Origin of the sequence: Paraburkholderia sp. C35 (assembly GCF_003121405.1) — a bacterium.
Lineage (GTDB): Bacteria > Pseudomonadota > Gammaproteobacteria > Burkholderiales > Burkholderiaceae > Paraburkholderia.
The window spans coordinates 1-115,343 of sequence record NZ_QBUY01000004.1 but is presented as its reverse complement, the minus strand read 5'-3'; the positions used below and the strand labels follow the sequence as shown (position 1 = coordinate 115,343).

Sequence of the window (115,343 nt, the reverse complement as noted above, 5' to 3'; positions counted from 1 at the left end):
GGCGTGCCGATCGCGCGCACGAAGCTGTCGGATTTTCTCGGGCAGATCGGCGAAGTGCGCGCGGAGGAAGGCTCGGCTACGTACATTTCGGGTTCCATCGAAGACGCGCAGGCCAAATTCAATCTGCGCAATCTCGTCTCGACGGCGGTGCCTGGCGCGCTGACGTTGAACATATCGGAAGTGCAGGCGTTCCAGCGTCTGTTGCAGCTGCTCGGCATTAACGGCGCGCTGGCGAAGAACACGGCGTTGCAATTGCGCGCGGGGCTGCGGCAATCGGCGACGCGCTTTCAGACGGCGACCAACGGCGCGCCCGTCGATCCCACGCAGGTACAAGGCGGCGCTGTAGGCGGCGGCAATTACACGGATCAACCCGGACTGGAAGACGCCGACGAGAACGCGCCCGTCGCGCCGCTCCAGATGACGGGTGTCGATTCGCTGCTCGACGTGCCCGGTTTCACGCCGGAGATGGTGGCGCGGCTGCGCCCGTTCGTGACCGTGCTGCCCACGGCCACGCCCGTCAACATGAACACCGCGCCCGCCGAAGTGGTCGCGGCGATGGTGCCGGGGATGAACCTGTCGAATGCGCAGGCGTTCGTCGCGCGGCGCGATACCGTGTTCTTCCGCAATGTCGGCGATGTGCAGAACGCGCTGCGCGGCGCGGGCGTCCAGCAACTCGTGTTCGATCCGAACCAGATGGACGTGAACACCAGCTACTTCCTGATTCACGGGCGCGTCGAGCATGAACGCGCCGAAGTCGATCGCACGAGCCTCGTCTATCGCGACCCGCTGACGCATACGACGCGTATCGTATGGGGACGAGACCAACTATGAACAACGCAATTTCCCGAGAGAGTGGCCTTTGAGCACGCTGATCGTTCTTCTGCCGCCGCGTGATCCGGCGGTGCCGTCGCAGGAATGGCAACTGCCGGAGCTGCCGTTTCTGCTGCTCGACAAATCGGGCCGCACGCAGCGCGCCGGACGTTCGGCCGTGGGTCTGTTGCCGCGCGCCAGTTCGACCGTGCTGATGCTGGCCGCGCGCGATTGCCTGATGCTCGCGGCAACGGTGCCGCCGCTGAAAGGTCCGCGTTTGCGTCAGGCGCTGCCGAATGTGGTCGAAGATCAACTGATCCAGGATGCGCAGACCACGCACATCGCGCTCGATCCGCAGGCGCTCGATGGCAATCGCCATGTGCTTGCAGTCGTCGATCGCGGCTGGTTCCGTTTTGTGCTGGAGACGTTCGCGGCGGCGGGACATCGCAATGTGAAGGCGGTGCCTGTCGCGCGTTGTCTGCCGCAGCCGGTCGCGGCGGCAACGGCAGCAACCGAAGTGCGCGTGGAAGAGGCAGTGGCTGCGGGCGCCGATGCGGCGTCGCCGGGCGAAGCGCCCGCCGTGGCCAACGTCACACCGCTGGTCGCCGCCGTGTTGGGCCGCGTCGTGCCGTCGACGGCTGCCGTGCTCGGCGAAGGTGCCATCGATGCCGCCCCGCCCCGCGTCGAACTCGCGCTTTCACGCGGGCCGCTCGGTGAAGGGCTGGCCGTGCCTGAAGCGACTGTTGGAGCGACGGTGGCCGCGCTCGCGGGTCATGCGCCCGTGACGCTGTACACGCTGGTCGATCTGCCCGGCAACGAGCCGCGCCTTGCATCGGTTGCGCAAGCGGGGCGCGGCGCGCAGATTGCGGGCGCCCTGCCGCTGTCGTTCGAAACGCTGGCGCGCAACGCGATTCAATGTCGCTTCGATCTTGCCCAGTTCGAGTTCGCTGTGCAGCCGTGGCGACTCGACCGCGCGACGCTGCGTCGTCTGCGTCTGCCGCTATGGTTGCTGGTGGGCACGGTGCTGGTGGCGATCATCGGCGCGAACGTGCAGTGGTTGATGCTGTCGCGTCAGCGCGATGCGCTCAACACGCAGATGACGGAGCTGCTGCTCAACACCTTCCCGAAGACGACGGTCGTGCTCGACGCGCCCGATCAGATGGCGCGTCAGTTGCAGCAGTTGCGCGTCGCCGCGGGTGAGTTGTCGCCGGACGATTTCCTCTCGCTGGCAGACGGACTGGCGCGTTCGCTCGGGCCGATTCCCGTCAACGGACTCGCGTCGCTCGATTATCAGGACCGGCGCCTCTCGGTGACGTTCAAGCCCGAGGTCAAGGTCGATCCGGACTTCCAGCAGCGTTTGACGCGCAACGGGCTGAACGGCGCGATCGACAGCAACACCGGCAAGTGGACGATCAGGAACGGACAATGAAAGCAGAACTGTTGAACGCATGGGCGGGGTTCTGGGAGGCGCGCACGGCGCGCGAGAAAGGCCTGATTACGTGGGGCGGCGCGGTGCTGGCGGTGGTCATCGTCTGGTCGATGTTGTGGGCGCCCGCGCAGGAAGGCCGCGCGCGCTTGCGTGAGTCGATTCCGGGCCTGCAGCGCCAGCTTTCGCAGATGACGGCGCAGGCGAACGAGGCGCGTGCGCTGTCGGCAGCAGCGCAAGGCGTTGCGCCGACTGGCGGCGCATTGAAGGACGCGCTGACGGCGTCGCTGAACGATCACGGCCTCGTGCCGGTGCAGGTCCAGGTGCTTGGCAATGCCGTGCAGATCCAGTTGAAGAACGCGTCGTTCCCCGCCTGGACGGAGTGGCTCGACGATGCACGCAAGCAGTTCAAGGTGCAGGTGTCCGAGGCGCACGTGACCGGCCTGAAGCAGGACGGACAGGTCGATCTGACGGCATCGCTGCAGCCGTCTTCGATCAAATGACGGCGCTGCCACGGGATTACGCATGAGTTTCTGGATGCGGCGCTTGCGCGCCGCGCTGCCCTGGATCGCCGTCGCGCTGGTCGCGAATATCGTCGTGCTGCTCGTGATGGCGCCCGCCGCGTGGGTGACGCCGCAGTTCTCGAAGGCCACGCAGGGGCACGTCAATCTGGTCGATCCGTCGGGTTCGCTGTGGCATGGTTCGGCTTCGTTGATGCTGGCCGCCGGACCCGGCGCGGAGAGCGCGACGCTGCTGCCTGGCCGTATCGAATGGCGCACCTCGTTCTGGCCGCTTTTCACGGGCCGCGTGCTGATGCAGATGCGGCAGAGCGAAGCGATGCCCGACCCCGTCAACGTCGATGCGACCTTGCGCAGCGCGACGCTGTCGGGTGGCACGATTGCGGTGCCTGCGTCGTTGCTCGCGGGGCTGGGCGCGCCGTTCAACACACTCGATCTGCAGGGCGACGTGCGGCTCACGTGGACCGACTGGCGCAGTTTCAACCGCCAGGCATTCGGACAGTTGATCGTGACGCTAAACGACATGAGTTCGCGTGTGTCGCGTGTGAAGCCGCTTGGGTCGTATCGCGTGGTGTTTCAGGCGCAAGGCGGTTCGGGCACGCTCGATCTTTCGACGACCAAAGGACCGTTGCTGCTGAACGGTCACGGCACGCTCAGCGAGGCGTCGACGTCGTTCATGGGCACCGCGAGCACGACGCCCGATGCCGCCGACAATCTCGCCGGGCTGCTGAATCTGCTTGGACGGCCGGTGGGACCCGGACAGGTTGCGCTGAGCTTCGTGCACTGAACGTCGCTCGCGCATTTCTACGCGTAAAAACAAGACGGCCGCCATGTTTTCACATGGCGGCCGTTTGCGTTGTGCTTCGCGTGCAGTGAGCGGCGAGTGATGCCCGACAAGCGCTCAGCCAGCCGCCGCCGATGTTTTCGCCACGGGCGCTGGTGCCGAGGCAGGTACGGGCGCCGCGACATCGCCCGTTTCGTTGTTCATCTGCGCGGTATCCCAGCCGCCGCCCAGCGCCTTCACCAGACCGACCGACGAGACCATGCGTTGACCCGCGATGCTCGCCAGTTTCTGCTCGGCGGTGAACGCCGTGGTCTGCGCGGTAAGCACGTTCAGATAATCGACGGTGCCGGATTTGTACTGGTTCGTGACGATATCGAGCGCTTGTTGTGCAGACTGGACGGCCTGCTGCTGCACCGTGATTTCCTGCTCGAGAATGCGCAACGACGCGAGGTTATCCTCGACGTCCTGGAACGCGGTCAGCACCGTCTGCCGGTACGTGGCGACGTCCTGATCGTAAGCGGCGCGCGCGGCGTCCGTCTGTGCCTTGCGCAAACCGGCGTCGAAAATGGTTTCTGCGAGCGACGGGCCGAGTGTCCAGAAACGCGACGGCATCTGCAGCAATTGCGAGAACACCGAGCTTTCGAAGCCACCGCTCGCAGACAGTGTCAGGGTCGGGAAAAACGCCGAAATGGCGACGCCGATCTGCTCGTTCGCTGCCGCCGCCTTGCGCTCTGCCGACGCGATATCCGGGCGCCGCTCCAGCAGTGCTGACGGCAACTGGCCGGGCATCGCGGGCGGCACGGCGTCGAGCGGTGCGGGCGCCAGCGCGAACGTGGAAGCCGGCTCGCCGATCAGCACGGCGATCGCGTGCTCGTTCTGCGCGCGCGCCACGCCGTTGTCGATGGCGGCGGCTTGCGCCGATTGCAGCTGCGTTTGCGCCTGGATCACGTCGGAGCGGGCCGCGACGCCCTGCGCGTAACGGTTCTGCGTGAGCGTGAGCGAGCGCTGGTAGGCGGCCACGGTATCGTCGAGCAGCTTTTGCTGCGCGTCGAGCGAGCGGATGTTGAAGTAGGTTTGCGCGAGCGTCGCCTGTGCGGACAGGCGCGCGTTCGCGAGATCGGCGGCGGCGGCTTGCTGTCCGGCCTGCTGACTCGCGACAGTGCGGCTCACCTTGCCCCAGAGATCGGGTTCCCAGGTGGCGTCGAGCGACAGGTTGTAGCTGTTGCTGATCGTGCCCGAACTGCTCAGCGACGATGTCGTGCCGCCGCCTCCGCCCGTGACCGATCCGCTGAAGCTACGGCTCGGCGTGCGCGAGCGGGATCCGCTGGCGCCGGCGCTGATCACCGGGAAGTATGCCGCACGTGCCTCGCCGACCAGCGCGCGCGCCTGCCGGTAAGCGGCGGCGAACTGCGCGACGGTCTGGTTCGACGTGTTGAGCTTGTCTTCGAGCGCGTTCAGCTGCGGATCGTTATAGATGGACCACCACGCGCCCCGATCCTGCTGGTCGGCGGGTTGCGCGACTTTCCAGCCTTCGGCGGCTTCCTTGTACGAAGCGGGAATGTCGACGGACGGCCGCTTGTAGTCGGGACCGACCGCGCAGCCAGCTAGCGCAAAAGCCAGCGCGGCGCATACGCCGATGCTCAGAACACGTTGCCCCGTGACGTTCGCGACTGCGGCGCGTGCGCGCGAAGTTCGATCAAACTGCATGCAAATGAATTCCTGTCGATTCGGATGGCGCCGTGCGCCGGACAACTCGCCGAGCGGGCGCTCGCGCGGCGGCTGGCGTGATTTCGCGCTGGCTCGAATGGTAGCTTACGCGTCGGCCGCAATGAAATCGAAAGAGTAATGCCGGTTGCACGCAATGTGTGTTACCGACGGTGAGGTGACGGTTACGCGCTGTTACGGCGCGATTTACGCGTGGTCGGAATGAGCGCGATAAAAACAAAAAAGCCGCCCTTTGGGCGGCTCTTTTGCGGAGATGGCGTTCAGATGCTCAGGCGCGCTCAGCATTGGTCTGCCGCGCCTGTTTGCCAGCAGCGGCGCGGCATGCCGGCGCATCGGGACGCGTCTGGCAAACCGTACTGGCCGGTGCGATCGCCTGATGGTTACCGGTGGAGCGTGCCTTGAGCGGCGACGCCAGCAGCGCGACCGGCTTGACGGCGCGCGCCCTGGCGCTGCGCGAGCGCCGATGTTCGAACCACGCGAAGAGAAGCACCCCGATCGATCCGCCCGGCAGGACGAAGATCACCGCATACAGAGCCACTTTCCACCAGCGGTTGGCTCCTTGAAATGTTTGCAGCGCAGAATCGGTTAATGAGCGGCTCCAGCCGCCAAGGGTGTTTTTCAGGTACAGCATCGCGGGAATCCTCTGTGCGCCGGCAAAAGAAGGCGCACGCAAGTGCGGTCAGAACATGTGTCTCGATTGACGCGGGTCGCGTAACTCGTTGACTGACATAATATTGACCATGCAATCAATTTTCAAGATACTGTGCATCGCAACATGGTCTTGTGTTGTTTTTTGGCGTGGTCCTTATCCAGGCAGTAGTAGCGATTGACTTCGCTGCTTAGGCAGATAGAATCCGCGAGATTCGCACCTGTCACGCTGCGACAGTTCCCAGAAGAGCATCTATGACGGACGGTCCTTATCAGCCGGATTCGATTCATCTTGAGTCGAGCCTTGGCTATTACCTGACGAAAGCGCGCAACGTGCTGGTCGAGCGCACGGATCGCGCGGTCGAGCATCTCGGGCTGACCACGCAGCAGATCGGTGTGATTTTGCTGCTTTCATGTGGCCGCGCGACGACACCGTTCGAACTGTCGCGCGCGATGTCCTATGACAGCGGTTCGATGACGCGAATGCTCGATCGGCTTGAAAAGAAAGGACTGATCGCCCGGTCGCGCAGTGACAAGGATCGGCGCATCGTGAAACTGGAACTGACTGCACAAGGCCAGAATGCCGCGTCGCAGTTGCCGGAGATCGGCGCAGATGTGCTCAACGAGCAACTGCGTGGGTTTTCATCGGCGGATCTGGCGACGTTGATCGACCTGTTGAGCCGATTTATCGCGAACGGTATCGATGGCGGCAGCAATGCGGGTGGATGCGCGGCTACGGATGCATCTGAACAGGACGTGAGCGGCACGGCTTCATCGGAAGACGCTTACTAGAAAGCCGGTCTTTCGGACGGCATTTTTCCAACTATTTATCTGTCTGGGCAGAGAGTGTCAGGACATGAAAGTGCATATCTCGTAGTTGAGCATATTCATGTCACGGCAAGTTTTTGCAGGTGATCAGGAGACGGACTTATGAGCGCTTCGGCTTCCCTTCCCGCTTCGGATGCGACTCCGGCCGACCAGCCTGCATCTGAGCGCCCCGCCGCTCCTGCGCCATTCACAGGCGGCAGGCTCGCGCTGCTGACGGTCGGACTCGCGCTCGGCACGTTCATGGAAGTGCTCGATACGTCGATCGCCAATGTCGCCGTGCCGACCATTTCGGGCAGTCTCGGTGTCTCGACCAGCGAGGGCACCTGGGTGATCTCGTCGTATTCGGTGGCATCGGCAATTGCTGTGCCTTTGACAGGCTGGCTCGCGCGGCGGGTCGGCGAGGTGCGCCTGTTCACGCTGTCGGTGCTGCTTTTCACGATTGCGTCGGCAGCATGTGGATTCGCGCATAACTTCGAGTCGCTGATCGGATTCCGTCTGCTTCAAGGCCTGGTATCCGGCCCGATGGTGCCGCTTTCGCAGACGATTCTCATGCGTTCCTATCCGCTCGAAAAGCGCGGGCTAGCCCTCGGCTTATGGGCGATGACGGTGATCGTCGCGCCGATCTTCGGTCCCGTGATGGGCGGCTGGATCACTGACAACTACACCTGGCCGTGGATCTTCTACATCAATCTGCCTATCGGCCTGTTTTCGGCGGCGTGCGCGTACTTTCTGCTGCGCGGCCGCGAGACGCAGACGACGAAGCAGCGTATCGATGGAATCGGTCTTGGGCTTCTGGTGATCGGCGTGTCGTGCCTGCAGATGATGCTGGATCTCGGCAAGGATCGCGACTGGTTCAGTTCGACCTTCATCGTCGCGCTCGCGATCATCGCGGTAACGTCGCTGGCGTTCATGATCGTGTGGGAGACGACGGAGAAGGAACCCATCGTCGACCTGTCGCTATTCAAGGACCGCAATTTCGCGATGGGCGCGCTGATCATCTCGTTTGGCTTTATGGCCTTCTTTGGTTCGGTGGTGATCTTTCCGCTGTGGCTGCAGACCGTGATGGGCTACACGGCGGGTAAAGCCGGCCTCGCGACGGCGCCCGTCGGACTGCTTGCGCTCGTGCTTTCGCCGATGATCGGGCGCAACATGCACCGGCTCAATCTGCGCATCGTTGCGAGCTTTGCATTCGTCGTGTTTGCGCTGGTGTCGTTGTGGAACTCGACGTTCACGCTCGACGTGCCGTTCAATCACGTGATCCTGCCGCGTCTCGTGCAGGGGATTGGCGTTGCCTGTTTTTTCGTGCCGATGACGACCATCACGCTGTCCAGCATTTCCGATGAGCGACTGGCGAGCGCATCCGGCCTGTCGAATTTTCTGCGCACGCTGTCGGGCGCAATCGGCACGGCAATCAGCACGACCTATTGGGAAAACGACGCGATCTATCATCACGCAGTGCTATCCGAATCGGTGAATGCCTACTCGGCGAACACGAACTCTTATAGCGATCTGCTGACGTCGCTGGGACTCAAGGGACAGGCGGTGACTGCGCAACTGAACGAAATCGTCACGCAACAGGGCTACATGATGGCGACCAACGATTTCTTCCGCATTTCGTGCGCGGGCTTCGTGGTGCTGGCGTGCCTCGTATGGATTACGAAGCCCAGAAAAGGCGCGGCGGCGTCGATGGGACATTGATACCGTCGCGTTCGTGTCCACCGGCGATGCACAGCCGTCACCCCAATCGAGAAGTCTCGAACGAATGTTGCCGTTCCCTGCTTCGTCTTATTGAGAGGTGGGTTCACCCGTTGGCGATGACACTGATTGACCACTCGCGCCTGTCGATTGAGTAGACGACGAAGGCATTGCCGGATTCGCTCCGTTGCCGCGCACGAATTGCTTGAAGTCTGCGCCTGCTTCCCACGGGTTCGGCTTGCATCCCAATGAACTGTCGCAATGCGCAGCGAAGCCGATCGTCGACGTACCGTCGTTGTTCGGCGTTTGGGTGATTTCGAATGAGAGATCGCGCTTGCCGCCATCCGGACCCGCCGTCTGAATTAGCGTATCTGTCGATGCAGCAACGTCATAGCGTGAGTGCGTAGAAACCCACGTGCGCGCGCGTTGCCACCATGCATCGCATTGGCTCTTGCTGGTGCAGGTCAGCGGCGCGGTGGCGATCTGCATCACATCGGGATTGACCTGCCCTTGCGTCGAGCATCCGCTCGCGGCGACGACGGAGAGCGCGACGCAAAGCGCGGCTATCAGACCTTTGTTCATGACCCGGACTCCTCGCTTGCGCATGTTCGAGCGGCAAAGCGCTGCGTTTTTCAGGGTTGGACCTCGAGCGTACCCACGCGTTTCATACCCGGCGCATGAAGTCGGGGTGACATCCGAGCAGCTCAAGTTCTGCTGCAGCAATTTTCGGCCCCGCCCATCCGGCGATGCAGCATGAAAAAAGGGCAGCGCAAAGCTGCCCTTCATGACATCGGCGCGCGAGACGCGCCGTGAATGTTCGCGAGACTACACGCTAAAGCGATTCAACGTATAAGCGCGATATGCGGCGACGAAAGCGTCGAACGAACCCACTTCTTCGCGCTCCAGTTTCGACTGCTCGGCAAGCGATTGCACTGCGAGCGCAGCGAATTCCTTCGATTGGGCTTCATCGAGCGGACGCGCGCGGAAGTGCTCCGCGTGCGCGATGCTTTGTGCAAGGCCGAAATCGAGGAAGCTTTGCTGTTTGTCGCGCATGATCTGCAGCACGCGAGCCGACGGCGTCAACGACGCATCCGTGAGCTTCGCGCGCTGCGTCGCGACCGAACGTGCGTGGCTGTCGTCGCCGCGAATCGCGTCGAGCGCGGCGGCGGCGTGATCGATTTTCGCGAGCAGTTCGTTGGCCCAGTCGATCATCGTGATGGACTTGCCATCGCGGATCAGTTCGAGACCGGGCTTGCGCCCTTCCATCGTCACACGGCCGAAGTTCTGGTTCGCTTCGCAATAGGCCGGTGGCGGCAGCGGCGCGCTTTCATCGAGCGCGCATACGAGCAGGTAGGCGTCGAGAAAACGCGCGGTTTCGAGCGAAATGCCGGTCGGCTCGAACGGATCGATGTCCATGCAGCGCACCTCGACGTACTGCACGCCGCGCGCCGCGAGCGCATGCAGCGGACGCTCGCCCGGATACGTGACGCGCTTCGGGCGGATCGTCGAGTAGAACTCGTTTTCGATCTGCAGCACGTTGGTGTTGATCTGCACCCATTCGCCGTCGCGCTGCGTGCCGATGGCTTCGTATTGCGGATACGGCTGGCTGACGGCTTTCGCCAGTGCATCGAGATAGCCGGGCAGCGTGTCGTAGTCGGCATGCAACGCGGCCTGCGCCGTCGTGTTCGAATAGCCGAGATCGCTCATGCGCAGGCTGGTTGCGTACGGGCGATACAGCGTGTCGGCGTCGAACGTTTCGAGTGTATGCGGACGGCCGCGCAAAAAGCGCCGGTCGAGCGCCGGCGACGCGCCGAACAGATACATCAGCAGCCAGCTCGTGCGGCGGAAGTTGCGGATCAGCGCGAGATAGCGGTCGGACTGAAAATCGACGGCATTGGCCGTGGAATGCTGGTCCGCGTGCAGCAGCCGCCACACTTCTTCGTTCAACGAATAGTTGTAGTGGATGCCGGCGATGCATTGCATCGTGCGCCCGTAGCGCAACGCGAGGCCCACGCGATACACGTACTTCAGCTTGCCGATGTTCGACGTGCCGTAGTTCGCGATGGGGATTTCATCGTCTTCGGGCAGCAGGCCCGGCATCGAATTGTTCCACAGCACCTCGTCGCCGATGGTCGAATAGACAAAGCGATGCAGCGTGTCGAGCCGCTCGAGCGTGATAGAGGGATCGTGATCGGCAGGCGTGATCAGTTCGAGCAGCGCTTCCGAATAGTCCGTGGTCAACGATGGATGCGTGAGCGCCGAGCCGAGCGTTTGCGGATGCGGCGTCATCGCGAGATGGCCGTCGGCCAGGACGCGCAGGCTTTCCTTTTCGATGCCGCGCAAACCAGCCGTCAGCGCGTCGCGCTGCGGGCCGGATGTCAGCACGGACAGGCGATGCAACAGCGCGTCGGTCGTGCGGGAGGATGTCGTGTTTGGCATTGATGCGGGTCGAACAGGGTCGGCCGCCATGCGCCGCACGGGTGCTGCTCAGGCGCGGTCGACAACGTTCGGCGGAATTTTCAGTAGCGGGCACTTTAACATCTCGCCAGAACCCCTGCTTGGCGTTGCTTCAGGCTGCTTCCGAACGGCTTGTGACCGTGTTCGCGGCGGGGTTTGCGCCGGATCGTCGTCGGGTTTGCAATGGGTTTTCGATGCCGGGCGCGCGCGTATCCCCACTCTACGCCGCGCGGTACTGCAAAGTCGATTGGCGACCTTCGATCCTGTGTGCGGAAGGCCGCTAGCCGCCGCGCGCCCCGCCTGCCCGATCGGCCACTTCATTCCACAGATGCATTGCGGCGTACGCGCGCCAGGGGCGCCACGCGTCGGTCCGCGCACGCTGCTGGTTGGGGCGCACGAGAGCGGGATCGCGTGCCGCGATGGCCTGCATCAGCACGAGATCGGCGGCCGGCCATGCGTCGGCGTCGCGCCAGGCACGCATCGCGACGTATTCGACCGTCCACGGGCCGATGCCCGGTAGCGCAAGCAGCGAAGCGCGCAACTGCGCCAGATCGAAAGAAGTGCTGCCGACGCTGTCGATTGGCACGTCGCCGTCCGCCACGGCGCGGGCGAAGCCTTGCAGAGCCTGGATGCGCTTGCCCGGCATGCCGATCTGCGCAAGATCGACGGCGGCGAGGGCAGCGGGCGTCGGGAAACGCCATGCGGTGCTCTCGTGTGGGTGACCTTCGATGCGCTCGCCCGCGCGCTGGACGATCCGTCCGATGATCGTCGTGGCGGCCTTGACGCTGACCTGCTGTCCGACGATCGCCCGTACAACGAGTTCGAACCCGGACCACGCGCCCGGCACCCGCAAGCCGGGCACGGCTTCGACGAGGGGCGCGAGCCATGGGTCGGTCGCGAGGCTCGCGCCGATGGCCTTCGGATTGGCGTGCAGATCGAACATGCGCGCGATGGGCGCGGCGAGCGCGTCGGCATGGCGGCTCACGGTGCCGTCGATAGTGGCAACGATGCAATGCTTGCGTGGATGCCTGCTGACGGCGAGCGTGCCGCTATCGCCGTTCCAGCCGATCGCGCGACGCCAGACGCCGTCTTCCACGGCTTCGACGCCCGGCGTGGCGCGTCCGCCAAAGAAGCGCAGGACGCGCGGCCAGTCATAAGGTGCTTTGAATGGAAGTTCGAGTGTGGCAACTGGCGTGGTGGTCAAGCGGCGTGGTCCATGTCGGCGATGGGATGGGCGGCATTGTCGGTCTGGCGTGCCTCGGTGTCGAGTATCACCGACTTGCGTGCCGTGCCCCATCGATAACCTGCCAACGCGCCGTCCTTATGCACGACGCGATGGCACGGTATTGCCAGTGCGACCGGGTTGGACGCGCACGCATTGGCGACGGCGCGCACCGCACGGGGCGAACCGACTGCTTCGGCGATCTGCGAGTAGCTGCGCGTCTCGCCATACGGAATGCGGCGCAGCGCTTCCCACACGCGCTGCTGGAACGCCGTGGCGGCAATGTCGAGCGGCAGGTCGAAACGCTGCCGCTTGCCGCGCAGATAGCCGTCGATCTGTTCAATGAACGGTGCCAGCCGCTCGGGATCGTCGATCAGCTCGGCGCTTGCGAATTCCGCGCGCAGATCGTCGATGAGCGCGGCCGGTTCGTCACCGAAGGCGATCTTGCAGATGCCTTTTTCGGTCGTGGCGACCAGCACGAGACCGAGCGAAGTCTGCGCGCTGGCGTAATGGACGCGCAGCCCTGCGCCTTTGCGCCGGTACTGGGAGGGCGCCATGCCGAGTTCCGCGGCCGCCGTGTCGTACATGCGTGACGGCGAGCCGAAGCCGGCATCGACGGTTGCGCGCGTCACATCGACGCCGTTTTGCAGCGCGTTGCGCAAGGCCGCGCCGCGCTGGGCCGCCTGATATTGCCTCGGCGACACACCGACTACGCGCTTGAACAGCCGCTGCAGATGAAACGGGCTGACGTGCACGGCTTCGCTCAGTTGCGCGAGCGTGAGGCGTTGCTGCGGATCGGCGTCGAGCGCGGCGCACGCGCGATTGACGATTTCGAGCTCGCGCGGCAATCCGCCCGGCTGGCAGCGTTTGCAATCCCGATAGCCTGCGGTGCGAGCGGCATCGGCGGACGCGAAGAAGTCGACGTTTTCGCGGCGCGGCAACCGCGACGCGCACGATGGGCGGCAGAACACGCCTGTCGTGCGGACGCCGTAGAAGAAGGCGCCATCGGCGGACATGTCGCGTTTCAGGACGGCGTTCCAGCGCTCGTCTTCACTGGCGAAGGCGGCGGGCGCGGCTTGGGTTAAGGCTGAGTTCATCATTTGCCCCGGGGGACGGTTTTGATGCTGACCACTTTAGCGAGCACGCCCACACACTACGCTCCGCTTCTTGCGGTGTCATTTAGGCTGCACGTCGACGGTCGTTTTCGCACCTTTTTCCCATATATCGGGAGAATCTGCCCCTGAAAAAAGTTGGGGTTTTCCCTTAAAAAGTTATTGCGTCGCATCAAGGTGGCGTGTATAGTGGTTCTTGTCTCCTCCATGTCTCCTCCTGATATGGATTCAGCCCGCTCCAAGTTGAGCGGGCTTTTTTTCGCCTGTACGCCTCGTTTTCCCCGCCCGGCGCTCGTCATAGCGCATCTCTGCACGCATTTCCCTCTAGACTGGATTCTTCGTCGGAAGCTCACCAACGGGGACGCCGCGCCATGCAATTCCACATTCTCGAGATTGACCACGTCGTGATACGCGCCGCGAATCTCGACGTGATGACGCGCTTCTATCGCGATGTCCTCGGCTGCGCGGTGGAGAGAGAGCAACGGGATATCGGCTTGACCCAGTTGCGGGCGGGGCGTTCGCTGATCGACCTGTTGCAGGTCGGGGCGCGGATTGATCGTCCGGAAAGTGGTGTGCCGGGCGCCGGACGCAACATGGATCACCTTTGCCTGCGGGTCGAGCCGTTCGACGCGCCCGCAATGGCAGCATGGCTCACGTCGCTCGACGTACGCCTCGGTGAGCAGGCCATGCGCTTTGGTGCGGATGGTTACGGTCCATCGCTCTATCTGTTCGATCCGGAGGGCAATATGGTCGAATTAAAAGGCCCGCCGGTCGAGCAACACTAACGTTTCGTCCGGTTCTTTGGTACACAGACCGTAAATCGCAGGCCGATCAACGCCCGCCGTGAGCCGCCGGGCGCGCGTTCGCCGCAGCCTTCAAAACCGTCCAGTCGATGGAAACGGCGTCGGCCGTTTCGCTGCCCAGCCATGCTGCGTTGTCCTGCACCGTGCATTGCAGACGCATCGTCCGTTCGGCCAGTGCCGCGAGCGCCGGCGCAACCTCTTCGCCGAGCGACCACACCGTCACGTTCCGCAGACGTTCGACCTTGTTCCGAACGCCCTGCCACCAGATATCGGACGTCCGGCCGCCATACGCGATCACGATCACTTCATTCGCGCGGCCGCTCGCCTTCGCGATCCGGCGTTCATCGGGCTGACCGACTTCGATCCAGGTGTCGATCGCGCCAGTCAGATCCTTGGCCCACAGATCCGGTTCGTCGATGTCCGACAGACCTTTGCAGAATTCGAGGCGTTCCTGCGCAAATAGCGCGAACGCCGCCACGCGAACCATCATCCGCTCGTTGGTTTCGGACGGATGCAGTGCAATCGTCAGCGAATGGTCCGCATAGTAATGCCGGTCCATGTCCGCGATCTGAAGTTCAGCCTTAAAAATTGTCGATTTGAGCGCCATGCTGCAACCTGGTCCTGCAAATGCGGACCGGATAGTGAATAGAGAGTCGGCGTACCTGGCCATGATCGTCCCCTGCCTTGCAGCGCTCACGCCTGGGTCGCGCGTCTCGCCGTTGATACACATTTGTCGGATTGCCGCGGACGTTGGGCCGCTGACCCTTGTCGCATCGACATTCCCGCTTTCGCCTGAGTTGAAAGCAGCAACATATGTGCCGGACCTGCGTCGCGAACCTTGGCGCGCGTATCGCGCGGGTACTGCAAGGTGGGACCGTGATGATACCGAATATGCGGGGACGGTATGACAGCCAGATGAGGCCGCCGTGGCGGGGCTGATGAGCGGATGGAATGAGCAGACGGATCTGGCGCGCCAGTCTAGTCGGTGGACGCGCAGACAAAGCCCAGCCGGAAAATGAAAATGGCCAGGTTAAAACCTGGCCATTCCAGAGCGCGAAAGGCGCACTTTCGTCCGGATGTCTGTATTCACCCGACATTCGCTGTCGGATGAAAACCAACGTTAAATGCTTATTGCTTGATAAACCGGTCGTTGGTCCAAAGACCCTGCGTATCGCTATTGCCGGCATTCACGAATTCGACATCATGCCCCACCACGCGAACGACGCGGAAATCCGAATTTTCGGGCGTCGAGATGCATTCGTAACCCGAGAAGAATTCCTGCATTTTCTGCTGCTCACCGGCTTGCGCGTGCTGCGTGACGGCGTCGAGTTTGTCCTTCGACAGGCAGCCATATGCATTCGCCTTGAACTGCACTGTCTGCTGGGGTTTGATCACGACATCCTGCGCCTGCGCGGCTGCCGCGGCCATTAAACCAGTCAGCGCGAAAAGAACGGCGACTCGCTTGTTCATGGATACCTCCGTGCGCGTATTGCTCGGGTTAGCTATGTGTTTAACTTCTGATAAACAGAAACGCTTTTAAATTTAGGAGAACCGTTTTGAAGGGCAAGCACATCTTGTGTGCGCTCGCAACAGTGGCGAATTGTCGCAGTGAGTAAATCGGACGACTGACGATGTGGCGATGACGCAATCTGGCTGATATCGGGCGCTTTTCGAACACCCGAGTACGGTGGACAGGCTTGCTGGATAAACTCATGCGAGCGTGATTAGCGTTAACGCGTAAATGGTTTTAAGCCGTTTGCGATAAATGCTTTTATGCGTTGATGCGTCGCACACAAAGTCATTCGTGTGACTCATGAAAAGTCTCGACGCTGTGGAGCGTTTGCAGAATAAAAAAGATGCCTGAGGCGACAGGCGGCACGGCAGCAGGCATTTCATCGACGCTCTTGCGCGAACGCAATCTTCATGGATAAATCGAGCGGCCCAATACAACCCGTTCGCGTGATTTCGAGCAGCGCGCAGCCCACATCGGACGCGCCCGCCCGAATCCCAAGGAGACACATGATGACGCTTGCCCACTGGCTACCCTTCGCGATTGCATCCGCGATACTCGTTGCCATTCCCGGTCCTACCGTATTGCTTGTAATTTCGTACGCGCTTGGTCACGGCCGGCGCTTCGCGCTGGTCACGACCGCGGGCGTCGCACTCGGCGATCTGACGTCGATGACGGCGTCGATGCTCGGCCTCGGCGTGATACTCGCCGCCTCCGCGACACTGTTCACGGCGCTCAAGTGGGTCGGTGCGGCGTATCTGATCTATCTCGGCATCAAGCTGTGGCGTGCCCCCACGTCGTCGGGCGATGCGCCGCCGACGGGCGAAACCCGCACCAGCCGGATCTTCGCGCACGCATACGCGGTGACCGCGCTCAATCCAAAGAGCATCGTGTTCTTCGTGGCCTTCGTTCCGCAGTTCATCGACACCCAGGTCGCCACGTGGTCGCAGATTGCCATTTTCGAAGCGACTTTCGTTCTGCTCGGCACCTTTAATGCGCTTGGATACGCGGTGCTCGCATCGGCGGCACGGCGCGCGATCCGTAGCCCACGCGTGCAGCGCGGCGTCAACCGCACCGGCGGCACCTTGCTGATCGGAGCGGGACTGCTGGCGGCTGCGTGGAGAAAATCGACGGCCTAAACCCGCCCTGACGACCGGACACGACGAAGCAGGCGCGCCGTTTGCATCATCTCCACCGCGCACAGGGTGTGCGCGGTGGATCACATGCAGTGACTTCCATCACGCCTACAATGAAATCGTCGTTGTTCCATCGATCAGGAGGTTGTTGTGATCGAGCATCTGATTCTTGGCGCGTTTCTGATCGTGCCGCTTCTCATCGTCGCGTTTCTGTTTTCCGACGAGCTTTGGCAGGAACATCGCCAGGCTCTGCACGAAGATGATCACCACAGACGGATGGACTGGCGGCACCCGATTCGCAGCTTGATGCATCATTGAGCGCGCCGCTCGTGTGACCCGGCGTGATGAGAGGCTGCCGTGCTGGCCTACTCTTTCTCATGGACGGAATACTGGCTGTTCATGCTGGCGCTGATGCTGATCAGCGTCGCGCTGACGTCGCTGTGCGGTTCGGTGCCGCGCCCGCCCGAACCGCCGCCGGAGGATGATGCGTAGCGTTCCTCCGCGCACTCTCGCTACATGTATGCGGCGATTTCACTCCGTTTGTGTGCGCCCGCAAAATGACGCCCAAACGTCTTTCTGTTCCCCCGATTGCCCTGACGCCCGTTTGCGTACGCTTGAGTCATTGCGATGCCTTGCGTCTTTCGCAAGGCATCGTGCGGATACCTATTTGTTTGCATAGGTATTGGCCCGCAAAAATCCGGCTAAAGTGAATTATCAGATGTAAACAAACTTTGGCCTTGTCGAGACGTCACGGGGAACACCATGAACCGGTTAATCGATCAGGAGATTGCGCATATTTCGCGCGTCATGTGGCCATCGCTGCTCGCGGATGCAGGTGGCCCGATTCTCTCTTCCGAGTATTGGCGCATGCGCCTGCATGCACTGCTCGACGCTCCTTCCCTCACCAGAATGCAGTTGTGCGCGATCGACAGCCTGTTGCTCAGGCTCGATCAGTACGATCGGCATGGACCTGGTTTCTACTCGACACCCGCTGCTGAGACATCGGCAAACCATCACTCCGAGGCTGGCGTGGAACCGGTGGCGTTGCACGGGTGACTGTGATTGGGCAAATCGGCGGCTGTAACCTCGATTTGTTGAGTGAAAGTACGGGTGGCCGTATCTGCGAGCGTTTGAGTAAAGCGTTGTGTACCTTAAAGCGTCTATGGATCATGCGTGGAATTTCTTCGCAAAACCACGCATGGATTTCTCTATTCGTTGCCAGACAAGCGCAGATGAAGAAGCACAATGGTACTGTGTACCCAAAACTTGACGTGCGTGACTAACGCGGCGCGCGTTAAGTGCCGCTGCGCTCACCCAACTGCGCTTCGACGAAGTCAGCCCAGCGTTGCATCTGAGTAGCGGTGTCGGCGCTTTCGGAGTCTGGCAAAGCGCCGTCTGCAGTATCGAGCGTAGGCCGAAGATCGAGCAGATAAGCCATCCCCGTGCGGCGAAAGTCATTCAACACAAAGTGTTCGCCGTCCAGCCCAAGTGTCTTGAGCGCCTGGTTGAGCGTCCCCTTCGCAATCGGACGATCCTCGCCGCCGCGCGTCGACGGAAAGACGTACGTGCGGCTATTCTTGCCGCTTCTCAACTCGCGCAGTATCGATACAGCCTGGCCCGACAGACAGACCTGTCGATCGCGGCCATTGCCGGCACGAACAGCGGGAATCGTCCAGACGCCTGCGTCGAGATCGAATTCCCGCCACGTTGCCTCGATCAATTCGGATTTGCCTGCCATGGTCAGCACGAGCAGATGCAGCGCGTATTTCAGCGGCCGTCTGATCTGCGATGTGTAGACCGCGCGCAGTAACGTGCCGATTTCGTGTGCCGCGAGAACGCGCGAGCGCGCATCGTGCGATGCAATAGTGCTCGCCGCGATGGCCTCGGCGGGATTGACGGTTGCGAGGCCTCGCGCGATCAGGAATGCGAACAGACGCTTCGCGACGTTGCGTGTATGCAGCGCCATCTGCGGCGCGCCACGGGTTTTGATCGCGTCGCTGATCGACTGGATGTCCTGCGTCGAGATCTGTGCAATGGGCTTGTGCCCGATGGCGGGAAGAATGTCCTTGTCGAGCGCACGCAGCGTCGTGCGTCGATATTCGTCGGATTTGCGCGCCATTTCTGCCGCAAGGTACAGTTCGGCCCCGTCGCGCAGCACGTCGACACGCTTCTCCACGCCCCGATCCTGCCTGGCGACGGAAACGGGCGACAGGCCTTGTGCGACGATGTCCGCGTATTTCTGCGCCCGCGCTCGCGCGACCCGCAATGACATGAGCTGATAGTCGCCGATCGTGACCATGGGTTGCCGCTGCCCGTCGAGCGTGTAACGGAAACGCCAGACCTTCTTGCCCGTCGGCATGACTTCGAGGACGAGACCTTTGCCATCGGCGACGCTGTAGCGCGTCGCGCGCGGCTGCAAGGTTCGTATGTGTGATTCGCTGAGCGGTGTTGCGAGCTTTGGCATTTGACCGGTTTGGGTACACAGTGCGCGACAAAAGCGCAGTCTACAGGATTGTGTACCTAAATCGGCTTTATCAGAATGCTCGATATGTCGGTTTGCAAAGGGATATGACGCTCGACTATTTACCTATACAGAACCTGCTGAAGATTACGCCAAGCAGATCGTCGGAGGTAAATTCACCCGTGATCGAGTTGAGCTGATCCTGCGCCAGTCGCAGTTCTTCAGCGAAGAGGTCGAGCGCCTGCGCGTTCTGATCGGCATGTGCGGCAGCGAGTCCGAGATGGTCTTGTGCTGCCCGAAGTGCTATCAGATGGCGCTCGCGAGCCAGATAGACGCTTTCCGCGCCGGCCTGCCATCCGGCGATACGCAGCAGTTCGCCCCGCAGCAGGGCGATTCCATCGCCCGTCTTGGCCGACAGGCGAACCTCGCACGAATCGCCCTCGCCCGCCCCGTTCAAACCGCTGACGACGGGTGCGACGCCCGTGAGATCCGTCTTGTTCATCACGCGCACGACAGGTACGCCGGATGGAAAACGGGCGGCGATCGAATCATCATCGGGGGTCATGCCTGAGCGGGCGTCGAGCAGATGCAACACCACGTCGGCGCGTTCAATCTCGCCCCAGGTTCGCTCGATACCGATCTTTTCGACTTCATCTTCGGTTTCGCGCAGCCCCGCTGTGTCGATCACATGCAGCGGAATGCCCTCGATCTGGATTGTCTGTGCGACCTTGTCGCGTGTCGTGCCTGCAATCGGCGTGACGATCGCGAGCTCCGCGCCGGCGAGCGCGTTGAGCAGCGACGACTTACCGACGTTCGGCTGCCCCGCCAGCACCACCGACAGACCTTCGCGCAGCAGCGCGCCCTGGCGCGCCTCGCTCAGTACCAGCGCAAGACGTTCGCGGATACGCGCGAGTTTGCCGCGTGCGTCGGCGGCTTCGAGAAAATCGATCTCTTCTTCGGGGAAATCGAGCGTCGCCTCGACCAGCATCCGCAACGTGATCACCTCTTCGACCAGCGCGTGGATGTCGCGCGAGAACGCACCGTCCAGCGAGCGTCCCGCCGAGCGCGCGGCGGCTTCCGTGCTGGCCTCGATCAGATCGGCCACCGCTTCGGCCTGCGCGAGATCGAGCTTGTCGTTGAGAAATGCGCGGCGCGTGAATTCGCCCGGCTCCGCGAGACGCAAACCGAACGCGCGGCCGGCATCGATGCAGCGCTGCAAAACCAGCTGAAGCACGATCGGGCCGCCGTGGCCCTGCAATTCGAGGACGTGCTCGCCGGTGTAGGAATGCGGCGCCGGAAAATACAGCGCGATGCCGCGATCCAGCGCATTACCCTCGCTGTCGAGAAACGGCACGTAACTCGCGTGGCGTGGCGCGAGCGCCTGGCCGGTGAGCGCCTGCATCATCGGTTGCGCGGCAGTTTCGCCTGCACGCCCGAACGAAATCCGCACCACGCCTATGCCGCCTCGGCCGGGCGCGGTTGCAATGGCGACGATCGGATCGGAATCGGTGGCGAGCATGACGGGCGGGCGGGAACAAGGTGGAAAGGGCGCGCACGGCAGTGCGCTGAACGCGTGGCATTGTAACGCGCGTGTCAACGGCGCTATGCAGGCCATCCCTCGCGACGGGTGAATGCGTGCCACGGAATTTATCTTAGTTGAGATAAAGCACGATCAGGCTGCGTGTGGGAAAATCCGAAGGTGTCGTGTAAGCAAATCCCTACACGACAAGGCTAACGAGACCTTTTCGTCTTGCAAGGAATTGTTCTGATCTATTGCCGTGCCGAGATAGGCAAACCTCAGACACGCGAAATGTAGCGTGTACAGTTGTCTACCCGAGGCGTGACGGACTGCACAATCTGTGGATGCCAACCGTCGAAGAAAAAACGGCTTTTGCCGAGCGACTCAAGTTCGCGATGAGACGCGCCCCGGAAAGACTCAAGGGCGGGACCGATCTCGCATTGCATTTCAATCTACGCCATCACGGCGACCAGCCTGTGTCGCCGCAGACGGTGCACAAGTGGCTGAGCGGCCGCACGATTCCCACTGACGACAAGCTGCGCACGCTCGCCGCGTGGTTCGAAGTCGATCCGCACTGGCTGCATTACGGGCCGTCGCCGAATGGATCGACGCGGAATGTGCCGAAGCCACTGGAGCGAGGCGAGAAATACCCGCTCTCGCAGGAGACGCTGGAACTGGCGTCGAAGATCGAATCATTGACGCCGCATCATCGCTATCTGGTGCAGGAGTTGATCGCCCAGTTTTACGGCGACGCAGACAACATTTAACCGAAACCTCGCAGACATAAAAAAACCGCCCGGCTCAACACCGGGCGGTTTTTTGTCGCTTCTTCTGCGCGGATCGAACGACCACGCGCTCGATCCAGCCACTCGCCGATCAGGCAGCCTTCTTTTTCTGCCCCATCATGCGCGTGATGTAGTACTGCTGCGCGATCGACAGCACGTTGTTCACGACGTAGTACAGCACGAGACCCGCCGGGAAGAAGAAGAACATGACCGAGAAGGCGATCGGCATGAACATCATCATCTTGGCCTGGACGGGGTCCGGCGGCGTCGGGTTGAGCTTCGTCTGAACGAACATCGAGACGGCCATCAGAACCGGCAGGATGAAGTACGGATCTTGTTGCGACAGATCGTGAATCCAGAGAATCCACGGCGCACCGCGCATTTCCACCGACGACAGCAGCACCCAGTACAGCGAGATAAACACCGGGATCTGAATCACAACCGGCAGACAACCGCCGAACGGATTCACTTTCTCAGTCTTGTACAGCTCCATCAGAGCCGCATTCATCTTTTGCGGATCGCCCTTGAAGCGTTCACGCAGTGCCTGCATGCGCGGCGTGATTTCCTTCATGCGCGCCATCGACTTGTAGCTTGCAGCCGACAGCGGGAAGAACCCCGCCTTGATCAGCAGCGTCAGCAGCACGATCGCCCAGCCCCAGTTGCCGACATAGCTGTGGATCTTCTCGAGCAGCCAGAACAGCGGCTTCGCGATGATCGTCACCCAGCCGTAGTCCTTCACCAGTTCGAGACCCGGCGCGATGCCTTCGAGCATGCGCTCTTCTTCCGGACCGGCGAACAGACGCGCGGATACGTCGATGGTTTGACCCGGATTGATGGTCTGCAGCGGCTCCTTGACACCCACGCGATACAGCGACGGATCGATCTTCTCGACGTAGATATCGCGCTTCACGCCCTGCTGCGGAATCCACGCCGACGCGAAGTAATGCTGCACCATCGCGATCCAGCCGTTGTCAGCCGAGGTCGCGTAGTCCTGCTTGTTCTTGTCGATGTCGCCGAAGGTCAGCTTCTGGAAGTGATGCTGTTCCGTGTAGACAGCCGGTCCGATGAACGTATGCGAGAAACGCGGCGTTTCGACAGGCTGGCTGTCGCGCACGAGTTCCATGTACGCCGTCGGCTTGACGGGCGTCGTGCCGACGTTCTGGATCTTCGTGTCGACGTTGATCACGTAGCTGCCACGCGTGAACGTGTAGGTCTTCACGACCTTCAGGCCGCCCTTTTCCGGCGAATCGAACGACAGCGTCAGCGTGTTGCCCGTCATGTCGGTCGCCTGACCGGGAACGGGTGTGAAGACGTCGGTGTGATTCGGGAAATCGCCGCCGAGCAGGCCCGTGCGCGCGAGATAGGTGTGGTCGGCCGTGTGGTCGAACAGCGTGATGACCTGCTCAGGCTGCTTGCCCTCGCCCGGTTTGATCAGCGTCAGCTTCGACAGCGTGCCGCCACGCGTATCGATCTGGCCACGATAAACGTCGGTGCTGAACGAAACCAGCTGCGCCTGTTGCGTGGCGGGTGCCGTCGAGCCAGGTGCGGCGGCGTTCGTCTGCGGCAGGTCGGCCGGTTGGCTTCCCGCCGGCGACGAACCCGGTGCAGCGGGGCTCGCCGTCTTGGTCTGCGTCGCGCTCGGGAAGAACATCGACGGGCGTCCATGGTCGCGCTGCCAGTTGTCGAACAGCATGACAGCTGACATGAAGAAGATGACCCATAGGACGGTGCGTTTGATATCCATGCGTTGTCTCAGTGTCGATGGCACAGCGCGTCAGCGCTTCTTAGGAGTTGGAGGCGGGACAAGATCGATGCCGCCCGCCGAAAACGGGTGACAGCGGCACAGGCGCCTTGCGGCGAGATAAGTACCACGCGCGGCGCCATGATACTGGATTGCTTCGCGCGCGTAATCCGAACAGGAGGGATAAAAACGGCACCGGTTGCCGAGCATGGGACTCACGGCAATCTTGTAAAAACGCAGCAAGGCGAATAGTACCGTTTGCATGACTAGTGCGGCCCGACTGCGCCGCTCGATGAGAGGCTGAAGCGCCGCAAGACGGCCGCGCGTGCAGGTTGCGCGGGTTTCATGGCGCAGCGGGCGGCGTTTGCGCCGCCTGTCCTGCTGATGCTGCCGGCATTTCGCGTCGGGCGATTTCGCGCGCTACCTTGTCGAGCAGCACGTCGATTTCGCCACGGCACAGCGCGTTCAACGGCGGCGACGATCCGCTGGGCATCGCCTTCCTGTCGAATTTGGTGTGCAAACGCAGCAGCACATCCCAACCGCCGAATTCCGTACGACGCAGACGAAACGCTTCCCGCGCGAGGCGTTTCACCAGATTGCGCGTGACGGCGCGCGGCGCATACTTCTTGCCGATAACGAGGCCAAGGCGTGCTTCATTGCCAGTCGGCCGTGCGTAGACGACGAAGTGAGCAGTTCGGCGCCACGGGCGCAAACGAAAAACGGATGAAAATTCATCCGTTTTTAGCAGCCTTGCGGCTTTGGGAAAGGCTGCGGACGCCTGCAACGGAACAGGGTTCTGATGCGGCGCGTCTGCCGTTCCCGCAGCGTCGCGGGTGTCGGACACAGCGCGCACTCGGCTAGACCGCGTGTCGCCTGCCTTAGATGGCGAGGCGCTTGCGGCCCTTTGCGCGGCGTGCGTTGATGACCTTGCGGCCGCCTGCGGTCTTCATGCGAACACGGAAGCCATGGGTGCGCTTACGGCGCGTCACGGAAGGTTGGTAAGTACGTTTCATGTTGCTCTCACTTGTTTGAGAAATAACCGCGCGAGCATCGCTGAAAGTGCAATGGCCGGAGGTTCGAAAATTGGTTTTCGCGGAACCCGCTATTTAAACCGGTTTTCTCTGAGTCGTCAATAGTTTAGGGCAATGATCCACAGGCGGCGGTTGCAGGCACTGTTTGATCGGACCCTGTGGATAACTCACTTTGCACGACGTTTTGGCGTTAGAATCTCGCCTTACTTCCCAAGAATCCTGCACGCCGCCCCGGCCCGCTTGACCCCGCAAACCCTTGTGGCACAAGCGTCTGGGGCTTTTCCGCCTGGCAGCTTCGGGCCTCGTCGCGTATCCCGCGACCAGAGCGCCGGCGGAATCGCGTCGCAACCATAACGATAGCAACTTGATGAACGAATTCTGGCAACACTGTTCCGCATTGCTGGAGCGTGAATTGACGCCCCAGCAGTACGTGACGTGGATCAAACCGTTGGCCCCGGTCGCCTTCGACGCCGATGCGAATACCCTGAGCATCGCCGCGCCGAACCGTTTCAAGCTGGATTGGGTCAAGAGCCAGTTTTCGGGCCGCATCACTGATCTGGCGCGCGATTTCTGGCATTCGCCCGTCGACGTCCAGTTCGTCCTCGATCCTAAAGCCGGCATGCGCGCAGCGCCTGCCGCTGCGCCGTCGCGTCCTGCGCCGATGGGCGTGAATAAAGCCGTAGCCGCCGTCGATGCGGCCGTTGGCGCTGTTCAGGCCGCCCAATCCGCGCGCATGGGCGGCATGGGCGCGGGCGGCGCGATGGCGGGCCTCGGCGCGTCGTCGAACGCCGCGCAACTCACCGACGATGCCGCTGACCTCGATCTCCCCAGCCTCGACGCGAACGAAGCTGCGGCTGCACGCCGCACGTGGCGTCCGGGCGCGGCTACGCAAGCCGCTAGTGGTGAAAACGACTCGATGTACGAGCGCTCGAAGCTGAACCCCGTGCTCACCTTCGACAATTTCGTGACCGGTAAGGCGAACCAGCTGGCGCGCGCGGCCGCGATCCAGGTCGCCGACAATCCCGGCATCTCGTACAACCCGCTGTTTCTGTACGGCGGCGTGGGCCTCGGCAAGACTCACCTGATCCACGCGATCGGCAACCAGTTGTTGATGGACAAAGCCGGCGCGCGAATCCGCTACATCCACGCCGAGCAGTACGTGTCGGACGTGGTGAAGGCGTACCAGCGCAAGGCATTCGACGATTTCAAGCGCTACTACCATTCGCTCGATCTGCTGCTTATCGACGATATTCAGTTCTTCTCGGGCAAATCGCGTACGCAGGAAGAGTTCTTCTACGCGTTCGAAGCGCTGGTCGCGAACAAGGCGCAGGTGATCATCACCAGCGATACCTATCCGAAGGAAATCTCAGGCATCGACGATCGTCTGATTTCGCGCTTCGATTCCGGCCTGACAGTCGCAATCGAGCCGCCCGAACTTGAGATGCGCGTCGCAATTCTGATGCGCAAGGCGCAATCGGAAGGCGTGAGTCTGAATGAAGACGTGGCGTTTTTCGTCGCGAAGCATCTGCGGTCGAACGTCCGCGAACTGGAAGGCGCGCTGCGCAAGATCCTCGCGTACTCGAAGTTCCACGGCCGCGAAATCACGATCGAACTGACGAAGGAAGCGCTGAAAGACCTGCTGACGGTGCAGAACCGGCAGATTTCGGTGGAAAACATCCAGAAAACGGTCGCCGACTTCTACAGCATCAAGGTCGCCGACATGTACTCGAAGAAGCGCCCGGCCAATATCGCGCGGCCGCGCCAGATCGCGATGTATCTGGCCAAGGAGCTGACGCAGAAGAGCCTGCCGGAAATCGGCGAGCTGTTCGGCGGGCGCGATCACACGACGGTGCTGCACGCGGTGCGCAAGATCGCCGACGAGCGCGGCAAGGACGCCCAGCTGAACCACGAGCTACACGTGCTGGAGCAGACGCTGAAAGGCTGAAGCAGGGCTAAAGCGGGGTGATGGGGCGCGGTCAGGTCGAAGGTTTCCTCGAAACGGTCGGAAAATTCGATCTGTTTATTGCGCAAGCCACCCCCAATTTAGGGAAGTGCTTCCATTTTCAGGCACAATACAGGTTTAACCGCCCAGCGATCGCGGGCGGGATTCAAAACGCCGTGACCGGCGCAGCACGGCGCCGGCGGGGGGCCGGGGCCGCGCGCTACAACATTGCCGGGTAAGGCGCGCAGGCCGTCACATCAACGAAGGAACTCTATGCAACTGGTCAAGACCGAACGCGATAACCTCCTCAGGCCGCTGCAAACCGTGAGCGGCATTGTCGAACGCCGTCATACGTTGCCGATCCTCGCCAATTTGCTGATTACCAAGAACGGCCCGGACGTCTCGTTCCTGTCCACCGACCTCGAACTGCAAATCACCACGCGCGCCGATTTCGGCGTCGGTGGCGAATCGGTGGCCACGACCGTGGCGGCACGCAAGCTGCTCGACATTCTGCGCGCCATGCCCGACGGGCAAGTCACGCTGACCCTGAACGACAAGCGTCTGACGGTCCAGTCCGGCAAGAGCCGTTTCGCATTGCAGACCCTGGCGGCCGACGAGTTCCCGACCGTCGCTCAGGCTAAAGACTTCGGCGCCAATCTCGCAGTTCCCCAGAAGACGTTCCGCCAGCTGCTCGGCATGGTGCACTTCGCCATGGCGCAGCAGGACATCCGTTACTACCTGAACGGCATGCTGCTGGTGGTCGACGGCGATCAGCTGATGGCCGTCGCAACGGACGGTCACCGTCTGGCGTTCTCGTCGATGAAGATCGAAGGCTCGTTTGCGCGCCAGGAAGTCATCATCCCGCGTAAGACGATTCTCGAACTGCAACGTCTGCTCGAAGATATCGACGACGTTCTGAAGATCGACATCGCGCCGACGCAGGTCAAGTTCACGTTCGGCGGCGTCGAGCTGGTCTCGAAGCTGGTCGAGGGCAAGTTCCCCGACTTCCAGCGCGTGATTCCGAAGTCGCATAAGAACACCTTCGTGATCGGCCGCGAAGAACTGCAGCGCTCGCTGCAACGCGCGGCCATTCTGACGTCGGACAAGTTCAAGGGCGTGCGCTGCATCATTGAGCCGGGCCAGCTGAAGATCATGTCCACCAACGCGGACCAGGAAGAGGCGCAGGAAGAACTCGAAATCCCGTACCAGGGCGACAGCATCGACATCGGTTTCAACGTCACGTACCTGCTCGACGTGCTCGCGAACCTGAAGGTCGACATGCTGGAAGTGAGCCTTGGCGACGCCAGCTCGAGCGCGCTGATCACGATTCCCGAGAACGACGAGTTCAAATACGTGGTGATGCCGATGCGCATCTGACGCATCCGACACGAAGAACACACCAAGGGGCGCAGCGCCCCTTTGGTGTTTTTATGGTGTTTTGAAAAGCTCCGAGCAGTAACGAAGCAGCAACGCAGATCCGGAAGAAATCCATGACTGATACGAACAATTCGCAACCCGATAACAGCTACGGCGCCTCGTCCATTCAGATCCTCGAAGGTCTGGAGGCCGTGCGCAAGCGGCCGGGTATGTACATCGGCGATACGTCGGACGGGACCGGTCTGCATCACCTCGTGTTCGAGGTGCTCGACAATTCGATCGACGAGGCCCTCGCCGGTCATTGCGACGACATTCAGGTCATCATCCACGCCGACAACTCGATTTCCGTGACCGACAACGGCCGCGGCATCCCGACGGGCATCAAGCGTGACGACAAGCACGATCCGAAGCGCAGCGCCGCTGAAATCGTGATGACGGAACTGCACGCGGGCGGCAAGTTCGACCAGAACAGCTACAAGGTGTCGGGCGGTCTGCATGGCGTGGGTGTGTCGTGCGTGAACGCGCTGTCGTCGTGGCTGCGTCTGACGGTGCGCCGTGACGGCAAGAAGCACTTCATGGAGTTTCACCGTGGCGTCGTGCAGAACCGCACGATCGAGGAAGTGGACGGAGAACGTCTGTCGCCGATTCCTGTTGTCGGTGATACGGAAAATCGTGGCACCGAAGTGCACTTCATGGCCGATGAGACGATCTTCGGCAATGTCGAGTATCACTACGACATTCTCGCGAAGCGCATTCGCGAACTCTCGTTCCTGAACAACGGCGTGCGGATTCGTCTCACCGATCAGCGTTCGGGCAAGGAAGACGATTTCGCGTTTGTCGGTGGCGTGAAGGGCTTTGTCGAGTACATCAACAAGACGAAGGCCGTGCTGCATCCGACCATTTTCCACATCGTCGGCGAAAAGGACGGCGTGGGCGTCGAAGTGGCGATGCAGTGGAACGATAGCTACAACGAAAACGTGCTGTGCTTCACGAATAACATTCCGCAGCGCGACGGCGGCTCGCACTTGACGGGCCTGCGCGCGGCGATGACGCGCGTGATCAACAAGTACATCGTTGATCACGAAATCGCGAAGAAGGCGAAGGTCGAAACGACTGGCGATGATATGCGTGAAGGGCTGTCGTGCGTGCTGTCGGTGAAGGTGCCGGAACCGAAGTTCAGCTCGCAGACGAAGGACAAGCTGGTTTCGTCGGAAGTGCGCGCGCCGGTGGAAGAAGGGGTGGCGAAGGCGCTCGAAGAATTCCTGCTGGAAACGCCGAACGACGCGAAGATTATCTGCGGCAAGATTGTCGATGCTGCGCGTGCGCGTGATGCAGCGCGTAAGGCGCGTGAGATGACCCGTCGGAAGGGTGTTCTCGATGGCGTTGGTTTGCCTGGAAAGCTTGCGGACTGCCAGGAGAAAGATCCTGCGAAGTCTGAGATTTACATCGTCGAGGGTGACTCGGCAGGCGGCTCGGCGAAGCAGGGCCGTGACAGAAAATTCCAGGCCATTCTGCCGCTGCGCGGCAAGGTGCTGAATGTCGAGAAGGCGCGTTACGACAAGCTGCTGTCTTCTGAGCAGATCGTTACGCTGATTACGGCGCTCGGTTGCGGGATCGGCAAGGAAGACTACAACCTCGAGAAGCTGCGTTATCACCGGATCATCATCATGACTGATGCTGACGTTGATGGTGCGCACATCCGGACGCTGTTGCTGACGTTCTTCTATCGTCAGATGCCGGAGATGATCGAGCGTGGCTATATCTATATCGCGCAGCCGCCTTTGTATAAGGTGAAGGCGGGTAAGGATGAGCGGTATCTTAAGGATACTGCTGAGTTGAACGCGCATATGCTGCGGTTGGCTCTGAATGGGTCTGAGCTCGTTACGTCTGAAGGTGCGACGCCGATTGCGGGTGATGCGCTTGGTGAGCTGGCTCGTTCTTATCTGCTGGCGCAGGCTGTTGTGGATCGTCTTAGCCGGTTGTATGACGAAGCGGCGCTTGGCGCGGTGATGGATGGCGTGACGATCGATCTGTCGAGCGAGCAGTCGACTGAGGCGTCGGCTCGTGCAGTTGAGGCCAAGCTGCGGGATGATCCGCTGAAGCCTGAGATTAGTGTGTTTTCGATGTATGACCCGGTGCGCGAACTGCGTTCGCTGCGCGTCGAGCGTCGTCATCATGGCAACGTGAAGGTCTCGGTTATCGATGAAGAGTTCCAGCTGACGGCGGATTATCAGCAACTGGTGAACACGGCGAATACGTTCAAGGGCTTGATCGGCGAGGGCGCTGTGATCAAGCGCGGTGAGCGGAGTATGGCTGTCGGTGATTTCAAGAGCGCTATGAAGTGGCTGATTGCTGATGCTGAACGCAATGTTTCGAAGCAGCGGTATAAGGGGCTTGGGGAGATGAATCCTGAGCAGCTGTGGGAAACGACGATGGATCCGAATGTTCGGCGTTTGTTGCGTGTGCAGATTGAGGACGCGATTGCTGCGGATGGGATCTTTACGACGCTGATGGGTGACGAGGTGGAACCGCGTCGGGCGTTTATTGAGAGCAATGCGCTGCGGGCTGGGAATATTGATGTTTGATTTTTGAGTTGTGAACGTCGGGCGCCACCGTGTAAATACCACACGGCGTCCGACGTTGTCAGCGATCCGCGAATCACCGGTGGTTTGATGGTGATTCCTCGAGCGAGGCGTTCACGATGAACTCTGCCTCAGATGAACTCGAGCAGCTACGCGCAGAAAACGCGCGACTTCGAGCGTTACTCGACGCACATGGGATCGACTCCCGGCCGCCGCTTCCCACGCCGTCGATTCCACTACAGGCCGAACCTTCACGCCTGAACACCGATGAAAAGGTAGCGTTGTTTCGTCGGCTCTTTCAAGGCCGTATCGACAGTTTTCCGATCAGATGGGAGAGCAAGGCCGGCAAGTCGGGCTACTCTCCGGCCTGCGCCAACGAATGGCGACCAGGCGTATGCGAAAAACCTCGTATTAAATGCTCGGATTGCGGCAATCGGCTTCTTATATCGCTGTCTGATCAGACGATCTACGATCATCTTGCGGGTAGACACACGATTGGCGTCTATCCCTTGCTTCCAGACGATACCTGTCGCTTCCTCGCGGTCGATTTCGATGACGCCGACTGGCAGGAAGACGCTCGAGCCTTTCGCTTTTCGTGCCTCGAACTGGGCGTGCCGGCCGCGCTGGAGATCTCGCGTTCGGGCAACGGTGCCCATGTATGGATTTTCTTCCAGTCAGCTGTGTCGGCCCGCGATGCGAGGCGCCTGGGTACCGCAATCATCAGCCAAACATGTGCGAGAACGCGGCAACTGCAGCTCGCCTCGTATGATCGGCTATTTCCCAACCAGGATACGGTACCAAAAGGCGGATTCGGAAATCTGATAGCTCTGCCGCTACAGAAAATCCCGAGGGAACGTGGCTGCAGTGTTTTCGTCGATGAAGAATTCCAACCTTACGCGGACCAATGGGCGTATCTAGCTTCCCTTCAGCTACTTGCCCCCGACGTTATCGAGACGGCCATTTCAACTGCAACGGGTGGGGCGCACCCGCTCGATGTCACGTTCATTGAGAACGAGGACCAGCATGAGCCGTGGAAATCCTCGAAGTCCGGAAACAGGTTGTCGGGACCGATGCCGGAGTCGCTGTCTGTCACTTTGGCAAACCTGATTTACTTCGAGAAAAGACGGCTTCCTCAGCCGCTGCTCAACCGTCTGATACGGCTCGCCGCGTTTCCAAATCCCGAGTTCTACAAGGCGCAGAAGATGCGCTTTCCTGTTTGGGATAAGCCACGCATTATTGGTTGTGCTGAAAACTATCCCGTGCACCTGGCGCTTCCACGCGGATGTTTTGACGACGCGCGTAATCTGCTTCGTGAAAACAATATTCGTTGCGATTTCGAGGACGCACGATTCGAAGGTGAGCCCCTCGATGTTGCATTCGCAGGGACGCTGCGGCCGGATCAGGAGACTGCGGTAACGTCGATGCTCGGCTATGACACCGGGGTGTTGTGCGCGCCCACCGCGTTTGGCAAGACAGTCAGCGCAGCTGCAATGATCGCGCGACGCGGCGTAAATACGCTCATCCTCGTACATCGAACCGAGTTGCTCAAACAATGGCAAGAACGACTTCAGTCGCTCCTCGACGTTGGCAAGGGAGTGATTGGCACGATTGGCGGCGGCAAGTCTAAACGTAGTGGGAAAATCGATATTGCAGTGATGCAGTCGTTGACGCGCAAGGGCGAATTGAGCGAGCTGGTTGAGCACTATGGACACGTGATCGTGGACGAGTGTCATCACGTATCAGCATTTTCATTCGAAGCGTTGCTCAAGCGTGCCAAGGCGAAATACGTGTTGGGACTCACGGCGACTCCGATTCGTCGCGATGGTCAACATCCAATCATATTCATGCAATGCGGCCCAATCCGGCATACGGCCGTGCGTGCAACGACGGCGCCTCACGACCTGGAGGTCATACCGAGGTTCTGGTCGGGTGAAACTCACTTACCTGTCGATGCTGAAATCCAGGACGTGTTCCGACAAGTCGCCAACGATGCTTCGCGGACAATCGCTATTGCTGATGAAGTCGAGAGTGCTTTTTCCCTTGGGCGGAAGGTTCTCGTGCTGACCGAGCGCACCGATCATATTGTCGCTATCGAGGCAGCTTTGGCTCAACGGATCGAAAAGGTTTTTACGTTGCATGGCCGGATGTCGAAGAGGCAACGCAAGCTCGTGATAGCGGAGCTCGACGCGTTGGACGCCGATGCGCCTCGTGTACTTCTGGCGACCGGTAAGCTGGTGGGAGAGGGATTCGATCATCCACCACTCGACACGCTCGTGCTCGCGATGCCGATTTCGTGGAGAGGCACGCTGCAGCAGTATGCGGGACGGTTGCATAGAGAGCATGCGACGAAGGTCGATGTGCGGATTATTGATTTTGTTGATACGGCGCATCCAGCGTTGGGGAGGATGTGGGAGAAAAGGCAGGCGGGGTATCGGGCGATGGGGTATCGGGTGGAAACGAGGGGGCGCGTGCGGCAGTTGTTTTGATGGATGGCGGTTTCGGTGTGCTCACTTGCTGAGGGTTTTGTGTGAGGAACGTGTAGTCGATTGATGCCCTCGGATTTTTAGCAATTTCTGACCGATCATTGCTGGAAATTGCCTATGAGATGAGTGTTGTTCCCATTTGGCGGTGCGCACGCGCACAATCTGTGACGGAGTTCGCGGTTTCGCAAACTAAAATCCCGCTGTGCTAGAATCGATTCGTCGTGGGGGCGGTAGCTCAGCTGGGAGAGCGTCGCGTTCGCAATGCGAAGGTCGGGAGTTCGATCCTCCTCCGCTCCACCAACTTAATGTCTCACAACATCACAGAACATCTCGAAAGCCGCGAATCTATTGGGTTCGCGGCTTTTTCTTTGTCTCTGATTGTCTCATGGCATCTCTTGTCATCTGGGGGCAACTGGGGGCAACATTGAGGGCAACGGAAAAGTACGCAAAGGAGTTGCCCCCAAAATGTCTCTCACAGACGTCGAAATCAAGCAGGCGAAGCCACGGGAGAAGCTTTATAAGATTTTCGACGAGCGAGGGCTCTATATCGAGGTCAGTCCGACCGGCGGCAAGTGGTGGCGGTTCAAGTACCGAATCGACGGGAAGGAGAAGCGTCTCTCCTTGGGTGTCTATCCAGATGTCAGCCTTTCGAAGGCGCGGGAGAAACGCGACGCCGCACGAAAGCTGGTTGCCGATGGTGTCGACCCGAGCGTTCAACGCAAAGCTCAGAAGCAAGCAAAGGCTGACGCCAATGCGAACAGTTTCGAAGTCGTGACACGTGAATTTCTTCAAAAGCGAAAAGGCGTCTGGGAAGCCAGCCACCACCACAAGGTGCTCCGTCGCTTCGAGAAGGACGTCTTTCCTTGGGTTGGCAAGCGACCGATAGCAGATATCACAGCCTTCGAGCTGCTGAAAGTGCTGCAGAGAATTGAGCGCCGAGTAGTTGAGACGGCGCATAGGGCTAAGCAGAACTGTGGTCAGGTGTTCCGATATGCAGTAGCGACAGGTCGAGCAGAGCGCGATATCACGGTCGACCTCAAAGACGCGCTGACGCCGTGGAAGGAGGAGCACTTCGCCAGCATCACTGACCCCGAGGAAATTGGCCCGCTCCTTCGCGACATGTATGCCTATAGGGGCACCTTCGAAGTCCAGTGTTGTTTGCGTATTGCCCCTCATGTTTTTCTGAGGCCAGTGGAGCTCCGGCTTGCTGAATGGAAAGAGTTCGACTTGGACGATGCCAGGTGGGACATTCCTCCCGAACGGATGAAGATGAAAAAGCCACACGTTGTCCCGCTCTCGGGTCAGGTCGTTGAAATCTTGCGCGAACTTCAGGCAGTGACCGGGGATGGGGTGTTTTTATTTAGGGGCCGCAATCCGCACGGCGCGATATCCAACAATACGGTGAACAAGGCGCTTCGTAGTATGGGCTACTCGACTCAAGACGACATCACGGGTCATGGGTTCAGAGCAATGGCTCGTACAGTGCTCGACGAACGGCTGGGTTATCGAATCGACTGGATTGAGCACCAGCTTGCGCACAAGGTCCGTGACGCCAATGGACGTGCATATAACAGAACCGCGCACCTCGAAGGTCGACGGGAAATGATGCAGGCGTGGTCAGATTATCTCGATAAACTCAGAGTGTCAGCGGAGGACGTGAATTCTGCGGATTAGCAGGCTATCAGTTGTTTTTTTTGATAGAAAAAAATCATCGTTAAATGGTCTAAAAGCGGCCGAAATCGTTTCACCTAGTTCCTACACGTTGAACCGAAACTCACCAACGGTTCTACGATGAATTATGAAATCCCAAGCCTCCTCGAGAAGACGGCCTTTCTGCGGGAGAAGCAGCTCGTCGGCGACGCGAAAAAACAAATCCCCGGACTGCTTCCATTTTCGCGCGCGACCCTCTGGCGACGAGTGAAAGAAGGCAGCTTTCCCGCGCCGATTAAGCTTTCAGAGCGGACCACAGCGTGGTCAACTGCTGACATTCGGAAGTGGATAGTCGACCCGACAGGCTATAAGGCAAGCTGAATGCAAATCGGGTTTTGACTGTCCTCGGACATCGCGACGAGTATCCTCGCGGATTGCTCTTTCGGACGCGAGCAGGGTATTTCAATCGCGCAAAGACGGACGCTACCTCACTGGCCGGCGCGCATCCGGGGAGCCGGGCGACGTTCAAGGCGATTTGGCAGCGTACGGATGCCTGAACAAGAGGTTGATAATTCAAAGAACGCCTCACGCGAAACGGCCGGGTCGTGCAAGTAGGAGTTAGCGAGGCGTCTACGAAGGATGGCGCGCGACTGTCGGGTAACGATGACGTTTGATGCGCAGTCAACCTGAGGTGGACGAAGGCATTGAGCCTTTCTGTTCGGCGATTGATATCGAAGCCCCGGGGCGACCGTCTTCGATTTCAGTGCGGCTCGATATAAAATCGCTCCTCTGTCGTCAGGCTAGGAGTTTTAATGTTCCAAGAAGAGCGATGCAAAGCCGCCTTAAGAGAGCTTCAGCGGCAGTTCGTATCACAGGTGACGCAAGCCTATGAAGCGGCAGGCTTGAATTTCTCAGTCGCGGCACTCGGACTTCAGAAGGCAGGCATAAACCCGAAACAGCACTGGCCGGACGAGAATACAGGATGGTGGCTTAATGAAGGTTTCTCTTCTGGGAAGCCGGCACGCTGGCTTTTGAATGCGCAGATGGGCGAAGGCAAACTGCGCGTCACACTCGCAGAGGGAGTCGGACCGGACGGGAATATTGTGCGGCGGAGACGTGCTGACTGCATTGCGTCTTTAAACTCGTCATCTAGAGACCCGTCCGCCGGGGTGTGCACACCGGTGTGGCTTGCTCTCAGACAGACTCCCGATAGCTACGTCGTGCCGGAAGACTGGGGATGGCTTTTGGCGGTTGGCTTCGAGCAGGGTATCATAACGGCTTCAGCGAACCAGGTGCTGCGCTACGATATGGATGCCAATACAATTTCCACGCTCGGAAAAAGTCCGGTTACCGTTCAGGTATCGGTCAAACATTTGTTGCATCTCCCCGACATAAACTCAAGCTACAAGTGCGACGGCAGCAATGTAACTTACGAGGACGCAACCCGCGCGTTGCATCGCTTTCTCGGCACTTCCATGCCGGAGCCTAAACAATAATGGCACTCCCTCCTTATACCAGCGTGTTGGCAGAAGCCGTTCGGGACTTCGTTACCACTCCGCCCGCCATTGCCACAGAAATGCCGCCGTCGGTCGTGGTTACGCGCAATCAAACGTTGGAAAATGTACCTGAGGTGCCGACGCTGTTCGGTTTATCTCCGCGTGTCTACAGGAACTTGAATGCGCTGTTGAAGGCGGGCAAACGACATCTGATTTTCTTTGGACCTCCGGGTACTGGGAAAACTACCTTGGCCGAACATGTGGCAGCGTATCTCTCCACAAACGAGGAATACGAGTTCATCACTGGCTCTTCGAATATTACTGCAGACTATCTAATTGGTGGCTATCAACCAATTGGTGACGGTAAGGTCGAGTTTCGCGCCGGCGTCATTCTTCGGAACGGTAACAGCCCAGTAATTATCGATGAACTGAACAGATGTGACATCGATAGCGCCCTTGGCCCCCTCTTCTCCGTTCTGAATGACTCGTCCACGACCTTGCCCATGCTGGCCGTACCCTCTGATGAGCAGTCTGCGTTTGTGAAGGTGGAATTGGGCGCGGAGTCGGATGCGAAGCTTGGGATATACGGACTAGGAGACGACTGGCGGCTTATCGCTACGATGAACACGATTGACCGGGTCCAGCTGAATCAATTGAGTTACGCACTAAGCCGAAGGTTTGGCTGGGTGTATGTTGAAGAGCCGACGGACTTGCCGGGCTTTATTCGCCATTTTGCCGGTATTAACGGCTTGCCAGTACCTGCGGAGGTGCAGTCATGTCCGTTGGCAGTAATTTGGGCGGCGGTGAACACGGTGAGGCCGCTTGGCGGCGCACCGTTCAAAGATTTGATTGCGCTGGTGAAAGCCAGCATTACAGACGCCGACCTGTTCGCAGCTCCAGAACCTGAGCTTGCTGAGGTCCTCGCTGAAGGTATCGTGTCGTTAGTCGCTCCATTGCTGGGCGGCATCGCGTTCGAGCAGGTGGAAGCGATTGTGCACGCAATTTCATCGGAGGTCCGGCTTCCTGAAACGCACAGCGCGATACAAGTACTTATAAGAGTGCTACGCGAAGGCGCGATTTGACCTAAACATGGAACTTCGGGAGCAATTAGTTCGCGATTGCGGCGCGCTGCTGGTTCGGCATTTCTACGGACCGTTGGGTGAGGCAGACTGGGCAATCGACGCTAACACTGGCCTAAGGCAAAGTGAAGACCGGAAAGTAATGCTTCTGCTTTGGGCATTGTCCGATGAAGTGGATAGCTACCTGGGCTTTCTTTCCGCTAACGCTCGCCACTTGGTCGAGGCGCGCCGAGAAGCTACTGTTCTTTCAAACGGCGGAAGTGGGCTTCTCGCACGAGAATCGCTGCTCTTACAAATGAGGACAGGAAATCCGGCTGCCTTCTTGGCGCGGCGTAATATCTCGACACCGGCTGGCGGACCCAACCATTGTCTAGCATGGCTTATCGAGTGCATTGATGATGCAATCTTGGCTTTCCCACGCGTCGCTGCGGGACCGTGGGGCGATGTCGTCAAAAGAAGAGTCGAACAGATATCTCGCGCCAGAACGATACCTGCTATAGCCGGATGCTTTAACGTTGGCTTGCATCGGGTCAGGCCGTCTTTGGGCGCAATGCGTGCGGCTGCCACACTTCGAAATCCAGTATATAGCCGCACGCTGGAACTGATGAAACGTCGAGATTCCTTTCAACGGTTGCCCCTACAATTCAGTGCTGCTCGTGCCATTGCGACATCTGCTCTCGCGAGCCTGAAGACATGGCAGCATATGGAGTTATTAGCGGCCTTGCTCGCGGCGCAAGCGCTCGTGGAGCAATCTGCGATATTAGGGGCGAAGGTTGAGCTACGCTTGCATCTACTCGTTGGTGGAGCGCAACCGCTGGCGACCTGTGGAGACTTGACGCTTGAATGGCAATTCGCGACGGGCGCGTTGGCTTCTCATCGACGCGCACATCACGAAGCAATCTCCGATACCTTCTTGGAGATGGTGGGGCTTAAGGCCGGCTCGGACCGCGCAGACATAGCAGTGTTTCTACGCGGCAACCGAATACCGGTGGCAATTGGGGAAAGCAAGTACTTCGAAAAGGAAAACAACGCTAGAAACCAGCTCAGCTTGGCTATCTGGCAAATTGTCAAATATGCAGACCAAGTTCACTCGGATAGTGCCTTGACTAAGGCGCTAAGCCGGCTCAGCTTTATTTTCCTGCCGGAGACAGCGGCAGTAGCTCAGGCTGCCGCTATTGCCGCGCAGTCCGATGAGATGCCGATAATTGTTCCCTACGGCTCGACCCACCAGTCTACATATTTTGAGCAGTGGGCAAGACGGCTTCTGAGCAGCGTTACTGCGGCACCTGCGGTTTCGGTCTAGCTCTCCCGCCATCCACAATGAGCGGGACCTCGGGGGCGTCCTTGGCATTCGCACAAGGGACCGAAATGCTGTAGCTCACCTCGCGTCCGTTTATGGGCTGAACGTTTGATATAAATCGACCCTTTGCGCCTTGCAAGTATTCTTCTTCAAGCTCGACGCATGTCCAGTGCCGCCCGAGGCTTTCGGCGACATAACCAGTCATGCATGAGCCGCCAAAAGGGTCAAGAATGTTATCGCCTGGGTCTGTTAGCATCCGGATGAAGTATTCGGGCAACTGGGCCGGAAAGCGCGCAGGATGGATGGCGATATTGTTCTTCCGACAGTACTCTTGATACGAGCTGTTCGAATCTGTGTTGGCGATGGCTAGCAGATTCGGTGGAACAGCTCCGCCATTGTCTTTTTGGAACTTGTCCGATATATCATGTCCTGATGGTCGCAACCTTGCCTGATATCCGTTCTTCAAGAGTGACTGCATCGAATCGCTGTATTTAGCCAAGACACGTCGGTTGCTTGCTTTGGGCCAAGGAGTCTTGGAAAGCCACCATACACAATTAACCGCGTCCTTTACTCGAACGCGTCGTACATTTACCCATTCAGCGGGGGTCGGTAGCTTTGCCGGATTCCACCAGAAATGTTCTAGGCAGAGATGAAAGCCGAATTCTCGGCAGAGCATAACGAGAAGCTCATAGTGATACAACGACCGCGTGGGCGTTCCGGGTTTCCAGGCACCACCAATGTCTATTACGAGGCTTCCCTCGTCCTTCAACACTCGTTTGAAACCCTCGGCGAATGGGCGAAACCATTCACAGTACTGGTCGGCATCCTCGTTCCCGTACGTCTTCTTTCTGACCAAGCCAAAAGGTGGCGAGGTCATGATAAGGTCCACACTCGCGGGCTTTGCCTTATCCAAGGTATAGCGCAGCGAGTTGCCCAGATACATCGAACCGTATCGCGTCTTATGAAAGAGGGTTAAATCCCCTACTGGTTCGTACGTCCTCGAAACCGACGCCTCTTGAGCCAACATTGACTGTTGGTGCAGATGACGGATGTAGTCGCTAATGCTCTTGAAGCCGTTGCTTGCGGCCTGCGCTTCTAACTCTTCATGCTCAGCAGCGGTGAATCGGATGTTAGCGAACTGGGAGCGTGGTTGGTCGGACTTGGGTCTTGGCATGCATGTTCTCTCGTGAATCGAGTAAGTTTACACCTCACAGGTTTTTGTGTCACAAAAATCGAGGATTTGACGGACCATTGGCCGATGTTCGGCCCTAGGGCGGGCGACGGGGTTCAATGCAGCGGACGTATCTGAGCGCCGCCCAGCCGCCGCCGCACATCGGCCTTCTGCCTGAACGGTGCGGTCTCGTAGTGGCCCTCGGCCCCACGGCATTCGTGCTAGAAATGCCTCTAACTGGCACATGCAGCGAAGTCTGGTTCCCTCTATTCTCGGCCCATGCGAGGCTCCCTTCTTGCGATGGCTAATCCGCCGTGCAAGCGTCCGTCAGCGGGGCGTACCTTGCCATACGTTTAGCTTCAAGGCGCTTCTACATTTTTTGTCGCGCCAGCGCCGAGATAGACTGAGCTTGCGCCGGAAGTTGGGCTGGACTGAACGGTCTTGCCAAGCACTTGAGTAGCGATGCGACGTGAGAACAAGTGAAAGGCGATGTGTATTTTCACGATTTGCGCTTTGTCGTTTGTTTGACAGCACCGCTCCCAATCTGGGCGTCGCTAGTAGCTGAGTAAACTACCTGCTGGGACATCAGCATAAGTGACTAAAACGCATCCATCTTCGAAGCGTCCGCAGCCTATATCAAGTCGAGTCCCATCTCGCTTAAAAAGCGCGACGGCATCTTTGACCAACCGTTGTACTTCGCGGCGTAGCTCATAGTCAGGGTTTGCAGCGTGCGCGTTACCGCGACGAAGCAGTTTCGTCGTTCCTCCTGCATTTCCCTACTGGTGTCGCCGGCCTTTATCGCTTGGAAAGATGGCAACTGGTCTTCGGCTAGTCCGACCAGGTACACGTGCCCGAACTCCATGCCTTTAGATGCATGCACGGTGAGACAGCGAACGGCATCGGAGGGCGGTTCAGGGGTTTTGTTGGCGAGGGTCAACTCCTGCAAGAATTGACTGAGGGTCATCGCGTATGCTTCTGATTCACCACCTAACTCGTTAATTACTGCACGCCAAACTTGCCTTTCGGAAGGATATTCGGTGAACTGCTCGGTGCCGTCAGGGCTCTTTTGTTCTCGGTCGTCGAAATATTTGAAGCCCCTCCGGAGAAATTCTTCGAAACTTCCCGCTGCCAGACTACCAATCGCGTCGCATAGTTCAAGGGGAACCCGTCCTGAATTTTCAGTCGCAAGAGTAGACAGCGCGAGGAGGTGGTCGCCATTTGCTTGACTTGCAAGCGCAATCACCTCTCCGGTACCGATTTCGGTATCAATGGAGTCAGAAAGCGCCTTGGTAACATTTGATACCAGCTCTTCGTCGGAACGCACTGCCGCGAGCTTCAAGCAACTGACAATAAAGCGCATTGGCCCGCTCTCGAACTGTGACTTGCGTTGCTGAATGTGCGCCTTGACGTTGACGCTGCCCAACGCACGTTGCACCCGCATAAGGAGCCTCGAGTTTCTGGCGAGCACAGCTATATCTCGTGGGGTACTTCCTGTTTGTAACCGCCTTGCAATATGCTGTGCTACCGTCCGAGCCTCGTCTTCTTCGGTAGACGTAGCAATGACGTTAATAACATTCCCCCGCGTCGTTGGGGGTTTCATTGGGGTGAGGGGCCGCTTTCCGGGGGAGCGGTCGCTATTGTGCTGAATGAGCGAATTTGCGAGCTGGACAACATCGGGTGGACAGCGATAGTTCTCAGGAAGTTGAATACTAGTCAGGTCGTAGTGGTTAGCGAGCTCATTGACACGTGACGGGCTTGCGCCGTTCCATTGATAAATTACTTGGTCGTCGTCGCCAACGATGAACAGGTTCGCATCTCGCTCTGGCGCTAAGGCCCGAAGCAAACGATATTGAACCGGATTGGTATCTTGGAACTCATCCACGCACACGTATTTGTAGACCGTTCGCAGTTGCTTAGCCAAACGCGGGCGAGTGCGCAACAGTTCCTCGCAAAAATAGAGAATTGCTCCGTAGTCGACGCAATTCTCGGTTTTCAAGAATTGCTTGTAGTCGGCGAACAAGCGTCGAAGTTGTGCCGCAGCATCCGGGTCGTGCATCAGCTTGGGGATATCAGCGTCTTCGATGCCGCGCTGGAACAAGTGGTCTAGTGCCGCGAGCGCTTTCTCAGCAGAAAGGATTTTCGTGTAGAAGGATGGCGCGACAGCAAGAAGGTCGCGTACCGCTCGCACACGTTCGGGGTCTTCAATGATTTCAAAGTTAGGACTTAGGCCAAAATGGCTACCATGCTGTCGCAGGATATCTGTTCCAAAGGAGTGAAAGGTAGTCAGCTGCACCCGACCGCCCGAAGTCGGACACATGGCGAGCAAACGCTCTCTCATTTCGGCGGCAGCTTTGCGTGTGAAGGTCAAACAAAGAATGCGAAATGACTCGCTCTCACTGTTTCGCACAAGCCTAGCTACACGAGTCGTCAGCGTGGCTGTCTTGCCGGAGCCGGGGCCGGCAAGGACAAGCAACGGGCCCTCGTCCCATAGGGCTGCCGCCCGTTGGTTGGAGTTAAGTCTGTCGAGGAAATCGTCAATCATTTGCCCTGCCTTGCGAGTGCAGTCGCCTTGAATATTGCCAGTTTAAGTGCCTTCGGGACTGAATCCCGGCCGCGTTGTCGCATGGCGTCCACGACAGCATGAGCTGCTGTGGGCTTACTATTGTTCGGAAGGGAACTTGTAATCTGTGGCACGTAGTCCGCGTCACCTGGCTTGGCTGTCATTTTCTTCAGCTTTTGGGCGCTAGCAAGTTCCTCGTAGATGTCCAGAAAGCCGTTTTCAGCCATATACGGTTCCACTGACGGCGCATTGAGCATAGTTGTGATGTGCCATTTCGACTTAGCCCCAGCGGGCAACTTGGTTTTCGCCTTTTCGACGTCTCCCATGCCCTGTTCGTCACCGTCTGTGAAACAGTGCCACGGGATGCCCAAGGCGTTGGCCGCATCGAGGAAATACGCTATGTCTCCTTGACGATACTCAACGCATCTAACGCCAGCCTGCTCAAGGTTAACTCCAAGTACCTCTGCAGCGCCGGCAAATAGGATAGCTTCTGTCTCTCCTTCCCCTAATAGCCAGCATCGTGCAAAAAAAAGTTCACCCCTGGTTCTCCGCACGAGAAAGTCGAACTTTTGGCGTTCCCTGTCTCGGAACAGGCCGGGGGGTATACGGCCAACCTTAACGACCCCGCCGGAGCGGTATATCCGCCGCACAGACGTCATTTCCACCTCCGACAGAAGGTCGCCAGAGTGAGTCGCGACGAGTTTCTGGCCGTCGATTCCCTTTATTGTTTGCCACAGGGCTCTTACAGCGCTCGGATGCAGATGAGCTTCAGGTTCTTCAAGGGCTACAATTGCCTGTGTTCCCCTGACGCCCTGCTTTCGAGAAAGCTCCGATTTTAGAAACGCGTCAAACAGCATAAGAACGGCGAGGCTTTGTGTACCTTCTCCGTGACGGTTTATCGGCAGACGCGCGCCCGTCGCCGATGCGATGCTGACCTGCGTACGATTCAGCATGTCGAAGACGCGTGCAGGGATTGCGTCCACGCTAACGACATCGTTCTTTCCGACACTTACTAAATCTCGCATCTTGGCCAAATACTCTTGCACACCCTTGAACGTGCCGTGTGCTTCAATTATCTCGCTATTTACTGCTTGAAGTTGTGCTTCAATCTCCGCCTTTCTCTCCGGCGCAATCTGCGAATTTTTAACGAATGGTGCCCAAAACTGTGAGGTTTTCGAAAACTCACGTGCCGCGTCGCGGAGTGCAGAAAGATAGAACAGCGGTCGGATAAGCTGGAGGGCTGCGAGCTTCCCTCTGTTCTTTGCGGGTAGAGCGTTCCCTGCGGCATCGAGGAAATCATAAGTGTGTTCGATTTCCTGCGTTAGTGGCGAATATTGGGCAGTGACGCGCAGTTGCACGCGGCTACGGTCATCTGGGGGAACGAGGACGACGATGCCTCCGTCTCCGCCTAGAGATTGTTCAATCTCCTCGGGCCATTCACCTGCAACCTCTTCCTCAAAGGTGAGGGTGATTGAAAGCGCGGGTGCGCTCGTCGGGTCGGCAGATGCTCCGTCGAAATGAAGGTCGAAATCGTCGAATGGTATGACACGGCCACCGGACCGAAGCGTGTTGAGGCAGGCGCGGAGTGCGTGCAGAACCGTGGTCTTTCCGCTGTTATTCTCGCCGACAAGAACCGTCGTCTTGTCCAGGTCAAGGGCAAGATGCTTAATGCCGCGATAATTTTCGATTTCGATACGGCGTAACAACATCAGTAGTCCCCAAACGGTGAATGGAAACCTGTCTCAGCTTTGAACGCCGTCGCTAACGTGCAAAGAAGAGTTGCAAAAGTCGCGACACGGTTTGTTTCCGCCGTTCGCCTACTTTGGTAGCCGAGACAGGTATGCGATTTGAGTCCGACTAAAAAGTGGCTGCGTTGGGGTCAGCCCCAGAACCCACCGGAAAATCAAACCTATACCGTCATTTTATCGTGACAGGCGACGAGGAGAGAGCAGTTCCCATCTTCTGACATTCGCCAGGTCATACCACCGCGCAGCCGGTACCGCATCGGCCTTCCGAAGGAAGATGCTCGACGAGGACATATCGCAGTCGTCTGGACCGACTGGGCAATCGGAAAAGTCCACTCAAATCGATTTCATAAGAAACTGTCCCGACGCGCCCGGGGAGCCCTTGGAGAAAGGAAGCAGGAACTAGCCGTGGTAACCGGCAAGTGACGAGGAATATCCGTTGGTCAATTCCCCGCGACTTCCGCGACAAGTAGTTCGCCTCGGCCACATGCGTGCAACCGGCGCGGTACATGGCGTTTTCGAAGCGGCTCAAAACTGCTCGGGAAAGGCCTTTGCCACAATGTGGACGTCGATATCCTTTGCCGCACGCGCTGCTGCCGCCAATCGACGACCAGCCGCAATCTGCTAGAAATTGACCAGCCCGCGCTTAATGTGTAATCTAGCGCCCGCGTGCAATCCCCTCACTCGCTTCGGGACAGATGACGCCCTGTGCGGCGAGAGTCTCCGCAATCAAGCGTCAGTGCGAAGTCCTCGAGGGGGCACGCGCCCACCTATCTTATGACCGTCTGCCGTACCCACCATGAAGCCAAGGTCGCTTTTTGCGCAATATCGCGGGCTGAAAGCAGGTACTTGTGCCAATTCGACGGGTAGGTAACCTCCTCTCGTATTCTAAGAATCAGAGTGTGCCTAACGCCATCAATGTTGAGCGCGTCTCGGTACCAAAGTAGAATATTTCGCCTTTCAATTGTTTGCGAGCCAAGCTTCTCTATTTGGGGTTCCTGCGCTTGGTACCGGTCAGGGTCTTCGCCAATAAATGCCTTTAGGTATGGGACAACGCGGAGTGCAGAAACGCGAGGTGTAGAGCGCTTGGACTTGCGGGTGACATGTCTCCATGCCAACCGCGTTATGGCCACTTCACCGGTAATCGGGTTTCTAAACTTCGTGGTTTGCAATTCCTTATACGCTGCCTTGGCCGCTTGCTGCACCCGTTCAATGGCTAGGGACTTTACAGAAAGCATCGGCAGACCTTTGCGATATTGCCCATGTGCCGCAACTCGGCTCAGATGGTAGCGCAGGTAAGGTGTGATGTATTGATGGTCTGGGATGTAAATCGTCTTTTTTACTGGCACGCGAGGCTCGGGGACGTACCAGTACACGCGCGACGAGGGAGCCGGAGGCACCCAAGCGAGCAGCGCCGGGGGACTCGCAACCGCGAGAGCATGCTTCGTTTCGTCGTTGAGACGCATTGTGCGGCGACCCTTCGCACGAGTACTGACGAACGATGGTCCTGCCTTAACTTGGCAATGCACCTGAAGCAATCGCTCCGGTGCAAATGCATCGACGAACGAGACTCTGAGGTCGACCTTCTTGTAATCCTCGTTTAGGGACGCCGCTCTGGCTTCAGCGCAAACTGCGACGCCGAGCAGAGCCGTCGCTCGTCTTGCACCGGCGTCTCCATCCGTCCTATCAACGTTCGACAACTGCAACTCCTTTATTTCGTTATTGGTAATGTTCGCATCGAAAAATCCGTAGCTAGTCCATCGCCCTCAGATGGACAGATGGCAAAATCGCCGATTTTTTTGCGCGGATTGTCGCGTGCCAGATAGGGACTTGGCTGCAGCCTTGGGACTGCTCGAAGACAAGAATGATAGTGTCGCGGCAGCCGAATCGGAACCTTCGAAGAAACTTGAGCCTCAATCTTGATGTCTGACGTAACCAAGCTGTGTTAAAAAAGGAACACGGGATGGCACCACTATACTTGCTTAAAAGATTGCACACCACGGGATTGCCGCTCATCGTCTGCTTGACGAGCGTCAGCGCGAAGAAGGAGAGCATTTTGAAAGCGATGACGCTAGCGCTATAGCATTCGACGCCGCTGATTTCGTTGTGAGCTTTCTCGCACTTTTCGGGGACGAGTAGTCTGGAAAACGCGAGAACTTCGCAACAATTGTCCGGCCTATTGGCACTGCGATTCGACAACACAAGACTCAACAACAGAACGAAGAGGTCGCAATCGTTCGATAACGATGGAAGCCTTTTCGCGCCGGGTCAGCACGACGTGATGCAATATGTCCTGAAGGAGGACGACGACAAACGCGCGTCAAAAAATGCACAGATTGAAGCATACATCCGCGATGCCGGACGTGGGAGATTGCCTGTCTGTGCACACGGAGGAGAACCCTTCGGCGGACCTTTACCGCCTGCATGCATTCAAAAGCGAGTTCAACCCAAGCTGGTTCGGCTCGTCGCTCGCTCTGGAGTTGAGGCTCCAGCTCGAATGGCTAACCGACAGTAGGCAACGGGCTGCCGCCGAGCGTCGGGCGGAGAACCTACACGGCCGTGTGCCGCTTGACGCATCAAGTTTACCCATTTCGATGAGCGACTGGGCAACTGAACGTTCGAAGGAGATGCTTGGATAACGATGTTCGGCCGGTTAATCGCGGCGAGAGTTTCGTCCGGATGCCTCTTGACGGGCGACACCCGGTTGACGTCGAAGGTAAGCCTCGACGCCTTCTATGTGAAATGCGCGCGACACCGAAGTCTCCGAAGATGGAATCTTGCGTCATCTGAAGTGCTGACCTTTGCGAAGGTCGAGAGCGGCCACGGCCACGCGTTGGCATGGCGTTCAAAAAAGTTTCGGCGCTGAAACTTTGTCGAAACTAACAAAGATGTTCACGTGAGCTACTGCCCCATAAACATCTTCTTTCTTTGGTCTCGGTAAGAGCCAATTGCATCGCAAGACTGTTGCGGAAGAGCGTCTTGCGCGACCGCCGCTGCCCCTCTATAAGCGGTGTATGCCCAAGACCTCTCGTGCCCTCCAGCAGATGACTCCCGCCACGATTGCCGCTATCGAGCAGTTGGGGGCGGACCTAGCTGTTGCCCGCCTACGTCGCAAGGAATCACTGGTCTCCTGGGCGTCACGCCTTGGTGTATCGGTACCCACCCTTATGCGACTCGAAGCCGGTGACCCGGGCGTTGGTATCGGCATCTACGCAACAGCGCTCTGGATGATTGGTCAAGATGGAGGCCTTGCCGCGCTGGCCTCTCCGGAGAAAGACCGTGGAGCGTTAGCCATGGATGTGAGAGCGGCGGTTGCTCTCGGTAAGCGGCGAGCGCGAGCATCTGCGGACGCGAAACTCAGGCGAAAAGAACAGGGCGAGTGAGCGGACGCTGCGAGCAGATTGCGGCGCTTTTATCGCGTCTCTATACCAATGGAGTCGTGAAAACGACTGCAGCTGGGACACGAGCTACTTCTGACCCGTTGAGTCACCGAGGTCATCTGACTTTCGGCATCGGACAAGACTGTCCCCGACAGTTCGCGACTCGGTCAACGATTGCAATACCAACGTTCGATACAAAGCGCTGAACCGCACGCAACGCGGATGCATGGACCACCGCATCATCCGAACTTTTCAGCGAGTCGAACGCGCAGTAAGTTTTGGGTCGCTGTGTCGCCCAAACCTAGCTTTTCGTTGCACTGGACCACGTGAGAGAGATACTCATCGAAACCATCGATTTCATCGTCAATCGCGAGCCATCGGGTCAGGCGATGTGCCCTGACATAGCGGAGAACCTGAATCCCGCGCCCTATCGACGGCCACGCCCAAGCATCGTAATACTTCGAGTGGTAAGTTGCGCCGACGACGCGCTCCCTGAGCTCCGCTGGCAACGCGTCCTTCGCTCGCCGATATCCCAAAACGCGAACCCATGACGTCGAGAGAACAATTTCCAAGCCTTTGTACGGCTCAAGGCACTCGGCCAAAACAGGGGCGAATTCAAACAGTCTGATGGAGGGAGCGGCACTGATAATGCCGCGCCGTGTCCGAACCGCCCCGAGTCTGTGAATCACTCCGTCGTAGTCCAGAAACAAGACCTGTCTCTCTGTCGACTGATTTTCGCAATGGCTTTGCGGATTCATATCAGCAGCTCAATACAAACGCCTGGCCGCTTGCACAGAGCGTCAAAATCAGGGAGAGAGTTGTCGGCATGGAAGAGATAAGGGAGGTCGCTGCGACGCGAAGGTACATGATAAGCGAGCCAAAGCGTAGGCTCAAGCAGCAGCGGCAGACTGGCGTCTCCCGGTTATGTCATCGGTCTTTGCTAAACGTTCGCCCGTCTCCGCCTTGACTGACGCAGTCACTTCGCGTGGGGCAACTGTTCGCACTCTTGGTCACCGCCGGCGCACCGGTCACGGCTTGCGCAAGCAGCGCGGGCTGCAGGAATACTAAGTGTAGGGCTGCTTCTCCGTTTCGCAAGTCGCAGGTTCCTCTCCCCATTTACATATTGCTCGAGGTTCAAACGTCGAGAAGTTTCAGCGCCGAAACTTCGGCAAAGTCCGCAGGAGGCCTTCTAAGCTGAGGTCCTGGTCGAGCTCGTTGCAACGCAATCCCTTGCAGGATGCAGAAATTTGTACCCGCTCGAGCTGCTCGAGCGATGCGGCTCAGAGAGTGGGGAACATCGCGATGTGTTACATGCAGCTTGTTGCCGTCTGGGAGCGGGACTATGAAATCGCCCTGTTCGGACGACATCGCAGTCGCGCAAGTTCCGTGAAACAGCGCGGCAGCTCTTCGTTGCAGGTGGCGATGGAGTCCGGCACACGGAACGCCCTCTTTACACTGCCGACCTTTTTTGTGCGCCCCATCGCTGTTCATTCACGTCGCTACGTGAGAACGCCCCGCGTTCACTTGGCCTGAATACCGTTGTTTAAAAGCGGTGAATACACATAGAGCCACTTCATGGCACCTGGAGGAGCATAGGGCGGCCACTTGTCCTATGTGCTCCGGGGAAACGATTCTTTGGAGTGTATTCGATGCCTTATCTGTTGGATATTCATGAACTCGCGGAGCTGCTCGGTCGTAGCCCGGCAACGATTAAAAAAGACCTTCGCCGCAACCCCTTTGCCGTTCCGCCACGGCTACATATCCCGGGCACTCGCCTGCTGCGTTGGCGGCGCGCAGATGTGGAAGCGTGGCTTGCCGAGCACGTTGTTGGAGGGACTGTATGAGCGAGCGTTTCGAGCCCCACGATTACGCTGATTTTCTCGTTCAGAGCGGGGAATACGCGCACGATAGCGGCGTACTGTATCAATGGACCGGTTCGTATTGGCGGGTAATCAAGGATGAAGACGCGGAAACCAATGCTTATCGGTGGCTTGTCCGCCACAATCGGAGCCACGCATCCAGGGAAAACGCACGCAAGGCCGTCCATGCGGCGGTCCTTTGGTCCGACAAACTTCCCCAGCCCACACAAGAGGTCGTTATCCCGTGCAGAAACGGATATGTTCACGTCATTGACGGGAACCTGCAGCTTCGTCCAGCTGACCCGGCTTTAGGTCTGCAACATACGCTGCTGTGTGAGTACGATGCGGCGGTCGCTTCGCCAAGGCGCTTCATGCACTTTTTGCAGATGATACTTCCTGACGAAAGCGTGCGAGCGCGGGTGCAGGAGTATGTCGGCTACACGCTTACTGCTGATGCCCGCTATCAGCGGGCTCAGTTGTGGCTGGGTGCCGGCGCGAATGGCAAAGGCGTTCTGGCGAACATCGTGCAGGCTTTGCATGGCCGGCCAGAGAGCGTCCAGCTTGATGCTCTGGATGGGTTCCGATTATCCGTACTGATTGGTGCGAGCCTCATTTACTCAGATGAGACACCACGAGGGCGTATCAACGAGCAACTGCTGAAATCGCTGATTGCCGGCGAGCGTGTCCAGGTGGACCGAAAATATCGAGACCCCGTCAGCATCCACGTACGAGGAAAGTGGCTAGTGCTCGGGAATCACCTGCCCACCATCACTGACCATTCCACTGGTTTCTGGCGTCGCTGGGACATTGTGCCATTCACTGTGACAATTCCTGAGGGCCAGCGTGACCCATTGCTATCCCAGCGCATCATCAGCACAGAACTCGCAGGCGTTCTGGCATGGGCCTTGGAAGGCCTGACACGTCTGCAGAAGCGAGGGGCGTTTGATGCGACGATGCCGGCTGCAATGAGTCGGCTACTGCATCAAGCAAAGTCGGAGACAAATTCCGTGCAGGCGTGGTGCGATGACTGCGCCGTCATGGCTTCTTCGAACCATTCGACCCTCAAGGACGAAGTGTACGAGCATTACCGCCGGTGGTGTGACCGCCACGGCTTGACTCCGATGGCGTCTCCTCGTTTCTGGACACGCTTGAAGGAACTTGTACCGTTCGAGGATTTCCGACGGCGACAAGGTAAAGGTCAGGTCCGTATGTGCAACCTTCAATTGCCACCTGACGGCTGTGTTGGCGATTCCGGTCAGATTGACGTTTGCGCTGTGCTGTGACGCCCCCGTGCCATGTGCAGCGAGACATCAGCAGCGCGCAGACTAGAGTATTGGCGCACTTGCACATGGGCGTGCCGGGTGTGCTGGGGCAATTGCGAAAACTATTTCAGGTGAGTACCGTCCGCACGTAAAGTAGTTAGTAGTTTCATCCCAACTCACTCGACTCAACTCTACGTTCTTCGCATTTTCGCTTGCATTTTATCGTGCCCGAGCAGCTTGATAGCCTGACTCGTCGCCGGCTCGACCTCATGGTGCGGCGGGCTCGGCCGCGATTTTGCGCTGTTCGGAAATCTTTGCCAGCGTTATGCACGATGTTCAACGCTGCGCCCCTCAGCTGTTTCACTTCAGCAAGCTGGATGCGGCATAGACCGCCCGTCGACTGCCGCGAGAGTTTGGTTCGCAGGGGACCAGAAGAGGGGGAAGTACTGCCTGAAGACGAGTTGCGGGTTTTATGTTATGCAGGCCATCCCCAAGATGAGTGGCCGCGTGGCAATCGGGTCTTGGGCGAGGGTGACCACCGAGAAGGCCTCATGAGAAAGACGGTGGCCATAGCCCTTCACAAAGAACAGGGCTGCTTTCGGCAGCCCTGTTCAATCAATATTCACCGTTCCGCTCAATGAGGAATTTGGCAATCACCTTTTGGACGAGTAAAACTCCCTGCGGTATGCCGACGAAGTGATGAATGTCGAAGCCATTCTCCGCGTCCCGAAACCATTTCATCACGGTCAAGACATCATCAAAGTGCTCCCCGCTGATGCGACGGCAGAGCATGTAAGTATCGAGCCTTGCATATCGAGAGTCGTATAAAGAAACCAGGAATTCGGCCACTGGCAGGACGCTGGCGTCGTGTCTTGCTGCACAGGCAGAAAAAAGTCGGTGTGCTGCCTGCGCTCCACTATCTTGCACGAACTCGGGAAGGAGTGCGGGTACATTCATCATTGGCCTTGAGTAATCAATGTACTGCGTATAGCGATGCATTCGCTCTCGGTGGAAAGCTCACCGCGCTGCACTTTTTGCTACATGGTTCAATGATGCGGTCTGGTACCCCGAATAGAAAATGCCACCTCTTGAAAAGGTGGCACGTGAATAAATCGAGCTTACGCGGGGGGTGGCTCCGCTGCCGCCGGCACGTTAGCGGGCTTCGAAATCTTTGCGGCTTCAAATGCGATGATGAGAAGCGTCCCCGTGGGCTTTCCTTCGCGAGAGAGATAAAAGTCGGCCTTCAACTTGCCCGTCACTTTTACGAAATCGCCTTTTGAGAGTTGTGGCTCTACATCTTTCATGATGCGCACCGTATACCATGTAGGCTCCGGGTCCGTTCCGCGTTGACTCTCGCACAGCCGTAATTCGTAGTATCCCTTTCCGGTAGTCTTACTTTCCTTGCGCGCCGGTACGGTCGCGACGTTGCCGAATACTTGCATCTGTCTTTGTCCTTCGAAGTTGGGTTCTCTGCTACAGCTATTCGTATAGTCACTAGGAGCCAGGGGCGTCGCTCGGAACGGGGAGTAGGGGCGAAACAGGCCGAGCCCACGGACCGGACATCCGTGGTCGACGATATGGCAGGTAGTTCTCTTCGAACCAACCCGAAAGGGGATGATGATTGGACGAATCAAGTCGAGTTTTTGGCAGCCAGGTCGGAAGCAGTTGCACAACGACATGCCCGACGCATCGGTCAACGTAGTGCTGCTTGTCCTTCATGTAAACCATTGCCCAAACCTCGAAGATTCCCTCCTCGATTTCGAGGAAACGCCGCTGCGTTTGGGACGTCAATCGCAATCCATCGCTATCGCGCACTCGCCCCCTCAGTAGCGCAAGCGCACGCAGCAATATTCTGTCGGTCCGCGCCAAGACCACAACGCGCCGCAATGGTCGATTGTTGGTTAGGGGAGCCCCGATACGTCCGGCAAGCGCGGAAAGTGCAGCTTCGCGGTCGCTTCCCCTCTTGCTTCGGTCAATCTCGAACCATGTAACGCCGTCTGGCTCAACCGCGAGCACATCGGGGCGCAATATGCGCTGCCGTCCCCCTGTTTCGACGGTCACGAAACCTTGTTTGATATCGGCGCTCTTGTCGCGTCCTGCATTGAGTTCTTTTAATGCCTCCGATTCGGTCCCCGCATGCAATCCTCGGGCTTCGCAACACAGCGTCGCGAAACTCATCCATAGTGCATGCTCTGGATTCGACATGTCAGCGACTCGACGCACTGAAGCCGTCGCATCGACACCATGGTCGTGCAACCACTTGGCTCCGGCGACCGTCAGCCCGTACACATGCTGCAACCTGTCCGTGCGGTACCGACGCACAAGCTTGGCCTTTGCAAGGCCTCTCATCGCCCTTTGTGCGGCTGTCAGCGAAGCTTTGAAAGGTCGCTCTGGAAAACAGCCGACGGCGATGTCTATCGCGCGAACAACGCGAAACCTGTTGACGGTCAGAAGGACACGTATCCAAACTATTCTCTGCAAAGCGGTCGGATGAATCTTCGATGTCAACCCACGGTCAACCTTCCGCGCCACCGCCTTCGTCTTCGTGTGCTGCTGCGTCATGCCGGAATGGGTCTGCGCGCCATGCCCACTTGGCGCTGGCGAATGTTTCTCTGGGACACCGCGTCTTGTATCGCGGCGGAGCTCCGCCGGTGCCCGCTGGCTATCGATTGCATGCCTACGGGGCACAGGGTGCGGTTCGTTGGATGAAGTTGCCATGTTTCTTGTCCATTCTCAGTAAGGTTTTCGAGGGCCTCGCGTCGCGAGGTGTACTCAGGAGCGTGTGGTGAGTACTCTCGTATAGCTATAGCGCTACTGGTCTCCGCGAGGATGGACACCACGCGCTTGGCAACCGTGGGTTCGTACAAGCGCACCGTTGCGCGGCCGGATGCGGGCAATGGGGCAGCCGTGTTTTCCCCTTATCCAGCCTCGTGCGCGGGGGCGCACGGCAACTAACGTTTTCATCGCGACGTCGAGCGAGGCCGCTGTCCATTCGGACCGGCTACGCCGGTGCGAAACCCCCGCCGACGTCGCATACCTTTTGACTAAGCCACTCCGCCTTCGAAGACGCCGGCGCTGACCGTGCTCCCTGCATGCCGTTTCGCCCTGGCCTGCCCCGCACTGCGCAATCAACTGCATCCTCGCGCAGAGCGGGGACCCCTTGCCAGAATGCACGCGCGTGCGCGCTCGTAGGCCGTTCAATGGCAGCATGCACCTGACGTCGGCGGGGGTTTCGCACCGGCTGTCGCCGGGCCCGGTCGCGAGCAACTGTGCGTTCGTAACTGTCCTTCGAAAAATGCGTGACCCGTACACGCGACTCTCGTATTCGCGAGGAGCGCGGCTGGACGCCGCGCCGGCCGTCCGCTTGTTCCGTCGAGAGCGCCGTTGGGCACGGCCGGGGGCGGGTCTGTAGCAAAGACGTACTGAGCGAAGGTGAGAGAGCCATCGCGAGCGGACCATCAGCGCTACCGGCAACTGGTGACCGCGACGTGAGCTTCGATGTCGCGTGGCCAAGGCAGAATGTCACACAAGTGACCCTCGCTTCGTATCCCGGAGAAGCGAGCTATGTGTCGCCGATTGCTATACAAGCGTGCATACAACTATTGGAGAGCTCATATGCATGCGAAACGACGCAATGGCAAGGTGTTGCTTTACCGCAGCACGTACATTCGCAAAGGGGAAAGGGGAAATACACACGGATATGCGGAACAGCGCTTCGTGGGAAGCATGAACGTGGACGCGCAGACGATACCGGCCGAACTCGTTGGCGAGCTCACGGAAGTGGAACTGCTTTACGTTCAACAGAGGGTGATTGAGCCGGCGCAGAAGGAAGCTGAGGCGAGGCGAGTAGCCGAAGAGGCGCGTGCACTTGACCCAAGCTGGAGGGTAGATGAGGCTGTCAGGCTGTTGGCAGAAGCAGTTGACAAGATGGGAGCTTCTTCTGTCGCGGTCGATACAAACCGTATGGGCGCGCTGCAGAAGGTCGTCGGCGTGCTTATCGAAAGGGCAGGTATGTCGACGTCGTCAAATAGCGAACCGGCTAATCCGTTGAAAAAGGCGCTGGAAGCTATCAAGCTAGCGGCCGCTGCGGTCGCTAATGGTAGGTGTGGTCGCGCACCGTCGGAGAACGTAAGAAACACGGAGCAGTATCAGTTGTGGACTGAGATAAAGGCTGCGATGGAAGGCGACATGGGTGGTAGCCTACTCCGAGCGCTGCAAGATGCCGGTTTTGTGAAAGCTAAAATACGCTAGGGGCACCGGTAAGTGGGCGAAAAGTGTGTCCCCGGGACACACTTTTGCGGCGGCTTGGTTCTTGAGGCTCGACCCTAGGCATTCAGGTCAGGCTGTCGATGCGCCAGATATCCCTTCGGAGGACATCTTTCAGGCTGCGATGCTCAGGGAAGCCGACGCGGCCCATTCGACCATCGGTGTTCGACTAGGTTATGCAAGGGCAGGATGGCCGCTTACGCATTGGCGTGGTGCTGGGCGTAGGACGCAATCGTAGCTGTCGAACGGGACCATGCTTAGTCGAAAACCGATGGCGGAGAAAGTGCCGTGAGGGAGGGGCGGCCGAATGCGAGAACGCCACCAGAGCCGGTTTATGCTCAAGGGTGGCAGTGTCGCAGAGGTCGGGGCGCGGACGGGCACGAAAACGAGTGCGTAATCGACCATCGACTCCCTAGGGGACACGGGTGAGTGGGCGAAAAGTGTGTCCCCGGGACACACTTTTGCGGCGGCAGGGCTCTTGAGGCTTGACTCTAGGCACTCAGGTCAGGCTGTCGATGGGCCAAGCGTCCCCTCGGGGGACATCTTTCTGACTGCGATGCTCTGGGAAGCCGATGCGGCTCATTCGACCTCGGTGTTCGACTAGGTTATGTGAGGGCAGGACGGCCACGTACGCATTGGCGTGCTGGGCGTAGGACGAAAGCGTAGCTGTCGAACGGGACCATGCCTAGTCGAAAACCGATGGCGGAGAACGTGCTGTGAGGGAGCGGCGGCCGAATGCGAAAACGCCACCATAGCCGGTACACGCTCAAAGGTGGCAGTTTCGCATACGTCCGGTGCTATTCAGTGCATGGTCCACGGGTTATGCGAGCACTCGCTAAGGCCCGCCGGTGACAGCGGGCTCGCTCCGGGGGCGGCTATTTGCGCTAGTGCGCGATTGCTGTAAATCAGAATCGACTCCATGTCTGTAACGTCGCCCACGACCGGTTGGCAATCGAGGACCCTCGGTGCTGCGGATTCTCACCGGAACGAGGTGTGAAAACCATGGCGTTCGACTAAACTCAACGCATGGCCTCTCCAGATTTTCAGCCGGATGAACAACAGCAGCAGCTCATAGACGCCGCTCTAGAGTCGCATCGTGACGCTCAAGCACAGAGACGCTACGCGCCAGCGCGCCTCGTGAATAAATGGTCCTCTGAGGTTGGCATTGAGCCGCCGCCCCGAAAAACTGGACTGTTCGCGCGGCTAGCTCGCGTCCTGCGGAGACTGGCTTAGTCGAACACGGATGCTTTCCTCTGCGTCGAGTTCCGCGAGGAATTCTGCGATGTCTCGACCCTCGCCGGACTGGATGGCCCTCAGGTCGAACTCAAGTATCTGACGCAACGCGTTCAACTGGTCATCTTCGAAAATGGCCATCTCTTGGTCGAAATTCAAGAATAGATTAGCTATATGGGAATCGGAAAACGTGGCCGTGCTGTCATCGGGCCCTACTAACCTGCGCTTTTTCCCCTAGCTCGCCCGCGTTTTAGCTGCGCGGTCTACCGCAGTATGTATTACGTCATGGTAACCGGGCTCCTCTCGAGGGTCTCCGAGGGTCACAGGGTAGTGCACTTCATAGCGCTCGTCGCGATACTGTCCACGCTCGTGCAGCCAAGGCTCGGGGCGGGCGTCTACGTGCTGAATCTCGTCTGCTTCCGTCAAGTCCCCGTATTCTTCGATGAACAGCACGACGCTTATCTAATTCCCTAACTCTCATCGTCGTCCCTCGGATGACCAGCGACAGGTAAGTGCGAGTGCTGTTCAATGGTGCGGGTAACACGGTTCTCCACTCGTAGTCGAACGCCGAGACATGCTGCGCGGTTGCAGGGACACTGCTTTCTACTAGCAGTAGTCGGGCTCCGAAGACCTCCAGAGAAAGTCGTCGATGAAATGCCGGAACGTGTCGCCCAATATGGGCATCGGCGCACGCCGACAATGACGGACGTATGGTGGCGTTTTGGAATATGCCCCCTTTTTATAACGCCGACGTGTGGCAGTTCAGGAGGCGTGTCGTCGGCTCTTTTGGTCCCTCATGCCAAGCTTTTGACGTACAGAGATGCTTCGGAGCGCGCGGATTGCGGTCGAAGCTCATTCTCCGCCCGGAAAATATGGAAGGGAAAAGAGGACCGTATTCCAAACCGCCACCTTTAGGATAGAAGGAAGCGGTATAGCTTGCCTAACGCGGAAGCGAATCGCGTTCGGCTATCGTGTCCATCATGGACACGGAAGGGCGAGAATAATGCCACCCGCATATCACTCGTCAGTGGCAGTTGGCGCAGCTGTGGTGATTGAGTGCCTGCCTCGTGATACAGAACCCGCTGACGGTTGACTTGCGAGTTTCTGCGCGGAACTTTTGTCAGACAAGCTGCATAAACAACGGCTGAGCCCGTCAGTAGTTAGCTACGGGGCCGGCCATGCGGTACACCATCGCGAATCTGTTTGCACCAGCCAATGATGTCGTCTATCTGGAACTCGGCCAAGTGAGGGGCATGGGTAAACAGTGCTTCCAGAACAAGGCCACAACGAACCTCAGTGGTCGAGCCGAGGCCTGTTACTCCGTCTATACCTTGTCGACCTGAATCGTCGAGCATTCTTCGGCCATCACAATTGATGAACTCGTTTGGTTTGAATTTGTACATGAGAGTCGTTGCGCGGTGTCGCGCGTCCGGTGTCTTGGTCGGAGGTACTGCTCGCAATTCGCAGGAAACCTGCGTCGGAGCTTCTAGGCAAATTCCACAGTGATTGTGGTCAAGACCAGTCTAATTTAGGAATCGGTGGAAGTAAATATATTAGGATAACTACTAAAAAGGACGGATCCTGCTTAGTGGATTGGCGATTCACTCGCGCGGGTGCCGACGCGTTCTCGAATCGCTCATGTCACGAAAGCTGCGGTGGCTCGATTCCGACCATGCAACTCCACTTGGGGACCGGGCGGTCTGGCGCTGACTGCATGCGCCTGAACCTTGCGATGCGCCACGGGGGCTACGTCAATGAGTCGTTGCTCGCGTTTGTGAGGTTCGAAAGTCGCCCACCGGAATGCCGTTGGTCTGTCAGCGCAGAAAACCGCGCTATCGGACCGGATAGTTCAGCCAAGCTCATCTTCGCATACTGGACGCTCGCATAACCGTGTCCGGATGGCTACGGAGGGCTCGATGACCCGGAGTAGCTCAAATTTCTCCCCGGTGGTCTTTGGGTGGCTCCGACACGCCGCAGAACACCCAGCGTCAAACAGGCGGGTCCGCTATTTTTCGCGATTTCACTGTCGCGCCCGTGCGACACGGCTTTCGCTTGATATAACAATAACGTTTCTATCGGTCGCGTGTGATGGCGCACCAATGCCAGAGAACCCTAGCGTCCGATTTCTGGGGGCACTTTTGGGGGCATGTCGTCTATGACGAATTGTATTTGCTATTAATATTCAATGAGTTAGTCGATTAGTTCGGTAGTCCTCCGCACATTAGAGTCGTGCCGTCATGCTCGCTGAGGTGAAGCGCAACCAGTCCCGCCTTGCGCCATGGCGCTGCGTCGTGCGACAGTGCGTTCTCGTCATTTCGCGTCGCAGAGCGCCTTGCGCGCCATGCAGAGATTGGCCAGTGCGACTGCGTTTCGATGTCGGCTGTGTTCTTAGCCAGCCCCAATACCGCGCCTTCAGATATCCAAACTGGCATGTCAGCACGCGAAACGGGTGCTCCACCTTCGCTCTCACGCCCAGCTTGAACCGCTCGATCTCGTTGCAGATCCGATCCAGCCGCTTGCTGCTATCCAGCTTTCTGCGCTTGCTAGGGCGCATTGCGACCTACTGCTTTGCCTCGTTCGCCGCATTTCTCGATTTCGACATAGCCTGCATCGGAAAACGCAAACTGCTCCTCGCCGCGCAGCAGTTCATGCACCCGCCACCGTGATGTCGTGAACATTGGCTGGCGTGCACTTCACGGTGCGCACAAGCCCCGACTTCACATCGACTCCGATGCGCACCTTCATGCCGAAGTTCCAGCTGCCGCCTTTTTGTGTCCGGCTCATCTCGGGTCGCGTGTGCCACTCCTTTTGGTCGAATTGGGCGCCGCTATTAGCGTCGCGTCGACCGCGGAACCCACTTTGAGCGTCAAGCCCTTATCCTGAAGAATCCTGTTGATCGTCTCCAGCATGCTGGCCGACAGCGCATGCGCTTCAGGCAGGTGCCGGAATCGCAGGATCGCGCTCTTGTCAGGCAGCCACGTCATGCCAATGTCCAATAGCGCGAATTTCCGGTTCCGTGGAATGCCTGCAGCGCTCCGTCCATGCCGGGTCTTAAAGGCTGAACCACTGATGCATGAAATGAATGCGCAGCATCGTCTGAATTGGAAAAGGCGACCCGTCTTGCCTTTAGGGTAGAGAGGCTCTATGAGCGCAATCAGTTTCTGCCAGGACACCACGCGGTCCATCTCATCGAGAAATTCGCGCTAGCGCGTGCGCTTCGTTGACAAGTCCAGACCAAGACCGAGTTGTGCCATCTCGCCACTCCCTGCATTCTCCTGATCCCAGGATACTCCACCCTCGCGTCAATGCCTGGGCTTTTGCAGAGATTCCTTTACAAACGGGTAGACAACTGTGAAGCGCTCCGACGCAAACGCCGCGCGGCGACGCTGACGCTGCACATTGGCTCGGTCTGTGGTGCTCCAGAGTATCTTCGCCATTAGCTACGAAGGGCATCCGACCCGGAAGTGATGTCTGCCCAAGGCACTCCCTTGCTTGACAAGAAGTCGGCTCTTGCCATCCAAGGTAAGTCTGATTTCTACTTTGCCATCGACGAAGAGGAGCAGAGCGCCATCTACTAGGCGCTGGACCCGGTTTTTCGATTTCGTGAATATCTCGCCTTAGCGGAAGGGCATCCAATAGTTTTCGCTATCCGCATTCGTCATTTTGAATAGTCGGCACGAAGCCAAGAGCAGGGCAGGCGACGGCAACATTTCGCGATAGAAGCAAGATAGCGGACTTGCAGGGCAAACGAATGCCGCTAAACTGGTGGCGCCCAAGTACAGTTCAGGCGTGGGTCTGATAGCAGAATTGATCTCTCGCGCGCCGACGCCTGCACCTTCACCGGCTGTCGAGTCCTTATGACTGGTCTCGTGTCGCGGACGGATATCGATAACTACGCAGATACGAACGCAATCTGGAGCACTGTCGGAGCGGTGGTTCAGCCGGCGCTTTTCCCGGAGGGGCATTGAAGCCCAGATTCCGTCAGCCAACGGATAAGATGACTCGATGTTGGTTACTGGCTGGCAATCTTCAGGTCAGCGGGCGCCCGGTCCAAAAGCGTATGGTCGTGTATCGGCGATTTGCAATGAGTCAAACTCTCTTCTGGCGAATGTCCTCATAAGAGGCGGACGTAGAGCGAATCGACATTCTCTTCGGTTGTAGGGGACAACCATGCGCGACCGCCGGTGTCGCTAGCTACCTTGTAACCCCAAGTTGCTAAACGCTGGACTATCTCTTTGTCACCTGAAACACCAGCGAGCAATCCGATTTTGGCGAGTCGTTGCTCCTTGAGCACAAGACGTTCGAGCCAGCGGTCCAGGTGTGGTCTCGTCGCGAGCGGCTCAGACTTACCGCGCTTACAAGCCGGATGAGCTAAAACGAAATTGTGGACCAAGTCCCTTGAGTAAAGCGAGAATGGGACGAAGTGGTCGACGTCTGCATCGCTGAGCCGTTCTCCGCAGTAAAAGCAACGCGAACCATCTAGCTTGCGCAACCGACTGCTGATTATGTCGAGCGACTGTCGCGAAGACGAGAAGAGAAAATCCGCAAGGTCGTCAGCGTTTACGAGCATCGGGCGATTGCGGCGATTTGCCTTTATGTGCGCGACCCATCGCGCCCGTGCCATCTGCTCCGAGAAGGTGTAGAAGCGGCGCACGCAATAGTTCACGCCCGGCTTCAGCGTCACGGAGCGCTCTTGAGCGCCGCTCATACAGAAATGGATCGGTGACTCAGGCAAAGTTTTGGAGGTACTTCAACAGCTGGGCGGACACTACGGGTGCCACCTTCGACAACAGTGCACCATAGCTTGGTAAGTCGGATGCTTGCAGCGCTGATGATGTTGAGATCCCGGCTCTGAATCGTGAGATCGCATTCAGAATGGCAGCTTGGTCCCAAAGATTCCGAACCAAAGCGCCGGGCTGGCTGCCCACACGACCAGTTCCGTACGTAGTCGTATGTTACCAGTAGAGATAGACGAAACGCTCTGAAATTCGACGGGTGGTTAGCGTGAGTTCGGACCCATCTTCGGCGCCATACTCGACCGCCAATTCTGCGAACGAAATCAGAAGCGCGAATTTTTACGTCGCAGTGAAGTCGCCCTCAGCGAACAGTCGTTGAAGCTTCGTGAGGAAAGCCAACTGCGCTTCCGGCGATGGTGGGGCGCGCTGAAACCCAATCTCGTTTGCTCTAGTAATCGACCTTTGATGGTATTACCCATCGAATGCCGCCACGGGGCCACTACATTGCCTGTAAGCGGAGGTATCAGGTGAATGTGCAGATGAGGAACGGTCTGTCCGGCTGCCGGGCCGTCGTTGATGCCAATGTTGAACCCGTCGGGCTTCACCGATGCGAGCGCATATGCCTTGGCGTCGTCCAAAAGAGTCAGAAGGTCATCGCGCTCTTCAGTATTCACGTCGAAGAACGAACGGACATGGCGCTTGGGGATGATGAGACTGTGTCCGGGGAGATGAAAAACCCATCCGGAATCCACATGGCATGTCGGTTTTTACCTTGGATGCAGCAGGCCGGAATTTCGCAAAACGGATAGATCTACAACGACATTCTCAGCGTCTTCAGCGAGTTGAGGGAGCGCACACACTTTACCTACGATGCTGTCACTGCCGACGTTGAGAATTGCCTTAGGTCACGGTCGTACATGAACTGCCGTCCGACCTCTTTAACTGGATGTCTCAGTGTCGTCTTTGTGACATTGAACCGGGAACACGTCAATATGAACTGCATGGCGACCTCAATTTCAAGTTGGGCATGTTGGGCTCGCCGGCACGTCGCTTGGCGAAGCTTCCAGTGCGTGAGATCGGTCTGAGTCTAAAACGCATCTGCTTGGTCCACATTCGTTGCTTTATGTAGAGTTTCGACGACCCCGAGTCAATCGGCTCTATAATCCATTCCGCGAATTGACTTTCAAAGACCACATTTTTCGCCGATTTGGATACCATTCGCGGATGCAAGAATAAGAAAACCCACCCGTGACGTGTGGGGTAACGAGAGACCAGACACCGGACGCCCGTGCATAAAGCATAAACAAACGCTATGCACCCGTCGATGCCGCCGAGAGGCGTCCGGGTCAACCCTACGGGTGTGAAATGACCGACCGGCTTGTAAACCTTCTAGCCAGCTTCAATCCGGCTCTGCGCGAGCTTTCCGGCTTCCCTCTTGCAGTTTTCTGCCTCGTTCTGTTGCTTACCTTTTTGTTCATAGCGGGGTACGCATGGAAAGGAACGCAGGTATGGTGGCAACTTCGCACGGTAATCCGTGGAGTCAGAGCCGCCGGCCTGCGCCCGGAACCCGACGAAGTCGGCAAACACTTTAGTCGGGCGCCACTTAAGCACCTTTGGCTGGAGTACCGGGACACCCTTCACCCACTGCGTCGCACCGCAAACGGAACTCCTGAGACCCGCGCAACGCTCCCCGCGGAGACCTATTTCACCCGCGATGTGCTGGTCGACGCACGCTTATTCGATGATTTTGCACGGCACCTCCCTGGCATCCTGACGGGTCTAGGCATCATCGGAACATTCGCTGGTCTTCTGCAGGGCTTAAGTGGATTCGACCCGTCGAACCCAACGAAAGCAGTCTCTGGTCTTACACCACTTCTTGCGGGCGTTTCCCACGCATTCATCGCATCGGCCGTTGCGATTTGCTGCGCGATGGGCGTCACTTTTTTCAGTCGCTTGACGCTGGCGTATCTCTACGGACTGGTTGAAAAGCTGAATCACGCGATTGACGCGCTCTACAACACTGGAGCTGGCGAAGAATATCTCGCGCGACTCGTTCATGCATCAGAGAAGAGTGAGGCACACGCGGCCCAGCTTAAGGATGCAATGGTGGAAGACCTGAGCCGAATGATGACAAATCTGGTTGAGCGCCAGATTGAAGCGCAGGCAAAAGCGTCCGTCATGCTGGGCGAACACATCGGACAAACCATTAACAACACCCTCGCTGCGCCACTGCAACGGATGACCGACGCAATGGAGCACACCAGCCGCGGGAACGGTGAGGCTGTCAGTGGCATGCTCGAATCGATGCTGTCGGGCTTTATGGCCAAGCTCGAGGATACCTTTGGCGGTCAGATGCGCGGAGCGAGCGCGCAGATTGAGCGCTCACTGGGTGCCATGCAGGCGGTGCAAGATTCCATGCAGCAGCTGTTGGCTGACATCTCCAAAACAAACGAGCATGCGTCGACGCAGGTTACGGGGAAGCTAGAGGAAGCTCTCGCGCATGCATCTGCGAATCAGGAGCTGATGACCACACAAATGCGGGAATTCGTGAACGAGTTCCGACAGCTGGTCGCCGACGAGCAGAGCAAGTCCAGGCAGATTTTGGATGACACAGTTGGACAACTGATGGCGCGAGTCAACGACACGTTGCAGAGTCTCGCTGATAGCAGGAACCAGTCGGCCCAACAGGAACAACAACGCAATGAGTCGCTGGGACGTCGTACTGAGGAAATCATCAGTGGCATTTCGAGTCACCAAGAACTAATGGCTGCGCAGATGCGCCAGTTTGCGGAAGAACTCGGAGCCGGCGCGGCAAAGCAACAGGATGCCAATGGTCAGGCGATGAACGATGCCGTAGGCCGAGTTCTACAGGAAGTATCTGCATCTGTGGCGCAGTTGCAAGCGACTCGAGACGCGGCTGCAACACAGGACAATGCAAGGAACGAGGCACTTACTCGCCGCACTGAGGAAATTGTCGACCACCTGTCGGCACAGCTGAAAGCCGTGACTGAAGCGGTCACAAGTCAGATTGCACGGACACAGGCCAATATCGATGCGATTCAGGCCGTTAGTATTCGTGCCATCGACGGCATGAATAGCGGGGCTGCAACGATGCACACGGCGGCGAATCGCTTTGAAATCGCGGGCGCATCAGTTACCACTGTGTTTGAAAAATCGGTGGCTGTAACAGGTGATTTGCAGCGCGCCACTTCCGCGCTCCAATCGGCGTCAACCACAGTTACACAAGCGTTTCAGCAGTACGACCGTACTCGTGAGACAGTCCAGGAATATGTTGGCATTCTCAAGGGCCTAGTCGAGTCCGCCGGAAAGGAGGCCGGGCTAACCCGTTCTATGCTCACAGACCTTGAACAGATTGTGCAAACGCTTCGCGACGCGGAACGCCAGGCGGCTGAGTATTTGGACGGTGTTAATCAGACGCTCGCCGAATCATTCGAGCAGTTTGGAAACGCGATGACAAGCCAGCTGCGTCAGACTATCGGCGAGACAGACCGCCACCTTGGTCATGGCGTGCAGCAGCTGACCGGCGTTGTCCAGGAGCTTGGTATCGCCCTTCAGCGCATGAAGCGCGCCGCGTGACGCCATGTTTTCACGAATCGTTATTAAACGCTCTGGGAAGTCTGAAGGTGAAAGTCCCTTCTGGATTTCCTTTTCGGACCTGATGTCCGCACTGATGACCCTGTTCCTGGTTGTAATGGCCGCGACGCTTATCTCTGTAACCAAGAGTGTCTCAGCCGTTGAGCAGAGGAAAATACAGCGGGAAACGGACATCCGGGAATTGATGGCTCAAATCAAAGAAGTATCGCGCCAGTTTCCAGAGGTAAAGGTCAACGAAACAACGTATCGAATTGACCTTGGTGACATCGTCCGGTTTGATAGCGGACGGTCAGACATCTCGACCAACGGCGCGACTTTCCTCCGAAACTACGTACCGGTTCTGCTCAAGGCACAACAGACAGATATTGGCCGCAAATGGATTCGCCGCATTGTTGTGGAAGGGTTCACCGACCAGGACGGCAGTTACTTATATAACCTGGGGCTCAGCCTCGACCGCAGTCGGCGCGTAGTTTGCGCACTATTCGCGACGCCGACCAGAGACGAAACACCGCTGAGTATCGGGCAAAAGACGCAAATTCGCGACCTGTTTCTCGTTGGTGGTTATTCGTTCAACTCCACGAAAGAGTCCAAGGAAGCGAGTCGCCGCGTCGAACTGAAGGTCGAATTCTGGGCGCTTGACGAGCAACCTTCCGCGCCTCTCGCGCCCACCTCGAAGGAATTCGGGCAATGCAGCTAGGTACCGACGCTCTAGCCCGCCTGAAGTCAGCGCTTGATCGAAAACTTGCTGCTTTCAGTTCCGACTGGAAGGAACTGGGGCAGCCAGCATTGGTTGAAAAAGCGAGTGAACAGGCAAAGCGTATTTTCCAGGAATGTGCGAGTGCGCGTCCCTCGGCACGCGACGCCTACGCGTCCGCACTTGCCTTCTTACGCGGACATGAACTTGACGAATTTCAGAAGGACACAGTTGCCAGCGCGCTAAATCAAGAGGTTGCGGAACGGCAGAGCGCGAGACCCATCGGCAGTGACAGGCTCGCAGCACTCTTCACATACTACGAGGACGAAGCGGTTGGCGGAAGATTGTGGCGTCTAACTTGGTTCAACCTGCTGGTATCGTATTTCTCGTACAACCCGCTCACCGCGAAGGGAATGGAGCACGAAGGTTGGCTTTCGCTAAGAAAGCTTCTGGCCGGGACATGGCTTCATATCAACAGCGCAAATGGAAACGCGGCGGTTCCCGACTGGATTACTACTCTGCGTCAGCACCCGGCACTTATCGGCGAAAACGCTGCGGACGAGTTTGCAGACCATTATCTCGTCGGTGACCGGGCTATCCTTGATTCGATAGTTGAGAACGTCGGCATCCCGGAGAGTAGCTGGTTCTGGCATGCACTGGTTTTTAGCGCGGTGAAAGCCAGTGCTGCCTACAACGACGAACAATTCAGGGTAGTAATACCGCGCCTTATTGAGCTCATCAAATCTCGTCCCGTATTCCGGGATGAAGCCCTCGAGGCTCTTCTTGCACGTTACCACCGAATTCCTGGGCATCCGGTTCATCACGAACTTCGGGACTATGTCGTAGGAAAGGACGTATGGCGCAATCCAAAACTAAAGGCGGCAGGCATTGCGACCGCTTGGAATCGGGTGCCCGACGCTGTTTGGCGGATGGTCTTGCAATGGGTGAACGAGGGCAACCTGCGGGACTTCTTCGACGTGCTGGCTGCCCGAAACAGTGCGGACGAGGGCCGGCTTGCGTTTTGGAGCCGCTACATGCGGCAGATTTCTTGGACGCGTCTGATTTTCAGCAGCGAAACCGTGTCGCTGGCGCGAAGCAACAAGGCAGTCGGAGAGCTTATTGCCAGGGAGATAGGAGCTTACGCCACTCTGTACGGAAACAAGAACATCGATGCGTTCATCATGCAGATTGGCGAATACATTGTCGTCGAGTTCAGTACAACGGGCAACGCTGCTTACGTCTATGACTTGGCGACACTTCGCTTCGACAGATACTCAACGACCTATCACGGTGGCACTGAGGACTTGCGCTACGGATTTCGCACTGGGGCCCGATGCCGAATCATCCATAACGCAGGCTGGCAGTCCAGCGCGGCGCACGAACTGGCTCGACTTGGCATACGTCCCGACAGCGATAACAAGTCGCCGCGATCGCGACATCCTATGCCCTTCGAAGCGCAACAAACGAAAGCGCCACCTCAATCTGTGCCGGCGGGGCCATCGTGGGCTCCGCCCATCGTACCGTCACGAGCTGAAAAGCAAACACCATTTTCCATGTCAGCACTCGAGGCGCAGGTTGAGCAATTTATCGGCGCGTACATCGATGACAGACGGCAAGCCGCAGGCGGCCGACTGTGGGTTGAAGACCCGCGACAGGACATCGCGCTTGGCAGGCAGCTTAAGGCGTGGGGTTTTAAATGGGCTAACTCACGTTCGGCTTGGTACTACGCGGAGTAAGAATGGCTTTCTTCAACCTGTTTAAACGCGATGCCTCGAATAAAGCGGCACGCTCGAGCTTTCAGCCGGAGTGGACCGAACACGGCATTGCATTCAGGCTGGCTTTCCCGCTGCCGACCCCGACGGTCGATGAGCTCCAGGCGAGAGTGTTCGCCGTTGAACAGCACGAATTCGTCCTTGCTCATTACCTCCTGCAACTGGTGCAGGAGGGCGCCGCTTCAATTGACGTCGACACCATCCTTCTGTCCTGGTCGGAGTTCTATCGACTGCGGGAAATGACTGAACACCAGTCTTCGCTTTCGAGCATCATCGTGCCACCCGAGCATCCGGCCCAGCCGGTGTTGGACCACCTGGCTACGCTTTCGGACTCATCCTTCGACGTTTTTGTCGACGGCTGGGAGTTGAACGGGCGTAGCCTCCGCACGGCCCGACGGATAGGCGCGGTGCTGATTGTCGATGATGAGGAAATGCTTCTCCCCGCGGCAACATGGAAGACAGTCGCAATCGTTGAACAGTTCCGGCTCCGTTCTGCGGAGCAGCGCACGCAACATTTCAACGAACTAGGTTGGGGGAACATCCGCGCACAAGCTGAGGTTGGTGGCGCTCTTTATAAATCGCAGTATCTGGCAACGACCCACGTTCTTACACCAGACAAATTGCGCCTTCCTCGGGTAACGGAAGAGACTGCTTTCGGTCGTGTTCACACGGTAATGCCGACGTTTGATGGTGCGCCGACCGGATGGTTACGTGCTTTTGACCAGTATGATGCCGTGCAGGCTCATTACGACCTTGCGAGCATCGACGGTGGCCGCGTGCGCATCGTGTTGTCCGAACCCGTCCGCAAGGTTCTCCAGGTCATCAAGCGCGACATGCCGCGGCGCCGCGTTGCCGGTGCACTAGCTGAGAGGTTCATTCACAACCCGTGGGCCTTCCTTGGCGAGAGCGCCGCCGAAGTCTTCAACGAGGATGACTTCCTGCTGGACAAAGCCTCTGCCGGTCCAGTCACGACCATTTTCTCAATCGCGCCGCGGACGAGAGACGGTCGCATCGATGCAGTAAGTCTCGTTGTGACCGAACACTATGCCGATGGTGCGGCCCAAACGTCTGATTGCAATTTTGACGGCACGGCATCGCTCGCAGAATTTCTAGCGACTCTGGAGAAAGCTTTATACGAGGAGCGTGAACAGTTTCCGTGGAACGAGTTTGACCTTACCGTCGACGCTGAATCCACATTGCAGCTCGAGACTGCTCGACAGATTTTGTTCTTGTGGCGAAGTCAGCCGGCCGCGCGCATTGATTTCACAGACGTCTATACGCTGGACGATTACAGCGACCGAATTCACGGGATTGGCGTAGCTAAGCCCGTGTATGTTCCAGTGATGCAAAAGGCTTCTTCAGAAGCAGACGATGACGGTGGCTGGTTGCCCGATACATTGACCCCGATGGTATCCATCACCTTGTCCGGGCACGATGGACACGTTCTCATCCCGTTGACTGAAGAGTGGGTTCAAAACTTCGAACAAGCGGTGCAGCGCGCTGAAAAAGAAGGAAGCGGCGAGGTACGCGACACCGAGATGCCGACGGCCATCGATACAGTCCAAGCGAGGCAGCTTGCGGATGCTTTCAGTTCAATGATTGCCGCAAGTGAAAAGGTCAAGGCGGAAAAAGCCAGCGAACCGTCAAAGCCGCGCAGGAAGCGGGAAAGTCTGCTCGTCAAAACCAACTTCAACGAAGTTGATTATCAAGAAGCGAGACGGGCTATTCTGACGCCTCCGGCAGATGCGAAGGTCCATCTGCCGGCGTCTTTGCGGCCCTCCATTTCGCTCAAGACTCACCAACGACAAGGCGTCGCGTGGTTCCAGCATCTCGTCGCACTTAGTCCTTCAGACTGCCGGGGTGCACTCCTCGCGGATGATATGGGCTTGGGAAAAACGCTTCAGCTACTCACGCTGCTCGGCTGGTTCTACGAACAGCAGCCTGAAGGCAAGCCTTCACTGGTTGTCGCACCGAAGAGTCTGCTGGAAAACTGGGCTCAGGAGATTGAGCGATTTTTTACTCCCGCTTACCCAGCACATCTCGTTTTGCATGGCGAGGAATTGCGAGCGAGAAAACAGCCCATAGACCTAATCGACGAACAGTTGCAGACCAGAGGCGTCACAGAACTCCTCAAACCTGACTGGCTTGGAAACCACAAAGTCATCATCACGACCTACGAGGTGCTGACCGGTTACGAATTCTCGTTCGCCCGTCAGGAATTCGCTTTCGTCATCTGCGACGAAGCGCAACGTATCAAGACTCCGGGTACACGGGTTACGTTAGCTGCCAAAAAACTAAAAGCGAACTTTCGTATCTGTTGCACCGGAACGCCGGTGGAGAATTCTCTTGCTGACCTATGGTGCCTCTTCGACTTCGTGCAGCCCGGCTTACTAGGTGCCCTGGAGACGTTCGGCCGAACCTATCGCAGACCGATTGAGTGCAACACTGAAGAACACCACGACAGCCTGAACCGTCTTCAGTTGCTCATTGCACCGCAGACCTTACGTCGGACGAAGGAAGACATTGCCGACGAACTCAAGAAGAAATATTTCGTCTTACAGGGACTAACCCAAAGCACCGCTTCGCTCAGCGTTAGTCCAGCGGATAGCGAGCGACTTGAGGTCGCCATTTCAGGCCACCAGCTCGTGCTGTACAAGGGGGGGCTCAAAAAGCTGCAAGACGCTGCCGTAGAGCGCGACGCCAAGCAACGCGCGAGGCTTTCGTTCGGCGCGTTGCATTTAATGAAAGCTGTGTGCGCTGAGCCATATTGCCTGCCGGGAAGCCGATTTGCGCCAGATAAGCGCGGACCTGACGCCCATCTTGAAAATTCACCGAAGATGCGGTGGCTCCTCGAGCAGCTCGAATCGGTTTCAAGCCGCTCAGAGAAAGCTATCGTCTTCACCGAGTTGCGTGAGGTGCAGGCTGCGCTCGCCTACTTCATCCATCAGCGATTTGGTATCAAACCGTCGGTAGTGAACGGCGATACTCAGGCGAGACAGGGCGTCATTGACCGCTTCTCTCGCAGCAATGGCTTCAACGTCATCATTCTTTCAACTTTGGCTGCCGGCGCCGGCCTGAACGTGACAGCAGCCAACCATGTGTTTCATTACACCCGCGCTTGGAACGCAGCAAAAGAAAACCAGGCGACCGACCGCGCGTATCGCATCGGTCAGGAAAGGGATGTGTTTGTTTATTGTCCAACGGTAGTGGCCGATTTTCCTACGTTCGAGGTGCGTCTCGACGAAATGCTGAAGCGCAAGGGAAAACTTGCGGGTGCAACCATGAGCAATTCTACGATGGAGGCCATGCTAAACGGCAACATCGAAGATGTGCGTATGTCTGAATTGTTGGGAGATGTACCTGGTTCCAAGCATATTGAACCTAGGTATCTCGCGATGGACGACATCGACCGGCTTGACGGCACCAGCTTTGAATATTTTTGCAGGCTGTTGTGGGAAAAGCGCGGATACGTTGCATCCGTGACGACAAAGACGCGTGGTGACGGCGGTATTGACGTGATTGCGTTGCAGGGAAAAGAGGGTGAGTTGCTTCAATGCAAGTCATCTGCGAGCGCCGAACTCGGATGGGATGCGGTGAAAGAGGTAACCGCAGGTGCTGCGCGATACCAAAATACATACGCGGGGACACGCTTCAGGCGTATCTGTGTGACAAATCGGCGGTTTAACGTTGGTACACATGCCCAAGCGGACGTGAACCGCGTTCGATTGGTTGAAAGGGGTGAGCTAGAGCATCTGCTCAAGCAATATCCCGTAACGGTTGAAGAATTAGACGATGAATTGATGAGCAGAATGTCGCTATCGAGTGCAGCATAGCGGCAACTGTGTCGTCCTTATTACAGCTATCCATTAAGACTACATCTATCACTATGGCCAGGTCCGCGTTTCAAACCAATCCAATCGCCTTGCGAGAGCTACTCGACGACTGTGACAGGGGCGCTCTTCAATTGCCCGACTTTCAGCGCAGTTGGGTATGGGATGAAGGCCGCATCAAAAGCCTGATTGCGTCCATCTCTCGGGCTTTTCCGGTTGGCGCACTGATGACCTTGGAGACGGGAGGTGACGTTGAGTTTAAGCCTCGGCCGGTTGAGGGCGCTCCAAGCTCTGCTCAGTCGGCGGTCCCGCGTTCACTTCTCCTTGACGGTCAACAGCGTATGACGTCGCTCTATCAGGTGACACTTCGTGGGAAAGTCGTCGAGACCGTTACGCCAAAAAACAAGAAGGTCAAACGCTGGTTCTATATCGATATCAGAAAAGCGATAGATCCTTCATGCGACCGGGAAGATGCCATTGTTGGTGTGCCGGAAGACCGGGTAGTCCGCACGGATTTCGGTCGCTCTGAGGTTCTTGACCTGACTACTCCAGAACGCGAGTACGAAACGCTGATGTACCCCGATTCGCAAGTATTCGACTGGGATTCTTGGCAGGACGGCTTCCAAGAGTATTGGCGCGGAGATGAACACTCAGACACGCGGAAGTTGTTCAAAGCATTTAAGCAGGCGATTCTCGAGAATTTCAAAGACTACCGGGTACCAGTTATCGCGCTGGACAGGTCGACGTCTAAGGAAGCAGTGTGCGTCGTGTTTGAAAAGGTCAATACCGGAGGCAAGCCGCTTGACGCATTCGAACTCGTTACGGCAATGTATGCCGCCGAAGGGCACGAACTTCGAAAAGATTGGTTCGGTAGTGAAAAAACGCAGGGGCGGCAGAGTCGCTTTGCAGAGACGTTGCGTCTTGCGGGTGCTGCTTCGGGCATCATCGCGAACGTCACCAATACGGACTTCTTGCAAGCAATCTCGCTTTTTTACACTCGGGAGAAGCGGCGAGAGGCCGAGCAAGCCAATAAATCTGGAAAAGATTTGCCTTCGGTCAGCGGGAATCGTCAGGCGCTCCTGAACCTGCCCTTGGCTGCTTACAAAAAGTATGAGGCACAAGTCGAAACAGGTTTTATTCACGCAGCTAAGTTTCTTCATATGCTGCATATATACCGAGTGTTCGACCTACCTTACCAGTCGCAAATCGTTCCGCTTGCGGCGATTCTTGCCGACATAGGCACTGCGTGGGAGCACGATACTGTTCGCACAAAACTGGTCCAATGGTATTGGAATGGTGTTTTTGGCGAGTTGTATGGTTCAGCCGTCGACTCGCGTTTCGCGCGAGATTTTATCGAAGTGCCAGCATGGCTGCACGGTGGACCAGAACCGACGACAATCAGCGAAACTATCTTCCGAGCTGACCGACTCAAAACGATGCGGATGCGCCTATCGGCAGCATACAAGGGTGTTAACGCCCTGCTTATGAGGGATGGCGCCCGCGATTTTCGTTCTGGACAGAAATTTGACCATATTGTGTTTTTTGGAGAAAACGTCGACATTCACCATATCTTTCCACAAGACTGGTGTAAAACGAACGGCATCAAGCCGGCCGTATACGATTCGATTATCAACAAGACCCCTTTGTCCTATCGAACAAATCGGATTATCGGGGGAGTGGCACCATCCGAGTACCTCGCGAAGCTTGAAGGCGGTAATTCGACAACCCCGCCTATCAGCCGAGAACGGCTGAACGAGCATCTTGAGTCGCACTTCATCAATTCGGATTTGCTTCGGAGCGATTCGTTCGAAGCGTTTATGTCCGACCGACAAAAGCAGTTATTGGCATTGATTGAAGACGCGATGGGGAAGCCTGCGTATTCCGGCGAGATCCGTGAGGAGGGTGAAGATTACGAGTCAGACGAGGCGACTTTGGAGGCCGATTTGACGATGGATGTTGCTTAGAGCAGACGCGATTGTGAGGCGGCAACAAATCCCAAGAATGGGTGCTGAGCAAAGTGAAAAACTCGCCTTTGCCAAATGAGAGCGCTCGCTCAGCACTCAAGAAGCGGATGCCGGAAAGGTTTGTATGGTCGGAAGCATTCTCCATCTAACCATCCGAGAGATGCTAGATGGTCGTGATCCAAGCGTGGATATCAGACGAATTTTCATGGTGCTTCCCACTATGGATGAGAGAAGTGTTGTGGGTATCGGGTGGGATTTGGTATGACGTCGGATGTGGTCGACCGAGTGGAGACTTGAGAGCAAAGCGTTCAAATCAGGAGGGTGGGACTTTTGGCGGCTTCTACAACGCTCAACCGCCAAACGTCCTCTATTTGCGAAATAAACACCTCACCTTCCCCGCATACCTCCCCTTAACCACCCTCGATATAAAAGTCGCCAGCCCTTCCCCCGCCTCCGCTAACCGCTTCATCTCATCAACCTCAAGCCGCCCAGTCACCGCGTAGTCATACCGATACACGTCACCGTCACGAAACTTCACGGTGACCGCATCGTCGGAAAGCTGATAAGCAACGACACCCGACCGGCCGCTCAAATCCCGATATCGCTTCATTCCCACCCCAAAACCACCGGCAAACAAATCTCCGTCAACAACCCAGCACGCGCCGTCTCCTTAGGATTATTCAAATACTCCTCAAACACCGGCTGATCCGCAGCCTCATGCTCCGAATTAACGAGCCATTCCCCATAAAGCCACTGATAAGCCGCCGCCATATCCGCATACGGTCCCTTATGCCGCAACACCGCATACCTTCCACCCTTAATCGAAGTCAAACCAACCAGCGCATCGCCCGACAGATCAACATCAACAGCACGCGGCAACCAGACCCCAGCCTTCGACCTCAACTCCCCCTCAGCCACAGCAGTCGGATCATCGTAATAAATCCCAACCATCCGCATCTCCCCTGACAACAACCCACGCGCACCCAACCACCCCATCAACGCATCAAACGCCTTCCCGATCTGCATATAAGGCCCAACATGATTAACGGTCAGCACATCGAAGCCCTGAATATCCCGGATCACCACATCTCTCATCGTCATTTGTCGACCTCCTGAGTCATCAAAAGACGGCCGGAACCGCCGATGCGTCCCAGCCTTTCGATACTGCGCAGGCGGCATGCCAAACACAGCACTAAACGTCCGCGTAAACGACTGCAAGCTGCTATACCCCGATCGCTCGGCAATCTCAGCAATCGGCATTTCCCCATTAGCAAGAAATCCCGCCGCGCGATGCAACCGCAACCGCCGCACGGTAGTCGCAACAGTCTCGCCATACATCGCCTGATAGATCCGATGCCAGTGATACGGCGACAGACACGCGATCCCGGCAAGCCGGTCAATGTCGAGCGGCTCATCGAGATGATCGTAAATATGGTCGAGCACGCGAGCGAGCCGCGCCGCGTAGCGCGCACGATGATCAATATCGTTCATGTCGGTCGTCGAAGGATCAAAGAGAAATCAAGCAGGATTCGATAAAAAATACGATAGCACGCAGCGATTTACCAAATCCTGCGGAGTTAGAACTGCTGCTACGCAACAAATCACCACGCATATTCAGCATCGACTTAACCCGGAACTCCGCTCAAACCCCGCGCAAAACTTTGCCGATTTTCGATAACACCTCGATTAATGGCTTCCTACCATCGCCAGATGCCGCCGGTAGAACGCTCAACGCGAACACACTCTCCGCGCACCACCGGCAACTTCAAACAAGGGAGCTTCCGATGAAACCAGAGTCGACAACCCAGCACAAAGGCGCTGTCACGCATCACGAGCTGAAGCAGACGCTAGGCACCTGGCAACTTTGGGGCATCGCCGGCGGCCTTGTGATTTCGGGCGAGTATTTCGGCTGGAGCTACGGCTGGGCGAGCGCCGGCACGCTCGGTTTCGTGATCACGGCATTCTTCATCGCCGCGATGTACACCACCTTCATCTTCAGCTTCACCGAACTCACCACTTCGATCCCGCACGCGGGCGGCCCGTTCGCCTATGCGCGCCACGCCTTCGGCCCGACAGGCGGCTACATCGCCGGCGCCGCGACGCTGGTTGAATTCGTCTTCGCGCCACCCGCCATCGCGCTGGCAATCGGCGCCTATCTGCACGTGCAGTTCCCCGGCCTCGAACCCAAGCACGCCGCAATGGGCGCGTATCTGGTCTTCATGGCGCTGAACATCGTCGGCGTGCAGATCGCCGCCGCCTTCGAACTGTGCGTGACGTTGCTCGCCATCTTCGAGTTGCTGGTATTCATGGGCGTCGTCTCGCCGGGCTTCCAGTGGTCGAACTTCACGAAGGGCGGCTGGTCCGGCTCCGACACCTTCAGCATGGGCTCCTTCCACGGCATGTTCGCCGCGATCCCGTTCGCCATCTGGTTCTTCCTCGCGATCGAAGGCGTCGCGATGGCCGCCGAGGAAGCGAAGAACCCGAAGCGCTCGATCCCCATCGCCTACATCACGGGCATTCTCACGCTCGTCGTGCTCGCCGTTGGTGTGATGGTGTTCGCGGGCGCTGCAGGCGACTGGACCAAGCTCTCCAACATCAACGACCCGCTGCCGCAAGCGATGAAATACATCGTCGGCGAAAACAGCGGCTGGATGCATATGCTGGTGTGGCTCGGCCTGTTCGGTCTCGTCGCGTCGTTTCACGGCATCATCCTTGGTTACTCGCGGCAAATCTTCGCACTGGCGCGCGCAGGCTATCTGCCTGAGTGGCTGTCGAAGGTGCATCCGCGCTTCAAGACGCCACATCGCGCGATTCTCGCGGGCGGCGTGGTCGGCATCGCCGCGATCTACAGCGACGAACTGATCCAGTTCGGCGGCCAGACGCTGACAGCGAACATCGTGACGATGTCGGTATTTGGCGCTATCGTGATGTACATCATCAGCATGCTCGCGCTCTTCAAGCTGCGCCGCAGCGAGCCGAACATGGAGCGTCCGTTCCGCGCGCCGCTGTTTCCGTATTTCCCGGCGTTCGCGCTGGTGGCCGCGGTGATTTCGCTGGCGACGATGATCTACTTCAATCTGCTCGTCGCGCTGGTGTTTGCTGCGTTTGTCGCCCTCGGCTACGGCTACTTCCTGATGACACGTCATCAGCGCGAAGTCGCACCCGCTGACGTTTTGCTGGAAGAGTGACCACGCCGTAGCAGCACCGACGCATTTGCAACACGCCGCGCAGTAGCCGCGGCGACGGAGTACACGACATGAGCTACACGGAGACAATCGGCAGCCGCACCTATCGTTTTGCCGATCTGAAAACCTTGATGGCGAAGGCGAGTCCGCTGCGTTCCGGCGATCAACTCGCCGGCGTCGCGGCGGCCAGCGAGGAAGAGCGCGTCGCCGCGAAGATGGCGCTCGCCGACGTGCCGCTGCGCACGTTCCTCAACGAAGCGCTCATTCCGTACGAGAGCGACGAAGTCACGCGGCTCGTCATCGATACGCATTCGCCTGAAGCATTCGCCGAAATTTCCCATCTGACGGTCGGCGAGTTTCGCAACTGGCTGCTGTCGGCTTCGACGGATACGGCGGCGCTCACGCGCATCACGAAAGGCATCACGCCCGAAATGGTCGCAGCCGTCTCGAAGCTGATGCGCAATCAGGATCTGATTCTCGCAGCGCGCAAGCGGCCTGTCGTCACGCGCTTTCGCAACACGGTCGGCTTGCCGGGACATATGTCGGTGCGCCTGCAGCCGAATCATCCGACGGATGACGTGAAGGGCATCGCGGCGTCGATGATCGACGGTTTGATGTACGGTTGCGGCGACGCGATGATCGGCATCAACCCGGCTTCCGACAGTCTCGCGGCAATCACGACTCTACTCGCGATGATCGACGATTTCCGCACGCGCTATCAGGTGCCGACGCAATCGTGCGTGCTGACGCACGTGACCAGCACGATCAAGGCGATCGAAAAGGGCGCGCCCGTCGACCTTGTGTTCCAGTCGATTGCCGGCACCGAGAAAGCGAATGCCGGTTTCGGCATTTCGATTGCGCTGTTGCAGGAAGCCTATGAAGCAGGGTTGTCGCTCAAGCGCGGCACAGTCGGCGACAACCTGATGTACTTCGAAACGGGGCAAGGCAGCGCGCTGTCGGCGAACGCGCATCATGGCGTCGATCAGCAGACTTGCGAGGTGCGCGCGTATGCCGTTGCCCGTCAGTTCAATCCGTTTCTGGTGAATACGGTAGTTGGCTTTATCGGTCCGGAGTATCTGTACGACGGCAAGCAGATCACGCGCGCGGGCCTTGAAGATCATTTCTGCGGCAAGCTGCTCGGCGTGCCGATGGGTTGCGACATCTGCTACACGAATCACGCGGAAGCCGATCAGGACGACATGGACAATCTGCTGACGCTGCTCGGCGCAGCGGGCATCAACTTCATCATGGGCATTCCGGGCGCAGATGACGTGATGCTGAATTATCAAAGCACGTCGTTCCATGATGCGCTGTACGTGCGCGAAGTGCTCGGTTTGCGCCGCGCGCCCGAATTCGAAGAATGGCTGGAGTCGATGCAGATCACCGATCCGCGCGGCGCATTGCTGAATGCGCCAACGCGTCAGCCCTTGCTCGAAGGCGCAAGCGAATGGATGGGCATCGCATGAGCGACTCGATCGAAAAGAATGCGTGGCAGACATTGCGTGCTTTCACGAATGCACGCATTGCGTTAGGCCGCGCGGGCAACAGTCTGCCGACTGCGCCGTTGCTCGCATTCAACCTTTCCCACGCGCAAGCACGCGACGCCGTGCATCATCCTCTCGATGCCGACGTCCTGCACGAACAGTTGCGCGCAAACGGCTTTGCTTCATTGGACGCGCACAGTGCCGCGCCGGATCGCGCGCATTATCTGCGTCGTCCGGACATGGGCAGACGCCTATCCGATGAGAGCCGTGAAGCGCTCAGCAAGGCAGAGCTTAAAGAAGCACCCGATGTCGTGTTCGTGATCGCCGATGGACTCTCCGCGTTCGCTGCATCGAAGCAGTCCGTTCCGTTCCTGCAAGCGATCACGAAGCGTCTCACCGACTGGAAGATCGGACCTGTCGTCGTCGCGCGGCAATCGCGTGTCGCGTTGGGCGATGAGATCGGCGAATTGTTGAAGGCGAAGCTGGTCGTGATGCTGATCGGCGAAAGGCCGGGGCTGAGTTCGCCGGATAGTCTCGGCGTTTATCTGACGTATGCGCCAAAGGTCGGATGCAGCGACGCGCAGCGCAATTGCATTTCTAACGTGCGGCCCGAAGGTCTCGACTACGAAGCGGCTGCGCACAAACTGCACTATCTGATGACGCATGCGCGCCGTCTGGGTTTATCGGGTGTGGGCCTGAAAGACGACAGCGACGCGTTGCTGCAAGCCGAACCAGCGTCGGCAGCGATATCCGACGACGCGAAAAAATAATGCCCAGGCGCCTGGAGCGCCTGGGCATTACTCAAAACATCGACATAGATCAAACAGCGTCGGCCTTGCTCACCGGATGCTTTTCGAGCCACGCATTCTCATCATCGTCGTACAGCCGCGAGCGCGTCAAAAACCGCAACCCCGTTGGCCGCTCCAATGAAAACATGCCGCCATTACCCGGCACGGCGTCGATGATCAACTGCGTGTGCTGCCAATACTCGAACTGCGATTCGCTCATATAGAACGGCACGCCACCAATCTCGCCCAGCCGCACATCCGATCCGCCGACCATGAACTCGTTCGACGGAAAACACATCGGTGCGCTGCCGTCGCAACATCCGCCCGACTGGTGAAAAATAATCGGCCCGTGTTCGGCGCTCAACTGCTGGATCAGCTTGATGGCCGCAGCCGTCGCCACGACACGCGCAACGCCTGCTTCGTTCATCGCGCTTCCCCTCTGGCTTTGACCTGCAGAAAAAACGGGCGAACCGCGCCGCGCGAATCGCCCAACAGGAGCACTACGCTCAGAAGAAGCCCAACGGTTTGTCGCTATAGCTGACCAGCAGATTCTTCGTTTGCTGATAGTGATCGAGCATCATCTTGTGATTCTCACGTCCGATGCCCGACTGCTTGTAGCCGCCGAATGCCGCATGTGCCGGATAAGCGTGGTAGCAGTTCGTCCACACACGGCCAGCCTGAATCGCGCGGCCGAAGCGATAGGCGCGCGTGCCATCGCGGGTCCAGACGCCGGCGCCGAGACCATAGAGCGTATCGTTGGCGATTTCGAGCGCTTCGTCTTCGTTCTTGAACGTCGTGACGGACACGACTGGCCCGAAGATTTCTTCCTGGAAGATGCGCATCTTGTTGTGACCGCGGAACACGGTCGGCTTCACGTAATAGCCCTTCGAAAGCTCGCCGTCGAGCTTGTTCTGCTCGCCGCCAGCGAGACATTCGGCACCTTCCTGCTTGCCGAGATCGATATACGACAGGATCTTTTCCAGTTGTTCCTGCGAAGCCTGCGCGCCGATCATCGTCTTCGAATCGAGCGGGTGGCCTTGCTGGATCGCGGCGACGCGCTTCAATGCGCGCTCCATGAAGCGGTCATACACCGATTCTTCGACCAGCACGCGCGACGGGCACGTACACACTTCGCCCTGATTCAACGCGAACATCGCGAAGCCTTCGAGTGCCTTGTCGAAGAAGCTATCGTCCTTGTCGAGCACGTCGGCGAAGAAGATGTTCGGGCTCTTGCCGCCCAGTTCAAGCGTCACGGGAATGATGTTCTGGCTCGCGTACTGCATGATCAGGCGGCCCGTCGTCGTTTCACCCGTGAAGGCGATCTTCGCGATGCGCTTGTTCGATGCGAGCGGCTTGCCTGCTTCGAGACCAAAGCCATTCACGACGTTCACCACGCCTTTCGGCAGCAAGTCGTGAATCAGCTCCATCATCACAAGGATGGAAGCAGGCGTTTGCTCAGCCGGCTTCAGCACGACGCAGTTGCCTGCGGCGAGTGCCGGTGCGAGCTTCCACGTGGCCATCAGGATCGGGAAATTCCACGGAATGATCTGGCCGACCACGCCTAGCGGCTCATGGAAGTGATACGCGACGGTGTCGTGGTCGATTTCGGAAATGCCGCCTTCCTGCGCGCGCACAGTGCCGGCGAAATAACGGAAGTGATCGATGGCGAGCGGGATGTCGGCGGCCATGGTTTCGCGCAGCGGCTTGCCGTTGTCGATCGTCTCGGCGACGGCCAGACGTTGCAGGTTCGCTTCCATCCGATCGGCGATCTTGTAGAGGATGTTCGCGCGCTCCGCGACCGAGGTCTTGCCCCATGCCGCTTTCGCACGATGCGCGGCGTCTAGCGCCAGCTCGATATCGGCCTCGCGCGAACGCGGAATCGACGTGAACGGCTCGCCCGTGATCGGCGAGATGTTGTCGAAATATTCGCCGCCAACGGGCGCCACCCATTCACCGCCGATGAAATTCGCGTACTGCTTCTTGTACGGGAATTCGGTCGTCAGAAACTTCATCTCTGCGTGATTCATCTGTGTGCTCCTCACATGAATGTTTGGATGTCGATGTATTTGGTTGGGTATATCCACCCGGCGTCGCGATGTTCTGCTGCCGCGGGTGCTTATCGCCAGAAGCGTGCCAACACGCAGGTGAGGGTGGCCGATGCCGGTGCACGCAGCACTGCCGCGATGCATTGCCGTTTTGTGGGTCGGAAGGTGCGCGTGGATGACGTTGCATCCATGAGCAGTTCAAAACGCGAGTGTTCATCGAATGAACAGGGCTTGGCGTTGCACAGGCGCATTGTGTGCCGATCCGTTCGGCATGAGACTTGCGTCCTTTACGCGCTTGTCAGCTAAATGTCACATGCAGGTGCATATTCATCATCGACGCCCCATATGACGACCGATCTCTCTTTCCCGTCCTCACAAGCGGCTGCGTGCCGCGTCGAAACGAGCGTCGCGCATGACGCCGATGAGCAGGCGCGCAACCTTCACGGCTGGACGCAGACCTACGATCAGCTCACGGCGGGGCGTTTCGTCGGCAGACTGACGGGGCTGCATCTCGACGACATGCACGTATTCTGCGAGACGACCAGCCAGTCGCTGCGGCAAACCTGCGAGGTGCCGTCCGATGCCTACTGGTTCGGCATTCCCGCTAGCGATGACAATCCCGGTTTCGGCCGCATCGGGCCGCAACCGATCAGCGCCGACACGCTCGCGTTCCAGCGCGGCGGCATCGAGTTCGAACTGCTGACGCCGGGCGACTATGCGATTTTCGGCGTGGTCGTGCGCGGTGAGGTGCTGCATCGACATGCGCAAGCCGTCGAACACGCGGATCTGATCGATCGCGCCGCACACACGGGCGTCATTCCCATCGATATGGAGCAGAAGTCGCGTTTCTGCACGCTGCTCACCCATGCGCTCGACGAAACCAGCAACGCTGCGCTATCGGATCGTGCCCGGCGCGACCTGCAAACGTCGGTGCTGTCGTCGCTGTTCGATCTGTGTTCGTCGACGTCGCTCGAACCAGTGGCCATTCCGGCGCGGCCGCGCAGGCAATGGATCGTGTCGGAAGCGCGTGACTATGTGCTGGCGAACCGCGATCGTCCTGTCGGCGTGCCGGAATTGTGCGAGCACCTGCACGTCAGCCGCCGCACGCTGCAGTACTGCTTTCAGGACGTGCTGGGCCTCGCGCCCGCCAACTATCTGCGCGCGATCCGTCTGAACGGCGCGCGCCGCGACCTGTGTGGCGCGGCGCCCGGCGAGCGCACCGTGCAGGACGTCGCCGCCGCGTGGGGCTTCTGGCATCTGAGCCAGTTCGCCACCGACTATCGCAAGCTGTTCGGCGTGCGTCCCTCCGAAACGCTGAAGTCCGCCCATTCTCCCGCCAGCGCCTTGCTCGCTCACTAGCAGTGACCGGCTGCTCGCCGACCGCCCGTCGTCCGGCCCGCGTTTACGCATCGGCTAGAATTGCGGCGTGGGCGGACTGTCTCGCCGCCCGACCTGTCCTCTGCATCGACTGCACGTCACGCGTTCCCTTCCGTCCCAATGTATCCACAACAAGCTGTGGATAACCGCGAGGATAGCCGGGCGAAACGCGTGTGGAATCGATGTGGACGTAAACGGGGTAACTCGATACTCGCGTCTGAAGCGAAAAAGTTGTTCATCGAACGCCATGCGGTGCGCACACAAAGCGCATGCGGTTATGCGTCCGGCAAAACGCTGATTCGTTTCGGTAAACCTGTGTTATCCACAGAAAAGCGCTGTGCTTGTTAACTTCTACTACGTATACATACAGGTAAACCTATTGTCTATAAGCCTCTGCGCGTGGGAAGACGCCCGGAGGCCACCAGCTGGAGAATCACCGTGTTCACTTGTATCAACCAGAGCTGCGGTGCGCAGTGGGAACTGTCCGACGTCGTGATCAAGAACGAAGGGCAAGGTCTTCTGTTTCGCTGCCCGATGTGCGGCGCACGCAACTACGTCGAGCGCTTCGACGCCGACGACGGCACGATCGTCTACGAGCAGATCGAAGGCCGCCCGTATAACTAAGCTCACATCGATACCGACATGACAGACAAGGCTCGTCCTTTCAGCGAACTGCCGCTTTCACCCGCGGCGCTCGCCAATCTCACGCAACTCGGCTATGTCGAGATGACGCCCATTCAGGCCGCGAGCCTGCCCGTCGCGCTGGCCGGCAACGATCTGATCGCGCAGGCCAAGACGGGCAGCGGCAAGACGGCTGCGTTCTCGCTGGCGCTGCTGGCGCGGCTCGACACGCGCCGCTACGCAGTCCAGGCGATGGTGCTGTGCCCGACCCGCGAACTCGCCGATCAGGTCACGCAGGAAATCCGCCGCCTCGCGCGCGCGGAAGAAAACATCAAGGTGCTGACGCTGTGCGGCGGCACGCCGATGAAGCCGCAGACCGCGAGTCTCGAGCATGGCGCGCATATCATCGTCGGCACGCCGGGACGCATCATGGATCACCTCGAGCGCGGCAGCCTGTCGCTCGACGGGCTCAATACCCTCGTACTCGACGAAGCAGACCGCATGCTCGACATGGGCTTCTTCGACGATATCGCGAAGGTCGCGCGCCAATGTCCGAAGGAGCGGCAGACGCTGCTGTTCTCGGCGACGTATCCCGAAGGCATCGCCAAGCTGAGCCAGCAGTTCCTGCGCAACCCGAAGGAAGTGAAGCTCGAAGAGCGTCACGACAACAGCAAGATCCGTCAGCGTTTCTACGAAGTGACGGAAGATGAGCGTCTGCATGCCGTTGGCCTGCTGCTGAATCATTACCGGCCCGTGAGCACGATTGCGTTCTGCAACACCAAGAACCAGTGCCGCGATCTGCTCGACGTGCTGCGCGCACAAGGCTTTCATGCGCTGGCGCTGCATGGCGAGCTGGATCAGCGAGAGCGCGATCAGGTTCTGATCCAGTTCGCGAATCGAAGCTGCTCGGTGCTGGTCGCGACGGATGTTGCCGCGCGTGGTCTTGACATCGCGCAACTCGAAGCGGTGATCAACGTCGACGTGACGCCGGACGCGGAAGTGCACACGCATCGTATCGGCCGAACGGGCCGCGCGGATCAGGAAGGCTGGGCGCTGAGCCTTGCCAGCATGAACGAGATGGGGCGCGTGGGCAGCATCGAGGAAGCGCAAGGGCGCGATGTCGAATGGCACCCGCTGGCGGAACTGAAGGCTGCCAGCAATGAACCGCTGCTGCCGCCGATGGAAACGCTGCAGATTCTCGGTGGCCGCAAGGAAAAGATCCGTCCCGGCGACGTGCTCGGCGCGCTGACGGGCGATGCTGGTTTCAACGGCGCGCAGATCGGCAAGATCAACGTGACGGAGTTTTCGACCTATGTGGCCGTCGAGCGGAACGTTGCGCGTGACGCGCTGCGCAAGCTCAATGCGGGCAAGGTCAAGGGCAAGAAGGTGAAAGTGCGTTTGATGGACGAGTGATGCGGTGCGACAGGCGGCGTGCAAGCGCCGCCATTCGTGCGAGTGTCGATGCGCATACTTCATACGAATAGACGCACGATGCGCAGGCATCACTCCTTCTCATGGCTGTTGAAATACCTCCGTTTCGCGCGCCGGCCGTGCTGCTGGCGAGGCGCGCGGGCGCTGGCAGCGGGTTTCCGACCCGTACACCGCAGCGACTCGCATGAGCGAAACGCATGCCGCGCATGACAAAGTTTCGATTGTTCTCGTGCGCGCCTTGTTGCCTAATCGTTCAAACTGAACGGGCCTGACGCACAACGCGGGGCCCGCCGATTTGCAGCGAGAAGGAGGAATCTCATGCAGAGCGCCTTGCAAGCCCGCTCGAAGTTGCCCGACGTCGGCACGACGATTTTCACCGTCATCGGCCAGTTGGCCGCTGAACACAACGCATTGAACCTGTCGCAGGGCGCGCCGAATTTCGCGCCCGACGAAGCGCTCGTGGATGGCGTCACCAAAGCCATGCGCGCCGGCCACAACCAGTACGCGCCGATGGCCGGTATCGGCGCGTTGCGCGCGGCGCTAGCGGCCAAGGTCGAAACGCTGTACGGCGTGCACTACGATCCGTCGACGGAAGTGACGGTGATCGCCAGCGCCAGCGAAGGCCTGTATTCGACCATCAGCGCGCTCGTGCATCCCGGCGACGAGGTGATCTACTTCGAGCCGTCGTTCGACAGCTACGCGCCCATCGTGCGCCTGCAAGGCGCAACGCCGATTCCGATCAAGCTGTCATTGACCGATTTCCGCGTGAACTGGGACGAAGTCTCGGCAGCGATCACGCCGAAGACGCGCATGATCATCGTCAACACGCCGCACAACCCGACCGCGACGATTTTCAGCGACGCCGATATCGAGCGGCTGAAGGCCCTCACGCGCAACACGGACATCGTGATTCTTTCCGATGAAGTGTACGAGCACGTCGTGTTCGACGGCGCGAAGCATCACAGCATGGCGTGTCATCGTGAACTGGCGGAGCGCAGCGTGATCGTGTCGTCGTTTGGCAAGTCGTATCACGTGACGGGCTGGCGCGTCGGTTATTGCCTCGCGCCTGCCGAATTGATGGACGAGATCCGCAAGGTCCACCAGTTCATGGTGTTTTCCGCCGATACGCCGATGCAGTACGCGTTCGTCGAAGCGCTATCGAATCCGCAAAGCTATCTTGGTCTTTCCGCGTTCTATCAGCACAAGCGCGATCTGCTGGCGCGCGAACTCAGCGAGTCGCGTTTCGAGTTGCTGCCGAGCGAAGGCAGCTTCTTCATGCTCGCGCGTTTCCGCGGCTTCTCGGAGGAAAGCGACAGCGACTTCGTGCTGCGTCTGATCCGCGACGCGAAGGTCGCGACCATTCCGCTGTCGGCGTTTTATACGGACGGCACGGATTCCGGCCTGATCCGCCTGAGCTTTTCCAAGGACGATGAGACCTTGATCGAAGGCGCACGCCGTCTTCGCTCCATTTGAGGACCGCACGATGATGCAGGAATCGATCAAGGCCGCTGTTATCCAGATGAGCAGCAGCGCCGACGTTCAGCAGAATCTCGGCGAGGCGCGCCGCTGGGTGCATCAGGCCGCGGCAGAAGGCGCGAAGCTGATCTGTCTGCCCGAATACTTCTGCTGGATCGGCGACGACGAAATGCAGCGCGTCGCGCTTGCCGAAACCTTCGGTGATGGTCCGATCCAGCACGCGCTGGCCGAACTCGCGCGTGAAACGGGTGCGTGGCTGATCGGCGGCACGGTGCCGGTCAAGCCGTCACAAGGGCCGCAGGTCGGCACGCATGCGTACAACACGTCGCTCGTGTTCGATCCTTCGGGACAATGCTCGGCGCGCTACGACAAGATCCATCTGTTCAGCTTCAACCAGGGCGCGGAACAGCATGCGGAAGGCGATACGATGGTCGGCGGCGAGAGCGTCGGCACGGCGCAGGGTCCGTTCGGCACGTTGCGCCTGTCGGTGTGCTACGACTTGCGCTTTCCCGAGCTGTATCGCGCGCAACCTGCGGCCGATGTGATCGCCGTGCCCGCTGCATTCACCTACACCACGGGCCTCGCGCATTGGGAAATGCTGCTGCGCGCGCGTGCCGTCGAGAACCAGGCCTTCGTGCTCGCGTCCGGCCAGTGCGGCACGCACTCGAATGGCTGGCGGACTTTTGGTCACAGTATGATCGTCGGGCCGTGGGGCGAAGTGCTCGCACGGCATGACGACGAACCCGGCATCGCACTCGCGACGCTGACACAAAGCGCGCTCGACGAAGCGCGCAACCGTCTGCCGGTGCTTACACATCGGCGCATCGCCACGCCGTCTGACGTGCGTTGAACCGCATTGAACATAAGGGGAAGGAGATCGATATGAAGCTTGTGAAGAATCTGCTGATGCTGGCGTGTGCGTTCGCATCGGTGGCGACGGCGTCGGCAATGGCCGCCGATGCCACCTCGCTGCGCTACGGCCTCGAGGCGCAATATCCGCCATTTGAATCGAAGGGTTCGAGCGGTGAGTTGCAGGGCTTCGATATCGACGTCGGCAATGCCGTCTGCAAGACCGCGAACCTGAAGTGCAGCTGGGTCGAGACGTCGTTCGACGGTTTGATTCCCGCGTTGCAGGGCCGCAAGTTCGACGCGATCAACTCGGCGATGAACGCCACCGAAAAGCGCCGTCAGGCCATCGACTTCACCAACGTGATCTACCGCGTGCCGACCTCGCTGATCGCGCGCAAGGACAGCGGGCTGCAGCCTACGCCGGAATCGCTGAAGGGCAAGCGCGTCGGCGTGCTGCAGGCGTCGATTCAGGAGACGTATGCGAAGGCGCATTGGGAAAACGCCGGCGTGACGGTGGTGCCGTATCAGGATCAGAACCAGGTGTATGCCGATCTCGTCGCGGGCCGCCTCGATGCGACGCTGGTGCTGGCGCCGGCGGGACAGACGGGTTTCCTGTCGCGTCCTGATGGCAAGGACTTTGCGTTCGTCGGCCAGCCGGTGCGCGACGACAAGATTCTCGGCAGCGGTGTCGCGTTCGGCATCCGCAAGGGCGATGCTGCGCTGCGCAACCAGCTGAACGCGGCCATCGCCAAGGTGCAGGCGGACGGCACCGTCAAGACGCTCGCGGAAAAGTACTTCGGCAATATCGACGTGTCGGCGAAGTAAGCGGATTTGCCGCGTCACGCGACGCGCCGCATGCCTCGACGGGCATGCGGCGCGTTTCTTTTTGTGCGACAGCTACGAGATAAAGTCAGACAAAAAGAATCATCGAAAGGCGATGGAATAAAGGCTGCAAAGATCCTGTTAGCGCAGCAGGAACCCAAATTTTGCACGACCGACGATCATGTCCCGCACCCATCCACCGTCCGACACGCCGCTCACCGAAGCGGACATGCAGGCCTTCGCCGACGGCAATCTGCCGCCCGAGCGGGCGGCCCGCGTGCGGAACTATCTCGGCTCACGGCCGGGCGAGGCGGACCGGATCGCGTTCTACCGGCAACTGAACATGGAAATGCGCAGCGTGTTCGAAGGCGCGTTTCCGCAGCGAATCCGTGCGCATGGCGGCAGCGACCGCGGCGGACGCGGCAGCGCTAGCGAGCGAAGCGTCGATTTGCGGCCCGCGCTGCGCAGGTTTTTCGCCAGACGCATCGGCGTCGCGTTGCTCGGCTTCGTGCTGGCCTTTGCAATGGCTGGCGGGTGGTGCTTTGCGTCGCGTGTGTCGCCGGAAATGCTCGATGCAGCCGCCGTCATGGCGCTGATGCGCGAATCCGGACATCCGGCCGCCGCTGCGGCGCAAGCCGCGTCCGACGATCCGCATGCAGTCGATCTGGCACCTTTGGGCCTGAAACTGGCGGGCGCGAGGACGCGTCATCCGAACGCGCTGGCGAGCATCGACATCCTCGATTACCGGAATGCCGACGGTGAACCTGTCGTGCTGCTGTCGGCGCGTGCGCCGTTTGCGCTGGATCAGCCGCACTGGGCGGCGCAACGCATCGGCGACGTGCGGCTGCTGACCTGGACCGTGAAGGGACGGCGCTACGTCCTTGCTGGACGCGCCACGACACACGGCCTGATGCGAGCCGCCGACGCGCTGACAATGCGCTAACGGCGCGCTGACGGTGCGTTGAAAAGCGCACCGTGAATTTGCCGATTCGCACGTCCCTATGCCGTTGCCGCAAAACAAAGCGGAATAAAATGGAAAAGGTTGTGTTCTCTGCTTCAAGAGGCGTCGCGCGTGACGGACTGTGCGCCACGCGATATTCGATGGGTAGAGCAAATGGACATCCGTAACGAGTTGATGGAGCACGTGCCGCGATTGCGTCGTTACGCGCGCGCGCTGATCAGCAATCGCGATCTTGCCGACGATCTCGTGCAGGACACCCTCGAACGCGCGCTCACGCGCACGAAGATGTTCGAGGCAGGCACCGATCTGCGTGCGTGGCTTTTCACGATCATGCACAACGTGTTCGTCAATCAGGTTCGCAAGTCGTCGTCGCGCGCCGTGCATGTTTCGGTGGATGACGAGAGCATCGTCGAAAGCGAATTCGCGGTATCGGGCGAGCAGACACGGTCGCTCGAAGTGCGCGATCTGGATTACGCGTTGCAGCGTCTGCCTGCCGATCAGCGTGAAGTGGTGCTGCTCGTCGGTCTGGAAGAAATGAGTTACGCCGAAGTGGCGATTGCACTCGATATTCCCGTCGGTACGGTGATGTCGAGGCTCTCGCGTGGACGCGAGCGCTTGCGTGCGTTGATGGCGGGCGCACAGCCCGGCGCGAAACTGAAGGTGGTGCGATGAGCGATCAACAGACTCCTGTCAGCGAAGAGGATATTCAGGCGTACGTGGACGGCATGCTGTCCGACGAGCGTCGTGAACAGGTGGAGCGCGCGATCGAATTGAATCCTGCGCTGGCGGCGCGCGTCAGCGATTACTTTTCGCTGAACAACATGTTTCATGAGCGCTATGACCGCGTGCTGAGCGAGCCGGTGCCGGCGCGCTTGCGCATGCCGGAAAAGCGGCGCTGGCTCAGTGCGGCGAACTGGCCGCAATTCGCGGGCATGGCGGCGGCGCTGGTGCTGGGTATCGGCATTGGCGTGGGCACGAATATGGGCAAGGACGTCGCGATGCCGTGGGCGTCGTCGGCGGCGGGCACGTCGGGTACGCGGCCTGTTAGCGCCGATGCGTCGGAAGTGTTTGCACAGAAGGCGGCGCTCGCGCATGTGGTGTACATGCCTGCCGTGGATCGTCCCGCGCAGATCGGCGAGGGGCAGGAGCAGGATTTCGTGCAGTATCTGGCGAACAAGCTCGGTACGGACGTGCATCCTCCCGTGCTGACCAAGAATGGTTACGAACTGGCCGGCGGCCGCATCTTGCCCGGCGACGATGGACCGGTCGCCCAGTTCATGTATCACAACGCGAAGGGCGAGCGCGTGACGCTGTGCATTTCTCATCGCAAGGTGAATGCGAATACGACGGCGTTCAAGCTCTATCAGGAAGGGCCGGTGAATGTTTTCTATTGGGTCGATGGTGACTTCGGTTATGCAGTATCGGGCGGCATCGATCGCAAGGTGATGCTGCAGATTGCGCATGACGTCTACGCACAATTGACGGCAGCGACGCCGGGTTGAGTTTCCTGTTGTGTTGATGTTGGCGGCTGCATCTTCGGATGTGGCCGTTTTTTTTGTACTTATCGTTAGCTATCCGTAGTTATTTTTTAGTGAGAAAGACGGGAATAGATTGCGACGTCGCGCGGTTCGGCAATGTGCGTACCGCACGTTTTCTAAGGAGCTGGAAATGAAGATGCTCGCACTGTTGGCCGTCTCCGTCGCTGTACTCGGATCGACGAATGTGTTCGCGCAAGGCAAGACGCGCGCGCAGGTGTATCAGGAGTTGATCGAGGCGCAACAGAACGGATTGAATTTCGTCACCGATTCGTCGTATCCCGATGTGAATCCGATGTTTCAGAACACGGTCGACTATCTGAAGAAACAGGCAGCGGCAAAAGCCGAAAACGCGAACAAGATGGCGAAGGCGGCTTCGGATGCGGCAGTGCCAGGGAATTGATGGGCGCTTTTGCTTCTTTTGCGTTTTGTGTCGCGCGCGGGGAAAAGAAAAAGGCCGGTTAGCTTTCGCTAACCGGCCTTTAAATTCTTGGTGGGGCGTGAGTGACTCGAACACTCGACCTACGGATTAAGAGTCCGCTGCTCTACCAACTGAGCTAACGCCCCCAACAGAAGCGAAATTATGCAGGAGTTTTTCTTGCTTGGCAAGCCCTTCTCGCAAAATTCTTAAAAAAACTTTGCGGCAGCCGCTAGCAACGCAAACGTCCAAAGGAAATACACCGCAAGCACCATCGAAGCGCACGGGCGTTCGTGCCGGTATCATGTCGCGACACGATGATGCGCGGCTTTCCGCGCGGCTCCAACGGGAAATCATGATGGACGATAACGAAGTCCGGGAACTGCTCGACCGCGTGCTTGCGCCGTGGGTGCGGGCGCTGTCGCTGACTCCCGTGAAGGTCGACGACGAAAGCGCGACGCTGCGGCTGCCGTTTTCCGGCGAATTGCGGCACAGCGGCGGCGTGATCTGCGGCCAGGTCTTCATGGCCGCTGCCGATACCGCGATGGTCGTCGCTATTTCTGCCGCGCTCGGCGGCTTCAAGCCGATGACCACCGTCTCGCTGAACATCAGCTTTATGCGCGCGGTGCGCAAGGGCGACGTTCTCATCACGGCGCGCGTGCTGCGCATGGGTCGCAATCTGGTATTCGGCGAAGTCGAACTGATCGACGAAGACGGCAAGATGGCCGTCCACGCCACCACCACTTACGCGCTCATCAACTGAGCGGGCCCGCTGGCAGCGCACAGGCGCGCCGCGGCAATCGAAGGAAGCAACGGATGTTCGATCAGGTCGTATTCGCCGGCGGCGGCAATCGCTGCTGGTGGCAGGCAGGTTTCTGGGACGTGGTCCAGCCGGAATTGAAGATCAGGCCGCGCGTGATCACGGGCATTTCGGCGGGCGCCGCCACGGCGTGCATGCTCTACACGCGCGACGCCGACTGGGTGATGCGCTACTACGAGAACGCGTTGCGCAACAACAAGAAGAACGCGTACTGGGGCAATCTGCTGCGCGGCGAATCGGTGTTTCCGCATTATCGGATCTACCGCCAGGCGCTGCTCGATATCTACGGCGACCGCTTTGCGCAACTCAAGGACGCGCCGGAAATCCGTATCGGCGTATCACACGTGCCGCGCTGGCTGGGTGCACGTAGCGCCGTCGCCGCGGGGCTGATCGCGTACAACATCGAAAAATATGTCCGCAAGACGCTGCATCCGACGCTCGGTCAGTCGCTCGGCTTTCATCCGGAATTTGTGCGCGCGCAGGATTGCGCGAGCGTCGAAGATCTCGCGGATCTGATTCTGCAATCGTCGTGTACGCCGCCGTTCACACCGGTGTTGCGGCGTAACGGGCGGCCCGTGCTGGATGGTGGGATGGTCGACAACGTGCCCGTCGGCGCGCTCGATCAGGCGCCCGGCATGGTGCTGGTGATGGTGACGCGCATCTATCCGCGTCCGCAGATGTTTGTCGTGCCGCATGGCGCGCAGGAGCGGCTGTACGTGCAGCCGTCCCGCAAGGTGCCGATTTCGAGCTGGGACTACACGAGTCCGTCGCAAATGCAGCACGCATACAACCTTGGCCGTGTCGACGGCGAGCAGTTTCTACAACGCATGCCTGAACTGCTCGACGCCGCCGCGCACGACTAAAGCACCCGCTTAAACGAAATGCGGCCCGTACAGGGCCGCATTCGCACACTTGGTACCAGAGGTCCGGTTACTTCCGGCGGCCGCCTTGCAGCGCCTCAGGATTCGCCACGCTCGCCGTTTCGCCCTGATCGAAGGCGAGAATATTCTTGAACGCCGCGCTGAAGTACAGCTCGTAGCTTTCCTTCTCGACGTAGCCGATGTGCGGCGAGCAGATCACGTTTTCCATGCGCAGCAGGCTGTAGCCCTGCAGGATCGGCTCGCTTTCGTACACGTCGATCGCCACCATGCCCGGCCGGTTGTGCGACAGCGCGCCGACCAGCGCATTGTCTTCCAGCAGTTCCGCACGGCTCGTGTTCACGAACAGCGCCGTCGGCTTCATGCGCATCAGATCGTCCTGCTTGACGATGCCGCGCGTGTCGTCGTGCAGGCGCAGGTGCAGCGACAGCACGTCGCTCTGTTCGAACAGCGCTTCGCGGCTTTCCGCGACCTGATAGCCATCGGCGGCTGCCGCCTCGCGCGTGTGGTCGCGGCCCCAGATCAGCACGTTCATCCCGAACGCCTTGCCGTAACCCGCCACCAGCCGCCCAATCTTGCCGTAGCCCCAGATCCCGAGCGTCTGTCCGCGCAATACCTGACCGAGACCGAAGTTCGGCGGCAGTGCGGAAGTCTTCAGCCCGGATTGCTGCCAGGCCCCTTGCTTAAGGTTTGCTACGTATTGCGGAATGCGGCGCTGCGCGGCCATGATTAGGGCCCACGTCAGTTCGGCGGGCGCGATCGGTGAGCCGACGCCTTCGAGCACGGCAATGCCGCGCTCCGTACAGGCGGCCATATCGATATGGCTACCAGCGCGGCCCGTCTGACTGATCATGCGCAGATGCGGCAGCTTATCGAGCAGTTGCGAGCTGATGCGGGTGCGTTCGCGGATCAGGACCAGTGCGTCGACTTCCGACAGGCGGCTGGCGAGCTGGCCCAGACCGCGGACGGTGTTGTTGAAAACCTTGACCTCGTGGTCGGCGAGCATTTGGAAACAGTCGAGCTTGCGGACGGCGTCTTGATAATCGTCAAGGATGGCAATCTTCATGGCGTATATGTTTTTCGACGCACCATGCAGGTGCGGAACGGAGAGTCTTGTTCGGGTGTCCCATCATGTGACCTGGACCACATGATGCTTGTTGTGAATGCCTTACCGTACAAGGAGCCGCGATGACGGAGCCACGACGGAGCGGCAAGTTCCCTAGTTTTTAACAGTTTGTTGCATGTCCACGCAAGCCGCTTTACAGACGGTTTCAACGTGCCGGCGACAGGCTGAAGGCCCTTACGATCTGCTCGATCGCGCGCAGCGTGGAATATCCGCTGCGCCGGTTGCCGCCTCTCGCATGCAGCGTCGCTGGGCTAGCACCGTTTTTCTTTTTCTACCAAAACGGAGACAGCTCGATGAATCATCCCGCATTCGCAGGCCTTTCGACCCTCGAAGCGCCTGCCTGGGTCAAACATCAAAAACTGATCGAGTGGGTGCAGCGCGTCGCGGCGCTGGTCAAGCCGGAACGGATCGTCTGGTGCGACGGTTCGCAGGAGGAATACGACCGCCTGTGTGCGCAGATGGTCGCGGCCGGCACTCTCAAGAAGCTCAACCCGGCCAAACGGCCGAATTCCTATCTGGCCTGTTCCGATCCGTCGGACGTCGCGCGCGTCGAGGATCGCACCTTTATCTGCTCGCAACGCCCGGAAGATGCCGGCCCGACCAACAACTGGATTGCGCCCGACGAAATGCGCGCGACGCTCGGCGGCCTGTTCGACGGCGCGATGCGCGGCCGCACGATGTACGTGGTGCCGTTCTCGATGGGTCCGCTCGGCTCGCCGATCGCGCACATCGGCGTCGAATTGAGCGACAGCCCGTACGTCGTCACCAACATGCGCATCATGACGCGCATGGGCCGCAAGGTGTACGACGTGCTCGGCGAAGACGGCGATTTCGTGCCGTGCGTGCATTCCGTCGGCGCGCCGCTCGCGGCGGGTCAGAAGGACGTCGCATGGCCGTGCAGCGACACCAAGTACATCGTCCATTTCCCGGAATCGCGTGAAATCTGGAGCTACGGCTCGGGCTACGGCGGCAACGCGCTGCTCGGCAAGAAGTGCTTCGCGCTGCGCATCGCATCGACGATGGGCCGCGACGAAGGCTGGCTCGCCGAACACATGCTGGTGCTCGGTGTGACGTCGCCGGAAGGCAAGAAGCATCACGTCGCGGCGGCGTTCCCGTCGGCGTGCGGCAAGACCAATTTCGCGATGCTGATTCCCCCGCAGGGCATGGACGGCTGGACAATCTCGACGATCGGCGACGATATCGCGTGGATCAAGCCGGGCAAGGACGGGCGTCTGTACGCGATCAACCCGGAGGCGGGCTATTTCGGCGTCGCGCCGGGCACGAGCGAGAAGACCAATTTCAACGCGATGGCGACGCTGAAGGAGAACGTGATCTTCACCAACGTCGCGCTCACCGACGACGGCGACGTCTGGTGGGAAGGCATGACGGACGAACTGCCTGCCCATCTGATCGACTGGCAGGGCAAGGACTGGACGCCCGCCATCGCGAAGGAAACGGGCCGCAAGGCTGCGCATCCGAATGCGCGCTTCACGGCGCCCGCATCGCAATGTCCGTCGATCGACGCCGATTGGGAAAATCCGGCGGGCGTGCCGATCGACGCGTTCATTTTCGGCGGACGTCGTTCGACCACCGTGCCGCTCGTCACGGAAGCGCGCGACTGGGTCGAAGGCGTCTACATGGCGGCGACGATGGGTTCGGAAACAACGGCGGCGGCAGCGGGCCAGCAGGGCGTCGTGCGACGCGATCCGTTCGCGATGCTGCCGTTCTGCGGCTACAACATGAGCGACTACTTCGGCCATTGGCTGAACACGGGCGCGAAGCTGGAGCAGATGAGCGCGCGCACGCCGAAGATCTTCTGCGTCAACTGGTTCCGCAAGGGCGACGACGGCAAGTTCGTGTGGCCGGGTTTCGGCGAGAACATGCGCGTGCTGCGCTGGATGGTCGGCCGGATCGAAGGCGAAGCGCAGGGCGAGGAGCACGCGTTCGGTGTCTCGCCGCGATACGAAGATCTCGACTGGAGTGGTCTGGATTTCACCCGCGAGCAGTTCGAACAGGTGATTTCCGTCGATGATGCCGCGTGGCGCAATGAACTCGCCTTGCATGGCGAACTGTTCGACACGCTGAGACACGGCCTGCCTACTGCGCTGCAAAATACGCGAGATGCGCTGGAAAAGAAGCTGGGTTCGTGATTTTGTAAGCGCTCACTGACACACAGCAAAGCCGCCTCCGGGCGGCTTTTTCGTCATTTCGGCCATTTTCGTGCCACCTTTCGACCCCCATTCTGCCGCCGACGCGTCGCTTTCGCTGTTCGAGCTATCTGAGCGTTTCCGACGCGACGCAGCAAATTGTTTCGACAATGGGAACAATCGGGTGTCCGCCATTCCGTCCCCTAAGATATTGACTCAAATATTTAGAAAATTTCTATGTTTCGAGGCAACTTCTGCAGGATTTCCCTAGTCGTAGGAAAATCCCAAATGTGCTTCCTGTTCGCGGGGGAGCGGTAATACGGCAGGAGTTGTCCATGGATCATTTGCAGTCAATGCGAGTATTCGTCAAAGTGGCGGATCTCGGAAGTTTCGCCCGCGCGGCTAGCGCGATGGATATTTCAAACGCAGTCGCCACCCGTCACGTCGCCGATCTCGAAGGCCGTCTTGGTACCCGACTGCTCAATCGCACCACACGTAGTCTTTCGCTGACCGAGTCCGGTCAGGTTTATCTGGAACGCGCGCGTCAGATTCTCGACGAGCTCGAAGACGTCGAGCAGATGGTCGTCGCGCGAAATCATGAGCCGGTTGGCACCTTAAGGATCGTCGCGCCGGTCGTGTTCGGTCTGCACAATCTCGCGCCCGTGCTGCAGACGTACGCCGAGCGCTATCCGAAAGTGATTCCCGATGTCACGCTGGTCGACCGGCAAGTCGATCTGGTCGAAGAAGGCTTCGACGTCGGCGTGGTGATCGCGCGAAATCTGCGCAGCGCCAGCATCGTCACGCGTCGGCTGACCACGGGCTGCATGACCGTCTGTGCAACGCCGGCATATCTGGAAAAGCACGGCACGCCGACGCGTCCGGAACAACTGATCGAGCATCCGAGCCTGTCGCTGCCCTCCGAATACTGGGGCGACGAGCGTGTGTTCACGGGTCCGGATGGCGAAGTGCGCGTGCGCCCGACCAACGTGATCGTCGCGAACAATACGGAAATGCTGCGTCAGTTCGCCTTGCTCGGCATGGGCATCGCGATCCTGCCGAGCTATCTGATCGGCCGCGACACGACGCGCGGCAAGCTCGTGCGGCTGTTGAGCGACTATCGTCTGCCGCAAGTCGAAATCAACATTGCGTACCCGAGCCGTCGCCACCTGCCGGCCAAGGTCCGCACGTTCATCGACCATCTCGTTGAGCACTTCAACCAGACGCCCAACAGCAAGCTCGGTGAACAATGGGTGAAGGACGGCGTGGAGCGCGCACCGTCGATGCTCGAATCGACGGCAATGTCGATGCCGCCGGAAGCGTTCGACGGCGCCGAGCCGCTGTCGAGCCTGCTCGATGGCGAAATCCCCGCCAAACCGGCCACGCGCACGCTGAACCGCTCGCGCAATCTGGCGACGCCGACGCATTGAGGCGATTGCGGCAGCGTCCTGACGGGCGCTTCCGATAGCCGACAAGCGATAGCCGATAAAAAAGCGCAGTCACCGTTGAGGTGACTGCGCTTTTTGTTTAGCGCTCAGACGCGCCGGGTGGTTCGCCCCAGCGCTTGCTTACGAACCCGTCTTGCGCGCGGCAGTTTTCGCAGCCGTCGTCTTGGCGGCGGCCTTCTTCGCGGGCGCTTTCTTGGCAGCAGCCGTCTTCGCTGCAACCTTCTTTGCCGGTGCGGCGTTCGCGGCTTCGTCGTTGGCCGACTCATCTGCTGCCTTGCCCGCAGACTTCGCAGCCGCCTTCTTCGCGGCCGCGCCTTCCTTCGGTTCCTTCTTCTCGAACTCGCAGCCGATCTTGCCGTCGTTCTGCTTGACGAGGAAAGCCTTGAAGTTGCGGCCCGTGCGCGACGACTTGAAGTTCGTCAGCAAGTCAGTGCGGCCATCTTCCAGCAGCTTCGCCATCTGCTCACGCGCGATTTCCTGTTGCAGGATCACCTTGCCGGAACGGAAGTCGCAGGTCTTCGGACTCGCGACCGAGTTCTCGCAGACGTAGCTCATGCCGTGCTCGAACACCTTGCCGCCGCACTTCGGACATGCGCCGACGGGCGTTTGCTCCGAGAAATCGGGTGCTTCGCCGTCTTCGCCGCCCTGATCCTGGCCGAAGTCGAATTCGAGCTTGTAGTTCTTCGTTTCGTCGTCGAACGAGAGCTTGAGGATCGCCGAGAACGGCCGGCCCATCTTGCTGCGGAAACCGGACAGCGGTCCGATCTGCTTCTTCTGCAACAACTCTTCGACTTCTTCGATTTCGAACTGACGTCCGCCCGGAATCTTCGAGATCGAGAACTCGCACTTCGTGCAGGCAAAGCGCCGGTAGTTTTCCTTCACCTGGCCGCCGCAATTAGGGCAAGGCGTTTGCAGCGTCGCGTAGTCGCCAGGAATCGTGTCGGAGTCGTACTCCTTCGCGCGCTTGACGATGGTCTGCGTCATGCGGGCAATTTCCTGCATGAACGCGTCGCGCGGCAGCTTGCCGCGTTCCATCTGCGACAGCTTGTATTCCCACTCGCCAGTCAGTTCCGGCGCGGTCAGTTCCTTCACGTCGAGGCCGCGCAGCAGTGTCATCAACTGGAACGCCTTGGCAGTCGGAATCAGTTCGCGGCCTTCGCGGACCAGATACTTTTCACCCAGCAGACCTTCGATGATGGCAGCGCGCGTAGCCGGCGTACCCAGACCCTTCGCCGCCATGGCTTCGCGCAGTTCGTCGTCTTCGATCAGCTTGCCCGCGCCTTCCATTGCCGAAAGCAGCGTCGCTTCGTTGTAGCGTGCGGGCGGCTTCGTGACGAGTTGCTGTGCGGCGATCTTGTCGGTCTTGACCTTCTCGTCCTTCTGCACGGGCACGAGGTTCGCGTCCTCTCCGGCCGACTCGCGACCGTAGATCTGCAGCCAGCCCGGCTCGACCAGCACCTTGCCTTCCGTTTTGAAGTGGTGGCCGACCACTTCCGTGATCCGCGTGGTCACGCGGTATTCGGCAGCCGGGAAGAACACGGCGAGGAAGCGCTTGACCACGAGGTCGTACAGCTTCTGTTCCGGCTCGGAGAGTGCCTTCGGCGCTTGCAGCGTCGGGATGATTGCAAAGTGGTCGCTGATCTTCGAATTGTCGAAGATGCGCTTGTTCGGCTTCACCCAGCCCTTGTCGAGCACCTGCTTCGCGAACGGCAGATAGTTGTTGCTCTCCTTGAGCATCTCGAGCGTGTGTTTGACGGTCTCCTGGTAGTCTTCCGGCAGCGCGCGCGCGTCGGTACGAGGATAGGTCAGCACCTTGTGCTTTTCATACAGCGCCTGGGCGAGGCCGAGCGTGTTCTTCGCCGAGAAGCCGAAGCGGCCGTTGGCTTCACGCTGCAAGCTGGTCAGGTCGAACAGTGCTGGCGACAGTTGCGTGGACGGTTTCGATTCTTCCGTCACCGTGCCGATCTGGCCGCGACAGGCGGCGACGATCGTTTCGGCAGCCGGCAGGCTCCAGAGGCGCGAATCACGCTTTTCCGGATCGAACTCGTCTTTCTTGAACTTCGGGTCGTACCAGCGGCCTTCGTAGAAGCCAGCCGCGCAGACGAACTCCGCCTTCACTTCCCAGTAGTCACGCGGGATGAAGCGGCGAATCTTTTCTTCGCGCTCGACGACGATCGACAGAGTAGGCGTCTGCACCCGCCCGACCGTGGTCAGGAAGAAGCCGCCGCCTTTGCTGTTGAAGGCAGTCATCGCGCGCGTGCCGTTGATGCCGACCAGCCAGTCCGCTTCCGAACGGCAGCGTGCGGCGTCCGCGAGCGGCTGCATGTCGATGTCGCTGCGCAGTTGCGCGAAGCCGTCGCGGATCGCGGCGGGTGTCATCGATTGCAGCCAAAGGCGTTGTACCGGTTGCTTGGCTTTCGCGTGCTGCGCGATCAGGCGGAAAATCAGCTCACCTTCGCGCCCCGCGTCACAGGCGTTGATCAGACGGTCGACGTCTTTACGCTTGATCAGCTTGTTCAGCACTTTCAGCCGCGATTCGCTTTTCGCGATCGGGTGCAAATCAAAATGCGGCGGAATCACGGGGAGATTGGCGAAACTCCATTTTCCCCGTTTGACTTCATAGTCTTCCGGCGCAGCGATTTCCACGAGGTGGCCAACCGCCGACGAAAGGACGAAATCGTCGCTTTCGAAGTACTCGTCATGCTTGGTAAACCCGCCCAAAGCCCGCGCGATGTCGTTCGCGACGGATGGCTTTTCGGCGATGATCAGTGCTTTGGACATGACTGAAAATAAATTGGTGGATTCGGGCTGGGACCACGGGTTTTCCAACCCGGGTTTGGCACCCATTAACGACCGCTTTATAGCACACGCCGCCATAACGGCAACCGGTGGGCCCAAAAAAGCGGGTCATCATAATTGCGCGCAGATCAATCGGGCAAGCGTGTGACGGCCGCTGCCAGAGGCACTCTGGCGTCTGTTTTGAGCCATTTTTTCCTGATCGCGCCACGATTTCGGCAAACGCCGTGCCGCATTTGCTCGCGCTCAGAAAACGGGGCCGGGACGCTGGCAGATTTTTCTGCCGGTTCAGGCTTCGAGCAGAGCCGGCCGCATCTTCGGCGCGCTTTTGACGCCAGGCAAAGCCGTCAGGTCGACCAGCATCCGTTCGACAATCGACGCCTGCGGCAACACCGTTCCGAAGAAACGAGTGGTGATGCCGTCTTCTATAAGAATTGTGGGGAAATTCTCAACGTCAAGGTCGTCGAAGCGATCGGCGTGCGTCTCGATATCGATCCAGGCAAAGCAGATGTCGGGATGTTTGTCGGCGAGCGCATCGAATGCGACGCGGTATTCGCGGCACGTTCCGCACCACTCCGCGCACAGGCACGCCACGAAAAGCGTCTCGCTGTCGTTGACGAGCTCGGCGATCCGTTTCGAGTCGGTGTCCAGGTTCAGCGCGGGCATGGCGGGTTCCTTCGGTATTGCATGGTTATTTGGCGCGAATGTAGCACGACGCGTTACCCGCTGCGCGTTGTACGAACGTACCGTCCGCCGGGCAGCGCACACAGATCGCCCGCCAGTTCGAGCCGCAGCAGCGTGCTCTGCAGCAGCGTGTCGTTCATGTCGGTCCGTTCGGCGAGTATTTCAAGCGTGGTGGGCGCGTGGCCGAGTGCGTCGAGCAGAAGTGCAGCGTCCACCGATCCACCTTCCGGCTGTACGTGCTCCGGTTCCCTGGCAGTTTCCGCGACCGGTTTCGCATCTGCCCGACGCCTTGCCGCCGCTTGAGCCGCAGACGGCACACCGGCGAAACCGAGTTCGTCGAGCACATCCTCGGGCGTTTCAGCGAGCTTCGCGCCCTGTTTGATCATCCGATGACAGCCGAGCGCGAGCGGCGCGTGGATCGACCCGGGAATCGCAAACACATCCCGCCCCATTTCATTGGCGAAGCGCGCCGTGATCAGCGAGCCGGAACGCATGGCCGCTTCGACGACCAGCACGCCGTTGACGAGTCCCGCGATCAACCGGTTGCGCTGCGGGAAGTTCGCAGAGCGGGCCGGCGTGCCGAGCGGCCACTCCGACAAGATCGCGCCGTGCGTGGCGATCTGATGGGCCAGCGCATGATGAGACGACGGATAGACGATGTCCGCACCCGTACCGATCACAGCGACGGTGCCGCCGCGTCCCTGCAGCGCGCCCCGGTGCGCCGCGCCGTCCACCCCCGACGCCAAGCCCGACACGACGGTCACACCGGCGTCCGAAAAGGCGCGGGCGAAGCGTGCAGAGTCTTCGATACCCTGTGGCGTCGCACTGCGGCTGCCAACCACGGCGATGCTGCGCGCGTGCAGCAACTCGATCCGCCCCTTTACATATAGCAGCGGCGGCGGATCCGGCATGGTCAGCAAAAGCGGCGGGTAGGCGGGATCGTCGAGTGTGAGGAGCGCATTGCCGGGCAGGTCGCGCCAGGCGCGCACCGCGTCGAGTTGGGCGGGAAAGTCTGAGGGCGGCGGCGCGAGCGCGGCCCGCGCGGCGGCTTCGCCAGCCGCTTCTGCCAGTGCCGTGAAGCTTTGCGAAAACACGGCTTCGGGCAGGCCGAAGGCCGTCAGCAAGCCGCGTAGCGCAGCCGGGTTCAAGCCCGGCGCCATCGAAAGCCGCAACCAGGCGGCGAGTTCCTGGTCTGTCAGGGGAAGCGTCTGCATATTCAACGTCCTTGCGCACGGCAACCGGCCTTTCAGCCGCCATGCTAAAATTTTCATCATCCGAAATATCCCGAAACCACTGCTGCGCCGCGCTCGCGCGAGCCTGCGGATACGCGCTTGACGCGTCGAACTGGCGTTGAATCAACACGGTTCGGCCACTATCTATCCTGTGCGTGTCGCGCCTGGCGAACAACCTGGCCGAATGGCCAGCCGCGCGACCTGATCGATAGCGTTGGCGCCCAATTCATTTCAGAACCATGGCTTTACTCAACATCCTCAATTACCCGGACAAGCGTCTGCACAAGATCGCGAAGCCGGTCGACAAGGTCGATGACCGAATCCGCAAACTCGTCGCCGACATGGCCGAGACGATGTACGCCGCGCCCGGCGTCGGTCTCGCCGCGACGCAGGTGGACGTGCATGAGCGCGTGATCGTGATCGATGTGTCGGATGCGCACGACGAACTGCGCGCGTTCATCAACCCGGAAATCATCTGGTCGAGCGACGAACGCGAAATTCACGAAGAAGGTTGCCTGTCGGTGCCGGGTATCTACGACAACGTCGAGCGCGCCGAGAAAGTGCGCGTGCGCGCGCTGAACGAGAAAGGCGAAACTTTCGAACTGGATTGCGAAGGGCTGCTCGCCGTGTGCATCCAGCACGAAATGGATCACCTGATGGGCAAGGTGTTCGTCGAGTATCTGTCGCCGCTCAAGCAGACGCGCATCAAGAGCAAGATGAAGAAGCTCGCGCACGCGATGTGACGCGCTTTCGTACCGTTATCGCTATCCGTACATGAGTCATTCGTTGCGCGTCATCTTCGCCGGCACGCCGGAATTCGCCGCGGCGGCGCTCGCCGCGATCCACGAGGCCGGATTTCCCGTGCCGCTCGTGCTGACCCAGCCGGACCGCCCGGCGGGCCGCGGCATGAAGCTGCAGGCGAGTCCCGTCAAGCGCTACGCGCAGGAGCATGGCATCGAGGTAGCGCAGCCGCCTTCGCTGCGCCGGAACGGCAAGTTCCCGGCGGAAGCGACGGCCGCGATCGAGCAACTGCGCGCCACGCCGCACGACGTGATGGTGGTGGCCGCCTACGGCCTGCTGCTGCCGCAGGAAGTTCTCGACATCGCGCCGCACGGCTGCATCAACATTCACGCTTCGCTGCTGCCGCGCTGGCGCGGCGCCGCGCCGATCCACCGCGCGATCGAAGCCGGCGACACCGAAACGGGCATCACGCTAATGCAGATGGACGTGGGCCTCGACACGGGCGCGATGATTTCCGAAGTCCGCACGCCGATCCACGACACCGACACGACGGCCACATTGCACGACCGGCTCGCGGAAGCGGGCGCAAAGCTGATCGTCGATGCACTGGTCGAACTGGAGCGCACCGGCAAGCTCGACGCCACGCCGCAACCGGCCGAGGGCGCGAACTATGCCGACAAGATCGGCAAGCACGAGGCCGCGCTCGACTGGCAACGCCCGGCGGTGGAACTGGCGCGCCAGGTTCGCGCGTTCGACCCATTCCCCGGTGGCGCCGCTACGCTCGACGGTACGGTGCTGAAAATCTGGTCCGCGATGCCGATCGACTCGTCGAACAAAGCCCAGCCCGGCACGATCACGGACGTATCGCCCGAAGGCGTCGTCGTGGCATGCGGCGAAGGCGCGCTGCGCATCACGCAACTGCAGAAGCCAGGTGGAAAACGCCTGCCGGTGCGGGATTTTCTAGCCGGATCGACGCTTGCCGCTGATCAGCGTTTCGACCCCACGCACACACAGTAACGGCGTCTCCGTAGCCGCACCATTAGCCGTTCGGCCAGGACGCGCCGCGTCCGGCCAGCGCGTTAAAATCTTCGGTGCAACCTGCCTGAAGAGGATTTCATGTTCGGCATCACCCATTTCGAGTTTTTCGTCGTCGCCGTTTTTCTGCTCAACGTCACGCCCGGCCCCGACACCGCGTATATCGGCGGTCGCAGCGTCGCGCAGGGGCGCGGCGCGGGGCTGATGTCGGCGTTGGGTATCTCAGCCGGGTGCTGCGTCCATTCGCTCGCGTGTGCGTTTGGACTGACGGCACTGCTGGCCGCGTCGGCTACGGCGTTCACCGTGATCAAGTTCGTCGGCGCGATCTATCTGATGTACCTCGGCGTGCGGCTGATTTTGACCAAACCGGAAGCCGCAGGCACCAGCGGCGAGCCGCGCGCAGCGGGTGCGCCGAAGTCGCTGCGGCAGCTTTTCCTGCAAGGCTTCTGGACCAATGTGCTGAATCCGAAGGTCGTGCTGTTCTTCGTGTCGTTTTTCCCGCAATTCGTGTCCGCGGACAGTGCCAGCAAAACCGCCGCGTTTCTCACGCTCGGCGTGGTTTTCGTTGTCATGAGCATGGCTTGGAATAGCTTCGTCGCCTGGATTGCGGGAAGTGTGACGCAACGGTTCTCGGGCAAGCCAGGCGTCAGGAAGTGGCTGGATCGGACCGTCGGCAGCGCATTCGTCGGGCTGGGCATCAGGCTCGCAACCGCGTCCCGGTGATTGAATTTTTCGCACGCGCCCCTATCTAACAGTTCGCTTACAATCATTCGCCGCGCATTGGCGGCACCAATAAAGAACCGTGTGACGGGCAAGGAGTCCTGGAAATGTTCAACTGGATGAAAACCGCGATGCTGATGGCCGCAATCACGGCACTCTTCATCGTGATTGGCGGCATGATCGGCGGCCAGCGGGGCATGATGCTCGCGTTGCTGATCGCGCTCGGCATGAATTTCTTCTCGTACTGGTTTTCGGACAAGATGGTCCTGCGCATGTACAACGCGCAGGAAGTCGATGAAACGAGCGCGCCGCAGTTCTACCGGATGGTGCGCGACCTCGCGACGCGCGCCAATCTTCCGATGCCGCGCGTCTATCTGATCGACGAAGATCAGCCGAACGCGTTTGCGACGGGCCGCAACCCCGAGCACGCAGCCGTCGCGGCCACCACGGGCATCCTGCGCGTGCTGTCCGAGCGCGAAATGCGCGGCGTGATGGCGCACGAACTCGCGCACGTGAAGCACCGCGACATCCTGATCTCGACCATCTCGGCGACGATGGCGGGCGCGATTTCGGCGCTGGCCAACTTCGCGATGTTCTTCGGCGGCCGCGACGAGAATGGCCGTCCGTCGAATCCGATTGCGAGCATTGCCGTCGCGTTGCTGGCGCCGATCGCTGGCGCGCTGATCCAGATGGCGATTTCCCGCGCGCGTGAATTCGAGGCGGATCGCGGCGGTGCGCAGATTTCGGGCGATCCGCAGGCGCTCGCGGCGGCGCTGGACAAGATTCACCGCTATGCGAACGGCATCCCGTTCCCGACGGCAGAGGCGCACCCGGCCACCGCGCAGATGATGATCATGAATCCGCTCAGTGGGGGCGGTGTAGCGAACCTGTTCAGCACCCATCCGGCGACCGAAGAACGCATCGCACGTCTGATGGAAATGGCGCGCACCGGGCGTTTCGACTGATTTGGAACCGCTGCACGCCCCTCGAAAAGGCGGCGACGCAGCGGTATCCTGACTGCTCAAAAACTGGGCAGTGCTCCCTGGTTTGCCCCGTTTTGCCCTGGTTTGCCGGTATCCTCGCGGTATCCTGGTCGCCACGGATGACTTCAGGATACTGTTTCCGCGTATCATTCGCTCAGGGAGAACACACGCGGAGCAGGGCATGACGGACGGTAAAACCAACGACGTTGGACAGGGGACGGCGCGCAACGCACCGAAGGGCAAGATCCCGTTCACGGACAAAACGCTCCGGCTGATCCACGCTCTACCGTTCGAGCAGCGCCCGGGCGGTATCGCGGAGGATGGGTCGATCCTGACCGAACCGGTGTCGGCGACGATGAACGATTACTTCGTCAAAGACGCAACCCTCCCCGGGCTCACCCTGCGGATTCAGCGATCGGGCACCCGATCGTTTGTCGCTGAGAAGAAACTCGGCGCTCGCCCATGCCGGTACAAATGCGGGGAGTACCCCAGCACGTCATTGACCGATGCTCGAGCGAAGGCGAAGGCGGCGTTGAACATGATGGGCGCGGGGAAGGACCCGAACCTCGTCGTCCGGGCGGCGAAGCTCGCCACAACGCAACAGCAGACCGTCCAGCGCCTGACCTTCATCAAGATGATGGAGCGCGACGCCCAACGTCGTGCTGAGGGCGCGGACGGAAAACGGGACACGCCCAACACGGCCAGGGACCGAAAAAATACATTGAAAGTGGTCCGGCGATACAGCATCGCGACGATGCCTGTGGGCGAGGTGAAGGCAACCCACCTCGACGCCATGATCTCGGCGATCCGAAAAAAGCACCCCACGACGGCGATCAAAGTTTGGCGATACGCCCGGGCGGCATGGACACGGCTGGCAGCGGAAGAAGCGCCCGAGGTGAACCCCTTCGACGAGCACCTTAAGAGCCACAGCACGAGCCTTCCCCGTCCGAACCGGGTCACGCGCGTGCTCCCCATCGGCGAAGAGCGTGGGCACGAATGGCTGCGGCGCATCGCGGCACAACGCTTTCCGGAAACCGCGCTGAAAACCGGGCACCCATGGACGCGCGGCGTCATGGCGGATTACATCCTGTGCACGTTGTGTTGGGGCGCGCGAAAGATGGAGGGGATGTCCCTCAAATGGGAGGACGTCGATTTCGTGAAGAAGGTGGTGACCTTCCGGTCCACGAAGAACAAGACCGACCACCTGTTCCCCTTGACCCCGGGCGTCGAAGCCATCCTCCGCCGTCGCATGGAACTGAACGCGCGACCTCGGGGGCGTGATGTTGAACTGGCGAAGAAGGGCGCGATCATCCCGGTCCCGGAGTACGTGTTCCCGACGGAGCGCAGGACCGCGAAGAGCGGGCACATCACGTCGGTCGATTCGCTCATGCGCCACGCCAGCAACGAGGGCGAGGTACGGTGCACCCTGCACGACCTGCGACGGACGATGGCGGGCGAGGTCGCCCTGGACGTTTTGAGCGGGGACAAGACCGGTCGGGGAGACTTCCGGCTTTTGAAGCTCGCGCTCAACCACGCCGAGGCAAACACCGACATCACCGCCACCTACATGCTCGCGCACAAACTGGAAGTGCTGACCCCGATCTACGAGCAGCACGAGCGAAAAATCCTGGAGATCGCGGGAATCCCCGTTCCAGAACGTGTGCGGACGGCGACCGAGGTGGACACGGAGGTTGCGCAGGCGATGGAGCACGTGGGCAAGCTCGCGGCGCAGGACCCGAGCGCACGGGCAAAGGCGGCAGCGCAACTCAAGGCGTTGCTGGACAGCCTGAACCTTGCCGAAGAGCAGCAGGGAGAGGGTGACGAGGCACCCAGCGAGCCCGAATCAGACTGATCGACGGATCCGGGCGGACGTCCGGATCGTCGGCTCCAACATCAAGGCGCGCGTGTTGAAACAGCGCGTCGTCGTTTAATTTTCGATCCGTTAAAAAAATAAGAGCGTCTTATTTGGATAGGCGTGGCATAATCGTGCCCGCTCAACAAAAAAAGGGAACGCAAGATGGAACGGCATCGCGAAGCGCAACTGCGCCAGGCGCTCGATCAGGTGTGGCTGACGGGCAGTGTCATCGTTCGATGGGACGAGTTCTACCTCTGGACAGGCGTCCAACGGCTCGCCAAAAAGCCGTGGCGCGAGGTGCACCGAATCTGGGAAGAGCTTTGCACGGAGTGGGGCTACAAGACGCTCCCGCTCGAGATCGTCTCGAAGGACCACTTCGTTGTGTTCCGTCGGAAGTGGGACGCCGACGAAAAGGTCAGCCTCTTAGAGGATTTGCTCTAATCGACCGGCAGCGACCGACCACACCACCGGGCGCGCGCAGCGCACCGGCGAGAGACCAAAAAGCACGCGAGGCAGAACGTGGACAACAACGAAGAACGTAAGGCGACCGCGCATACGGCGGTGCTCGACCCGGATCGCCGTAACAAGACCGCTTTGAAGACCGGACTGGTGTCGTACGAGGACGCGCTCAGTGACGCTGGGCTTGAAATGCACACGTACCACGGCTGGCCAGGGCGCGAGTCGCTGCTCATCGGCGAGGAGCTTCCGTACTACGAGGTGACGTTCAAGGGAAAGATCTACCGGGCGTTGGCGCGGGCAAAGCCCGGAACGACCGGCACGGAGCTTTACTATTCGAGCAACTTCGAACTTGCTCGTGCATGGGCACCCGGTCTGCTGCAAAGCGGCTGGCTCCTCGACCCGCCCACGTCCATCCCGAACACGCCCCGGGCACTGCTTCTGGAAATGCAGGAGGTCCTGGACGCGGACGCAGCCGACATCCTCGCCAACGCGTACTGCATCATGAGCTACCGTCGTCACCACGGTGCGACCTACCCGGACACGATGGAGCCCGCCGGCTACCGGTTCGACCAGGTTTTCCTCATGCGGGTCCGGGAGGACGGCACCGTCAACTGCCTCTACGAAACCCCGTCGGGCGTCTCCCCGGAGAAGTGGACGTATTTCTTGCGTGATCTGGATCGCCCGGCGGCACGTGAGCGGCTTGGGCGCTACCTGGCATCGGGGATGGCGGAGCGCGACTTCGGGAAGGACGGTGCGGCGGCGATGCGCGCGGCGGTGATCCTTCGGCACGGCACGCTGGGTGCGTACGACCCCCTGCCGTTCGGTCATTTCGCCGAGGTCTTCAAGATCACCGAGCACGACACGCGCGTGGAGCGCGAGGTGGGCGGGCGACGTCGTTGATGGTTGGGTGCTGCGGCACCCAGTGAGCCCGTCTGGACCGGTTTGACCGGCTTCCTTCGGGGAACCCCGCCGGAGGCGGAGGGGACTCAACCCGCAGGCGCCAGCGGCGATCGGACGGCGGGCGGCATCCTCCGGTTGATGGCGCGAAGCGGGGTGCCCGGAGCCGCCAGGCTCCCAGTGCTTTTGACGTTGCGCGGGTGCCGGGGTGTCGGGTCACCCAGCACGACCGGGCGGGAGCGGTTCACCGCAAACCCGTCCAACAGGTGTTCGCGCTGCGCGTGCAGGCTTGCGAGCCCGTCCCGGCCGGGAGCGTACCACGCAACCTACCCATGAAGAGCGGGGCGCTTTCGCGCCCCGTTTCACCATCGAACGTTCGACCCGGTCGACGTCCCCTTACTCCTTCGGGAACATCAGGTTCATCAGGTCCAGCGCGGCCGGCGCGAACGCGTCGTCGAAGGCATACGCGACGTTCGTGAACGTGGAGCGATGCGTCACGCCCAGGACGCTGTCCTTCGCGTTCCAGTCGGAGAAGCGATCGCCCTCCACGGTCGGCGGACCGTACAGATCCACAACGCCATCGCGGGCGCGATCGAGCGCGTCGGAGGCAGGACCGATCGACGACAGCACAACGCGCACCTTGCCGGCTTTGTCCACGCCGACGATCGCGGACGTCTCGCTCCCCGAGCCGGCCGGAGCGAGGTGAGCGAGCATGTAGGCATCCAGGTTACCCACCGGACCGACGCGACCCGCAACGCAGGGAACGGAGGTCGTGTCGGTGCACAGGGGCGGCAGCGACTGCCCCAGCGCGATCCCGTGCACGAAGAACGGAACGGGTTCAGCGTGGGCAACACCGGCGGCGAGCAGGGCGGCGAGGGCGATCAGAGCTTTACGCATGTTGAAGGTCTCCTTTGAAAGTGGCCTGGCGACGCCGGGCCTGTACCGCCTCAACCGCCTTGCGGCGGTCACGGCTGGGGTGTGTTGCACCCAGGTCAGTTCAAAAAATGAACTTGGCAGGCGAGTAGCGCAACTCAACGCCCATGAACGGCGACACCCCTTCGCTGCGCACAGGGGGCACGAAGATCAGATTCACACCCCACTGGTGATCGTGCTCATACGAGACCAGGAGACCAGCGGCGGGCATGAAGCCACGCGGCTTGGTTCCGTTCGGCAACATCGCGGGCGTCAGAACCGGCATCGTCCCCGTACCGGTGCTGTTCGGTTCCTGGGTCACGGTGTAGCCTTTCTCGTAGGCCGTTTTCACGTAGCCCGAAAGCACACCAGCGAGCACACCGACGTTCACGCGGTCTTTCGACGTGAGGTCGAACTGGAGCGGGGTGTAGCGACCAAGCAGATACCACGAACCGCGACGCAGGGAGTTGTAGTAGTAACCCCCCATGACACCGAGCACGTCGTTGGTCAACTCGAACCCACCGCCCCAGTTGTTCTCGTTGTAGTTGTTGGCACGAGCCTCGCCACGGTTGAAGTGGTAAGCGTGCACGTTGGCGTCGATCCACAGGTGCCAGTCATGGCCACCCGTCGGCTGGAACGACAGACGCGGCGTGACGATGGGATCTTGCGCAACCGGCGCTTGAACGAACGAGGTCACTGCCTCGTTCGAACCTTGCGCGGGGGCTTGGTCTTCGAGCGACTGCGCATGCGCCGGCATGGCGGCAAGCGCGAACAACAGGGTGGCGGCGGTAACGGCGGGCTTGATGAATCGCATGGTGGTCTCCTCCTTGATGTATGGATGGGATCGTTTCGACGACCCTCACCTCTGTACATACTCGACCCAGAATGCGACGCAAGAGGTACGGCGAAAAATACTTGCGTAATACGTTGAGGTGGCGTTGCACCCAAGACAAAGCCCCGCACGGGGCGGGGCTTGGCACGTCGGTCAACGCTCGGTTCACTTCGACGAGCGGGACCACTCAGTGAACTGCAAGGGCTCGACCTGCGATGCGCCACCGTCGGTGTAAATCGCTGCGTAAAGCATTTTCACACGCGTCGTGTGGCTAACGTGCCACGGCACCGGGGGCGTGTCCTTGTAGACGACCGTGGCATGCACACCGTTGGGCAGGTTCCACACGACTTGCGTGCTCGAGATCGACGACGGGTCACCGAAACGCCACGCGAAAGCTTTGAGGGCGGTCCGAGCCACGTTACCCTCCCCGGAACCACCCCACATCGGCACGACGATTGCGTCGATACGACCCGAGGCGTCCAGACCGACCAGGGCTTGCCCTTCAACCGGACCGGCACCCTCGTGATCAGCGACGAGATCCGAGCCAAGCCCGAGGTGATCGCTCAAACCAGCAACGATCGCGCCATGCGCGGACGATTGCGCTGCGCAGGGTTTGTCCAAAACAACTGGACAGGCGGCGGGCAGCGAGTCGCCGAGACGAAGACCCATCAAACTGTTGGAGAACGGATCGTAGGCCAGGGGATTCGACGTCTCGGCCTTGCCAAGGAAGGTCGTAGCGTTGTGTCCGAAATCAACGCTCTTCAGAGTGAAAGGTGCCGGAGCGGGTTTGGGATCGCTGAACAACGAGGCGTTGGCGGTGACAGCGAACCCAGCGGCAGCAGCAACAGCGACCAGGGCGGCGGCGATGTAAGACTTCTTCATAAGATCCTCCTTGACGATGGTTGGGAATGATCAGACCTTTGCGGTCCTCGCATGTACCAATAAGCGATCAGTTCTGGATGTCAACCTGGTTCGACCCATTGGGTGCAAAAAAACCTGATGGGCAAGCGCTCCAACGAAAAAGCCCCGCGTCTGCGGGGCTTCGTCGTCAGTAATCGTGGGTGCAACGTCACTTCGTGGGCGACGTGTTGAACAGGTAGCCGCCGAACTCCTGCAGAAGTTGTTGCGCGTTGCCCGCGTGCGCGGTGTCGTACACCTCCGCGTAGAGCACACGAGCAGGACCGGCACTGGGCACGTTCAGCGCAACGTCCTCTGGTCCGTACACCACCTTCGCTTCGAGGTCTTGAAAGGTCCACGTGACCTCCGTCGGCGTGACCGACGAGGGGTTTCCGTACTGCTGCGCCATCCACGTCACAAGCTTCTGCGCGGTCTGATCGGTGGCGGGCAGCGACGTGATGACGACATGCACGGGACGAGGCAAGCGCGGGTTGTCCTCGTAATACTGCGTGTCCACGATCGTCGGCGCGTGATAGCCCAGCAACGAACTCTGGTCGGCGCCCGGCGCCACCGCGTGAGCACTGAGACCGGGGGCAGCGATCACGACCGCACCACTGGACCCCGTGCGGTGCGCGAAGCAGGACCCTTTGAACGGGGCGTGGTAGGTCTGCGGGTCCGTGCAGTCCGGAGCCTGAGACAGAAGGCTCTTTCCGATCGTGAAGCCCTGAAACGTATCGGGTCCGACGGGTGCGGGCTTGCCGTCGTTGCTGTGCATCAGCGCCGGCGAGAACGTGAAGGGCGCTGCGCTCGCGAGCGCGGAAGCAACGAGCAGAGCGGTGGCGATGATGGTCTTCTTGAGCACGACGGTTCCTCCTGGATGTTGATGTTGATGGTGGCCGCGGACGGTGATGCAATCCGATGCGCCCACTCATAGAGCATCCGTCGCGGAAGTCAAACGGGATGGGTTGCGTTGCACCCAGCATGAAACCCTGCACGACCGACGAGGTCGACCGGCCGCACCCCTTCGGGAAAACCTCCTCCGGAGGCGAGGGCACCCTGACCCCGAACGACGCCGCAGGCAAGAGGCGGGGCGGTCCACGATCAGCAATGGGCGACCACCCCACGTTGATGACGTCGAACGGGACCGAAGGATCCGGCGCGAAGCGGGGCGCCCGCGGCGGCAGCCGCCGGGGATTTTGGGGTTTGGTCATCAGGTGCAAAACACCCTATAAAGTCGAAAGTATAGTCGCCGGAGGCCTTGAGTTTTTCATAGCTCGAGCTAACCTGGACGTAGAGAGGCGCAGACCAACGCAGACGCCTCACCAGGAGACCACACATGACCCCCATCGACACGCAAAACCTCACGATCGACCTGCCCGCCGGCTTCGACCCGCTTCCCTCGTTCACGACCGAAGTCGTCCGTGTGCACCTCACCGCAGCGTGCGCGCAACTCGAAGTCGAGCGCGCGAATCCACGCCTGGTGAACGGGGAGGGCACCGCCCTGGACCTGTTGATCGGCAAGATCAAGAACGCACCCAGCACCGCGAACCGCGAGTACCTGATGGCGCTGCTGAACGAGGCGATGACCGCCGCGTTCCGCCGTCAGAGCATGAACAACGACGAAGCCGCCTACGCCGTCCCCGGCATGAGCGAAACGGCGAAGGCGCATGCCCGGGCGCGTGCGCTCCGCGCAGAGCGTCAGCAGGCGTTAGCCTGGGCGCGTGCACGGGAACAGATGGACGCGCAGGACAAAGAAAGCCTGGCGATCGAGCGGGCGAATCGTGAAGCGTTTCACGACGCGGTGATGGCCCCGCTGGAAGCCCTGGACGTGGCGTTCACCCAGGTCGCCCCGATCCCCGACATCGCAGCGTTGGCGCGCAAGCTCGACGCGATCACCAGCAGCACGGCCGCACGTCCTCGCGTCGGCTTCTGAGCAGTAGCAGCACCATCACCGTCCGCAGGTCCTGCGGGCGGTTTCCCAACCCCGTTGCCACAACCGACACAAGAGCGGAAAGGAGGCGCTTTACTTCGGAGGAACCCACCATGTTGAGCATGATGTCCATCCGCGCAGCACGAACCCTGACCTTTACGGTCCTCGCGCTCGCGACCTGCAGTGCCCACGCGATCCCCCATCGCGGCTTCACCCACCCCACCGTCCAGGCATCGCGTCAGCAGGCGTCCAGCGCTTACTGGCAGACGGCGTTCAACCAGCCGATCCAGTCGGTGCTCCTCGTCGTTCCGATGGCGACACCGCGCGCAGTCGGCGTATCGTCCGTCGCGATGCCCGAGCCGGGCACGTTCTACGCGAAGGACATCGACGGGCAAGCATCCCTGTTCGACCAGGGCAGCGACTGGTTGAGCGATGCGTGGCAACCGGTGCCGGCGTTCAAGCCGTTGCCCTCCGTCCGACCAGGCGTTGTCACCGTATCGCTGGAAACCGGTCCGGACGGCTTGCCGCCCCCGGTGGCGCTCCCGGTGGGTCCGAAGGTCCCACCGAAGAACTGGCGATCGAAGATGATCGACAACGCGAAGAAGTACCTCGGGATCCCCTACGTTTGGGGCGGCAACTCGCCGGAACAGGGCATGGATTGCTCGGGCTTCGTGCGGTGGGTCACCGCGATGACGATCGGCAAAGCGCTTCCGCGTCTCGCGTCCCAGCAGAGCCAGGTCGGCATGGATGTCCCGAAGGACGAGCTTCAACCCGGTGACCTCGTGTTCTTCGACACCGCGCGCGGCCCTGCGACGCACGTGGGAATCTACGTCGGTCACGACACGTTCATCAACGCCCCGCACACCGGCGCGAAGGTCCGCTACGAAAACCTGACGTCCGACTATTGGGAAGCACGATGGCACGGCGCACGGCGGATCGTGCAGACCACCATCACCACCGCATCGCGGTAAAGCAGAAGCCCCCGGGAGGGGGCTTTTCGTTGCGCAGCGTTCACGCGCTGGGCAGGAAGAAGGCCCGGTCAGGGCCTTGGCGCTCACTCGTTGCGAGCGGCTTGAGCAGCGGGGTACTCCGCCTTGAAACGGTTCTTGAAGTCCTCGCGCGACCAGCCGGACAGGCGGAACATGCCGTAACCGAAGGCAGCAACGATGGCGACGATGATGGAAGCGGTCAGCATGGGGTGGATCCTCCTTTAGTTGTGGTCCGTAGGACCGATGCCGTACCGATACCAGGCCCTGCGGGAAACTCAAGCGCGCAGTGGGCATTTCCTTGAAAAGAAAACGCCCACCATCCGGTGGGCGCTCGATCCTGCGCTCAGGGTGACGTTCAGTGAACGTTGTCCTCGCGCCAGCCGGTCGGTTGGCTCGGGTCTTTCACCAGCACACCAGCCCGGCGCCAGTCGTGCGGCGCGGCGGTGTCGTAGACGAGCGTGACGTGCTTCGTCAGCGGCGTGCTGAAATCGACGTGGCTCTTGAAGTTCTTTTGCGCCCACGCGGGAACGTTCGTCAGCGTTTGCACGTAGTCCACGTCCACCGACCCGTCGGGCGCGTGGGGGTTGCCATGATTCAGGCGCACCGCGGTCACGCTCGCCACGGTCGCCGTACCCATGCACGCACCACGCTTGCTGTCCCACCACGAGGCGTCCTTCTTGCCGTCCGCCGTGGGTGCGAGGGCGCTTCCTTGGTAGTCGAGCAGCCCTTCGGCGGTCAGGGCGTTCAGCACCGTGCGGGTTTCGCTGTGGAACTGCGCGGGGACCACCGGAGCGGGCCAGGTCGGCTTGCCGTTGTCGGCCTGGACCCAGCAGTAGTCGTCGGCGATTTGCGGACCCAGCGCGGCTTGAACGTCGGACGAACTGGGAGCGCTGGTGATGCTCGTGTTCGCGGCCGGCGCGCTGGGGGCGCCCGACGAATCCGAGCTATGGCAACCCGCCAACGAGGCGATGGCGGTGAGGGTGGCAAGGGTGGCAAGGGTGATGGCGATGGTGCGCATGGTGATGATCCTCCTTTAGTTGTGACCTCGACGGGTCGATGTCGTACCCATACCAGGTCCAGGAGGAAACTCAAGCGCACGCGCTCACATGCTCATTCGCATAACCTGACGCATGACGACGCGGTGCTCCCCATCGTCCTGGTCGAGCTTCGGCTTCGGCGCCACCATCGAGAGCGTGGGACGCTCCTCCCACGGATAGGGCTCCACCTTCACCGCGTGAGCACTGGCGAGTTCCTTCGCAAAGCGCTCAGCGACCGCGCGTTCCTTGAAGTCCTGAACGTGGTTCGCGTGGCGCTCACGGTCGCGCACGTAGACACCCCAGTCGGTGGTGCGATGGTCCGGTCCTTCGAACTGCGCTTCGACCAGCGTTCCATCGTTGATCACCGGCACGACCTGCACGCCGGTGACGACACCCTCCAGGGACAGCGACGGCTCGATCCCAAGCGCTTGGCGCAGCACCTGCCCGTGGATGCTCTGCGCGTCACGCACGTAAGGGCTGGTGCGCATCGACTCGACGTCGGCGCCGGCGTGGGTGAGCTTGGCGAGGACCGTGGGGATGCGTGCCGCCATGGCTTCGTCGTAAAGGTCGGTGCCCGGTCGCACGTCCTGCGCGCGGGCGAACGCTTCGAGCCACAACGGGAACGGCGACCCGGCGCGCTCGTTGAGCACGGAGGGCGAGGTGTGCTGCAACACCAGGTCCAACACACCGTCGTCCCCCATCACGCGCGAGCGGTTGAGCGTGCCCGGCACGAGGTGGGGCGCAGCCGCGAGCAGGGCGTCCACCGCGGGGATGGGGTCCTCGCGGCGCAGGGCAGCGCTCACGGTTTGGTCGTTGGGGATCACACCGGCTTGCAACCAGGCTTCGACCACGGGAACGGGTCCGTTCTCCGCGGCGAGCAGCAACTGGCGTTGCCAGTGGAGGTCCTGCATCGACGGGAGCGTCGGGGCATGGTCCACCTGCGCGGCGGATGCGAGGGAGGTCTGGCGATCGTCGGACATGGTGGTCTCCGGTGGGGTGCAACGGCACCCCGGTCACCCAGGGTAGCACCACGCGGCAATAGCACAAGCAGCACTCACCCACGCTCACCGGCGCGGGCGTGGAACAGACGCTTCTGCGCGGCGCGGTTGCCCGCACCGGCGGAGCGAACCAGGTTCGCGCGCGCACGTTCCATCAGCGCCCGGGCGCTCACCGGGTCGGCGTGGCGCTCGGCGGCTTCTTCGGCGGCGCCCGATGCGAGGAACGTGGCGTGGACGGGATGGGACGCCGCGAGGGCTTCGAATCCCTGCAGCGCACCGTCCGGATCCGGGCGATGGTCGTCACCGGTCAACCCGCACAAGGCGTCGATGGCGTTCCACAGGCGCGGCTCCGGTGGCGCCTGGCGTGCGAGCGCCCAAGCGGTTTCGCTCTCGTGATCCAGTTCAACGTCCGGGCTGTCGGCGTCCGACCAGAACGCCGCGGTGCGGTAGACGATCGACAGGCGGGAGAACGTCCGCGCGGTGCGAGGTTCCTGACGGGCGTCCGCGTCCTGCGCGAGTTCTTCGAAGACGGTCGAAAGGAGCAGGGCGGCACCACCGTGACCGAGGCGAGCGGCGTGGCACAGCAGGGGCACGGCACGATCCGGGTCCCGAGGGGTGTCGGCGTCCCCGAACCACAGGCGGAATCCTGCGACGAAGGCATCGAACCACGGCTGGTCGGTGGGCAGAACCGTTGGGCAAGCGGAGGGTGTGGCAGGCGCGGAGAGCGGGCG

The 115,343-nt window shown here is 59.6% G+C and carries 94 protein-coding genes, 2 tRNA genes and 1 pseudogene (1 of these 97 running past the window's edge); 56 read left to right on the top strand and 41 right to left on the bottom strand.

The window, feature by feature from the left end:
* The 4 genes in view from gspK to DK391_RS04075 are tightly spaced (at most 28 nt apart) and all read left to right on the top strand, a layout consistent with a single transcriptional unit that may run on beyond the window.
* Positions 1-831, top strand: the 3' portion of a protein-coding gene (gene gspK, locus DK391_RS04090; RefSeq protein ID WP_204117282.1) for a type II secretion system minor pseudopilin GspK. It extends 279 nt beyond the left edge of the window; only the last 831 of its 1,110 coding nucleotides appear in the window; the start codon falls outside the window, past its left edge; its stop codon occupies positions 829-831.
* Between the two features lie 28 nt (positions 832-859).
* Positions 860-2,239, top strand: a complete 1,380-nt coding sequence (gene gspL, locus DK391_RS04085; protein ID WP_109476712.1) for a type II secretion system protein GspL — start codon at positions 860-862, stop codon at positions 2,237-2,239.
* On the top strand, positions 2,236-2,739 hold the full coding sequence (locus DK391_RS04080) for a type II secretion system protein M (protein ID WP_109476711.1): 504 nt from the start codon (positions 2,236-2,238) through the stop codon (positions 2,737-2,739). Before gspL ends, DK391_RS04080 begins: the two co-directional genes overlap by 4 nt.
* A gap of 22 nt (positions 2,740-2,761) precedes the next feature.
* Positions 2,762-3,541: a type II secretion system protein N gene (locus tag DK391_RS04075; RefSeq protein ID WP_109476710.1), complete on the top strand. Its 780-nt coding sequence runs from the start codon at positions 2,762-2,764 to the stop codon at positions 3,539-3,541.
* A 114-nt stretch (positions 3,542-3,655) separates the two neighbouring features.
* On the opposite strand, the gene DK391_RS04070 is transcribed toward DK391_RS04075, so the two are convergent.
* Together DK391_RS04070 and DK391_RS04065 are read right to left on the bottom strand one after the other, a co-directional pair.
* Positions 3,656-5,245: an efflux transporter outer membrane subunit gene (locus tag DK391_RS04070; RefSeq protein WP_109476709.1), complete on the bottom strand. Its 1,590-nt coding sequence runs from the start codon at positions 5,243-5,245 to the stop codon at positions 3,656-3,658.
* 286 nt (positions 5,246-5,531) lie between these two features.
* The gene (locus DK391_RS04065) at positions 5,532-5,894 is read right to left on the bottom strand and encodes a hypothetical protein (protein ID WP_109476708.1); all 363 of its coding nucleotides are present in this window, start codon (positions 5,892-5,894) and stop codon (positions 5,532-5,534) included.
* Between the two features lie 272 nt (positions 5,895-6,166).
* Here DK391_RS04065 and DK391_RS04060 point away from each other — a divergent pair, with 272 nt between their 5' ends.
* A complete protein-coding gene (locus DK391_RS04060) occupies positions 6,167-6,703 on the top strand; it encodes a MarR family transcriptional regulator (protein WP_109476707.1) in 537 nt (178 codons plus the stop codon).
* Positions 6,704-6,841: 138 nt separating this feature from the next.
* Complete coding sequence (locus DK391_RS04055; RefSeq protein ID WP_109476706.1) at positions 6,842-8,437, top strand: DHA2 family efflux MFS transporter permease subunit; 1,596 nt, start codon at positions 6,842-6,844, stop codon at positions 8,435-8,437.
* An 87-nt stretch (positions 8,438-8,524) separates the two neighbouring features.
* On the opposite strand, the gene DK391_RS04050 is transcribed toward DK391_RS04055, so the two are convergent.
* From DK391_RS04050 to ada, 4 genes are all read right to left on the bottom strand, one after another.
* Positions 8,525-9,016, bottom strand: coding sequence for a hypothetical protein (locus DK391_RS04050; protein ID WP_109476705.1), 492 nt, complete (start codon positions 9,014-9,016; stop codon positions 8,525-8,527).
* Positions 9,017-9,259: 243 nt separating this feature from the next.
* A complete protein-coding gene (gshA, locus tag DK391_RS04045) occupies positions 9,260-10,873 on the bottom strand; it encodes a glutamate--cysteine ligase (RefSeq protein WP_109476704.1) in 1,614 nt (537 codons plus the stop codon).
* 298 nt (positions 10,874-11,171) lie between these two features.
* Positions 11,172-12,095: a DNA-3-methyladenine glycosylase gene (locus DK391_RS04040; protein ID WP_109476703.1), complete on the bottom strand. Its 924-nt coding sequence runs from the start codon at positions 12,093-12,095 to the stop codon at positions 11,172-11,174.
* Positions 12,092-13,210 (bottom strand): bifunctional DNA-binding transcriptional regulator/O6-methylguanine-DNA methyltransferase Ada, encoded by a 1,119-nt coding sequence (ada, locus tag DK391_RS04035; protein WP_109476798.1) that lies wholly within the window; start codon positions 13,208-13,210, stop codon positions 12,092-12,094. Before ada ends, DK391_RS04040 begins: the two co-directional genes overlap by 4 nt.
* Positions 13,211-13,596: 386 nt before the next feature.
* Between ada and DK391_RS04030 the strand changes: the two genes are divergently transcribed.
* Positions 13,597-14,010 carry a VOC family protein gene (locus tag DK391_RS04030; RefSeq protein ID WP_109476702.1) on the top strand — a complete coding sequence of 138 codons (414 nt, stop codon included), beginning with the start codon at positions 13,597-13,599 and terminating at the stop codon, positions 14,008-14,010.
* Between the two features lie 46 nt (positions 14,011-14,056).
* On the opposite strand, the gene DK391_RS04025 is transcribed toward DK391_RS04030, so the two are convergent.
* Entirely contained in the window at positions 14,057-14,635 is a 579-nt protein-coding gene (locus tag DK391_RS04025) for a YaeQ family protein (RefSeq protein WP_109476701.1), read from the bottom strand.
* A gap of 521 nt (positions 14,636-15,156) precedes the next feature.
* Positions 15,157-15,498 carry a hypothetical protein gene (locus DK391_RS04020; RefSeq protein WP_109476700.1) on the bottom strand — a complete coding sequence of 114 codons (342 nt, stop codon included), beginning with the start codon at positions 15,496-15,498 and terminating at the stop codon, positions 15,157-15,159.
* A gap of 552 nt (positions 15,499-16,050) precedes the next feature.
* On the opposite strand from DK391_RS04020, the gene DK391_RS04015 reads away from it, so the two are divergent.
* The 4 genes from DK391_RS04015 (at position 16,051) to DK391_RS04010 (ending at position 17,730) form a co-directional block, all read left to right on the top strand.
* Positions 16,051-16,677: a LysE family translocator gene (locus DK391_RS04015; RefSeq protein ID WP_109476699.1), complete on the top strand. Its 627-nt coding sequence runs from the start codon at positions 16,051-16,053 to the stop codon at positions 16,675-16,677.
* Positions 16,678-16,824: 147 nt separating this feature from the next.
* Positions 16,825-16,992 (top strand): hypothetical protein, encoded by a 168-nt coding sequence (locus DK391_RS44765; RefSeq protein ID WP_204117281.1) that lies wholly within the window; start codon positions 16,825-16,827, stop codon positions 16,990-16,992.
* A gap of 39 nt (positions 16,993-17,031) precedes the next feature.
* Positions 17,032-17,166: a hypothetical protein gene (locus DK391_RS45575; RefSeq protein WP_275426808.1), complete on the top strand. Its 135-nt coding sequence runs from the start codon at positions 17,032-17,034 to the stop codon at positions 17,164-17,166.
* A 270-nt stretch (positions 17,167-17,436) separates the two neighbouring features.
* Complete coding sequence (locus tag DK391_RS04010; protein ID WP_109476698.1) at positions 17,437-17,730, top strand: hypothetical protein; 294 nt, start codon at positions 17,437-17,439, stop codon at positions 17,728-17,730.
* Between the two features lie 238 nt (positions 17,731-17,968).
* Here DK391_RS04010 and DK391_RS04005 read toward each other — a convergent pair whose 3' ends face one another.
* Both DK391_RS04005 and mnmE read right to left on the bottom strand, forming a co-directional pair.
* The gene (locus tag DK391_RS04005) at positions 17,969-19,138 is read right to left on the bottom strand and encodes an integrase arm-type DNA-binding domain-containing protein (RefSeq protein ID WP_109476697.1); all 1,170 of its coding nucleotides are present in this window, start codon (positions 19,136-19,138) and stop codon (positions 17,969-17,971) included.
* Positions 19,139-19,253: 115 nt separating this feature from the next.
* Complete coding sequence (gene mnmE, locus DK391_RS04000; RefSeq protein WP_109476696.1) at positions 19,254-20,654, bottom strand: tRNA uridine-5-carboxymethylaminomethyl(34) synthesis GTPase MnmE; 1,401 nt, start codon at positions 20,652-20,654, stop codon at positions 19,254-19,256.
* Between the two features lie 344 nt (positions 20,655-20,998).
* Here mnmE and DK391_RS03995 point away from each other — a divergent pair, with 344 nt between their 5' ends.
* A complete protein-coding gene (locus DK391_RS03995; protein WP_109476695.1) occupies positions 20,999-21,421 on the top strand; it encodes a transcriptional regulator in 423 nt (140 codons plus the stop codon).
* Between the two features lie 109 nt (positions 21,422-21,530).
* Here DK391_RS03995 and yidC read toward each other — a convergent pair whose 3' ends face one another.
* The 4 genes from yidC to rpmH all read right to left on the bottom strand — a co-directional run bounded on the left by yidC (position 21,531) and on the right by rpmH (position 24,193).
* Positions 21,531-23,183, bottom strand: a complete 1,653-nt coding sequence (gene yidC, locus DK391_RS03990) for a membrane protein insertase YidC (RefSeq protein WP_109476694.1) — start codon at positions 23,181-23,183, stop codon at positions 21,531-21,533.
* Between the two features lie 30 nt (positions 23,184-23,213).
* Positions 23,214-23,444 carry a membrane protein insertion efficiency factor YidD gene (yidD, locus tag DK391_RS03985; protein WP_007581797.1) on the bottom strand — a complete coding sequence of 77 codons (231 nt, stop codon included), beginning with the start codon at positions 23,442-23,444 and terminating at the stop codon, positions 23,214-23,216.
* Between the two features lie 79 nt (positions 23,445-23,523).
* Complete coding sequence (rnpA, locus tag DK391_RS03980) at positions 23,524-24,024, bottom strand: ribonuclease P protein component (RefSeq protein WP_109476797.1); 501 nt, start codon at positions 24,022-24,024, stop codon at positions 23,524-23,526.
* Positions 24,025-24,058: 34 nt separating this feature from the next.
* A complete protein-coding gene (rpmH, locus tag DK391_RS03975) occupies positions 24,059-24,193 on the bottom strand; it encodes a 50S ribosomal protein L34 (RefSeq protein WP_004198824.1) in 135 nt (44 codons plus the stop codon).
* A 385-nt stretch (positions 24,194-24,578) separates the two neighbouring features.
* Here rpmH and dnaA point away from each other — a divergent pair, with 385 nt between their 5' ends.
* The 10 genes from dnaA to DK391_RS44110 all read left to right on the top strand — a co-directional run bounded on the left by dnaA (position 24,579) and on the right by DK391_RS44110 (position 38,123).
* Positions 24,579-26,156 (top strand): chromosomal replication initiator protein DnaA, encoded by a 1,578-nt coding sequence (gene dnaA, locus DK391_RS03970; protein WP_239482693.1) that lies wholly within the window; start codon positions 24,579-24,581, stop codon positions 26,154-26,156.
* Positions 26,157-26,426: 270 nt separating this feature from the next.
* Positions 26,427-27,530: a DNA polymerase III subunit beta gene (dnaN, locus tag DK391_RS03960; RefSeq protein ID WP_109476692.1), complete on the top strand. Its 1,104-nt coding sequence runs from the start codon at positions 26,427-26,429 to the stop codon at positions 27,528-27,530.
* 113 nt (positions 27,531-27,643) lie between these two features.
* On the top strand, positions 27,644-30,115 hold the full coding sequence (gyrB, locus tag DK391_RS03950) for a DNA topoisomerase (ATP-hydrolyzing) subunit B (RefSeq protein ID WP_109476691.1): 2,472 nt from the start codon (positions 27,644-27,646) through the stop codon (positions 30,113-30,115).
* Between the two features lie 116 nt (positions 30,116-30,231).
* Positions 30,232-32,598, top strand: a complete 2,367-nt coding sequence (locus DK391_RS03945; protein WP_109476690.1) for a DEAD/DEAH box helicase family protein — start codon at positions 30,232-30,234, stop codon at positions 32,596-32,598.
* A gap of 221 nt (positions 32,599-32,819) precedes the next feature.
* Positions 32,820-32,895, top strand: a tRNA-Ala gene (locus tag DK391_RS03940).
* 165 nt (positions 32,896-33,060) lie between these two features.
* The gene (locus DK391_RS03935; protein ID WP_109476689.1) at positions 33,061-34,269 is read left to right on the top strand and encodes an integrase arm-type DNA-binding domain-containing protein; all 1,209 of its coding nucleotides are present in this window, start codon (positions 33,061-33,063) and stop codon (positions 34,267-34,269) included.
* Positions 34,270-34,386: 117 nt separating this feature from the next.
* Positions 34,387-34,626 (top strand): AlpA family phage regulatory protein, encoded by a 240-nt coding sequence (locus DK391_RS03930; protein WP_109476688.1) that lies wholly within the window; start codon positions 34,387-34,389, stop codon positions 34,624-34,626.
* A gap of 431 nt (positions 34,627-35,057) precedes the next feature.
* Positions 35,058-35,741 (top strand): hypothetical protein, encoded by a 684-nt coding sequence (locus DK391_RS03925; RefSeq protein WP_109476687.1) that lies wholly within the window; start codon positions 35,058-35,060, stop codon positions 35,739-35,741.
* On the top strand, positions 35,741-36,823 hold the full coding sequence (locus tag DK391_RS03920; RefSeq protein ID WP_109476686.1) for an AAA family ATPase: 1,083 nt from the start codon (positions 35,741-35,743) through the stop codon (positions 36,821-36,823). The genes DK391_RS03925 and DK391_RS03920 overlap by 1 nt, the downstream gene beginning before the upstream one ends.
* A gap of 7 nt (positions 36,824-36,830) precedes the next feature.
* Entirely contained in the window at positions 36,831-38,123 is a 1,293-nt protein-coding gene (locus DK391_RS44110) for a hypothetical protein (protein WP_162600666.1), read from the top strand.
* Here DK391_RS44110 and DK391_RS03910 read toward each other — a convergent pair.
* The 5 genes from DK391_RS03910 to DK391_RS03875 form a co-directional block, all read right to left on the bottom strand.
* Positions 38,095-39,294: a site-specific DNA-methyltransferase gene (locus tag DK391_RS03910; RefSeq protein ID WP_109476684.1), complete on the bottom strand. Its 1,200-nt coding sequence runs from the start codon at positions 39,292-39,294 to the stop codon at positions 38,095-38,097. The two genes, DK391_RS44110 and DK391_RS03910, sit on opposite strands and share 29 nt — an antisense overlap.
* Before the next feature lie 628 nt (positions 39,295-39,922).
* Entirely contained in the window at positions 39,923-41,833 is a 1,911-nt protein-coding gene (locus tag DK391_RS03905) for an ATP-dependent helicase (protein WP_109476683.1), read from the bottom strand.
* On the bottom strand, positions 41,830-43,560 hold the full coding sequence (locus DK391_RS03900; protein ID WP_109476682.1) for a DUF2813 domain-containing protein: 1,731 nt from the start codon (positions 43,558-43,560) through the stop codon (positions 41,830-41,832). The genes DK391_RS03905 and DK391_RS03900 overlap by 4 nt, the downstream gene beginning before the upstream one ends.
* 806 nt (positions 43,561-44,366) lie before the next feature.
* Complete coding sequence (locus tag DK391_RS03895) at positions 44,367-45,296, bottom strand: hypothetical protein (RefSeq protein ID WP_109476681.1); 930 nt, start codon at positions 45,294-45,296, stop codon at positions 44,367-44,369.
* A gap of 1,919 nt (positions 45,297-47,215) precedes the next feature.
* Complete coding sequence (locus DK391_RS03875) at positions 47,216-47,734, bottom strand: HAD domain-containing protein (protein WP_109476678.1); 519 nt, start codon at positions 47,732-47,734, stop codon at positions 47,216-47,218.
* Between the two features lie 891 nt (positions 47,735-48,625).
* Here DK391_RS03875 and DK391_RS03870 point away from each other — a divergent pair.
* Together DK391_RS03870 and DK391_RS03865 are read left to right on the top strand one after the other, a co-directional pair.
* On the top strand, positions 48,626-48,820 hold the full coding sequence (locus DK391_RS03870; RefSeq protein WP_109476677.1) for a helix-turn-helix domain-containing protein: 195 nt from the start codon (positions 48,626-48,628) through the stop codon (positions 48,818-48,820).
* On the top strand, positions 48,817-50,118 hold the full coding sequence (locus DK391_RS03865) for a phage/plasmid primase, P4 family (RefSeq protein WP_109476676.1): 1,302 nt from the start codon (positions 48,817-48,819) through the stop codon (positions 50,116-50,118). Before DK391_RS03870 ends, DK391_RS03865 begins: the two co-directional genes overlap by 4 nt.
* A 594-nt stretch (positions 50,119-50,712) precedes the next feature.
* Here DK391_RS03865 and DK391_RS03860 read toward each other — a convergent pair.
* The 3 genes from DK391_RS03860 to DK391_RS03850 form a co-directional block, all read right to left on the bottom strand.
* Positions 50,713-51,096: a hypothetical protein gene (locus DK391_RS03860; RefSeq protein ID WP_109476675.1), complete on the bottom strand. Its 384-nt coding sequence runs from the start codon at positions 51,094-51,096 to the stop codon at positions 50,713-50,715.
* Positions 51,097-51,215: 119 nt separating this feature from the next.
* On the bottom strand, positions 51,216-51,539 hold the full coding sequence (locus DK391_RS03855) for a single-strand-binding protein/primosomal replication protein n (protein ID WP_109476674.1): 324 nt from the start codon (positions 51,537-51,539) through the stop codon (positions 51,216-51,218).
* Between the two features lie 52 nt (positions 51,540-51,591).
* A complete protein-coding gene (locus tag DK391_RS03850) occupies positions 51,592-52,659 on the bottom strand; it encodes a replication-relaxation family protein (protein WP_239482692.1) in 1,068 nt (355 codons plus the stop codon).
* Positions 52,660-53,712: 1,053 nt separating this feature from the next.
* Between DK391_RS03850 and DK391_RS03845 the strand changes: the two genes are divergently transcribed.
* On the top strand, positions 53,713-54,348 hold the full coding sequence (locus DK391_RS03845) for a hypothetical protein (RefSeq protein ID WP_109476673.1): 636 nt from the start codon (positions 53,713-53,715) through the stop codon (positions 54,346-54,348).
* A 3,558-nt stretch (positions 54,349-57,906) separates the two neighbouring features.
* Here the strand turns inward: DK391_RS03845 and DK391_RS03830 are convergent.
* From DK391_RS03830 to DK391_RS03820, 3 genes and pseudogenes are all read right to left on the bottom strand, one after another.
* Positions 57,907-58,850: pseudogene (locus DK391_RS03830) on the bottom strand (IS5 family transposase).
* Positions 58,851-59,710: 860 nt separating this feature from the next.
* Positions 59,711-60,280 (bottom strand): HNH endonuclease domain-containing protein, encoded by a 570-nt coding sequence (locus DK391_RS45190; RefSeq protein ID WP_239482691.1) that lies wholly within the window; start codon positions 60,278-60,280, stop codon positions 59,711-59,713.
* A 375-nt stretch (positions 60,281-60,655) separates the two neighbouring features.
* On the bottom strand, positions 60,656-61,084 hold the full coding sequence (locus tag DK391_RS03820) for an HIT domain-containing protein (RefSeq protein ID WP_239482690.1): 429 nt from the start codon (positions 61,082-61,084) through the stop codon (positions 60,656-60,658).
* A gap of 613 nt (positions 61,085-61,697) precedes the next feature.
* On the opposite strand from DK391_RS03820, the gene zorA reads away from it, so the two are divergent.
* The 5 genes from zorA to DK391_RS03795 are packed head-to-tail and all read left to right on the top strand — an operon-like array spanning position 61,698 to position 72,207.
* Entirely contained in the window at positions 61,698-63,929 is a 2,232-nt protein-coding gene (gene zorA, locus DK391_RS03815; protein WP_109476670.1) for an anti-phage ZorAB system protein ZorA, read from the top strand.
* Positions 63,930-63,933: 4 nt separating this feature from the next.
* Complete coding sequence (locus tag DK391_RS03810; protein ID WP_109476669.1) at positions 63,934-64,644, top strand: flagellar motor protein MotB; 711 nt, start codon at positions 63,934-63,936, stop codon at positions 64,642-64,644.
* Complete coding sequence (locus tag DK391_RS03805) at positions 64,635-66,377, top strand: EH signature domain-containing protein (RefSeq protein ID WP_109476668.1); 1,743 nt, start codon at positions 64,635-64,637, stop codon at positions 66,375-66,377. Before DK391_RS03810 ends, DK391_RS03805 begins: the two co-directional genes overlap by 10 nt.
* A 2-nt stretch (positions 66,378-66,379) precedes the next feature.
* Positions 66,380-70,246: an SNF2-related protein gene (locus DK391_RS03800; protein WP_109476667.1), complete on the top strand. Its 3,867-nt coding sequence runs from the start codon at positions 66,380-66,382 to the stop codon at positions 70,244-70,246.
* Between the two features lie 53 nt (positions 70,247-70,299).
* Complete coding sequence (locus DK391_RS03795; protein WP_109476793.1) at positions 70,300-72,207, top strand: DUF262 domain-containing protein; 1,908 nt, start codon at positions 70,300-70,302, stop codon at positions 72,205-72,207.
* 606 nt (positions 72,208-72,813) lie between these two features.
* Here the strand turns inward: DK391_RS03795 and DK391_RS03785 are convergent.
* Positions 72,814-73,698 (bottom strand): AraC family transcriptional regulator, encoded by an 885-nt coding sequence (locus DK391_RS03785; protein WP_109476665.1) that lies wholly within the window; start codon positions 73,696-73,698, stop codon positions 72,814-72,816.
* Between the two features lie 293 nt (positions 73,699-73,991).
* Between DK391_RS03785 and eat the strand changes: the two genes are divergently transcribed.
* From eat to eutC, 3 genes are all read left to right on the top strand, one after another.
* Positions 73,992-75,395 (top strand): ethanolamine permease, encoded by a 1,404-nt coding sequence (eat, locus tag DK391_RS03780; RefSeq protein ID WP_109476664.1) that lies wholly within the window; start codon positions 73,992-73,994, stop codon positions 75,393-75,395.
* Between the two features lie 68 nt (positions 75,396-75,463).
* Positions 75,464-76,858 (top strand): ethanolamine ammonia-lyase subunit EutB, encoded by a 1,395-nt coding sequence (locus tag DK391_RS03775; RefSeq protein WP_109476663.1) that lies wholly within the window; start codon positions 75,464-75,466, stop codon positions 76,856-76,858.
* Entirely contained in the window at positions 76,855-77,646 is a 792-nt protein-coding gene (gene eutC / locus DK391_RS03770; protein WP_109476792.1) for an ethanolamine ammonia-lyase subunit EutC, read from the top strand. The genes DK391_RS03775 and eutC overlap by 4 nt, the downstream gene beginning before the upstream one ends.
* Before the next feature lie 49 nt (positions 77,647-77,695).
* Here the strand turns inward: eutC and DK391_RS03765 are convergent, their stop codons facing one another.
* Together DK391_RS03765 and adh are read right to left on the bottom strand one after the other, a co-directional pair.
* Complete coding sequence (locus DK391_RS03765) at positions 77,696-78,091, bottom strand: DUF779 domain-containing protein (RefSeq protein ID WP_109476662.1); 396 nt, start codon at positions 78,089-78,091, stop codon at positions 77,696-77,698.
* Positions 78,092-78,170: 79 nt separating this feature from the next.
* Complete coding sequence (adh, locus tag DK391_RS03760; RefSeq protein ID WP_109476661.1) at positions 78,171-79,691, bottom strand: aldehyde dehydrogenase; 1,521 nt, start codon at positions 79,689-79,691, stop codon at positions 78,171-78,173.
* Between the two features lie 363 nt (positions 79,692-80,054).
* Here adh and DK391_RS03755 point away from each other — a divergent pair, with 363 nt between their 5' ends.
* The 10 genes from DK391_RS03755 (at position 80,055) to DK391_RS03710 (ending at position 89,184) form a co-directional block, all read left to right on the top strand.
* The gene (locus DK391_RS03755) at positions 80,055-81,068 is read left to right on the top strand and encodes a helix-turn-helix domain-containing protein (RefSeq protein WP_109476660.1); all 1,014 of its coding nucleotides are present in this window, start codon (positions 80,055-80,057) and stop codon (positions 81,066-81,068) included.
* Positions 81,069-81,524: 456 nt separating this feature from the next.
* The gene (locus DK391_RS03750; protein ID WP_007581925.1) at positions 81,525-81,710 is read left to right on the top strand and encodes a hypothetical protein; all 186 of its coding nucleotides are present in this window, start codon (positions 81,525-81,527) and stop codon (positions 81,708-81,710) included.
* An 18-nt stretch (positions 81,711-81,728) separates the two neighbouring features.
* On the top strand, positions 81,729-83,120 hold the full coding sequence (gene dbpA / locus DK391_RS03745; RefSeq protein ID WP_109476659.1) for an ATP-dependent RNA helicase DbpA: 1,392 nt from the start codon (positions 81,729-81,731) through the stop codon (positions 83,118-83,120).
* 336 nt (positions 83,121-83,456) lie between these two features.
* Positions 83,457-84,611, top strand: a complete 1,155-nt coding sequence (locus DK391_RS03740; protein WP_109476658.1) for a pyridoxal phosphate-dependent aminotransferase — start codon at positions 83,457-83,459, stop codon at positions 84,609-84,611.
* Between the two features lie 10 nt (positions 84,612-84,621).
* The gene (locus DK391_RS03735; RefSeq protein WP_109476657.1) at positions 84,622-85,464 is read left to right on the top strand and encodes a carbon-nitrogen hydrolase family protein; all 843 of its coding nucleotides are present in this window, start codon (positions 84,622-84,624) and stop codon (positions 85,462-85,464) included.
* A 32-nt stretch (positions 85,465-85,496) separates the two neighbouring features.
* On the top strand, positions 85,497-86,288 hold the full coding sequence (locus tag DK391_RS03730; protein ID WP_109476656.1) for an ABC transporter substrate-binding protein: 792 nt from the start codon (positions 85,497-85,499) through the stop codon (positions 86,286-86,288).
* 178 nt (positions 86,289-86,466) lie between these two features.
* Positions 86,467-87,228, top strand: coding sequence for an anti-sigma factor (locus tag DK391_RS03725; protein ID WP_109476655.1), 762 nt, complete (start codon positions 86,467-86,469; stop codon positions 87,226-87,228).
* A 171-nt stretch (positions 87,229-87,399) separates the two neighbouring features.
* Positions 87,400-87,918 (top strand): RNA polymerase sigma factor, encoded by a 519-nt coding sequence (locus DK391_RS03720; protein WP_109476654.1) that lies wholly within the window; start codon positions 87,400-87,402, stop codon positions 87,916-87,918.
* Positions 87,915-88,748 (top strand): anti-sigma factor, encoded by an 834-nt coding sequence (locus tag DK391_RS03715; protein ID WP_109476653.1) that lies wholly within the window; start codon positions 87,915-87,917, stop codon positions 88,746-88,748. The genes DK391_RS03720 and DK391_RS03715 overlap by 4 nt, the downstream gene beginning before the upstream one ends.
* A gap of 166 nt (positions 88,749-88,914) precedes the next feature.
* The gene (locus DK391_RS03710) at positions 88,915-89,184 is read left to right on the top strand and encodes a DUF4148 domain-containing protein (RefSeq protein ID WP_109476652.1); all 270 of its coding nucleotides are present in this window, start codon (positions 88,915-88,917) and stop codon (positions 89,182-89,184) included.
* An 88-nt stretch (positions 89,185-89,272) separates the two neighbouring features.
* Here the strand turns inward: DK391_RS03710 and DK391_RS03705 are convergent.
* Positions 89,273-89,348, bottom strand: a tRNA-Lys gene (locus tag DK391_RS03705).
* A gap of 209 nt (positions 89,349-89,557) precedes the next feature.
* Between DK391_RS03705 and DK391_RS03700 the strand changes: the two genes are divergently transcribed.
* Entirely contained in the window at positions 89,558-89,962 is a 405-nt protein-coding gene (locus DK391_RS03700; protein WP_109476791.1) for a PaaI family thioesterase, read from the top strand.
* A 53-nt stretch (positions 89,963-90,015) separates the two neighbouring features.
* The gene (locus DK391_RS03695; RefSeq protein ID WP_109476651.1) at positions 90,016-90,882 is read left to right on the top strand and encodes a patatin-like phospholipase family protein; all 867 of its coding nucleotides are present in this window, start codon (positions 90,016-90,018) and stop codon (positions 90,880-90,882) included.
* Between the two features lie 67 nt (positions 90,883-90,949).
* Here DK391_RS03695 and DK391_RS03690 read toward each other — a convergent pair whose 3' ends face one another.
* Positions 90,950-91,963 (bottom strand): D-2-hydroxyacid dehydrogenase family protein, encoded by a 1,014-nt coding sequence (locus DK391_RS03690; protein ID WP_109476650.1) that lies wholly within the window; start codon positions 91,961-91,963, stop codon positions 90,950-90,952.
* A 353-nt stretch (positions 91,964-92,316) separates the two neighbouring features.
* On the opposite strand from DK391_RS03690, the gene DK391_RS03685 reads away from it, so the two are divergent.
* The gene (locus tag DK391_RS03685; protein WP_109476649.1) at positions 92,317-94,173 is read left to right on the top strand and encodes a phosphoenolpyruvate carboxykinase (GTP); all 1,857 of its coding nucleotides are present in this window, start codon (positions 92,317-92,319) and stop codon (positions 94,171-94,173) included.
* A gap of 332 nt (positions 94,174-94,505) precedes the next feature.
* Positions 94,506-95,597: a LysR family transcriptional regulator gene (locus DK391_RS03680; protein ID WP_109476648.1), complete on the top strand. Its 1,092-nt coding sequence runs from the start codon at positions 94,506-94,508 to the stop codon at positions 95,595-95,597.
* A gap of 138 nt (positions 95,598-95,735) precedes the next feature.
* On the opposite strand, the gene DK391_RS03675 is transcribed toward DK391_RS03680, so the two are convergent.
* The 3 genes from DK391_RS03675 to dprA all read right to left on the bottom strand — a co-directional run bounded on the left by DK391_RS03675 (position 95,736) and on the right by dprA (position 100,309).
* A complete protein-coding gene (locus DK391_RS03675; RefSeq protein WP_109476647.1) occupies positions 95,736-98,396 on the bottom strand; it encodes a DNA topoisomerase III in 2,661 nt (886 codons plus the stop codon).
* Positions 98,397-98,699: 303 nt separating this feature from the next.
* Entirely contained in the window at positions 98,700-99,077 is a 378-nt protein-coding gene (locus DK391_RS03670; protein WP_109476646.1) for a thioredoxin family protein, read from the bottom strand.
* A 53-nt stretch (positions 99,078-99,130) separates the two neighbouring features.
* Positions 99,131-100,309, bottom strand: a complete 1,179-nt coding sequence (gene dprA, locus DK391_RS03665; RefSeq protein ID WP_109476645.1) for a DNA-processing protein DprA — start codon at positions 100,307-100,309, stop codon at positions 99,131-99,133.
* Positions 100,310-100,566: 257 nt separating this feature from the next.
* Here dprA and def point away from each other — a divergent pair, with 257 nt between their 5' ends.
* The 7 genes from def to DK391_RS03630 all read left to right on the top strand — a co-directional run bounded on the left by def (position 100,567) and on the right by DK391_RS03630 (position 107,020).
* The gene (gene def, locus DK391_RS03660; protein WP_109476644.1) at positions 100,567-101,070 is read left to right on the top strand and encodes a peptide deformylase; all 504 of its coding nucleotides are present in this window, start codon (positions 100,567-100,569) and stop codon (positions 101,068-101,070) included.
* Between the two features lie 31 nt (positions 101,071-101,101).
* On the top strand, positions 101,102-102,085 hold the full coding sequence (fmt, locus tag DK391_RS03655) for a methionyl-tRNA formyltransferase (protein ID WP_109476643.1): 984 nt from the start codon (positions 101,102-101,104) through the stop codon (positions 102,083-102,085).
* Between the two features lie 99 nt (positions 102,086-102,184).
* Complete coding sequence (locus DK391_RS03650) at positions 102,185-102,826, top strand: LysE family translocator (RefSeq protein ID WP_109476642.1); 642 nt, start codon at positions 102,185-102,187, stop codon at positions 102,824-102,826.
* A 104-nt stretch (positions 102,827-102,930) separates the two neighbouring features.
* A complete protein-coding gene (gene htpX, locus DK391_RS03645) occupies positions 102,931-103,788 on the top strand; it encodes a zinc metalloprotease HtpX (RefSeq protein ID WP_109476641.1) in 858 nt (285 codons plus the stop codon).
* Between the two features lie 199 nt (positions 103,789-103,987).
* Positions 103,988-105,658 carry an integrase family protein gene (locus tag DK391_RS03640; protein ID WP_109476640.1) on the top strand — a complete coding sequence of 557 codons (1,671 nt, stop codon included), beginning with the start codon at positions 103,988-103,990 and terminating at the stop codon, positions 105,656-105,658.
* 165 nt (positions 105,659-105,823) lie between these two features.
* A complete protein-coding gene (locus tag DK391_RS03635) occupies positions 105,824-106,102 on the top strand; it encodes a hypothetical protein (RefSeq protein WP_109476639.1) in 279 nt (92 codons plus the stop codon).
* Between the two features lie 78 nt (positions 106,103-106,180).
* Positions 106,181-107,020: a hypothetical protein gene (locus tag DK391_RS03630; protein WP_109476638.1), complete on the top strand. Its 840-nt coding sequence runs from the start codon at positions 106,181-106,183 to the stop codon at positions 107,018-107,020.
* Between the two features lie 393 nt (positions 107,021-107,413).
* Here the strand turns inward: DK391_RS03630 and DK391_RS03625 are convergent, their stop codons facing one another.
* The 4 genes from DK391_RS03625 to DK391_RS03610 form a co-directional block, all read right to left on the bottom strand.
* Positions 107,414-107,914, bottom strand: a complete 501-nt coding sequence (locus DK391_RS03625; protein WP_109476637.1) for a hypothetical protein — start codon at positions 107,912-107,914, stop codon at positions 107,414-107,416.
* Between the two features lie 100 nt (positions 107,915-108,014).
* Positions 108,015-108,743 (bottom strand): hypothetical protein, encoded by a 729-nt coding sequence (locus DK391_RS03620; protein ID WP_109476636.1) that lies wholly within the window; start codon positions 108,741-108,743, stop codon positions 108,015-108,017.
* Between the two features lie 183 nt (positions 108,744-108,926).
* A complete protein-coding gene (locus DK391_RS03615) occupies positions 108,927-109,643 on the bottom strand; it encodes a hypothetical protein (RefSeq protein ID WP_109476635.1) in 717 nt (238 codons plus the stop codon).
* A 187-nt stretch (positions 109,644-109,830) separates the two neighbouring features.
* A complete protein-coding gene (locus tag DK391_RS03610; protein ID WP_109476634.1) occupies positions 109,831-110,520 on the bottom strand; it encodes a hypothetical protein in 690 nt (229 codons plus the stop codon).
* A 474-nt stretch (positions 110,521-110,994) separates the two neighbouring features.
* On the opposite strand from DK391_RS03610, the gene DK391_RS03605 reads away from it, so the two are divergent.
* The gene (locus tag DK391_RS03605; protein WP_109476633.1) at positions 110,995-111,591 is read left to right on the top strand and encodes a hypothetical protein; all 597 of its coding nucleotides are present in this window, start codon (positions 110,995-110,997) and stop codon (positions 111,589-111,591) included.
* A gap of 110 nt (positions 111,592-111,701) precedes the next feature.
* On the top strand, positions 111,702-112,559 hold the full coding sequence (locus DK391_RS03600; RefSeq protein ID WP_109476632.1) for a C40 family peptidase: 858 nt from the start codon (positions 111,702-111,704) through the stop codon (positions 112,557-112,559).
* An 83-nt stretch (positions 112,560-112,642) separates the two neighbouring features.
* Here the strand turns inward: DK391_RS03600 and DK391_RS44105 are convergent, their stop codons facing one another.
* From DK391_RS44105 to DK391_RS03585, 4 genes are all read right to left on the bottom strand, one after another.
* Positions 112,643-112,783 carry a hypothetical protein gene (locus DK391_RS44105; RefSeq protein WP_162600665.1) on the bottom strand — a complete coding sequence of 47 codons (141 nt, stop codon included), beginning with the start codon at positions 112,781-112,783 and terminating at the stop codon, positions 112,643-112,645.
* A gap of 149 nt (positions 112,784-112,932) precedes the next feature.
* A complete protein-coding gene (locus tag DK391_RS03595; protein ID WP_109476631.1) occupies positions 112,933-113,595 on the bottom strand; it encodes a hypothetical protein in 663 nt (220 codons plus the stop codon).
* An 84-nt stretch (positions 113,596-113,679) separates the two neighbouring features.
* Complete coding sequence (locus DK391_RS03590; protein ID WP_109476630.1) at positions 113,680-114,594, bottom strand: hypothetical protein; 915 nt, start codon at positions 114,592-114,594, stop codon at positions 113,680-113,682.
* Positions 114,595-114,668: 74 nt separating this feature from the next.
* On the bottom strand, positions 114,669-115,343 hold a 675-nt coding region (locus DK391_RS03585), incomplete at its 5' end, for a hypothetical protein (protein ID WP_162600664.1).

Bases quoted from the DNA above. Each gene is read 5' to 3' on its own strand.
- DK391_RS04080 (WP_109476711.1), top strand. From the start codon at position 2,236: ATGAAAGCAGAACTGTTGAACGCATGGGCGGGGTTCTGGGAGGCGCGC.
- DK391_RS04075 (WP_109476710.1), top strand. From the start codon at position 2,762: ATGAGTTTCTGGATGCGGCGCTTGCGCGCCGCGCTGCCCTGGATCGCC.
- DK391_RS04070 (WP_109476709.1), bottom strand. From the start codon at position 5,245: ATGCAGTTTGATCGAACTTCGCGCGCACGCGCCGCAGTCGCGAACGTC.
- DK391_RS04065 (WP_109476708.1), bottom strand. From the start codon at position 5,894: ATGCTGTACCTGAAAAACACCCTTGGCGGCTGGAGCCGCTCATTAACC.
- DK391_RS04060 (WP_109476707.1), top strand. From the start codon at position 6,167: ATGACGGACGGTCCTTATCAGCCGGATTCGATTCATCTTGAGTCGAGC.
- DK391_RS04055 (WP_109476706.1), top strand. From the start codon at position 6,842: ATGAGCGCTTCGGCTTCCCTTCCCGCTTCGGATGCGACTCCGGCCGAC.
- DK391_RS04050 (WP_109476705.1), bottom strand. From the start codon at position 9,016: ATGAACAAAGGTCTGATAGCCGCGCTTTGCGTCGCGCTCTCCGTCGTC.
- gshA (WP_109476704.1), bottom strand. From the start codon at position 10,873: ATGCCAAACACGACATCCTCCCGCACGACCGACGCGCTGTTGCATCGC.
- ada (WP_109476798.1), bottom strand. From the start codon at position 13,210: ATGAACTCAGCCTTAACCCAAGCCGCGCCCGCCGCCTTCGCCAGTGAA.
- DK391_RS04030 (WP_109476702.1), top strand. From the start codon at position 13,597: ATGCAATTCCACATTCTCGAGATTGACCACGTCGTGATACGCGCCGCG.
- DK391_RS04025 (WP_109476701.1), bottom strand. From the start codon at position 14,635: ATGGCGCTCAAATCGACAATTTTTAAGGCTGAACTTCAGATCGCGGAC.
- DK391_RS04020 (WP_109476700.1), bottom strand. From the start codon at position 15,498: ATGAACAAGCGAGTCGCCGTTCTTTTCGCGCTGACTGGTTTAATGGCC.
- DK391_RS04015 (WP_109476699.1), top strand. From the start codon at position 16,051: ATGACGCTTGCCCACTGGCTACCCTTCGCGATTGCATCCGCGATACTC.
- DK391_RS04010 (WP_109476698.1), top strand. From the start codon at position 17,437: ATGAACCGGTTAATCGATCAGGAGATTGCGCATATTTCGCGCGTCATG.
- DK391_RS04005 (WP_109476697.1), bottom strand. From the start codon at position 19,138: ATGCCAAAGCTCGCAACACCGCTCAGCGAATCACACATACGAACCTTG.
- mnmE (WP_109476696.1), bottom strand. From the start codon at position 20,654: ATGCTCGCCACCGATTCCGATCCGATCGTCGCCATTGCAACCGCGCCC.
- DK391_RS03995 (WP_109476695.1), top strand. From the start codon at position 20,999: ATGCCAACCGTCGAAGAAAAAACGGCTTTTGCCGAGCGACTCAAGTTC.
- yidC (WP_109476694.1), bottom strand. From the start codon at position 23,183: ATGGATATCAAACGCACCGTCCTATGGGTCATCTTCTTCATGTCAGCT.
- yidD (WP_007581797.1), bottom strand. From the start codon at position 23,444: ATGCAAACGGTACTATTCGCCTTGCTGCGTTTTTACAAGATTGCCGTG.
- rpmH (WP_004198824.1), bottom strand. From the start codon at position 24,193: ATGAAACGTACTTACCAACCTTCCGTGACGCGCCGTAAGCGCACCCAT.
- dnaA (WP_239482693.1), top strand. From the start codon at position 24,579: ATGAACGAATTCTGGCAACACTGTTCCGCATTGCTGGAGCGTGAATTG.
- dnaN (WP_109476692.1), top strand. From the start codon at position 26,427: ATGCAACTGGTCAAGACCGAACGCGATAACCTCCTCAGGCCGCTGCAA.
- gyrB (WP_109476691.1), top strand. From the start codon at position 27,644: ATGACTGATACGAACAATTCGCAACCCGATAACAGCTACGGCGCCTCG.
- DK391_RS03945 (WP_109476690.1), top strand. From the start codon at position 30,232: ATGAACTCTGCCTCAGATGAACTCGAGCAGCTACGCGCAGAAAACGCG.
- DK391_RS03935 (WP_109476689.1), top strand. From the start codon at position 33,061: ATGTCTCTCACAGACGTCGAAATCAAGCAGGCGAAGCCACGGGAGAAG.
- DK391_RS03930 (WP_109476688.1), top strand. From the start codon at position 34,387: ATGAATTATGAAATCCCAAGCCTCCTCGAGAAGACGGCCTTTCTGCGG.
- DK391_RS03925 (WP_109476687.1), top strand. From the start codon at position 35,058: ATGTTCCAAGAAGAGCGATGCAAAGCCGCCTTAAGAGAGCTTCAGCGG.
- DK391_RS03920 (WP_109476686.1), top strand. From the start codon at position 35,741: ATGGCACTCCCTCCTTATACCAGCGTGTTGGCAGAAGCCGTTCGGGAC.
- DK391_RS44110 (WP_162600666.1), top strand. From the start codon at position 36,831: ATGGAACTTCGGGAGCAATTAGTTCGCGATTGCGGCGCGCTGCTGGTT.
- DK391_RS03910 (WP_109476684.1), bottom strand. From the start codon at position 39,294: ATGCCAAGACCCAAGTCCGACCAACCACGCTCCCAGTTCGCTAACATC.
- DK391_RS03905 (WP_109476683.1), bottom strand. From the start codon at position 41,833: ATGATTGACGATTTCCTCGACAGACTTAACTCCAACCAACGGGCGGCA.
- DK391_RS03900 (WP_109476682.1), bottom strand. From the start codon at position 43,560: ATGTTGTTACGCCGTATCGAAATCGAAAATTATCGCGGCATTAAGCAT.
- DK391_RS03875 (WP_109476678.1), bottom strand. From the start codon at position 47,734: ATGAATCCGCAAAGCCATTGCGAAAATCAGTCGACAGAGAGACAGGTC.
- DK391_RS03870 (WP_109476677.1), top strand. From the start codon at position 48,626: ATGCCTTATCTGTTGGATATTCATGAACTCGCGGAGCTGCTCGGTCGT.
- DK391_RS03865 (WP_109476676.1), top strand. From the start codon at position 48,817: ATGAGCGAGCGTTTCGAGCCCCACGATTACGCTGATTTTCTCGTTCAG.
- DK391_RS03860 (WP_109476675.1), bottom strand. From the start codon at position 51,096: ATGCATCGCTATACGCAGTACATTGATTACTCAAGGCCAATGATGAAT.
- DK391_RS03855 (WP_109476674.1), bottom strand. From the start codon at position 51,539: ATGCAAGTATTCGGCAACGTCGCGACCGTACCGGCGCGCAAGGAAAGT.
- DK391_RS03850 (WP_239482692.1), bottom strand. From the start codon at position 52,659: ATGACGCAGCAGCACACGAAGACGAAGGCGGTGGCGCGGAAGGTTGAC.
- DK391_RS03845 (WP_109476673.1), top strand. From the start codon at position 53,713: ATGCATGCGAAACGACGCAATGGCAAGGTGTTGCTTTACCGCAGCACG.
- zorA (WP_109476670.1), top strand. From the start codon at position 61,698: ATGACCGACCGGCTTGTAAACCTTCTAGCCAGCTTCAATCCGGCTCTG.
- DK391_RS03810 (WP_109476669.1), top strand. From the start codon at position 63,934: ATGTTTTCACGAATCGTTATTAAACGCTCTGGGAAGTCTGAAGGTGAA.
- DK391_RS03805 (WP_109476668.1), top strand. From the start codon at position 64,635: ATGCAGCTAGGTACCGACGCTCTAGCCCGCCTGAAGTCAGCGCTTGAT.
- DK391_RS03800 (WP_109476667.1), top strand. From the start codon at position 66,380: ATGGCTTTCTTCAACCTGTTTAAACGCGATGCCTCGAATAAAGCGGCA.
- DK391_RS03795 (WP_109476793.1), top strand. From the start codon at position 70,300: ATGGCCAGGTCCGCGTTTCAAACCAATCCAATCGCCTTGCGAGAGCTA.
- DK391_RS03785 (WP_109476665.1), bottom strand. From the start codon at position 73,698: ATGAACGATATTGATCATCGTGCGCGCTACGCGGCGCGGCTCGCTCGC.
- eat (WP_109476664.1), top strand. From the start codon at position 73,992: ATGAAACCAGAGTCGACAACCCAGCACAAAGGCGCTGTCACGCATCAC.
- DK391_RS03775 (WP_109476663.1), top strand. From the start codon at position 75,464: ATGAGCTACACGGAGACAATCGGCAGCCGCACCTATCGTTTTGCCGAT.
- eutC (WP_109476792.1), top strand. From the start codon at position 76,855: ATGAGCGACTCGATCGAAAAGAATGCGTGGCAGACATTGCGTGCTTTC.
- DK391_RS03765 (WP_109476662.1), bottom strand. From the start codon at position 78,091: ATGAACGAAGCAGGCGTTGCGCGTGTCGTGGCGACGGCTGCGGCCATC.
- adh (WP_109476661.1), bottom strand. From the start codon at position 79,691: ATGAATCACGCAGAGATGAAGTTTCTGACGACCGAATTCCCGTACAAG.
- DK391_RS03755 (WP_109476660.1), top strand. From the start codon at position 80,055: ATGACGACCGATCTCTCTTTCCCGTCCTCACAAGCGGCTGCGTGCCGC.
- dbpA (WP_109476659.1), top strand. From the start codon at position 81,729: ATGACAGACAAGGCTCGTCCTTTCAGCGAACTGCCGCTTTCACCCGCG.
- DK391_RS03740 (WP_109476658.1), top strand. From the start codon at position 83,457: ATGCAGAGCGCCTTGCAAGCCCGCTCGAAGTTGCCCGACGTCGGCACG.
- DK391_RS03735 (WP_109476657.1), top strand. From the start codon at position 84,622: ATGATGCAGGAATCGATCAAGGCCGCTGTTATCCAGATGAGCAGCAGC.
- DK391_RS03730 (WP_109476656.1), top strand. From the start codon at position 85,497: ATGAAGCTTGTGAAGAATCTGCTGATGCTGGCGTGTGCGTTCGCATCG.
- DK391_RS03725 (WP_109476655.1), top strand. From the start codon at position 86,467: ATGTCCCGCACCCATCCACCGTCCGACACGCCGCTCACCGAAGCGGAC.
- DK391_RS03720 (WP_109476654.1), top strand. From the start codon at position 87,400: ATGGACATCCGTAACGAGTTGATGGAGCACGTGCCGCGATTGCGTCGT.
- DK391_RS03715 (WP_109476653.1), top strand. From the start codon at position 87,915: ATGAGCGATCAACAGACTCCTGTCAGCGAAGAGGATATTCAGGCGTAC.
- DK391_RS03710 (WP_109476652.1), top strand. From the start codon at position 88,915: ATGAAGATGCTCGCACTGTTGGCCGTCTCCGTCGCTGTACTCGGATCG.
- DK391_RS03700 (WP_109476791.1), top strand. From the start codon at position 89,558: ATGGACGATAACGAAGTCCGGGAACTGCTCGACCGCGTGCTTGCGCCG.
- DK391_RS03695 (WP_109476651.1), top strand. From the start codon at position 90,016: ATGTTCGATCAGGTCGTATTCGCCGGCGGCGGCAATCGCTGCTGGTGG.
- DK391_RS03690 (WP_109476650.1), bottom strand. From the start codon at position 91,963: ATGAAGATTGCCATCCTTGACGATTATCAAGACGCCGTCCGCAAGCTC.
- DK391_RS03685 (WP_109476649.1), top strand. From the start codon at position 92,317: ATGAATCATCCCGCATTCGCAGGCCTTTCGACCCTCGAAGCGCCTGCC.
- DK391_RS03680 (WP_109476648.1), top strand. From the start codon at position 94,506: ATGGATCATTTGCAGTCAATGCGAGTATTCGTCAAAGTGGCGGATCTC.
- DK391_RS03675 (WP_109476647.1), bottom strand. From the start codon at position 98,396: ATGTCCAAAGCACTGATCATCGCCGAAAAGCCATCCGTCGCGAACGAC.
- DK391_RS03670 (WP_109476646.1), bottom strand. From the start codon at position 99,077: ATGCCCGCGCTGAACCTGGACACCGACTCGAAACGGATCGCCGAGCTC.
- dprA (WP_109476645.1), bottom strand. From the start codon at position 100,309: ATGCAGACGCTTCCCCTGACAGACCAGGAACTCGCCGCCTGGTTGCGG.
- def (WP_109476644.1), top strand. From the start codon at position 100,567: ATGGCTTTACTCAACATCCTCAATTACCCGGACAAGCGTCTGCACAAG.
- fmt (WP_109476643.1), top strand. From the start codon at position 101,102: ATGAGTCATTCGTTGCGCGTCATCTTCGCCGGCACGCCGGAATTCGCC.
- DK391_RS03650 (WP_109476642.1), top strand. From the start codon at position 102,185: ATGTTCGGCATCACCCATTTCGAGTTTTTCGTCGTCGCCGTTTTTCTG.
- htpX (WP_109476641.1), top strand. From the start codon at position 102,931: ATGTTCAACTGGATGAAAACCGCGATGCTGATGGCCGCAATCACGGCA.
- DK391_RS03640 (WP_109476640.1), top strand. From the start codon at position 103,988: ATGACGGACGGTAAAACCAACGACGTTGGACAGGGGACGGCGCGCAAC.
- DK391_RS03635 (WP_109476639.1), top strand. From the start codon at position 105,824: ATGGAACGGCATCGCGAAGCGCAACTGCGCCAGGCGCTCGATCAGGTG.
- DK391_RS03625 (WP_109476637.1), bottom strand. From the start codon at position 107,914: ATGCGTAAAGCTCTGATCGCCCTCGCCGCCCTGCTCGCCGCCGGTGTT.
- DK391_RS03620 (WP_109476636.1), bottom strand. From the start codon at position 108,743: ATGCGATTCATCAAGCCCGCCGTTACCGCCGCCACCCTGTTGTTCGCG.
- DK391_RS03615 (WP_109476635.1), bottom strand. From the start codon at position 109,643: ATGAAGAAGTCTTACATCGCCGCCGCCCTGGTCGCTGTTGCTGCTGCC.
- DK391_RS03605 (WP_109476633.1), top strand. From the start codon at position 110,995: ATGACCCCCATCGACACGCAAAACCTCACGATCGACCTGCCCGCCGGC.
- DK391_RS03600 (WP_109476632.1), top strand. From the start codon at position 111,702: ATGTTGAGCATGATGTCCATCCGCGCAGCACGAACCCTGACCTTTACG.
- DK391_RS44105 (WP_162600665.1), bottom strand. From the start codon at position 112,783: ATGCTGACCGCTTCCATCATCGTCGCCATCGTTGCTGCCTTCGGTTAC.
- DK391_RS03595 (WP_109476631.1), bottom strand. From the start codon at position 113,595: ATGCGCACCATCGCCATCACCCTTGCCACCCTTGCCACCCTCACCGCC.
- DK391_RS03590 (WP_109476630.1), bottom strand. From the start codon at position 114,594: ATGTCCGACGATCGCCAGACCTCCCTCGCATCCGCCGCGCAGGTGGAC.